Source organism: Comamonas resistens, assembly GCF_030064165.1.
Classification (GTDB): Bacteria; Pseudomonadota; Gammaproteobacteria; order Burkholderiales; family Burkholderiaceae_C; genus Comamonas; species Comamonas resistens.
Map to the genome: position 1 here is coordinate 1309399 of NZ_CP125947.1, position 113350 is coordinate 1422748.

Genomic DNA, 113350 nt, shown 5'->3' on the forward strand with positions numbered 1-113350 from the left:
GCAGTGCAATGCGCTGATGCAGCCAGGCGCGGTCGCTGGGTTCCAAGGAAAAAAGCGCTGCAAGGCCCATCTGTTCTGCGGGACCTGCTTTGTTTTTGCTAGTGTGAAAACTGGACAGCGGCTTGCCCGAGACATGCCAGACCTCAAGAGCGCGCTGGATGCGCTGGCTGTCGCCGGGCGCCAGACGTGCTGCAGTGACAGGGTCCACCTCGGCCAGCTTGGCATGCATGGCGGGCCAGCCCAGCTCGGCGGCCTGGGCATCCAGTTGCGCGCGCACTTCGGGGCTGGCTGCGGGCATATCGTCCAGCCCGTCCACCAGTGCCTTGAAGTAGAGCATGGTACCGCCCACCAGCAGCGGTATGGCACCGCGTGCGCGGATTTCATCGACCCGCTTTTGCGTGTCGCGCACAAACTCGGCCGCGCTATAGGACTGCAACGGGTCGATGATGTCGATCAGGTGATGGGGTACGGCAGCCAGCTCTGCCGCTGTGGGCTTGGCCGTGCCTATATCCATGCCGCGATAGACCAGGGCCGAATCCACGCTGATGATCTCGGCCTTTTGCCCACGCGCAGCCAGGCGTTCGGCCAGTGCCAGCGCCGCCGCGGTCTTGCCCGAGGCAGTGGGGCCGGCAATGGCGATGCAGGGCAGAGGGTGGGCAGCAGTCATGGGATGGAAATCAGTACAGGACAAAACACAAGAACCAATGGCACGGGACCATTGGTTCTTGTTGGCTGCGAAGGATAACGCACCCTGCAGGTCTGCTGCAGCGTTGGGGTTAGAACGTGTCCACGATCTCTACGCGGCCGCGTTGGAGCGAAATCGGAGTGAGTTCGAAGCGATGGCTCGCCGCTTGCACCGGGGTGCAAGCAAGGGCCAGCGCGCAGAAATCGCCCGATTTCGCTCCAACCCTTCGGGACAGTGGCTTTGCGGGCGGTTTGCGGCGTTGCAAATCCTCGCAATAGCATGGCTATTGCTGCGGTATTGCGCCTAGCATCCCATCCCGCAAAGCCGCTGTCGCGGCGCGAGGAGTTCGTGAATACGTTCTCAGCCCTGGGTCAAGCGGCTGGGCACATAGCGGTCGGCCTGGATATCGGGCGACAGGCCATGGCTGTAGTTTTCAGCGGCAATGGGCAGCAGGCTCTCGTTCCATTCTTCCCACTGCCTGCGCAGGCGGGCAAAGATTTCGGGCTGATGCTCCTTCAGGTTGGCGCGCTCCCGCGCGTCATCCACGACGTTGAACAGAAACTCGTTGTCATTGATCTTGAGATATTTCCACGGGCCCTGGCGTGCCGCGCGCTGACTCTGGGATTTGTAGCGCCAGAACAGGGTCCGTCCGGTGCCGCCAGACCTGCCTTCCAGTATGGGCAGGATATTCTGGCCGTCGCTGGGAAAGTCGGGGTGTTGCGCTGCACCGGCAGCGGCCAGCAGCGTGGGCAGCCAGTCGAAGCTGGCCGTGACTTGCTCCTGTATCTGGGGCTGAAGGCGAGCGCTCCAGCGCAGCAGCGTGGGCACGCGTATGCCGCCTTCGAGCAGCTCGGTTTTCTGGCCCGTGAAGGGCCAGGTCTTGGAAAAGCGCTCGCCGCCGTTGTCGCTGGTGAAGATGACGATGGTGTTGTCTGCCTGGCCGCTGTCATCGAGTGCCTGCAGCACCTGGCCCACGGCCTGGTCCAGCGCCTCGACGATCTCGCCGTATTTCTTCAGACTGCCGCCGTCGTAGTGGAACAGGCTTTTGATATTGCGCGAGACCTCTTCGTCGTCCGGCCCCTCCCAGGGCCAGTGCGGTGCGGTGAAGTGCAGGGAAAGAAAAAACGGCTTGTCCTGGTGCTGGCGCTCGTGCACATAGCGTGTGGCCTCATCGCCGAGGATATAGGTGTAGTAGCCCGTGCGTTCCACGGGTTCGCTGCCTTGCCAGAGGTCGCGGTCGAACTGCTCGCCCACGCCGGGTTTGTGTGTGAAGTAGTCGATGGCACCGTGGTGATTGCCAAAGAAATAGTCGTAGCCGCTGCGCTGTGGCCCAAAGGCCGGCGGCTGCCCCAGATGCCATTTGCCGATCAGGGCGGTGTCATAGCCGGCTTGCTTGAGCAGCGAAGGCAGAGTGGGGTGTTCGGGCGGCAGGCCCAGTTGGCCGCCGTAGCGCGCCAGAGGCTCCTCCAGCCCCGCTTGCAGGCGGTATTGATAACGGCCCGTGATAAGCGCAATGCGTGTGGCCGAGCACACGGCAGAGTTGGCATATGCCTGGTTGAAGCGCACGCCCTGGGCGGCGAGGCGGTCCAGGTGCGGCGTCTTGAAATCGGTGGCGCCATAGACGCCGAGATCGGCCCAGCCCAGATCGTCGGCCAGTATGAAAACAATGTTCGGAGCGGTCATGGAATCAGTGCTCAATGTCATTCGATGGAAAAACCGGAAGCCGTGATGACGGGGCGCCATTTGGCGATCTCCGCCACGCGCAGCTGCTCCAGTGCCTGAGGTGTGCGCGGGTCAGGCTGCAGGGACAGCTCGGCCCATTTGGGCTGCAGCTTGGGGTCGAGCAGCGCATGGTTGACGGCACGGTTGATGGTGGCAATGGCTTCGGCCGAAGTGCCTTTGCGCGCCCACAGGCTGTACCAGCCACTGCCTGTGGCCTTGGGGTAGCCTGCTTGGGCAAAGGTGGGAACCTCTGGCAGTTCGCGGCTGCGCTCGTTGCCGAAGGTGCCCAGAATGCGCACCTTGCCCTCTTTGTGCAGCGGCGCCAGTTCGCTGGTGGTCTGGATGGCAGAGGCCAGCTGGCCGCTGATCAGATCCGTCATCATGGCCGGGCCGCCCTTGTAGGGCACATGCACGATGTTCACTCCGGCGGCCTCGCCCAGCAGCAGTCCGAAGAAATGCGGCAGGCTGCCCACGGCAGGGCTGCCGAAATTGGCCTTTTCGGGGTGGGCCTTGAGCCAGGCCACATATTCCTGAATATTGCGCGCCGGGTGTTTGGCGGGAACGGCCAGAGCGAACTGAAAATGCGCGAGCAGGCCAACGGGTGCAAAGTCCCGTGCGGGGTCGTAACCGGGCTTTTTGTAGACGATCTGCGAGAGCACCGGTGTGATCAGCGGCGCGATCAGATAGGTGCTGCCGTCGCTGGGGGCGCTCAGCAGGGTTTGCGCCGCAATCTGGCCGTTGGCGCCGGGCTTGTTGTCCACCACCACATAGTGGTTCCGGCCCAGTTGCGTGGAGATGTTTTCCGCCAGCACGCGGGCCAGCAGGTCAATGCCGCCACCGGCGCTAAAGCCCACCAGAATGCGGCTGGCCTGGGGTACGGCCTCGGCTCCCGTGGCTTTGGCAAGTGTGTTGAACGAGAAGCCGGCAGCGCTGGCGGCAAGCAGCGAATGCTGCAGAAAGGAACGACGGGAATGCATGGCTGGAAATCACAATCAGTGCGGCGCGTGGGCCAGTCCATGCATTCTGGAAAAAACTCTATAAAAATAAAAATAATAAAAACTGGTTTTTAAATTTCCAAAACATCTTTTGTCGTTTCAGTGCTTGATGGCTCCAAACCGCTGAACCAGGGTCCAGGCCGTGAGCGCCGTGCAGGCCGACCAGAACCAGATGCCCAGCGCCATCGGCGCGGTGGAGCTTGCATTCAGACTCTGGCCCAGCCAGTGGCCGGTGGCAAAGGCAATGAGCATCATCACAAAGCCGTTGACGGCCGAGGCCGTCCCTGCGGCTTGCGGGAATGGCGTCACGGCATTGCTCTGACCGCAGGGCATATGGATGCCATGGGCGATCTGGTAGAGGCCGAACGGCAGTGCATAAGCCCAGATGCTGCGCAGACCTGACAGCGAAGCCAGGCCCAGCAGAGTCCCGGCAGTCAGTGACAGCAGGCCTGCGATGGCCACGGTGTGCTGCACGCTCATGCGGCGCAGCAGGCGGCGGCAGGCAAAGGTCCCGGCGATGTAGCACAGCGCGTTGCAGCCCATCATCAGGCCGTAGTGGGTGCGGCTCATTCCCAGCACATTGAGGTAGGTGAAGGAGGATGCTGCCAACTGGGTGAACAGGCCCACATAGCTGAAACAGGTCAGCAGGCTATAGGCCTGAAACATGGGGTTGCGCACGATGCGGGCCCAGGTGCGCAGCAGACTGCCGGGCTGCAGGGCTTGGGGATTGCGCTGGGGAATCGATTCGGCAAAACGCAGAGCCACGAGCAGCAAGGCCAGGCCACCCATCAGCGCCTGGGCCAGCATGGTGGAGCGCCAACCCAGCCAGCTCACCAGCAGGCCGCCGCTGACGGGGGCCAGAAACGCCAGCACACCCAGTCCTGTCAACGCCTTGGACATGACCTGTGCACCCAGATGCGGCGCATAAAGGTCGCGCACCACGGCGCGTGCGCACATCACGATGGCACCGAGTGATGCACCTTGCAGCAGGCGCCAGGCAATCAGCGCTTCCATGCTCTGGATGCCGGCGCAGCCGAGAGCGCCGATCACATAGCCGCCGAGACCCATGAGCAGCACGGGCTTGCGGCCCAGGCGGTCGGACAGCGGCCCCCAACCCAGCTGAGAGCAGCCGAAGGCCAGCAGGAAGGCCGTCAGCGTCAGCTGGGCCTGGGAAACCCGGGCGGCAAAGCTGCTTTGAATCAGCGGCAGGGCCGGCAGATACATATCGGTGGCCAGCGGCTGCAAACCCAGCAACAGGCCCAGCGTGATGATCATCCAGGCTGCAGATCTGGAAGCGTCAGACGCTTTTCCTGCCAAGGGTGAATCGGTACTGGGCTGAGTTGGGACGGGGTTGGTCGGTGGCGCTGACATGGAGGCTCAGCGTAGCAGAGCACGGTGTTTTGGCAGAGTGCGGGCGGGACAGTATCTGGCGATGCTTGGCCTGGCCGCCGGCGATCCAGCTCTTCACGAAAACAGGCTTAGCGCGGGTTGAGCCCGAACAGCTCGCGCAGCGCCTTGCGGTACTCACCCATGGCCCGGGCCTGGGTGTTGTGGTGGGTGGCGCCGTCGACCAGAATGATGCGCTTGGGTTCCCTGGCCGCGTCGAACAGTTGCTGGCCCAGGCGTGCCGGAATCAGCGGGTCGGCCGTGCCATGCACGACCAGCAGCGGCGAGCCGATTTCGGCCACCTTGTCGATGGAGTCGAAACGCTGGGTGATCAGCCAGTCCACGGGCAGCCAGCCCCAGCGCATGGAATCGAACACATCGGGGATGCTGGTGAAGGTGGATTCGACCAGCACGCCTTTTTCATCCTTGACGCGGCGGGCCAGATCAATCGCGATCGCACCGCCCAGCGAGTGGCCGAAGATATAGCGGGGCTGCCCCGGCGCCTTGCGTTCCAGCCAGTCCCAGGCGGCGCGGGCGTCTTCGGTGGCCGAAGCTTCGGAGGGCAGGGCATGGCTGCTTTTGCCAAAGCCCCGGTAGTCCACGGCCAGCACGGAAAAACCGAGCTCGTTGAGCCTGCGGATGCGCGGGGAGGAGCCCGTCACGTTCCAGCGCGCGCCGTGCAGAAACAATAGCTGCGGCGCCTTGGCACGTGCCCCAGGCATCCATAGTCCGTGCAGCTGCACTTTCTGGCCGCTGGCGGTGGTGTAGGGAATTTCGACCTCCTGCATGCCGGCCGAGTTGGCGCCGGGCCAGGCCCGGTCGCTGGGCTGGAATATCCAGATGCGCTGTCTGGCATCGAGTTCTTTCAGTCCCCAGAGGGTGCTGCCGGTCAGCAGCAGGGCCAGCGCGCCAAACAGCAGGCGCTTGCGAGTCCAGAACGAGGCGGAGGCGGACATGAGAGGGAAATGAGGACTGTTGAGCGACAGATGTCAAGTGCTGCGCAAGTATGGCTGCCGCAACCATCATCCCGCCTTTGGCGTCATGAAATGGCGCTACGCTTGTGGGTGTTTGATCTGCCAACACATTCATTTTTATAGCTGCTTGCGCTGGATGGTATTGCGCTAGAGCACTATTTAAGGACTTATTTCCTATGCCGATCTGCCTGGGCCTGGCTGCCAACAAACTGCATCATCAGACCGAAGATGCTGCCCTGTTTTCCCTGCTGCGTGCCTGCGAGGCCGGAATTCGTGAACTCAAGCTCGGCTTTCATGCCGTAGGCCGCACCTATGACGCCATTGCGGCCGCCGGCATGATGCAGGGCTATCGCGGGCTGGTGCGCTACCCCTATGGCCGCGAAGGCGGGCTGATGCGTCTGGTGGCCGAAGTCGTGGGCATGGAAGGTGACGAGCGCACGCTGGACGGTGCCATCTACCTGATGGACCCGGTGGACCCTTCGTCCATCTTTCCCGAGGCGCTGGCCATGAAGCGTCAGTGCGTGATTCACGGCAAACCATTCCTCTCCACCGTGGCATCGACGCGTGACTGGATCGAGATGGAGCGCATTCACGCCGGCCTGGCGCGCGACCGCAATGCCGACCGCTTTCACGACTATGAAAATCAGACGCTGGCGCTGATTGCCCACGATGCGATGAAGCCCACCATGCTGGAGTTCGCCGATCGCAACTTCGAGCTGCTCAGCCGCTACCGTCGCCGCGTGGGTACGGGCACCACGGGCCAGAAGCTCAACGAGATGGCCTGGAGCAAGGGCTGGCCCGCCGACAAGCCCTGGGTGGACCGCTACAACAGCGGCCCGCTGGGCGGCGATGCGCAGATTGCCGACCTGGTGCTGGACAAGCGCTGCCAGCGCGCCATCTTCTTTGAAGACCCGCATGTGGCACGTCAGCACGAGGCCGACATCCAGTTGCTGGAGCGCGCCGTGACCACGGTCACGCATGATGCGGTCTGCAGCACCTCGCCCCAGGTGGCCCAGCGCTGGTGCGATGCTGCCGTCAGGCGCAGCGCGGCCTGATCGGATTGCGTCTTATTTGCTGCGGTAGCGCTTGAGCTCGGCCTGCAGCCAGGCGGCGCTGGGCTCGGCCTCCTTGCCTGCGCAGCGCACCTGATAGGGCTTGTGGCTCATGCTGCTTTCCGTGCCGGCGCGGGTAATGAAGTCTTCGGGCGTTGCCACCCAGCCTTTCTTGAGCAGGTAGTCGTACTTGCTGCGCAGATGGTCGGCGGCCTTGGCGCTGTCGTACCAGCTGCCGTTGCGTTGAAATTCGCAGCCCGAAGCCTTGAGGTTGGTTATCAGATGCTCGATCTCCTGGCTGGCCGCGGGCGTGGGTTTTTCGGCAAGTGCGGCCAGGGGCAGGGCGGCGATCAGCAGGGCAGTGGTGAAATGCTTCATGGTGCGCCATGGTACAAAACAAAGGCCGCAGCAGCGCTGCGGCCTGACTATTGGGCAAGCAGAGGCGAACAGGCCGAGGTTCAGGGGGCGGGCGAAGCCAGAGGCTTGCCTTTTTCCACCACATAGATGCCGACGAGCTTGACGGCGGAGCTGCTGGCGTTGTGGGCATCATGAATCACGCCCGCTGGCACGACAAAGGATTCACCGGCCTTGATGGTGCGTGGGGCCTGGCCGTCCACCAGCAGATCCACCTCGCCTTCGCTGACATAGCTGATCTCGTCCCCGGGGTGGGTGTGGCGGCCTGCACGCGAGCCTGGTGCGACTTCGACCTTGGCCACCACGGCTTCGCGGCCGGGCACCGAAACATCGGCCCTGCCGACCAGGGTGCGTGACAGGCCGCTGGTCTGGGACGCACTAGCCTGGGGCGCGGCCGCCTGGGCCAGCGCATTGCCGCTGAAGCAAAGCATGAAAGTGCTGGAGCACAGCAGGCTGGCAAAGCTGGCGCGGTAGTAGATGGACATGGCTTCCTCCCAATGAAAAAGAGACAGGTTTGAAACCTGTCTCTTTTACTGGTGCGGCCCCGCTTCACGCCATGGGGGCAGCCCTAGCCGGGGGCTTTATGTCGCGACGCGCCCTTGCCTTAGAAATAGTGGCGCATGCCCAGCGCGACAGCGCTGAAGCCCACGCCTTGCTCGCCCGTCAGATAGCTGGCGCGCTCGTGATTGTTGAGGCGGGTATAGAGCGCATACAGCTTGGTGCGCTTGCTGAAGTTGTAGTTATAGGCCAGCGTCCACTGCATGGCCTGGGTACCGGTCTCACCGCCCACCTTGCCGGCATAGCCCAGGTTCAGGTGGTATTCACCGGGGCCGTCTGCATACTGAATGGCCATGCGGCCCATATTGCGTGTGCGCTGGCGGCTATCGACCTGATCGCGGGCCTGATCCCAGCCACGGCTGTTCTGCACATAGCCGGCCAGCGTCCAGGGGCCGGTGGTGTAGGTCGCACGCAGCGTGGTCTGCTCGGCCATGCCCCAGCGGTTGTGGCCCAGGCCCAGCGTCAGGCTGCCCATTTCGTAGTTGGCGGCCAGGTCCCAGGCGTTCTTGTTGGGCTCGGTCTGCTTCTCGTGCAGGCTGGTGCCCAGCTCCACGGTCAGGCCTTGGTATTCGGGCAGACGCCAGGACACATGGTTGGCCCCGTTGGACACCCAGGCGTACAGCGCGTCGGCCGAGCTGCCGGTGTCGAAGTTGTGCATATTCACCACATCGGCCGTGGCGTAGTAGGCCTCGCTGATCAGGCGGCCCATGCGCAGCATGCCGAAGCTGCCGGACAGGTTCACCTCGCTCTTGCGGTTGAAATAGCTGGCCTCGGTGGGTGCACCCGTGTCGATTTCAAAGCCGTGCTCCAGAATGAAGCCCGCCTGCATGCCGCCGCCCAGATCTTCCTGGCCGCGCAAACCCCAGAAGGATTCGTTGTTCTGCAAGCCCATGACCGCGGGCTGACCTTCGATTCTGGTGCGCTCCACCGAAGTGTTCAGGCGGCCGTAGATTTGCAGCGCCCCATTGGGGGCTTGCTGTGCATGGGCCATGGGGGAGGCAACCAGTGTGGTCAGGGCTGCGCAGCTGGACAGAAACAGGGCGCGGGGCAGGCGCCGGCGGTTCAAAACGGTCACGATCGGAAAAGGAATGCAAAGCGCCCGGTGGAGCCGGGCGCTGTAGAGGTGAGGCATCGAGCCTGGAGGCGGATGCAGCAAGGTTGCGAATACTAGGGAAATCCCGGTGCTCCTGCAGAGAGGGTCTGCATACCGGCATGAGTTGCACAGCTTTTACGCGTGTCCGGGTGCGAATTCTGAATTGGGGTATGAAGGCGTTGATCGGAAGGCCGTATCAACGGCTGAAATTGCCCTGGAGAGATCTGGTGTCAGAGGGCGAAAAGCCATCCAGCCAGTGCTGCAAGCATCACGACCAGCGCGGGTGACAGTCTTGCGTATACCAGCAGTCCGAACGCGGCAAGCGCCAGTCCGAAATCTGCCTTGGAGTGGATGGAGCTGGTCCACACCGGGTCATAGAGGGCTGCACCCAGCAGGCCAACTACCGCAGCATTCACCCCGGCCATGGCTTTTTGCACTCCAACGCGTTGGCGCAAGGACTCCCAGTATGGCAAGGCCCCCATGACCAGCAGGAAGGCGGGAAGAAAAACTGCCACCAGCAAGATCATCCCGCCGACCCAGCCCCCCAAAGGGCTGGGCATGGCAGCGCCCAGGTAGGCTGCGAAGGTGAACAAAGGCCCGGGCACCGCCTGAGCTGCGCCATAGCCAGCCAGGAACGCCTCATTCGACATCTCGCCGGGGACTACGCTTGTCTGCAACAGGGGCAGCACCACGTGACCACCGCCGAAAACCAAGGCTCCTGCCTGATAGAAATCGCTGAAAATCTTCAGTGCAGGAAGGTGTACCGCTGCCACCAGGACTGGTAACAGGGCAAGCAGGACAGCAAAGATGCCCAGCAGAACAGCCCCTGTTTTCTTGCTCACGCCGTATTCGCGATGCTGCGCCGCAGGCAGCGGCTTGAAGGCCAGCGCCCACCGCCCAACTGCACCGCCAAAGGCGATGGCGGCTATCTGGCCGACTGCTGAAGGCATGGCCAGCACCAGCAGGGTCGAGACAATGGCCACTGCGGCACGTGGCCTGTCGGGGCAAAGAGATCTGGCCATTCCCCAAACCGCCTGCGCAACGACCGCCACGGCCACGACTTTCAGCCCATGTATGGCGCCAGACTGGGCAACGCCTGCCCAATGCGACATGCCGATGGCAAAAAGAATCAGCGCAATTGCCGAAGGCAGTGTGAACCCGATCCACGCAGCCAAGGCGCCGCTCCAGCCGGAACGCCCAAGCCCCAGAACCATGCCGACCTGGCTGCTGGCAGGGCCTGGCAAAAATTGGCAAAGTGCGACCAGATCCGAATAACTCTTGTCATCCAGCCACTTTCGGCGCTCTACAAACTCGGTGCGAAAGTACCCCAGATGAGCCACCGGCCCGCCGAAGGAAGTCAAGCCCAGCTTCAGAAAGGCCAGAAGCACTTCAAGAAACCCGCCATGGCCCGTTGGCTCATCAGGGCTCGATGCTGTGGGCGGATTTGAACCGGCTGGTTGTGGATGAGTCATGGAGTGGGATTCTCCAGCATGTGCTGCTACATGGCAGGATTGGGGCAAACGGCAGTTTCAGGTGGAACTCCACTTTCACCCACTCGCCGCAGACATGAAAAAAGGCCCCGAAGGGCCTTTTCTGAGAGTGATGAAGCGTTTGACGCTTAGATCACGCCTTGTGCCAGCATGGCGTCGGCCACCTTCACAAAGCCGGCGATGTTGGCGCCGTCGATGTAGCTCACGGTGCCGTCTTCGCGCTTGCCGTACTTCACGCAGGCTGCGTGGATGCCTTGCATGATCTGCAGCAGACGGGCGTCCACTTCTTCGGCAGGCCAGGACAGGCGGGCCGCATTTTGCGACATTTCCAGACCGGACGTAGCCACGCCACCGGCGTTGGATGCCTTGCCGGGAGCGTACAGCACGCCAGCGGCTTCGAAGGCACGGGCGGCTTCGTTGGTGGAGGGCATGTTGGCGCCTTCAGCCACGCACAGCACGCCGTTGGCGATCAGGGCCTTGGCATCGGCTTCGGTCAGTTCGTTCTGTGTGGCGCAAGGCAGGGCCACGTCCACCTTGATGGACCATGGGCACTTGCCGGCCAGGAATTCCACGCCGGGAACCAGCTTGGCGTAGTCGCTGACGCGGCCGTACTTGTGGTTCTTCACGTCCATCAGGATGGCCAGCTTTTCAGGGGTGAAGCCGGCTGCGTCGTAGACAGTGCCCGAGGAGTCGGACACGGTCACCACCTTGGCGCCCAGTTCCATGGCCTTTTCCACGGCGTACTGCGCCACGTTGCCCGAACCGGACACGGACACGGTCTTGCCTTCGAACGACTGGCCGCGTGTGGCCAGCATTTCGCGGGCGAAGTACACGGTGCCGTAGCCTGTGGCTTCGGGGCGGATCAGCGAGCCGCCGAAGGACAGGCCCTTGCCGGTGAACACCGAGGAAGCGGTGTTCGACAGCTTCTTGTACATGCCAGCCATATAGCCCACTTCACGGCCGCCCACGCCGATGTCGCCAGCCGGCACATCGGTGTCGGGACCGACGTGGCGGAACAGCTCGCTCACGAAAGCCTGGCAGAAGCGCATGACTTCGGCAGGGCTCTTGCCCTTGGGGTCGAAGTCGGAGCCGCCCTTGCCGCCGCCCATGGGCAGAGTCGTCAGTGCGTTCTTGAAGGTCTGCTCGAAAGCCAGGAACTTCAGCACGGACTGGTTGACCGAGGGGTGAAAGCGGATACCGCCCTTGAAGGGGCCGATGGCCATGCTGTGCTGGATACGGAAGCCGCGGTTCACTTGCACCTGGCCCTTGTCGTCGGTCCAGCTCACGCGGAACTGGATGATGCGCTCGGGCTCGACCAGGCGCTCCAGCAGAGCGTGCTCGGCGTACTTGGGGTTGCTCTCAATGAAGGGCCACAGGCTTTCCATCACTTCGGTGACGGCTTGCAGGAATTCGGGCTGACCGGGGTTGCGTTGTGCCACTTCTTCCAGGAATTGGCCTACGGACTCGTACTTCATAGAGAGCTTTCTGACTAGACAAGGAGGGACGCTGAAAAATCGCGCAAGCAAGATTATGCCAAAAAGTTATGCCTTCATGCATGGATTCGGTGCATGCAGACGTGTTTCTGATGTTCAACTGTTTTGTGTTGGTGCATGTAATCGATGTTTTTTCTGATGGATCAAGCACTTAAATGGTGCATTGGCTGTGCGGTTCGCACATGCGCAATGCCGCAAAAAGCCGCTGCACAGGCCTGAAATGGGCTCTGGCAGGCCGCGATGACCATGGCCAATAACCCGAGTGAGCGCTATTTGTGATAGCACCAGACTGGTGCCTGGCATGGGGTGGGTCCATTGCCCCCGTCGGAAATTGCGTTTTCAGCACCTGAAGGGCAAAGCTGTTTCCGGTTTCATCAGGGCTAACCTCGATATGAAATTTGTTTTTCATTTAATTTAATGTGAAAAGTAAATTGCATTTTCTGGAAAGAGCAGCCGCTGCTCAAGCTGAGGAGACCGTCATGGCCGCAGAAATCCCCATCCGCCCCAGTGCATCCGGCAAGGCCAGTGCCGCCCAGATGCAGCAACTGGAAAACGCGCTCAACAACATGGGCGTGACGCGTTCGCACAAAAGCATCATCTTTCTGGTGGTGTGCGGCGTGCTCTTCGATGTGTTCGAGCAAAACGCGGTCGGCCTGGCCGGCCCCTTGCTGCGCCAGCAGTGGGGGCTGGATGCCACCGACATCGCCTTCCTCAACACCATCACTTTTTTTGCCGCCGCCATGGGGCGCTTGTTGTCCGGCTACCTGGCCGACCGCATGGGACGGCGCTTCATGCTCAACGTGAACCTGGGTCTGTTCACATTGGGGGCAATCGCCTGTGCGCTGGCGCCCAATTACGCATTTCTGGCCGTGGCGCGCGCCATTGTGGGCTTTGGCCTGGGCGGAGAGATCACCACGGCGGTGACCATGCTGGCGGAGTTCTGCTCGGCCCGCTTTCGCGGCACGGCCGTGGGCCTGATCAATGTGGGCGGTGGCGGCCTGGGTAATATGCTGGCGCCGGCTTTCGCATTGGGCGTGTTCACGCTGTTCCCCGGCGATGATTCCTGGCGCTGGCTGTTCGGCTGCCTGGTCATGCCGGCCGTTTTCATCGTCTTCTACCGCCGTTATGTGCCGGAGACACCGCGCTTTCTGCTGTCCCAGGGGCGGGTACAGGAGGCCAATCGCGTGCTGAGCATGCTGGCCGCCGGCAAGCTGGCCAATGCCCGGTTCGAGGTGCGGGAGTTCATCGCGCAGGATGCTGCAGCGCAGTCCGCCGCTCAGGCCGACCAGGTGGCCTCAGGCCCGCGCACCTCATTCACCGATATTTTTCGCGGCGGCTATGCGCGGCGCACGCTGGCCGTGGGGGTGGCCTCATGGATGACGTTTGGCGCGCAGCTGTCGGTGCTGACGCTGATGCCCACCATTCTGGTGGCCCAGGGGTACTCGATCTCCAAGAGCTTCGGCTTCACCATCGTCATGCAGCTGGGCAGCTTGCTGGGGGCGATTGCGGCATCGACCATGGGCTACTACTTCCCGCGCAAAAAGGTGTTGACCGCAGGGGCGCTGGCCGCCTGTGTGGCGGGGCTGGCATTTGGCAATCTCACTCACAGCGTGGCCATGATCCTGGTTTGCGGTGCACTGTTCCAGTTCTGTGTGCTGACGCTCAACACCTCGATCTGGATTTTTGCCCCCGAGCTGTACCCGACCCGCATCCGGGCGCTGGGTACCTCGTTCCTGCTGGCGCTGGGAACGATAGGCGGAGCCATGTCCCAGGTGCTGGCAGGCAAGATGTTCGATCTGCACGGCGTGGCCGGAATGTTCGGCATGATCGCGGCCATGTATTTCATTTTTGCAGTGGCCGTGCAGTTTGCGCCAGAGACATTTGGCCGTTCCATCGAAGAAGGCGCGGGCGGCGTGGAGCCCTGCAGCGAAGCAGAGTCTGCCGCCGCATCACCTCTGGGCCAGGAGCGCACCGCATGAAGGCAAGCAAGGCCGAGATGGCGCAGATTCTGCTGATCAATCCCAATACGTCGCGGCAAACCACGGAGCTGATGGCCAGGCAGGCCAGGGCCTGCCTGCCTGCCGGAATGCTGCTGCTGACGGCCACGGCGCAGCGGGGCGACGCCATGATTACCGACGAGGCCGGCCTGAGGCTGGCCGAGCAGGAGGTGCTGAGGCTGGGCCTGGAATTTGCCCACTCTGCGGGCGCTGCGCCTGCGCGGGCCATCATCGTGGCGGCTTTTGGCAACCCGGGGCTGGACGCGCTGCGCGCCGCTCTGCCGCCGGGCGTGGCCGCCTGCGGTATTGGCGAGGCAGCCATGCGCGCCGCCGCCACGGCCGCAGACCAGGGGCCGCGCCGCTTTGGCATTGCCACGACCACGCCGGGTCTGGAGGCATCGATTGCTGCATCGGTCAATGCATTGGGCCTGATGCCGCAGTTCACCGGCACGCGCATTGCCCCCGGTGAGCCATTGGCGCTGGCCGCCGACCCGGCCTTGCAATGTGAACGGCTGGCCCTCGCGGTGGCGCAGTGCATAGAGCAAGATGGCGCCCAGGCCGTGGTGATTGGCGGCGGGCCTTTGTCCGAAGCGGCGCTGTGGCTGGCGCCGCGCTTTGCGCAGCCGGTGCTCTCGCCCGTGGTGGCTGCCATGCAGGCGGCGCTGGCGAGCCTGTCCGAGGCGGTGCCGCAGTAGTTGCGCGATCTGCAATCAATGCTATGAAATTCAGAGCGTGTAGCGCTTGATATTCATGGATTTGATGATGAAATCAGTCAAAACTCCATGAGTATCAGGCGTAGCCAGCTTCTTCATTCATAACAGTTCATCGAGTTCATCGTGGCTGGTCTCAATGGCCGCCATATGCCTGCGTCCGGGCTGGCCGCATTGCTGCAGCGTGGATGTGGCAATCAGATGGCAGAGCATGAACAGCGCGGCATGGTTGTCCAGCGGGCCGGGGGCCGAAGTCTGCACGCGCAGCAGCCAGTCGGCCTCGGGCGCGGGACTGGCATGGTCGGTGATGCACAGCAGCCTGGCGCCTTGCTGGCGGGCCAGGCGGGCAAACTCGGCCACCAGGCGCACGCTGCGGCGCAGGGCAAACACCACGACCACATCGCCCTGGCCCAGCTGGGCGGCGTATTCGCCCAGTGTTTCGCCGGGGCCGGGAATGACCTGGCTGGGCATGTGCAAGGCCTGCAGCAACTGCCAGCGCAGATAGGCGGCAAAGTTGCGGTTCTGGCGGTAGCCGACAAACATCAGCTGGCGTGCGCCGATCAAGGCCTTGGCAATGGTGTCGAGCTGGGCGGCCGAGATCTGGCCCATGGTCACGGCCAGATTGTCCGTGGCCTGGCGCAGATGGGTGCTCATCACCTCGGCGGTGGGCGTACCCTGCGCCGTCGCGGCGGCCAGGAAAAGCGGAGATCCGTTGTCGCCCTGGGTTCTGGCGTGGCGGCGCGCCTCGTCATAGCTGTCATAGCCCAGACGCCGGATGAAGCGGGTGACCGTGGCGTTGGAAACGCCCGTCAGCTGTGCGATTTCAGCGGCAGCGTAACTGGAGAGATTGCCAGGAAAGTCCAGCAGAAATTCGCCAAGACGGCGCTCTGTGGGCGGCAACTGCGGCAGAGCGGCACGCACGCGGGCGATAAAGGACGACTGGATCTCTGTAGGTGTCATGGCAGCGGAACGACGGACGACAGATTCTGGGGTCTGCGCTGTCCGCCGCGGTGGTCGATGCCCTCAATGTAGCGGCTAAATCAGCGCCCGCGCAGAAACAGCGCATCCAGCTCCTTCATGCTGAGCTGGCGCCAGGTGGGGCGGCCGTGATTGCACTGGTCGGAGCGCTCGGTCACCTCCATCTGGCGCAGCAGCGCATTCATCTCGTCGATGGTGAGCTTGCGGTTGGCGCGCACCGCGCCATGGCAGGCCATGGTCGCCAGAATCTCGTTGCGCGCACGCTGCACCACGGTGCTGGCGTCGTGCTGGGCCAGCTCGGCCAGCACGCTGCGCGCGAGCTCCACGGCATCACCCTGGGCCAGTGTGGCAGGCACGGCACGCACGGCCAGGGTCTTGGGCGAGAAGGGCGAAACCTCCATGCCCAGCGTCTGCAGCGTGTCTGCATGGGCTTCGGCCGTGGCCACCTCTTCGGGCGTGGCGGCAAACGTGGCCGGAATCAGCAGCGGCTGGCTGGGAATCTGTTCGTCACCGTTGACGGCGTTCTTGAGCTGCTCGTAGACGATGCGCTCGTGTGCGGCATGCATGTCCACGATGACCATGCCCTGGCTGTTCTCGGCCAGGATATAGACGCCGTGGATCTGTGCCACGGCCCGGCCCAGGGGCCAGACGGGGGGATTGTCGGCAGCGGCGGGCGTGCTCGTCGCTGCGGCAGCAGCAGTGGATGCGACAGGAGCTGGTGCAGAGATGGGTGCTGCAAGGTTGATAGCTGCTGACGCTTCCTGTACCACCGCTGTAGCCGGTTTTGCCTGAAAGTAGCTGGACTGGCCCGAAGGACGCAGCTTGATGCCCGAGGCTTCGCCGTCCGCTGGGGCTGCGTCTGGCGCAGGCGCTGCCGTGGGTTCTGTTGCAGCTGCCGCCATGGGCGCTTGAGCCGGTGATGCCGGCGGTGCGGATTGGGGTGTGGCACCCAGGGGGGCAGGCGCGGCTTCACGCATGGGCGCCCAGAGCTTGGCCAGATCGCTGACAGGTGTGCCCGCGCGCTCTTCGCCAAAACTCATGCGGGTTTGCGGCCAGGCGGGCGCTGCAGCAGGCTTGAAGGCGGTCGCGGCCGTGTCGTCGATCAGGCCGGGCTGGCGGGCTGCATCCAGGGCGGCTTGCTGCGCGGCGGCCTCGACCACGGCGGCGGCGCGTGGCGCGGCCAGGGCGTTGTCGATGGCGTGGCGCACGGCCTGGTGAACTTCGCGGCTGTCGCGAAAGCGCACCTCGATCTTGGTCGGGTGTACGTTCACGTCCACGCGTGCGGGATCGATCTCGATATACAGCGCATAGATAGGCTGTTTGTTGCCGTGCAGCACATCTTCATAGGCCGCGCGGGCGGCGTGCGTCAGCACCTTGTCACGCACAAAGCGACCGTTGACATAGCAGAACTGATGGTCGGGGCGCGAGCGCGCGGCATCGGGAATGCCGGCGCGGCCCGTGACATGCACGGGCCCTGCCCAGTGATCCACGGTCAGCGAATTCTTGACGAAGTTGTCACCCAGCACATCGGCCAGTCGGCCGGAGATGGCTTGCTCCGGCGTGCCCGTGGCGGCGCGCCACTGCTCGACCAGCTTGCCTTCGTGCCAGATGGCAAAGCCCACATCGGGCCGGGCCAGTGCATGGCGGCGCACGGACTCTATGCAGTGGGCCAGCTCGGTGGCATCGGTTTTGAGGAATTTGCGGCGCGCGGGTGTGGAGAAGAACAGCTCCTTGACCTCCACGGTCGTGCCCTGGTTGCGGGCAGCCGGGCGCAGCTCGCCGCTGCGGGCATCGAGCAGGAATGCCGATTCCTGACCTGCGGGGCGCGAAAAAATGGAGGTTTCGGACACCGAGGCAATGGCGGCCAGCGCCTCGCCGCGAAAGCCCATGGTGGCCACGGTTTCCAGATCGTGCAGATCGGAGATCTTGCTGGTCGCATGGCGGCGCAGCGCCACGGGCAACTCGGCCTGAGGGATGCCGCAGCCGTCGTCTTCCACCGCGATCAGGCGCACGCCACCTGCCAGCAGGCGCACATTGATCTGGCGGGCACCGGAGTCCAGCGCGTTGTCCACCAGCTCGCGCACGACGGAAGCGGGACGCTCGACCACCTCGCCGGCGGCGATCTGGCTGATCAGCTCGTCGGGCAGATCGCGAATCGGCCGACGTTCAGGGACGGCCTGGGCGATGGTTTCGGTGGGGGCGGAGGAGAGGTCTGGGCTGGATGCGTTCACGCCAAATATTCTAGGCGGGTGCGCAAACCGCCCGGCAAGTGAGCTTTTGCGCAAGAGAGAAGAGCAGCAAAAAGAGCTGCCAGGCATAGCTCTGGCAGCTCTTTGGGGACAGTCTGTTTGTCAGGCTTTAGTGACGGTGGCCGCCTCGGGTCATTTCGTTGCCGATCAGTGCACCGGCAGCAGCGCCGCCGATGGTGCCCACGGGGCCGCCGAACAGCACATTGCCCACGGCACCGCCGGCTACGGCGCCGGCGCCGATGCCCAGTTGTCGATTGCTGGGTCCGTGAGCGCATCCACCCAAAGCCAGGGCACCGGTCAGTGCAGCAGCCAGAGTCAAGGCCTTGCCATAGCGCATAGTGATATTTTTCATGCTCGTATTCCTCTCGTCGTGCTAGTTATGGGAGTGGTCAGGTCTCTCTTGAGACAGGGTGGTGAGAAACGCTGGACTTGCGGGACATAGCCCTGATGTCTTCAGCTGCAAGGCACGGCTTGCAGTGACACGTCTCTACTGTGCCAGCTTAAATGCCAAGCTGACGTATTGTTGACGTTTAGTTTTATCAAAACTTGTAACAAACAGCGCATGGACGGCTGCGCATGTTGCAGCTCGCAAGCAACTGTGAATGTGCTCTCAAAAACATGGCAGGGTATTGAGGTCTGGTGTGTCTGCGGGCTTTGCTGGGCGCAGTACATTACGCAGCGGCATACGCTGGTATGCCATCCATTTTTAAGGACGACTTACGCAAATCAGACTCAGGCAGGAGCTTTGCTTCAAGGCCGCAGTCCTTGGTGCATCCGCCGCGGCGGCCCGACTTGTTTGCGTAAGTCCTATTGAGGACCGTGTTTTGGAAATCATCCAGTTTCTGATCGACTTCATCCTGCACATCGACAAGCACCTGGAAGCGTTTGTCGTGGCCTACGGGCCCTGGGTGTATGCCTTGTTGTTCATCATCGTGTTTGTGGAAACCGGCGTCGTGGTCATGCCTTTCCTGCCCGGTGACTCGCTGATGTTCATCGTCGGCGCCTTGTGCGGTGCAGGCTATATGAGCTATCCGCTGGCGGTTGTGGTGCTGCTGGCCGCCGCGATTCTGGGCGACCAGAGCAATTACACGATAGGCCGTTATCTGGGTCCCAAGGTGTTTCAGTGGGAAGACTCGCGCTGGTTCAACCGCAAGGCCTTCGACCAGGCGCACAACTTCTATGAGCGCTATGGCGGCGTGACCATCATCCTCGCGCGCTTCATGCCGTTCATCCGCACCTTTGCCCCGTTTGTGGCGGGCGTTGCGCACATGAGCCGGGCCAAGTTCAGCATGTTCAATGTGGTGGGGGCCATTCTGTGGGTGCTTGGCATCAGCGCTGCGGGTTACTTCTTCGGCAATCTGGAATGGGTCAAGAGCAATCTGGAAAAAATCATCTGGGGCCTGATTCTGGTGCCGGGCCTGATTGCCATTTTCGGTGCCTGGCGTGCCGGCCGTGCCGACAAGGCAAAGGCCGCATGATCGGTTCTTGATAGCGCCTGGCGCTTTCCAGTCAAGGGTTGGGAGCGGATTTGGCTCCTCGGCAATGAAAAAGCCCCGATGAATCGGGGCTTTTTTGTGGCCGGTGATGGCGGTGGTGCTCTGCTTAGTGGCGCTTGCCCACTTCATTGCCGATCAGTGCACCGGCGGCCGCGCCACCTACGGTGCCCAGCGTGCCACCGAACACGGCATTGCCGACCACGCCGCCAGCCACGGCGCCTACGCCGGTACCTACCTGGGCGCTGGTGGGGTTGGTCGAGCAGCCGGTCATGATGAGGGTCAGGGCAGTGGCTGCGCTCAGTGCGAGAGTGCGAAGTTTCATGGGGACCTCCGAATAGCGGCCGCCGGAAAACGGCCTTCAGGAACATGGCTCCATGTTGAACCTTTTGCCGTTTCCTGTCAGTAGGACATGCAGCCAAGCCCCTGTCAAAACAGGCAGGAGGGCCGGCAGGCCCATGCGGTGAGCATCGTGAACAAAAAAAGCCCGCGGCAGCGGGCTTTTTTACGTCCGGGCGGCCTTCAGACGGAGCGGCTGCGTGCCAGGGGCGGGTTGTGGGCAAAGTATTTGCGAATGCCGGTCATCAGGGCATCGGCCAGCTGTGCCTGATAGGCGGCGCTGCGCAGCTTGGCCTCTTCCTCGGGGTTGCTGATGAAGGCCGTTTCCACCAGTACGCTGGGAATGTCGGGGGCCTTGAGCACGGCAAAGCCCGCCTGCTCGACCCGGGCCTTGTGCAGCTTGGCCATGCCGCCGATCTCGCCCAGCAGCGAAGTGCCGAGCTTGAGGCTGTCCTTGATCTGGGCCGTGGTGCTCATATCCAGCAGCATGCGCTGCACATGCTGGTCCTGCAGCCCGCCCACGTTGAGGCCGCCCACCAGGTCAGCCTGGTTTTCCTTGTTGGCCAGCCAGCGTGCGGCCGTGCTCGATGCGCCGCGCTCGCTCAGCGCAAACACGCTGGCGCCGCGTGCCGCCGGTGTGGTGAAGGCATCGGCATGGATGCTGATGAACAGATCGGCCTGCACGCGGCGGGCTTTGTCCACCCGCGTGGCCAGCGGCACGAAGAAGTCGGCGTCGCGCGTCATGAAGGCACGCATGGGGCTGCCGCCGATGCGCGAATCATTGATGCGCTCGCGCAGCAGATGGCCGATTTTCAGCACCACATCTTTTTCGCGCAGGCCGCTGGGGCCGGTGGCGCCGGGGTCTTCACCGCCGTGGCCGGGGTCCAGGGCCACGATGATGATGCGGTCGGTGCTGCGTGAGGTGGCGATATTGGGGGCGGTGCGTGGTGCTGGAGCCGGAGCCGGTACGGGCGCTGGCGCAGGACGAGGCGCAGGCGGCGGCACCGGGGCCGGTGTGGGGGCTGGGGCCTGAGCAATCGCCACCGGCGGCGCCACGGGCGCGGGAGAGGGCGGCGTGGAGCGCTGGGCGATCAGATCGCCCAGTGGGTCAGCAGGTGCGGCTGCGACGGCGGGCGGCGGTGTGGTGATGACATTGCCACCTGCGGAGGGCGTCTGGGCCTTGGTGGTGCCCGTGCCGGCATCACGCAGGCGCTCGCTGATCAGCGCCTCCAGCGGGTCCACGGCCTTGGCCGGATACAGGTCCAGCACCAGGCGGTGCTTGTAGGGCGCAATGGGGGCCAGCGTGAAGACCTGGGGGCGGGCTTCCTGCTTGAGGTCGATGACCAGGCGCACCACGCCGGGCGCGAACTGGCCGACGCGGATGCTGGAGATATTGGGGTCGTCGGGTCTAACCTTGGCCACCAGTTCCTTGAGGGCGGGGTTCAGATCCAGCCCTTCCACGTCCACGGCCAGACGGGGGGGCGTGGGCACGAAGATGGGCTTGGCGGTCAGCGGGATATCGGATTCCAGCGTGACGCGTGAATAGTCGGGGGCGGGCCAGACGCGCACGGCCACGATGCTCGCACCCTGTGCAATATGCTGGCGACCCAGCAGCAGGACCACGCCGCCTGCCTGCAGCAGGCCGCGGCGGGACAGGCCTGGTCGAGACAGACCCGGTCGGGACAGACCCGAAGAAACCTGGTTGGAATTTGTTTTGCTCATGCCGTCAATGCTTCAAGCACCGTGCATCCTGCGGGGGTACCAGCCTTGAGGGTCACCTGCCGCTGCACATCGTCAATTGCTTCAATATGGATAGCTATATCCGCAACAGGTGTCACCGCTGCAGCCTTTTCGGGCCATTCTGCCAGCTTGAGACCGGCGCTGGCAAAAATGTCACGAAAACCCGCATCTTCCCATTCGCGCGGATCGTCGAAGCGGTAGAAGTCAAAGTGCCAGATGGACAGGTCGCCAGCCTCGTGCGGCTCCACCACGGCATAGGTCGGGCTCTTGATGCGGCCTTGCACGCCCAGGGCGCGCAGCCAGTGGCGCACCAGCGTGGTCTTGCCTGCACCCAGGTCGCCGTGCAGCGTGACATAAGCGTTGCGCAGCTGGGGCAGGGCCGCCAGTTGCTGGGCAAAGCGTTCGGTATCTTGTTCGCCCAGCCAGACTATCTGTCGCTGCGCCAGCGCTTGAGGGGGCTCGCTTCCTACAATTCGGGGGGTATGTTGAGCAGCAGTCAATTGATTCCTTTGATGCAAGCCTGGGCTCGCGAGCTGGGATTTTCCCAAATCGGCGTGGCAGGTGTGGATTTGTCCTCGGCAGAACCTGGTCTGCTGCAGTGGTTGGCGCAGGGGTTTCATGGCGAGATGCATTACATGCAGGCCCATGGTTTGAAACGAGCCCGTCCCGCGGAATTAGTTCCCGGCACGGTGAGCGTGATTACCGCGCGCATGGATTATTTACCGCGCGATACGCCGCCGGGCTGGCAGGCCGTGGAATGGGAGAGACTGCAGCGGCCCGAAGAGGGCATTGTCTCCATCTATGCGCGGGGCCGGGACTATCACAAGGTGCTGCGCAACCGCCTGCAGAAGCTGGCCGAGCGCATTGCCCAGGAAATCGGCCCTTTTGGCCACCGCGCATTCACCGACTCGGCTCCCGTGCTGGAGGCCGAGCTGGCCAGCCGCAGCGGCCAGGGCTGGCGCGGCAAGCACACGCTGGTGCTGAGCCGCGATGCCGGGTCGATGTTCTTTCTGGGCGAAATCTATGTGGACTTTGCGCTGGAGACGACAGAACCTGTCACCGCCCATTGCGGCAACTGCTCGTCCTGCATAGACGTCTGCCCCACGGGCGCGATTGTTGCGCCACACAAGGTCGATGCACGCCGCTGCATTTCCTATCTGACCATAGAGCATGCGGGCAGCATTCCCGAAGAGATGCGGCCGCTGCTGGCCAATCGCATCTATGGCTGCGATGACTGTCAGCTGGCCTGCCCCTGGAACAAGTTTGCCCAGCCCAGCCAGTTGCCGGACTTCGATGCCCGTGCCGGACTGGCGGGTACGCAGCTGGTGCATTTCTTCGCCTGGGACGAGGCCACGTTCTTGCGCGTGACCGAAGGCAGCCCGATCCGGCGCATAGGTCATGTGCGCTGGCTGCGTAATGTGGCCGTGGCCCTGGGCAATGCCTGGCGCGAGACCGGCCAGCCTGAACTCAAGGCCGCGCTGCAAAGCCGGGCAGACCACCCGGATCCCCTGGTGGCCGAACATGTGGCCTGGGCGCTGACGCAGCGTGCTTGAATAGGTGTTGAACTGGCCTGTAACGCTTTATAGGTAAGCGCTGGCAGCTATCAAATCATTGATCAGATACCGATCAGCCACAGCCCGAAAGGCAGGCTGACGGCCCCCAGCATGGTGGACAGCGAGATCAGGCTGGCCACAAACGAGCCTTCGTAGCCCATGCGCACGGCCAGCACATAGCAGGACGAGGCCGTGGGCAGGCTGGAAAAAGCCATCAGCGCAATTGCCTGCGGCTGGTTGAGCTGGAACAGTCGAATCATGGCAAACGCAATCAGCGGCTGGATGGCATGTCTTATCAGCAGCAACTCGCCAGCCAGCAGCTTGTTGCTGGCCAGGGCACCGAGCTTGAGGCCGGCGCCTGCCGCCATCAGCCCCAGCGCAATCGAGGCCGCACCCAGGCGCGCCACAGGGGCTTCCAGCAGCGCGGGAATCTTCAGGCCAGCGGCATTGAAAAGCAGGGCGCAGACCGTGCTGATGATCAGCGGGTTGCGCAGCAGGTGGCTGAGGAAATGCTGCTCGCTGCCGCGCGCCATGGGCCAGACCGCCGCCACATTGACCATGGGGACCGACACACCGATCAGCACCGAGACATAGAGCAATCCGTCCGGCCCAGCCAGGCGCGAGACCAGGGCCAGGGCGATGAAGGAGTTGAAGCGAAAAGCCACCTGTGCGGCTCCGGCATAGCTGCGGGCATCGATGCGGCGGCCCAGCAGCGGCAAATGGGGCAGGCTGTAGGTCAGCAAAACACCTAGCAGACCGCCCAGGACGCCGGCGCCCAGTAACTGGCTGGCTTCGCCCCATTGGATGGGGTTGCGCGTGATGGAGTGAAACAGCAGCACCGGAAACAGCAGGTAGTACACGAGCTGCTCCACCGCTTGCCAGATGCTGCGGTTGATGGGCGTGAAGCGGCACAGCACATAGCCCAGCACGATGAGCGCGAAATCGGGGAAAAGCAGTTCGAGATAGTTCACGGGCAGCAAGCATAGGGCCTGGACCGGTGCTGCTTCGCTCTGGGCGCTGCATCTATGTAGTAGTACTTATCTGCAGAAAGCCGCTGGTTCGCCGGCCCTGTTGCGATGGTTCAAGGTATTGGTTTGAACCTAGGGTAAACACTGGTGGATTCGGGTGAAAAACCGAAGACTCGGGTTTTTTGTGCCACTTAGTATCAAAAGTTCTTTTATAGAACTCATAAGGAGACCCCTTCATGAATCGTCGTATGTGCGTGGGCCTGACCATGGCTCTGGCAACCGTAGGTTTTTCGACGGGTGTGATGGCCCAGGCCAATTACCCCACCAAACCCATCAAATTGCTGGTGCCCTTTGCCGCAGGCGGCACGACCGACATCATTGCCCGCGTGATCGCTGATCCCCTGGGCAAGGAACTGGGCCAGCCCGTGATCGTGGACAACAAGGGCGGCGGCGGCGGCGTGATCGGTGCGCTGGAAACCTCGCGCCAGAAGCCCGATGGCTACAACCTGGGCATTTCCACGCTCTCGACCATGGCCACCAACCCGGCTATCAACCCCAAGACCCCCTACAACCCGCTGACGGACTTCACGCCCATCATCAATATTGCGGCCACGCCCAATGTGATCGCCGTGAACCCGAAGTTCGCGGGTAGCGCCAATTACAAGGCATTCGAGGCCGAGCTCAAGGGCCATCCCGGCAAGTATTCCTATGGCTCCTCGGGTACCGGCGGCATCCAGCACATGCTGATGGAGCTGTACAAGTCGCTGACCGGCATCCAGATGACCCATGTGCCCTATCGCGGTGCAGGTCCCGCCCTGAACGACGCTGTTGCCGGCCAGATCCCCATGATTCTGGACAACCTGCCCTCGGCTCTGCCTTTCATCAAGGACGGCCGCCTCAAGGCTGTGGCCGTGGCTGCCCCTCAGCGCCTAGCGGTGCTGCCCGATGTGCCTACCTTCAAGGAAGTGGGTCTGGAGCAGGTCAACCGCATGGCTTCCTATGGCATTCTGGGCCCCAAGGGCATGGACAAGGCCACGGTCGACAAGATCAATGCCGCCGTGCGCAAGGTGCTGCAGGACCCGGCAGTGAAGAAGCGCATCGAGGACACCGGTTCGCTGGTGGTCGGCAACACGCCTGCAGAGTTCTCCAAGGAACTCAAGGACGAGTACGAAACCTACAAGCAGGTCGTGGCCAAGCAGAAGCTGACGCTGGACTAAGCCTCTGATCCGCTGACTGTTTTGCTATTGAAATAAAAGCGGATACCGCTGATGCAACAAGCCCGAAGAGCCCAAAAGGCCTTCGGGCTTTGTTATTGCCGCTGAGCCGCCCCACAGCAACAAGTGGCCCCTTGGGGGCACCCGACACAGGGCCGCAGGGCACCTTTTTCAGGCGGTCAGCCACTCCCAGCGCGGAACCTCGCGTGCATTCAGATTGGCGATTCGTGTTTCACCCAGCTCTTTATTGAGGTGAATGGGTTGCCAGTCGGGAAGGCGGCTCTCGTCTTCTGGCCCGGCCCAAGACCGGTGCTGTGCGTCTTCGAGCGCATTGAGCAGCCGGTTGGCATGCGTGACCACGATCAGCTGGGTCTGGCGCGCAGCCTGCGCAATCAGGCGGCCCAGCGCGGGCAGCAGATCGGGGTGCAGGCTGGTTTCAGGCTCGTTGAGTACCAGCAATTGCGGCGGGCGTGGGCTGAGCAGGGCTGCAATCAGCAGCAGATAGCGCAGCGTGCCGTCGGACAGCTCGGCTGCGCTCAAGGGGCGCAGCAGACCCGGCTGGTGCATCTGCAGCATCAGCCGCCCGCCTTCGCTGGCGATGGCCAGACTGGCGCCGGAGAAGGCGTCGGCCACGGCTTGCTGCAAGGCCTCGTCGTCGCCGATTTGCTGGATGGTGAGCAAGGCCGCCGCCATGTCATGGCCATCGCCGCTGAGCACGGGCGTGTAGCAACCCAGTTGAGGCTGGCGCGCCGGGGCGTCGGCATCGGTGCGGAAATGGTCGTAGAAGCGCCAGGCCCGGATTTCCTCGCGCAAGCTGATGATCTCGGGTGCACCTCGAGGGTCTACCAGCTCGGTCATCATGCTGGCCCAGCACGCAACGGGGCGCTCCAGCGTCTGCCAGCCGCTGTCCGTGCGCAGCCGGATGGCCGGGCCCTTGCGCTCCACCAGCAGGCTGGAGGGGCGGCGTATGGGGCCGGCCCAGACGGCCTCGGCCTTGATTTCCGGGTCTTGCATAAAGGGCTTGGGCACGCTCGATGGCGCGGGGCGGCCCAGTGCGCTGGCATAGCTCAGGCCGTCTGCGCCATGGCTGGCAAAGCCCAGCTCCAGCCGCTCGGTCTTCTGGCGTACCGTGCCTTGCACGGGCTGTTCGCCACGGCGCATGGCCGGGCTGATTTCCTCGGGGCCGGCCCAGAGCGTGGAAGGCAGACCGCCTTCGCGCACTAGCGATTGCACGGCGCCGCCATAGGCAATATCGCCGAGCAGCCGCAATGATTTGTAGACGCTGCTTTTGCCGCTGCCGTTGGGGCCGGTCACCACCGTCAGGCGGCCCAGCGGCAGGATCAGGCGGCGCAGGCTGCGGTAGTTGGCAATGGCAAGAGTCGAAAGCATGGCGGGCGAAGGAGTGGGCGCGGTCCATGGTAGCAGCGCCAGCGTGTACGCTTGAGGCCATGTCTGAAGTCCGGAAAAAAACACGCAAGCCCCAGATTCCCGAGGATTGGCCGCAGCCTTTGCCTGCGAGTCAGGATGCCATGGACCTGTTCATCGATGCCCTGCTGCTGGAAGACGGGCTGTCGCGCAATACGCTGGCTGCCTACCGGCGCGATCTGGTGGCCGTCTCGCGCTGGCTGGCAAAGCTGGAGCCTGCCAAGGCCCTGGATGCAGCCCAGGAGGCTGATCTGCAGGACTATTTCGCCGTGCGTGTCGAGGATACCAAGGCCACTTCATCGAACCGTCGCCTGACGGTGCTGCGGCGCTATTTTCATTGGGCGCTGCGTGAAAAGCGGGTGGCAGCAGACCCCACGGTGCGCATGCTGGCCGCCAAGCAGGCGCCGCGCATGCCCAAGGTGTTGACGCAGCAGCAGGTCGAGGATTTGTTGCAGGCGCCCGATGTGGATGTGCCGCTGGGTCTGCGCGACCGCGCCATGCTGGAGCTGATGTATGCCAGCGGCCTGCGCGTGAGCGAGCTGGTCGGCGTGCGCATGCATGAAGTGGACCTGCGTGCCGGTGTTTTGCGGGTGACGGGCAAGGGGCGCAAGGAGCGGCTGGTGCCGTTTGGCCAGGAGGCGCAGCATTGGCTGGAACGCTATCTGCTGCAGGCACGCTCTGCCATCCTGGGTGGGCAGCACAGCGACGAGGTGTTCGTGACCCAGCGCGGCGCGGGCATGAGCCGGGTGATGTTCTGGATCATCGTCAAGAAATATGCGCAGCTGGCGGGCATTCACGCACCCTTGTCACCGCACACCCTGCGCCACGCCTTTGCCACGCATTTGCTCAACCATGGGGCGGATCTGCGGGTGGTGCAGATGCTGCTGGGCCATGCCGATATCTCCACCACCACCATCTACACCCATGTGGCGCGCGAGCGCCTCAAGGCCTTGCACGCCGAGCATCATCCGCGTGGTTAGAGCCTGTAGGACTTACGCAAACAAGGATGCTCAAGGAGTGTTCCCACAGGGAAAATTTCTGGCTTGAACCTGATTTGCATAAGTCGTGGCCTGTTCTCAGGCCTGGGGCTGCTGCGTGCTGATGCGTAGGTAGTACAGGCCCCAGACCGCGGCCGTAAAGCGCTGGTTGAGGGGCTGGTGGCTCAGCTCTTCGATATGCTGAGGCGCGAAGCTGGCCCAGAGCGGCCCTACGCCACCCATGGCCAGCGCCTGTCCATCCATCTGGGTGGCCAGCAGCATGCGCCAGCGCACGGCCTGGGCCAGCGGCAGGTGGCTGCGGTAGCCGTCAATGCCTTGCAGCGTGAGCCAGTGGCCCTGGGCCATGGCCTGGGCGATGTCCACGCCGCTGGCCTGCAGCACGTTCTCGAGCAGCGGGCCTTGGAGGCTGTGCTCGGCCTCGTCATATTCCAGCGTGGTTTTCAGCCGGTGCTGCTCCAGACTGTTCAGGGCGTCGAGCCCGCAGGACCAGGCGCTGTCAAACTGATAGCCATGCAGCTGCAGCATGCGGTCGGCCACGGCCTGCGGTTTGCCTCGGTTGAACTGCACGCCGGGGCCGGAGATGGTCAGTACCACGGGCTGCAGGCCATCGAGCACGCAGGTGCGGCTGGCAGATCTGGCGGCCTGGGCCGGAGTGGCCAGGGGCAGGGCCATGGCACCTAGTGCGGCACAGGCAGCGCTGCTGTGCGAAAGCAGACCTCGGCGAGACAGCAGTTTGGAGTCGGTCATGGATTCCTTTCAAACGGGCGATGCAGGCCAGTCTAGCGCAGCCGTGCGAGCCGGTGACCGGTTTCAAAATGCTGCGAAGACCTCGTCAGGTCGGCAGAAAATTCGGATGAATTCGCCGAATCAATGCAGCTGGGCTCAAGGGCTTCAGCTTTGGTGAAAAATTGCTGCATTCATTTCTGGATTGCATTGGTGATGACTAACTTTCTGCGCCGAAGCCTGCTGGCTTGTGCCCTCGCTGCGGTCTTGCCGGCTGCTCTGTCCGTGAACGCATATGCGGCCGACTGGCCCTCGCGCCCCATCCGTCTCGTGGTGTCCTACCCCGCAGGCGGCGTCAGCGACGTGGTGGCACGCGCTCTGGGAGAAAAGCTCACGGCGGCCTTGGGCCAGTCCGTGGTGGTGGATAACAAGGCTGGCGCTGGCGGTGCCATCGGCCTGGATCTGGTGGCCAAGTCCAACCCCGACGGCTATACGCTGGGCTTTTCCTCCATCAGCCCGCTGACGCTGAGCCCTCACCTGGGCAAGCCGCTGTTCGATGCCCACAAGGACATTGTTCCTGTGGTCAGCGTCATGTATTCGCCCGTGCTGCTGCTGGGCACCACGCGCTCTACAGCCGCCAGCTTCCCCGAGCTGATTGCCCAGGCCAAGGCTCATCCCGGCGATGTGCGCTGGGCCACGGCGGGTCTGGCCTCGCTGGGCCACATCATGCTCGAGCAGATTGCCGACCAGTCCAGGACGCAGATCACCCATGTGCCTTACAAAGGCGGCGGCCAGCAGCTCAATGACGGCCTGAGCGCGCAATTCGAGGTGCTCTCGACCAATGCCGGCCCTGCGGTGATGCAGCACATCAAGGCTGGAAAATTCAAGGCTTTGGCGGTGGGTGCTCCCTCGCGCCTCGATACCCTGCCCAATGTGCCAACCCTGGCGGAGCTGGGCTACAAGAGTGCCAATATGACCTCGGTGTTCGGTATCTTTGCACCGGCCGGTGTGCCCGCACCCATCCTGGCCCGCCTGAATGCCGAGGTGAACAAGGCGCTGGCCTTGCCCGATGTACGTCAACGCCTGGAAGCCACGGACAATGTGCCCACCGGTGGCAAGGCCGCCGATTTTGCCAAGCAGATCGAGGCCGAATCCAGGGCCAATGCGCAGATCATCAAGGCTGCCAAGATTCAGCTGAACTGATTGGCGTTCGTGAAAAAACCAAGGGCTTGCAGTCAGATTGGCTGCAAGCCCTTTGTCCATGAGCGTCAGTAGCTATCTATCTGATAGTCAGGCTACTTCTTCGTTGATGAGGCTGTCTGCCCAGCTCAATGCCTGCAGATGAGCCCAGTTGACCTGGTGATTGGACAGTTGCAGCGCATTGGCGGCGCGGGCAAAGGCATCGTCGTCGCCGGATTCGCAGGCCCGGGTCAGCTCCAGGAAGGGGGCGAAGACGCCCTTGTTGTGCACCAGGGCATCGACCACGGACTGCGGCAGGGCCACGGATTCCAGAGCCTTGGTCATGGGCTGACCCAGCATCACGTCAAGCAGGGAGAACACGCCGACCACAAATGCGTGATCGCTTTCCTCGGGGGGCAGCAGCTCGGCCGAGAGCAGCTCCATCAAGCGGCCGCGCACCACGGCGGTCTGGCCCACTGCAGGTGGTGTACCGCCTGCGCGCGAGGTGGTCAGCAGCAGGGCGGCCCAGCGGAACAGCTTCTTGAGGCCCAGGATCATCACCGCGTGGCGGAACGATGTGATCTCGCAGGACAGGCCAAAGCCCGAGCTGTTGATGAAGCGCAGCAGGTTGAAGGACAGCGTGGGGTCCTTCTTGAGCAGCTCTTCGATCTCTTCGGTGCTGGCCTGTTGGCGCACCAGATTGATGAGCTGGATCACCGTGGCATGCGTGGGGCGTATGGTGCGCGCCTGCACCACCTGGGGCTGGGCAAACCAGAAGCCCTGGAACAGCTTCACTTCCAGGCTCTGCATATGCTCGAACTGCTCGGCCGTTTCCACCTTCTCGGCCACGATCTGGGCGCGCGTGTAGTTTCTGGCGAACTTGACCAGCTTTTCCGCATGCTCCAGACCGAAGGTCTGCATGTCCAGCTTCACGAACGAGGCCATGGGCAGCCAAGCCGCGTAGTTGCGGCGCAGCAGGTTCTGATCGAAGGCCAGGCGAAAGCCGCGCTGGCGCAACGCATTGAAGGTGGGCACACAGGCGTCGATTTCCTGCTGCGTGGCATCGGCAGGCAGGGCCGGGACTTCCAGCACTACGCGGTCGGGGTGGATCAGCTCCAGATGTGCGCCCGAGAGACTTTCGTGCGTGCAGTTGATGAACACCGTTTTCTTGCCCACCAGCGCCTCGGTGCCCGCATAGGACAGTGCGTTGAAGAGCAAGGCGGCGTCCGAGGCCGCCGTATGGGCCTTGTGGGCGACGGAGCGGTCAAACAGTTCGTAGCCGAAGACATCGCGTTTGTCGTCCACGATGGCTTGACGCGCGATTCTGGCGATGTTGGCATCGTCGAGGTCGGCGGGCGCTGGTGTGGCGGTGTTGGAGATGTCTGGGGTATCCATGGCAATCAAAGACAGTAGAAGATCAAAGGCAGTCAGGGCTGGATGTCGGACAGGTAGTCCGTCCAGCTCATCGCCTGAAGATGGGCATGGTTGATCTGCTGGTGCGCCAGCTGCAGGCTTTGCGCACTGCGATCGAACTGATCAATGTCGTGATTTTCGCAGGCCTGGGCCAGCATCAGCAGCTCGCCCAGAATACCCTCGCGGTGCAGCAAGGCGGCGGCCACGGTGTCCGAGACGGGGATCAGCGCCAGCGCAGCCGGCAGCGGCATGCCCAGCATGCGATCGAGCATGGAGAACAGGCCGCAGATAAAGGCCAGATCGCCATCGGTCTCAGTCAGCGAATGCTTGGCCAGCAGCTCCATCAGGCGGGCGCGAATCACGGCCGTCTGGCCCACGGCCGGAGGAGGGCCACCTTCGCGCGAGGCCGTCAGCAGCATGGCCGCCCAGCGGAACAGCTTGTTGAGCCCCAGCAGCATCACGGCCTGCTTGAAGGAGGTAATTTCACGATGGGCGCCAAAGCTGGCCGAGTTGATCAGGCGCAGCAGATTGAAGGCCAGGGCCGCATCTTTCTTGAGCACCTCCTCGATGGCGTCGGTGCTGGCCTGCTGGCGCACCAGCGTCAGCAACTGGATGATGCTCTGCTGCGTGGGCGTGAGCAGGCGGGACTGCATGACCGTGGGACGGGCAAACCAGAAACCCTGGAACAGCTCTATGCCCAGGCGCTGCGCCAGCTCGTGCTGTTGTGCGCTCTCGACCTTTTCGGCAATCAGCTCGGCCCGGGTGTGGCGGCTGGCGTACTTGATGAGCACTGTCAGCTGGCCGGGCGCCAGCACGGACAGGTCGATCTTGATGTAGTCCGCCAGCGGCAGCCAGGCGGCGTAGACGGACTCCAGCACCGTGTGGTTGAAGGCCAGGTGAAAGCCTTGCTCCTTCAGGGCCTGCAGCGTGGGCAGGCGCGCTGCGACTTCATGTACGGCGGCATGACCCAGCGGAGGGATTTCCAGCACCACCTTGTCGGCGGGCAGCAGCTCCAGATGCTCGCCGGTCAAGCCCTCGTGCGTGCAGTTGACGAACATGAGCTTGGTGCCGACCAGATCCTCCTCGCCCGCATGGGTGAGGGCTGCGAACACCAGGGTTGCATCGGATGCCATGGTGTGGCCATAAGGCGCACGTGAGCGATTGAACAACTCGTAGCCAATGATCTGCTGTAGCCCATTGACGATGGGCTGGCGTGCAATCATGCCTTTGGACAGCTGGCCGGGCGAGGCGAAGGGCGTGTCCTGTAGGGTGTGTCCACTCATTGTGTGCGTGAGCCGGTTTGGCGACAGTTCAGTTTGATTGTCATCGTAGGAATGGACGAATCATAGTGTCTGATTGGGTCTTTCATCGTGATGGCAGGTGCGCATGTGCCAATAGCCCACGTTGGAAGGGTTGAATTCTTGATGCGCGTCAAGGGGTTCGGCTGGCGGGATGGGCCTGGCCCAGGACTCAGATTTGCTGCAGCCAGGCGATCTCCGTATCAGTGAATCCTGCCGAACGACGGGCTGTTTCGTTGAACGGAGGGCGCAGGCGTGGTGCTTCGTAGCGGGCGGTCAGCTCCAGATACAGAGGTTCAGGGTCAAGCCCTTGCTGCTCGCAAAGCCAGCGATACCAGTGGTTGCCTATGGCGACATGACCGACTTCCTCGCGCAGGATGATGTCGAGAATGCCCACGGCTGCCAGTGCATCGGGGGCATGGGTGTTGCGCAGCTTGTTCTGGATCTGCGGCGTGGCATCCAGCCCGCGTGCTTCCAGCGTACGAGGCACCAGGGCCATGCGGGCCGTGATGTCGCCCGCCGTCTTCTCGCACATGGTCCACAGGCCCTGGTGGGCCGGATGGTCGCCATAGTCCTGCTCATGGTGCTGGCGCAGATGGTCGCGCAGCAGGCGGAAATGCTTGGCTTCCTCGGCGGCGACCAGCAGCCAGTCGTGGTAGTACTGCTCGGGCATGCCGTCGAAGCGCCAGACGGCATCCAGTGCCAGGTTGATGGCATTGAACTCGATATGGGCGATGGCGTGAATCAGCACGGCGCGGCCTTCAGGCGTGGCCGGGGAGCGGCGTGCGACGGCCGTGTGGTGGCGCAGTTCCGGCCGGGCCGGGCGGCCTGGCAACTCGGACTCCAAAACAGCAAGAGCGGGCGCCTTGTCTGCTATTGAATAAAGAGCTTTATGCGCATGCAGATCAATAGCTGCAGCGGCTTTTTGCTCAGGGTCGGAAAAGCACAAGACCTCAAGTGCGCGGTGACGTAACTCCATCCCTACAATTCTAGGTTCTTTGAAGAAACAACCCACCGGGAGACAAGCACATGGCAATTTACGAACTCGACGGAGTGGCTCCTGAAGTCGCCGAGACAGCCTGGGTGGCCGACAGCGCCCAGGTCATGGGCCGCGTGAAGCTGGAAAAGGACGCCAGCGTCTGGTTTGGTACGGTCATCCGCGGCGATACGGAAAGCATCACCGTGGGCGAGGGCTCCAATATTCAGGATGCCAGCGTGCTGCATGCCGATTTCGGCAAGCCTCTGGTCGTGGGTTGCAATGTGACGGTTGGCCACCAAGTAATGCTCCATGGCTGCACGATTGGCGATGGCTCGCTCATCGGCATTGGCGCCGTGGTGCTCAATGGCGCAAAGATCGGCAAGAACTGTCTGGTGGGCGCTGGCTCGCTGGTGACCGAGGGCAAGGAGTTCCCTGACGGCTCCATGATCCTGGGCAGTCCTGCCAAGGTCGTGCGCGAGCTTTCGCCAGAGCAGATCCAGGGTCTGCAGCAAAGCGCCAAGAACTATGTTGAAAATGCACGCCGCTTCAAGAGCGGCTTGCGCAAGCTGGGCTGATGATGGCCCGGCTCCTATACCGGAACCTATAGCGTGTCTGAACTGCATAAATTCATTTTTGACGGCCTGCCTGTGCGCGGCGCCATTGTCCGCCTGACCGATGCCTGGCAGGAAATCCTGCAGCGCCGTGCCGGCAACCACGAAACCGGCGCTTATCCCGAGGCCGTAAGAGCCTTGCTGGGCGAGATGACGGCCGCTGGCGTGCTCATGCAGTCCAACATCAAGTTCAATGGCGCGCTGGTGTTCCAGGTCATGGGCGACGGCCCGGTCAAGCTGGCCGTGGCCGAAGTGCAGTCCGATCTGAGCCTGCGCGCCACGGCATCGCTGGTGGGAGATGCCAATCTGCCTTTGCAGGGGCAGCTGGCTCCCCTGGCATCACTGGTGAATGTGCGCGGCGCTGGCCGTTGCGCGGTCACGCTGGACCCCAAGGACCGCAAGCCCGGTCAACAGCCTTATCAGGGCGTGGTCTCGCTCAATGATGTCAATGGCGGCCGTTTTGAGCGCCTCTCGGATGCCTTGCAGTTCTACATGTTGCAGTCCGAGCAACTGGACACCGTGATGGTGCTGGCTGCCAACGACCAGGTGGCTGCAGGCCTGATGGTGCAGCGTATGCCCGTCAAGGGCGAGGCCAACCTGGCAGCGGCCACGGAAAGCGGCGATTCCGAAAACGACGCCCTGGGCCTGAACGAGGAATACAACCGCATCGCCACGCTGGCCTCCAGCCTGACCCAGGACGAGCTGTTGACGCTGGATGTGGACACCATCCTGCGCCGCCTGTTCTGGGAAGAGAAGCTGTTGCGCTTTGCCCCTCAGGCCGATGAGCAGTCCCCGCGCTTTGCCTGCACCTGCAGCCGCGAGCGCGTGGCTGCCATGCTGACCTCGCTGGGCAAGGAAGAGGTGGACTCCATCGTGGCCGAGCGCGGCAAGATCGATGTGGGCTGCGATTTCTGCGGCCAGCAGTACGGGTTTGATGCCGTGGACGCGGCACAGCTCTTTACCGAAGCCGGCAAGCAGCCGCCCAGCTCTGACGTGGTCCAATAAAGCCCCGGGCCCAAACGCATGTCACCGATAAGGCCCCGTTCCTCCTCGAACGGGGCTTTTTCATTGGGTAGCGCCATGGTTTACCGGGCACGCTTGAGCGCCTCGAACAGAATCTGCTCGCACTCCGGATCGCCGCACTGCTCGCAGGCCTTGCGACGCATTCTGGCGCTGGGTTTCCAAGGGTTTTGGGCTGAAATCCAGGACCAATCTGCGGAAGGTGCTATGGATTTTAGAGATTCGGCCAGTTGCTGCCACTGTGCGGCCGGCTTGCCGTAGAGCATGACATAGGGCTGCATGCTTGCTGCCAGCTGCAAACGCCAGGTATTGATCTGCGCAGCAATGGCCGGGTCGGCATCCGCATCGCGCCAGTCCAGGCCCAGAACATAGATCAGGCAGCCGGAAGGCCAGTCATCGCCAGGAGAAGGAGCCAGGCATTGCCAGGCAGTATCTGGCCGGGCTTGGCGGTGGGCCTGCAGCAGCGTATGGGCCATGCTGCGCGCAAGGGCCTGAGGTGCGCCCAGCAGCACCACGGTGGGTGCAGGAACAGCAAAGCCAGCACTGGGCTGGCTTTGGTCTGGCTGGCTTGCAGGGTCAGTGCTTGGAAACCTGAATGTAGATTTCATTGGGTTTGACCATGCCCAGTTCGTAACGGGCCTTTTCTTCCACGGTGGACAGGCCGTCCTTGAGGTCATCGACCTCGGACTGCAATCTGTCGTTTTCCGATTTCTCCAGGGCATTGGCGGCGTACTGGTCCTTGATCTGGCCTTGCAACTCGCGGACATAGGCCATGCTGCCATGGCCCAGCCAGAGCTGGGCGTGAATGGCAGCCAGCAAGGCTAGCAGGACAACACAGACGACACGATTGACCATAGGAAATCAGATGGAAACAAAGCAGGCACCCAAGTCATCCATACGACTTGTGAGCGCCTGCTTCAGGCCTGTACTTTAGCGCAGGTTGTAGAAGGCCGCGCGGCCAGGGTACTCGGCCACGTCGCCCAGGTCTTCCTCGATGCGCAGCAGCTGGTTGTACTTGGCGATACGATCGGAGCGGCTCATGGAGCCGGTCTTGATCTGACCCGCATTCAGACCCACGGCGATATCGGCAATGGTGCTATCTTCGGTTTCGCCCGAACGGTGCGAGATCACGGCGGTGTAGCCGGCGCGCTTGGCCATCTCGATGGCGGCGAAGGTCTCGGTCAGGGTACCGATCTGGTTGATCTTGATCAGGATGGAGTTGGCGATGCGCTTCTCGATGCCTTCCTTGAGGATCTTGGTGTTGGTCACGAACAGATCGTCGCCCACCAGCTGCACCTTGGCGCCCAGGCGCTCGGTCAGGATCTTCCAGCCATCCCAGTCGCCTTCGTGCATGCCGTCTTCGATGGAGATGATGGGGTACTTGTCGCACCAGCCGGCCAGCATGTCGGTCCACTGGGCGGCTGTCAGCGTCATATTGCCTTCGCCTTCCAGCACGTACATGCCGTCCTTGTAGAACTCGGAAGCGGCGCAGTCCAGGCCCAGGGCGATCTGCTCGCCAGGCTTGTAGCCGGCTTTTTCGATGGCTTCGATGATCAGCTGGATCGCGGCTTCGTGGTTTTCCACGGAAGGCGCGAAACCGCCTTCATCGCCCACGGCGGTGGACATGCCCTTGTGGTGGATGATGGCCTTCAGCGCGTGGAATACCTCGGCGCCCCAGCGCACGGCTTCACGGAAGGTGGGGGCGCCCACGGGGATGATCATGAACTCTTGCAGGTCCAGCGTGTTGTTCGCGTGGGCGCCGCCGTTGATCACGTTCATCATGGGCACGGGCAGTTGCACGCCGCCCATGCCGCCGAAGTAGCGGTACAGGGGCAGGCCGGCTTCTTCAGCAGCGGCGCGGGCCACGGCCATGGACACGGCCAGCATGGCGTTGGCGCCCAGGCGGCTCTTGTTGTCGGTGCCGTCCAGATCGATCAGGGTCTTGTCCAGGAAGGCTTGCTCGGAAGCGTCCAGGCCCAGCACGGCTTCGGAGATTTCGGTGTTGATGTGCTCGACGGCCTTGAGCACGCCCTTGCCCAGGTAACGGCTCTTGTCGCCGTCGCGCAGCTCGATGGCTTCGCGCGAGCCGGTGGAGGCGCCGCTAGGCACGGCAGCGCGGCCCATCACGCCGGATTCCAGCAGCACGTCGCATTCAACGGTGGGGTTGCCGCGGCTGTCCAGCACTTCGCGGCCTACGATGTCAACAATGGCACTCATTGCATTTCCTTTGAGGTTTCTGAAATCGGTACGTGCGGGCTGATTTCTTTATGAAATCGCGCCCAAGCGCTTGTACATCAAGCGCAAGTTGCTATGAAAACTGGTGAAACTGGTTTTCTTCCACCTGCTGCGCGCGCCATGCACGCGATCAGTATGAAAGAGGCTGTGGCGGCTATTGTGCACAAATTTGACAGGCCGCTTTAGCCTTGACGTGATGCTGTAATTGAGTTTCTTCTGGCACGAGACCTCGGTTACAGGCTCGGCATACAAAAAAGGCATGACGCCACGGTTCATCGTGTCTGTCATGCCTGCTTGCATCGTGTATCTCAGATGCCTTCAACGCAGATCATGCGCATGATGGCGGCACCTTCGCGAGCCTTGCGTGCCTTGCGGTATTCGGGCGAGTCGTGGAAGGAGCGGGCCGCCTCGAAACTGGGGAACTTGAGCACGACCACGCGCTCCGGTGCCCAGTCGCCTTCGAGCACGGCGACCTGGCCGCCGCGCACGCAGACTTCGGCGCCATGCACCTGCATGGCCTCGGTGCTCCACTTGCGGTACTCGGCGTACTGCTCAGGGTTGCTCACATCCACATAGGCAATGATGTAACCGCTGGACATGTTCAGGCCTCGAAGCTGTTTTCGAGGAAACCGTTGCGCTTGGTCACATCGTCCAGCGCCACCAGGGTTTCGAGCAGGGCCTTCATGTGCTTGAGCGGCACGGCATTGGGACCGTCCGACAGGGCATTGCAGGGATCGGGATGGGTTTCCATGAACAGGCCTGCCACGCCCACGGCCACGGCTGCACGCGAGAGCACGGGCACCATCTCGCGCATACCGCCGCTGGAGGTGCCGTTGCCGCCGGGCAGCTGCACGCTGTGGGTGGCGTCGAACACGACAGGGGCGCCGGTTTCGCGCATGATGGCCAGCGAGCGCATGTCGCTGACCAGGTTGTTGTAGCCAAAGCTGGCGCCGCGCTCGCAGGCCGTGAAGCTGTCTGCGGGCAGGCCCGCTTCCACCGCCGCAGCGCGGGCCTTGTCGATGACATTCTTCATGTCATGCGGGGCCAGGAACTGGCCCTTCTTGATGTTCACGGGCTTGCCCGACTGGGCCACGGCGCGGATGAAGTCCGTCTGGCGGCACAGGAAGGCAGGGGTCTGCAGCATGTCGACGACAGACGCCACATAAGGCACTTCGGCCTCGGTGTGCACATCGGTGAGGATGGGCACGTTCAATTCCTTTTTCACCTTGGCGAGGATCTCCAGGCCTTTTTCCATGCCGGGGCCGCGAAAGCTGGTGCCCGAGGAACGGTTGGCCTTGTCGAAGCTGCTCTTGAAGATGAAGTGGATGCCCAGCGAGGACGTGATTTCCTTGAGTTGCCCGGCCACGTCCATCTGCAGCTGTTCGGATTCGACCACACAAGGGCCGGCGATCAGAAAGAAGCGCTTGTCCAGACCAATATCAAAGCCGCAGAGTTTCATGGTGGGTTCCTTTTTGCACGCCGCGCATGCTTCAAAAACTGAAGCTGCCAGCGCTCTATATTGAATGAATTCAACATCATTTGATGCTGAAGTCATTGATTTTCAAGCGCTGGCAGCTCCTACTTCAGGATTGATTCCGAAGGAAGGGAATCAGGCCTTCTTGCCCGGCTGGGCCTTGTTGTCCATGGCCGCCTTGATGAAGGCGTTGAACAGCGGGTGACCATCCCAGGGGGTGGACTTGAACTCGGGGTGGAACTGCACGCCGATGTACCAGGGGTGGACCTTGGCGGGCAGCTCGACGATTTCGGTCAGCTGTTCGCGCTGGGTCAGGGCCGAGATCACCAGACCGGCTTCGCGCAGCTGATCCAGATACTGGGTGTTGGCTTCATAGCGGTGGCGGTGACGCTCGGTCACCACGTCGCCGTAGATGCTGTGCGCCAGCGTGCCCTTTTGCACGTCGGAAGACTGTGCGCCCAGACGCATGGTGCCGCCCAGGTCGGAGTTCTCGTCACGGGTCTTGATCGTGCCGTCCGCGTCCTTCCACTCGGTGATCAGGGCGATCACGGGGTTGGGGGTGGCGGGGTCGAACTCGGTGGAGTTGGCGCCTGCGAGGCCGGCCACATGGCGGGCGTACTCGATGGTGGCGACCTGCATGCCCAGGCAGATGCCCAGGTAGGGCACCTTGTTCTCGCGGGCAAACTTGGCTGTAGAGATCTTGCCTTCCACGCCGCGCGAGCCGAAGCCGCCGGGCACCAGAATGCCGTCGTAATCCTTGAGCAGCTTGGTGGCATCTGCGTCGTGGATGGTTTCCGAGTCCACATGCGTGATCTTCACGCGCACATGGTTGCGCATGCCGGCGTGCTTGAGCGCTTCGTTGACCGACTTGTAGGCGTCGGACAGTTCCACGTACTTGCCCACCATGGCAATCTTGACTTCGCCCTGGGGGTGCTCGGTCTCATAGACCAGATCGTCCCAGCGCTTGAGATTGGTGGGGGGCGTGTTCAGGCGCAGCTTGTCGCAGATCAGGCCGTCCAGGCCCTGCTCGTGCAGCATGCGCGGCACCTTGTAGATGGTGTCCACGTCCCACATGGAGATCACGCCCCATTCGGGCACATTGGTGAAGAGGGAGATCTTGCTCTTTTCCTCTTCGGGCACCTGGTGCTTGGCGCGGCACAGCAGCGCATCGGGCTGGATGCCGATTTCGCGCAGCTTCTGCACGGTGTGCTGGGTGGGCTTGGTCTTGAGCTCACCGGCCGTCTCGATGAACGGCAGGTAGGTCAGGTGCACAAAGGCGGAGTTGTTGGGGCCGAGCTTGAGCGCCAACTGGCGCGCGGCTTCGAGGAAGGGCAGGGACTCGATGTCGCCCACGGTGCCGCCGACTTCGCAGATGGCCACATCCACTTCGTGGTCGGTGCCCAGGCCCGCGCCACGCTTGATGTATTCCTGAATCTCGTTGGTGACATGGGGGATGACCTGCACGGTCTTGCCCAGATAGTCGCCACGGCGTTCCTTTTCCAGCACGGACTGATAGATACGGCCCGTGGTGAAGTTATTGCTCTGACGCATGCGCGTTTCGATGAAACGCTCATAGTGGCCCAGGTCCAGATCGGTCTCGGCTCCGTCATCGGTCACGAACACTTCACCGTGCTGGAAGGGCGACATGGTGCCCGGGTCCACGTTGATATAGGGATCGAGCTTGATGAGGGTGACTTTGAGACCGCGCGATTCCAGAATCGCAGCAAGGGAGGCTGAGGCGATTCCCTTGCCCAGGGAAGACACCACACCGCCGGTGACGAAGACGAACTTGGTCATGTCTTTTTTTGGTGGTGGTAAAACAGAATTATAGGTGCGCCGCGAATTTCGGCGTGGCGCACAGGGATGCTTGCGGCGTGGAGGGCTGACCCAGGTCTGATAAATTGCGCGTCATGAATGACGTGTTCGCAGGCAAACATCTGGTGCTGGGCCTTTCCGGGGGCGTGGCTTGTTACAAATCGGCCATGCTGTGCCGCTTGCTGGTGCAAGCCGGTGCCACGGTGCAGGTGGTCATGACGGAGGCGGCCGAGCAGTTCATGACGGCCGTCACCATGCAGGCGCTTTCTGGGCGCGCAGTCTACACCTCCCAGTGGGATGCGCGCGAGCCGAACAACATGCCCCACATCAATCTGAGCCGCGAAGCCGATGCCATTTTGATTGCTCCCTGCAGTGCCGACTTCATCGCACGCCTGGCGCAAGGGCGCTCGGACGAGCTGCTGAGCCTGATGTGCCTGGCCAGACCCATCGACAAAGTGCCACTGGTGCTGGCCCCGGCCATGAACCGCGAGATGTGGAATCACCCCGCCACGCAGCGCAATCTGGGCCGCGTGCAATCCGACGGCGCCACGGTGCTGGGCGTGGGCAATGGCAGTCAGGCCTGTGGCGAGACTGGCGATGGCCGCATGCTGGAGCCCGAGGAAATCATGGAAGAGCTGGCGGGTGTGTTCACCGCCAAGAAGCTGCAGGGCCAGCATCTCTTGATTACTGCCGGGCCGACCTTTGAAGCCATCGACCCGGTGCGAGGTATCACCAATCTCTCCAGCGGCAAGATGGGCTTTGCCATCGCCCGAGCCGCGCGCGCTGCGGGCGCGGATGTCACGCTGGTGGCCGGCCCCGTGCATCTGCCCACGCCGCATGGCGTGATGCGCATCAATGTGCAATCGGCCCGTCAGATGCTGGAAGCGGTGCAGTCGCAAGTCGGCAATGCTTCTATCTTCATAGCTACTGCCGCAGTTGCAGATTGGCGTCCGGCGGAATTTTCTGATCAGAAGATCAAGAAAGACGGCTCGGGCGATGTGCCTGCGCTGGCCTTTGTCGAAAACCCCGACATTCTGGCGACCATTGCCCAGACCGATGCGGCCAAGTATGGGAATCTGTACTGCGTGGGCTTTGCGGCGGAAAGCCACGATCTGCTCAAGCACGCCAGCGCCAAGCGCCTGCGCAAGGGGGTGCCGCTGCTGGTGGGCAATATCGGCCCGGCGACCTTTGGCAAGGATGACAATGCCTTGCTGCTGATCGACGATCAGGGGACCAAGGAGCTGCCCCATGCCAGCAAGGATGTGCTGGCGCGCCAGCTGGTCGATGAAATCGCGCAGCGACTGACTGCAGCTCGAGGAGCCTGAAGATGATTCCTTCCACCTATGACGGCCCGAGCAACGGCGACTATGTGGCCTATGTGGACAAGCTGCTGCGCGCCAGCCCCGACTTTCGCCGCACGCAGAGCAGCATCGCCGGAGCCGTACAGTCCGCCACTTCGACGCCTGGGGCGCAGGCGGACTCGCCCATGGGGCAGTTGCGCGAAAAGCTGCAAAAAGCCCGTGAGCTGGCGGAGCAGGCCGAACGCAAGAATATGAAAGCGGCAACGCCAAGCCGGGCTGCTCAGCGCCAGCCGGCGTCCATCGGCAGCACGGGCCAGGCGCCCTCCAGGGAAGAGGCCAAGCAACGCTTCAGAGCCATGGAGCGCGAGATCGAGGAGCAGAAGGCGCGTGCGAACACCCGCAAATCCACGCCCTGGATCTCACCGTTTTCGGTGGTGATGATCGTCGCTGGCGTGATGATTTCGCAGTTCGTGTCTGGATTCGGCACGATGCTCGCGATCATGGGCCTGCTATCCCTGGTGGGGGGCGTGGCCAACAAGCTCAAGGGCAAGTAAGCAGGAGCCGTGAGGCGCCAACCCCGGGCCCTGTGCAACAAGCATGCACAATGGCGCCCTTTGTTTCCGGCTGCCGCGCTGCGGTGGCCATAAGGCTTGCTGGCCGATTTCTTGCGCCAGCAGCCAGGATTTACCAAGGTATTTATGAACGTCGACGTCAAGATTCTGGACGCGCGCCTGCGCGACAACATGCCCGCCTATGCCACCCCTGGCAGCGCCGGCCTGGACCTGCGTGCCTGCATTGATGCGCCGGTGACGCTGGAGCCCGGCCAGTGGCAGCTGATTCCTACCGGCATGGCCATGCACCTCAAGGACCCGGGTTATGCCGCCATGATCCTGCCGCGCTCGGGGCTAGGCCACAAGCATGGCATCGTGCTGGGCAATCTGGTCGGCCTGATCGACTCCGATTACCAGGGCCAGCTCATGGTCAGTGCCTGGAATCGTTCGCAGACCGCTTTCACGCTGCAGCCCATGGATCGTCTGGCCCAACTGGTCATCGTGCCCGTGGTGCAGGCCCGGTTCAATCTGGTCGACGAGTTCGCCGCCGAGAGCGAGCGCGGTGAAGGCGGCTACGGCTCGACCGGCAAGCAGTAAGAGGCTGAAAGCGCTTTTTCGCAATCGGCGCAGCCTGTCGCAAGGAGACCGAATGGCCAGAAAGACCTCGGGTCGCTCCACTTCGTGGACGCGTGTGTTGTTGACCGAGGAAGACCGGCTGCGCCGTCGCCTGCAGCAGCGCCACTGGCTGCGCCTGCATGCGGCGCTGACTGGCGGCCTGAGTCTGGTCGGCATGTCCGTGATCAGCCTGTGTCTGCTGCATGCGGGCGTGCACAGCATGGCGCTGCGCTACGGCATTGCGCTGGCTTGTGGCTATCTGCTGTATCTGCTGCTGGTACGGCTGTGGGCCGGCTGCATGCTGCGCCGCGACTGGGGCCCTGGCGATCTGCCATTCGATGTACCGGCGACCTCGGGCAAAGCGGGCGGAGCCCACGCAGAAGGCTTTGAGAGCGGGCAGGGCGGCTCCTACGGCGGCAGCGGTGCAAGCGGAAACTGGGACGATGGGGCCGCTCTGCCTGATGTGATGCCATCGTCATCGGGTGTGGAACTGCCCGATGTGGACCTTCCCGGCGTTGATGGCCTGGATGAAGGCGCGCTGGTGCTGGTGCCGGTGCTGCTGATTTTTGCGGGCCTGCTGCTGGCTGTCACCGGCGCCGGCTCGCTGCTGTGGCTGGTATTCGGTGCGGACCTGTTCTTGACCGTGGCCGTGGAGGTTGCGTTTGCGCTGCTGATGGCCAGAACCCTTTATGTGGTGGAACGCGAAGGCTGGTTGCTGGCCGCGCTGCGCATGAGCTGGAAGCCCATGCTGGGCGCACTGGTGGCGGCAGTGGCTCTGGGCGGCGTGGCCGACTGGCTGTTCCCGCAGGCCGATACCTTGGTGCAGGTGTTGCGCGGTTTCTGATTGTGCTGGCCTGTGCGCTATTGTCTTGAGAGCTGCTGGCGCTGATGGAATAGGTGAATTTTCCAGAAACCCCATTGAAATCATTGCATGCATGACGCTGCATGCTATGAATTGAAGAGTCTTCTGCTGGCGATCTTTTACGAGCCATTGTTAGCAAATGTGAAAGCTGTCGTCCCGGATGCTGTCTGACGCGTTCTAGTGGAAAGTCGAGCCAGAGTTCGCTCTTCAGAAGATTCACAACAGTTCAGTGGCGCAGGCAGGAAGGCCGGCGCCCACAGGAGATTTCTCATGCAAGCCATTCAAAGCCTGAGCCGCATCGCGACGGTGGCGGCTGTCGCCATTGCTCTTACCGCCTGCGTGGCCTATCCCCAGGGGACGTATCAAAACAGCTACCCCATGCCTCAGGGCGGATACCAGGGCTCGGTCTATCAAGGTGGGCACTCGGGTACGGGCTTTCCTGGTGCAGCCAATGCGACCTATCCCACGACCTCCTACCCGGTGGGTAGCTACCCCGCACAGACCTATCCCAATAACAACTGCGGTCTGAACCGCAACGGCAGTGGCTACGGTGACAACTACGGCCAGCAAAACGGCTACGACAACAACTGCTATCAATACAACAATGTGCAGCAGGCCCGCGTGCTCAATATCGAGACCGTGCGTGTGCAGGACAGCAGCGGCATCGGCGCTGGCGGTGCGATTGCCGGCGGCGTGATCGGCGGCGTGCTGGGCAACCAGGTGGGCAAGGGCTCGGGCCGTACGCTGGCCACGATTGCCGGCGTGGTGGGCGGTGCACTGGCCGGTAACGCCGTGCAAAACAGCGTGGGCGGCGGCAGCGTGCGCGATATCTATCGCGTGACGGTGCAAATGCGTGACGGCAGCGTGCGCGCCTTTGACTACCAGCAGCCCCCGCAGCTCAATATCGGCGAGTATGTGCGTGTGGACGGCAATCAGGTCTACCGCCAGTAAACAGGCTTGCTCCATGCAAAAGGGACTCCGTGCAGGAGTCCCTTTTTTGTTGGCCTAAAACTGGCGCACACCAAGTTAGAGGCAGAGAGCAAAGGCCGCCCTGCGGCAAGGCTGCCGTCCCCCTTGGGGGAAGGCGCACAGCGCCTCAGGGGGATTAATGAACCGTTTCATTGCCCGGAGCCAGGGGCTCGATGCGGAAAAAGCCCGTACCGGCGGTACCGCGGCCCACTTCCTCTTCCGTGGCTTCGCGCACGGCCGCGATCTTCAGATGCAGACGAATGGCAATGCCGGCCAGCGGGTGATTGCCGTCCAGCACCACATGCTCGGGATAGATCTCGGTGACGGTGTAGAGCAGATCGGCCGGCACGGGGTTGGTGCCCTTGGGCATGGCGCTGGACTCGAAGGTCATGCCTTCCTCGATCTCTTCGGGGAACAGCTCGCGCTTTTCCAGAAAGATCAGGTTTTCGTTGTAGTCGCCGAAAGCCTCTTCCGGCTCCAGGTGCAGGTCCAGTTCATCGCCGACCACATGGCCTTGCAGGGCTTCCTCGATGCGCTTGAACAGGTCGTCGCCGCCGATGAGGAACTCAACCGGCTCGTCCAGCACGTCCAGCTCTTCGCCCAGGGTGTCTTTCAGTGTCCAGGTCAGAGCGACCACGCATTGTTGGGTAACTTCCATGGTGTGTGTATGCAGTTGGTGGGCTGCGGACCAGTTCCGCAGCAGACTTTGAAACGCCGCCACGGCCGTGGCGCAATGGCAGGCATTGTCCCACGCACGGCTTGGCATTGCAGAGCGGGCCTTTTGTTACATACGGCAAAGAGAGATTGCCTGAACTTCACATTCGCGCTCTTGCAGGCGCCCATACTGACCACATATTCGGTGCAAGTAATCAGTGGGCTGAAAGGAAAGCATCATGACCCCTCAAGAACAACAACTGCTGCAAGACCTGTGCGCCAGGCTGACGCTGACCCAGGGCCAGCCCAAGGACGCCCAGGCCGACGCCGAGCTGCGCCATGGACTGAGCGCTGCGCCCGATGCCACCTACTGGCTTGCCCAGCGTACCTTGATGCTGGAACAAGCCATGCAGCAGGCGCAGCAGCAGATCTCCGAGCTGCAGCAGCGGGTGCAACAGCTCCAGCAGGGCCAGGGACTTGGCCAGCAGGGCGCGGGCAGCTTTCTTTCGGGCGGCCTCGATACGCACTTTGGCCGCGCGCCTGATTCTTATGCGCAAGGCGCTGCCCAGCCTTCCTATGCTGCTCAGGCTGCGGCTCAGCCATCCCAGCCATCCAGCTGGCGTGAGCGTTTCTTTGGCGGCGGAGCTTCGACGCGTACTGCCACACCGCAAGCCTATGCCGCGCCAGCAGCGCCTGCAACGGCAGCAGGCGGCAGCTTTCTGGGCAGTGCCGCCGCTGCGGCAGCCGGTGTGGCGGGCGGCATGTTTTTATTCAATGGTCTGGAAAACCTGATGGGCAATCACCATGCCGGTGCCAACGGCCTGTTCGGCGGTGGCGACAGCCAGGTAGCACAAAGCGCTTCGCAGAACCTGCATAACAGCGCTGGCGACACCTCAAGCCTGGCCAACGACGCGGGACTGGGCAGCATAGATAGTGCGGCCAGCGGCAGCTGGGATGATGGTGGCGGTTTCTTCGATGACGACTTCGCCTGACGCCCCTTTTGGCCAGCTGGCGCTTGTCCAGCAAGTGCTGATAGCTATCAAAAATACAGAAGCCGCCCTGCAGCAATGCGCGGGCGGCTTCTTGTTGAGGCAGCTTAGAACGGGTAGTGGCGTTCCGAGGTCTGCATGGTCACCCAGCGGGTTTCGGTAAAGGCATTGATGCCCTGCTGGCCGCCGAAATGGCCATAACCCGATGCCTTGACGCCGCCAAACGGCATCTGGGCTTCGTCATGCACCGTGGGGCCGTTGATATGGCAGATGCCGGCCTCGATGCGCGCAGCCACACGCCAGCCGCGGGCCGTGTCCCGGGTGAAGACTGCCGAGGACAGACCGAACTCGTTGTCATTGGCCGTGGCAATCGCTTCTTCCTCGCCGTTCACGCGCACGATGCCCTTGACCGGGCCAAAGCTCTCCTCGTGGAAGATGCGCATCGCCGGCGTCACATGGTCGATCAGTGTGGCGGGCATCAGGGTGCTCTCGGCCTTGCCGCCGCAGACCAGTTTTGCGCCCTTGGCCAGCGCGTCGTCGATCATGGCATTGCAGCGCTCCACCGTGGCCAGATCGACCACCGAGCCCAGCACCACGGGCCCCTTGCGCGGGTCGCCCAGAGGCAGGCTGCGGGCCTTGGCGGCAAACTTGGCGATGAACTCGTCGGCCACCTTGTTATCCACCACGAAGCGCTCGGTGGACATGCAGATCTGGCCCGAGTTGGCAAACGCGCCAAAGGTGGCGGCGTTCACGGCCGCATCGATATCGGCATCGTCCAGCACCAGGAAGGGGGCCTTGCCGCCGAGCTCCAGCAGTGCGGGCTTGAGATGCCTGGCACAGGTCTGGCCGATGATGCGGCCCACGCGCGTGGAGCCGGTAAAGCTCACGCGGCGCACGGCCGGGTGGGCCACGATGGCTTCAACCACAGCGCCTGCATCGGCAGGGGCATTGGTCACAAAGTTCACCACGCCGGCGGGCAGGCCGGCGTCCTGCAACGCCTCGATGATCAGGCCGTGGGTGGCAGGGCAGAGTTCCGATCCCTTGAGAATCACGGTATTGCCGCAGGCCAGGGCCGTGGAGATGCTGCGCACGGCCAGAATCACGGGGGCATTCCAGGGCGCGATACCGAGCACCACGCCGGCGGGCTGGCGCACGGCCATGGCCACGCTGCCGGGCACGTCGGAGGGAATGATCTCGCCATTGATCTGCGTGGTCAGCGAAGCCGCTTCCAGCAGCATGCTGGCGGCCAGATGCACGTTGAAGCCGGCCCAGATGCCCGAGGCGCCGGTCTCGGCAGCCATGGCCGCGGCAATCGCTTCGCCCTTGGCTTCCAGCGCCTGCGAGGCCTTCATCAGCATGGCGCGGCGGGCGTTCGGCCCCAGTTGCGACCAGGCGGGGAAGGCTGCTGCCGCTGCATCGCAGGCGCGGATCGCATCCTCGGTCGTGGCTGCCGGAGCGCGTGTGGCCACGCTGCCATCCAGCGGGTTCCTGCGTTCAAAAGTCGCGCCATTGCCGGCTGCGCATTCCTGGCCGGCTATCAGCATTTTTTGTTCGATCATTTTTGGGTCTCCTTTTCAGTGTTCAGTGTTCACCGCCCAAATAAGCGCGGCGCACGGCGGGGCTGTTGCTGAGTTCTGTGGCAGAGCCTTCGCCCACGATGCGCCCGGTTTCCAGCAAGTAGCCACGGTCGGCAATAGCCAGGCTCTGGCGCGCGTTCTGTTCCACCAGCAGCACGCCCATGCCCAGTGTCTTGATGCGCGCCAGGGCTGCGAACAGCTCTTTGCACATCAGCGGCGACAGGCCCAGCGAAGGCTCGTCCAGCAACAGGATATCGGGCTGGCTCATGAGAGCGCGGCCCACGGCCACCATCTGCTGCTCGCCGCCGCTCATGGTGCGCACGGCCTGGGTCAGGCGGTCGCGCAGCTTGGGAAAGAGGGCGAAGACCTGCTCCAGATTGCGGGCCTCGTTGGCGCGGGCGCGCCGGGGCTGGGCACCCAGCAGCAGGTTTTCCTTGACGCTGAGATCGCCGAACACGCCGCGCCCCTCGGGCACCAGGGCCAGGCCGGCTTGCACGATGGCATGCTGGGGCAGCTGCATCAGCTCCTGGCCGGCCAGCTGGGCGCTGGCCCCGGCCTGCGGCATGACCATGCCGCCCAGCGCCTTGAGCAGGCTGGACTTGCCCGCTCCGTTGGCGCCCAGCATGACGACCAGCTCGCCGGGCTGCACCTGGAGGCTGACCTGGTGCAGCGCCTCATGCTTGCCGTAGCTCACCGAGATATTGCGCACTTCAAGCATGGCGGGCCTCCGCTGGCTGGTCTTCATCTGCACTCACATCTTCCCCCAGGTAGGCACGTACCACCTCGGGCTCTTTGAGCACCTGGGCCGTGGGGCCGTCGGCGATTTTCGTGCCCGCGTTCATCACCACGCAGCGGCTGCACAGCGCGTGCACGGCGTCCATCACATGTTCGACCATGAGAATCGTCAGCCCTGTGGCCTGCAGCTGCCGGATCAGCGCAATGCCCTGCTGCAGCTCGGTGGGGTTCAGTCCGGCCAGCCATTCGTCGAGCAGCAGGATCTGCGGCTCCAGCGCCAGCGCGCGGGCCAGCTCCAGGCGCTTCTGGTTGATATAGGTGAGGTCGCCTGCAGGAGTATTCGCAAATTCGGCCAGACCCACCTGATTGAGCAGTTGCAGGGCACGCGCAGCAGCAGGTTTGCCAAATAGTGGTCGGGGCTTGAAGGCCATGCCGGCGATGACGTTGTCGGTGCAGCTCATGGAGCCCAGCACCTTGACCAGCTGGAAGGTGCGCGCCACGCCCAGGCGGGCGATCTGGTGGCTTTTGAGCTGGTGGATGGGCTTGCCGTTGAATACGATCTCGCCGCTGTTGACGGGCAGGGCGCCCGAGATCAGATTCATGGCCGTGGTCTTGCCCGATCCATTGGGGCCGAGCAGGCCCACGACCTCGCCCGGGTAGACGTCAAAGCTCAGTTCGTTGACGGCCACCAGGCCGCCAAAGCGCCTGGTGGCGCCGCGCACGGAAAGCAGGGTGGCGGTCTTCATGGCTGGTCTCCCTTGCTGGCCGCATCCCTGCCCAGCAGCCTGGCCAGCACGCCAGACAGACCCTGGGGAATGAAGTAGACGATCACGATGAACACCAGGCCCAGCAGAATCGAGAAATGGTTGGGGAAGTTGGCACCCAGGTACTCGAATAGCAGCACCAGCGGCACGGCCCCCAGAATCGGGCCGAACAGCGCGCCGGCACCGCCGAGCAAGGCCATGATCAGCGTCTGGAACGAGACGGCGGGAGCAAAGGCAATGCTGGGGTCGATATAGGTCCAGCGCGGAGCCATGATGGCGCCCGTGACGGTGATGAACACGGCGCTGACGGCAAACAGCAGCAGCTTGGCCGTGGTGGTGTTGATGCCCACATGGGTGGCCACGGTCTCGTCCTCGCCGATCACGCGCAGCGCCAGACCCAGGCGCGAGCGGTTGATGAGGGCGCGCAGCGCCAGCACCAGGGCCAGCATGGCCAACAGCTGCCAGTAGATATCGAGCTGGGTGATCTCCACGAATACATAGCGGCCCAGATCCTTGGTGATGTTGACTTCCCACCAGGTGACGAGCTGCTTGACCAGCTCGGCCAGGCCAAAGCTGAAGATCACAAAGTACACGCCCGACAGCCGCAGCGTGGACAGCCCCACGATCAATGCCATGACCAGGCCCACGCCGGCTGCAATGCCGAGCACGGCGGCCCAGGGCAGGGACTCGCCGAACACGGCGGTGACATAGGCGCCCATGCCGAAGAAGGCGACCGTGGCCAGCGAGATATAGCGCGTCGGTCCCGAGAACAGCGCCCAGGCCGTGGCCAGCACGCAGTACATCAGGATGCTGATCATGAGCGAGAGGTAGTACTCGTCCGTCAGCCAGCGCGGCAGCAGTGCCAGGCCCAACAGGGCGGCGGCGCTGACGGCCCAGATCAGGATTTCCTTGCGATGGTTCGGATTCATCGTGCGGCCCTCCCGAACAGCCCTGTGGGCTTGAACAGCAGCACCAGCAGGAACACCGCGTAATTGACGGCCAGCGTCAGGCCGGGGTCGACAAAGGAGGCCACCAGCGTCTCGGCAAAGCCCAGCAGCATGCCGGCGACCAGGCAACCCATGAGATTGCCCACGCCGCCCATGATGACGACGATCAGCGCCTTCATGGCAAACATGGTGCCCATGCCGGCCGAGAAGGGCAGAAACATGCTGACCAGCACGCCGCAGACCGCCACTAGCGCACCGCCCAGACCGTAGGCCAGTGCCGCCGTGCTGCGCACATTGATGCCGACCAGATGTGCGAACTGCGGTGCCACGGACACGGCGCGCACCACGGCGCCGGCGCGGGTGCGCGTCAGCAGCAGGTACAGGCCGCCGCCCAGCACGATCGCAAAGCCCAGCACCAGCAGACGGTTGGCCGCGACCTTGCTGCCCAGGATCTCCACAGGCTTGGCCAGATAGCTGTAGCTGTGATAGTCGCCGCCGAACATCACCAGCATGACGCCCTGTACGACGAACAGCATGCCGAAGGTGGCCAGAATCGAATCCACCTCCAGCGCCGGTCCGCCCTTGGCGCGGCGCACCAGCGGGGTCAGCAGCAGCTGATAGATCAGCCACTGGATGGCAAAGCCCAGCGGCACCACCAGCAGCACCAGAAGCAGCGGTGAAATACCCCAGCTGCTCACCGCAAAAAAGGCCAGAAAGGCCGGCGCAATCAGAAACTCCCCATACGAGAGATTCATGATGCGCGCCACGCCGTACTGCAGTGTCAGCCCCATGGCCACCAGGCCGTAGAGCCCGCCCAGCATGGCGCCAGCGAGAAGGATGTCTATTAAATTCATAGCGTATACCGCTGGTGATTCATTGTTCTTGTTATGAAATCAATGCATAGTGAAAGCGAGACATGCGCAACCAGATCTTGTTTTGATAGTTCTTGCGGAGCTGGGCACACTGGTGGCCATGGGGTATCAGAGATGCCGAGCAAGAGCCGCCTCGCGGCGATGGCATCGTCCCCCTCCCAAGCGCGAAGCGCGTAGAGAGAGGGGGAAGCGGCATAGCCGCTCAGGGGGTGACCCGCGGAATCACCGCGGGCCTAACCCCCGCCCGGTTGGTCGGCGCAATCGCATTGAACTCGCCGTTCTGCCACTGGCCCACATGCCAGAGCTTGGTCAGTTGCTGGTTTTCCAGCTTCACGGGGCCGAGCACAGTCTCGAAGCTGCCGCTCTTGAGCTCCTGGGTCACGGCGGCGCGATCGATCTTGCCCACGCGCTCGATGGCCTGCTGCAGCATCTGCAGCGAGGTGTAGACGATGGGGCTGGCAAAGCGGTCCGATTCCTGGCCGGTCACTTCCTTGAAGCGCTTGAGGTAGGCCTGCATCTGCGGGTTGCCGGCATCGATGCCGCCCGGTGCCATCACGCCTTCGGCCGCAGCGCCGAACTTGCCCTTGAACATGGGGAATTGCGTGCCCACGCCGGTGAACAGCACCTTGGGAGCCAGGCCCAGCGTCCTGGCCTGCTCGTTGATCAGCATGGTGTCGGGCGGGTAGGAGTAGGCTACGAAGGTGTCGGCCCCTTTGCCCTTGGCCTCGTTGATGATGGGCGTCATGTCCTGCGTGCCGATCGGATAGCTCTTGTCGTAGACCAGCTCGAAGCCATGCTGCTTGGCGGCCTTGCGCGTGGCATTGGCCAGCTCGACGCCAAAGCCGTCGGCGATGTTGATCATGGCGATCTTGTTGTTGATCTTGCCGTCCTTCTTGGCCTGCTGCAGCAGCGCGACCAGACCCTCGGCATATTCGCCGCCCGTGCCCAGGAAGAAGAAGGCGTGTTTCCAGCGCTTGGCCAGATCGGGGGCCTTGTCGGTCACCGAGGTGGCGGCCAGCAGCGGGTATTTGTGCTTCTCGTAGGTCGGCCCTACGGCCAGGTTGGAGCCCGTGCCCCAGGGCGGCAGCACGAAGTCGACCTTGTCCTGGGTGATCAGGCGCTCGGTGGCGCGCACGGCCTCCTCGGTGCTGGAGCGGTCGTCGTATTCGATGACCTCGATGGGCACGCGCTTGCCATAGGCCTTGAGCAGGATGCCGCCGGCGTCGTTGATCTCCTTGACCCAAAGCTTGTAGTTGGGTGCCGTGGTCACGGAGGTACCGCCCGCGTTGACGCCCGTCTTGGCAATTGCCCAGCCGATGCGGATGGACTTGGGCGCTTCCTGGGCCAGGGCCGCGCCCCACAGACCCGCCAGGGCAGTGGCCGCGACCAGGCTCTTGAGAACACAACGCTTGTCGGCGAATGTCATGCTTGTCTCCTTTTTGATGGACGGGTGTCCGGGTTCTTCGGCCATCGTAGGAAATCGCGTAGACAGGGGTTTGTCTGGGCGTGCATTGCGTCTTGTCTGAGCATGCAAGTGTCTGTGGGTAAACACTGATTTCCCTGCGAGGCGCCGGTTTTGCCCGGACCCGGGTCCGCGCAGCTGGGGATAATGAAGCATCCTGTTACTTCTTCAGGAGCCCAGATGCGGCCAGACATTCCTGCCAACCAAGTGATCGAGAAGATGACCGAGATGCAAGGTGCTCAAGCCGTGGGTGCCTGGCAGCACTGGATGTCCACGCTTTACGGACTCGAGAGCGATGTTTATGGCGACCACCATTTCTCGGCGCGGCTGGGCACCTTCGAGCTGGGGGCGGTGGGCATGACCCGGATCGAGGCCGGTCGTCATCGCGTGCGGCGCACTTCGGCCAGCATGGCTCGTCACAGCACCGACTTCCTCAAGATCGTGGCCCCCTGGCACGGCGAAGCCCGCGTCTGCCAGAACGGACGCGAGGCCGTGGCGCGCAGCGGCCAGTGGCTGATCTATGACACCACCCAGGAGTACGAGGTGCTCAACCCGGAGTGGTGCGAGCACCTGATCATCACCCTGCCCAAAAGCCGCTTCGAAGACCATTGCCGCGCCATTGACGGCCTCATGGGGCGCTATGTGGGAGGCAGCGAAGGCGTGTCCCGCATTGCGCTGGACATGATGCGCGGCACGTTCGCCGAATGCCGGGCCATGGGCCAGGGACTGGCCCAGCATGTGACGGATTCGCTGCTGCAGCTGATCCAGCTGTCCCTGCTCGATGCCTGTGGCCGTGCGGCCTCGCTGAGCGCCAGCGAGCTGCTGCTGGGCCGCATCAAGGCCTATGTGCGCCAGCATCTGCGCGATCCGGCCCTGAGCGTGGATGCCGTGGCCGCCGCGCTCAACTGCAGCAAGCGCCATCTCTACAACGCCTTTGCCGATGAGAGCCTGTCCATCAGCCAGCATATCTGGGCCGAGCGCGTGGCCCTGTTCCAGCGTGAGCTGCTCAGTCCTGCCAACCGTCACTGCACCCTGACGGAGCTGGCGCTGGCCAGCGGCTTTGCCAGCGGCGCGCATCTGAGCCGTTTGTTCAAGCAGCACACGGGGCAGACTCCGGCCCAGTTCAGGGCTGGTGTGCAGGCATCAAGCTTGCTGAATTAAGCATCAAATTGGCCTTGAGCTCAATGTAGTAAAGCGCTGGAAGCTATTGATTCGGTAGTGATCAGGAAAAAAAGAAAGCCACCTGGCGTTTTCAAATCAGGTGGCTTTAAAAATTGAAGCCAGGGCGCAGCACTGAAGCAGGCATGCCCCAATCAAGGGGCAGCGAGCAAGGGCCGCCCCGCAGCGAGGCTGTCGTCCCCCTCCGCGAAGCAGAGAGGGGGAAGGCGCGTAGCGCCTCAGGGGGCGCTTAAATATCTATCCCGCACTTACCCGGAGCCAGAATCCCATTGGGGTCCAGGGCACGCTTGATTTTGCGCTCGATATCGCGCTTGACCGGACCGTAGCTCTGCGCCACGCGCTCCTGGAAGGCCGTGTTCACGCGGTACACGGCATAGCCTTCCTTTTCGAACTCGTCCAGCAGCTCGGCAAAGCAGGCGTTGGCACGCTTGGTTTCCTCTTCGTTGCTGCGGTCGTACAGTACGTCGATGACATGGTGCATGTCGCGCCAGCCGACGATGAACTCGCCCACATAGTCCAGGCCATGCTTGTTGAGGATCTTCTTGGCCAGCGACTTCTGCTTGTCGCACTCGCTGCCGCGCGCCTGCGACACAGGGGCAAACCACATCGAGCCGCCACCCCCGCGCCAGTTGTAGAGGCCGAATTCCTGCAGGTTGGGCACGCCCGACATGAGTTGGGCACGGTACTTGAAGGGCTGGGTGTCGCCGGCCATCTCCTCGGTGATCAAGCGGCCCTTGCCCAGCTTTCTGAGCGCGTCCTGCACGATCTTGAAGTTGACGTCGACCTGCTCCCTGGTGCCGTACAGCGCGGCGTAGACATTCCAGGCGCCCAGGTGCTTGTCTTTCTGGATCTGCTTGAGGATGGCGTCCGGTGTATGGCCGGGCGCGGTGGTGTAGTCCGAGCGGCGGGTGTTGCAGGTGGATGCTTCCCACAGCACGCCGGCAATCACCACCGAGTTGGGGATGACCTGGGCGATGCGCAGGGGGCGGATGAATTCCACGATCTCGGAGATATCGCTGTCTTCGTCGAACTGGATTTCCAGCGGCTTGAAGACCGGGGGCTTGGGCATCAGCCAGAAACCCATCTTGGTGCAGATGCCGTAGTTGGACTGGGTGAACATGCCATCCAGCGTCGGGCCGTAGCCCCACTTGAACACCTGCCAGGCCTTGTCGCCCTTGACGCCGCCCATGCCGGTGCGCAGCACATCGCCGTTGGCCATCACCACTTCCATGCCGCACTGCATCATGAAGTGTTCGCCATAGGGGGTGTAGCCCACGCCGCGGTCCATGGTGTTGCCCAGCGGGCCGGCAATGGCCGAAGGTGCCGAGAACGACAGCATCAAGGGAATCTTGTTCTCTTCGAGGTAGTCGTAGAGCATCTGGTAGGTCACGCCAGGCTCGACCAGGGCCGTGCACAGTTCGGGGTCCACGTGGATGATCTTGTTCATCTTGCGCAGATCCAGCACCACCTGGCCGCGCTGGCCCGGTGCGGCCGAGCCGTAGCCGAAGTTGCGGCCGGTGGAGATGGTCCATACGGGCACCTTGTGCTCGTTGCAGATCTTGACGACTTGCTGCACCTGCTCCACGGTGGTGGCGGTCACCACGGCCGATGGTGTGTGCTCTTCGGTGGGCACAGCCATCATCACCTTGGTGTAGGGACGAACCAGCTCGTCCTTGATCATCACATTGTCTTCGCCCAGGGCTTTCTTGAACTTGGCGATGGCGGCGTCAAAGCTGCTCTCGCTCATGCCCTTGGGCAGGGCCATGTATTTGCTTGTCATGCTCTGCTTTCCTTGTTTTAGATCACGCAGCGAAAAGACACGCGGGCTTCGTTGCCGGCGACTGCTGCGGGGGTGTTCATGGCTTGGCCCGAGACCAGCGATTGGCCTAGTGCCCGGGCCCAGTCGGCGGCGGCGCTGTCCACGCGGTGGTTCTCGACAGCCAGCACGCGGCCACCGCTGGAGCGAACAAGGTCCAGCACCAGCGTGGCCGAGGCGTCATCGAGCAGGCCTACCAGCAGGGTTTGTTTGCCGTCGGCCAGCAGCTCGCCCAATTGGTTGAAGGCGGCACTGTCCAGGCCTTGCAGGCCGGTGTGGGCTGCGCCAAGGGCGGTGTCTTGAACACCGGCCGCAAAGGCAGCATCCAGGGCGGATCCGTGCAGGGCGGAGGTCACGGCCAGCACGTCGCTGGACGCAGCAGTCTTGCCGGTCAGCGCGGAGGCCACTTGTGTCAGGCCCATGCCGGAGACAGCTAGGCCTGCAGCGGCCAGGCCTTTGAGTAGAGAGCGGCGATCGGTTTGCATCACATCGTCCTCTTTACTTTTTGACGGGCTCGGCAGCCTTGGGGGCCTCTGTCTTGGACAGATAGTTGGCCAGATCTTCCAGCGTGGCGTCGTCGATATCGGTCACGCGAAAGGCCGGCATGGCGTTCATGCCGTTGCGCGCGATGATCATGTAGGTCTGGGGAGGAAAACCGCGGCCCTTGATGACAGGGCCTATGCCGGCCTCATGGCATTTGGCGCAGGTCTTTTCGTAGTAACGCTGGCCTGGGCTGGTGCTTTGAGAGTCCGCCGCCGAGGCGGAGAGACTGAGACCTGACAGCAGGGCTGCCAGGGCCAGTGGGTATAGATTTTTCAACGTGAGTCTCCGGTGGTTCTGTGATGGTCGGCAGACACAAGGCGCAAGCTTGGGTTTGCACCTTGCCCATGCTGGCGCTGCACCTGAGGTATTTGCCTCATGGCCCAATGCCCGCGATGGAGGTTTCAAGCGAAGACAGGAGTCATGCCTGCCGGCTACGACTGCTGTCCTGGACGCTTTAGAAGGGGTAGTGACGTGCGGTGGTCTGCATGGTGATCCAGCGGGTGTCGGTAAAGGCATCGATACCGGCCTGGCCGCCAAAGTGGCCGTAGCCCGAGTTCTTCACGCCGCCGAAAGGCATCTGTGCCTCGTCGTGCACGGTGGGACCGTTGACATGACAGATACCGGCTTCGATGCGGCCGGCCACGCGCCAGCCGCGCGCTGTGTCCCTGGTGTAGACGGCGGAAGACAGGCCGAACTCGTTGTCGTTGGCCATGGCAATGGCCTGCTCTTCGCCACGCACGCGCACGATGGCTTTCACCGGGGCAAAGGTCTCTTCTCGGAAGATTCGCATCTCGGGCGTCACGCCGTCTAACAGTGTGGCGGCCATGAGGGTGTCGCTGGCCTTGCCGCCGCAAAGAATCCTGGCACCCTTGGCGACGGCGTCGTCGATGAGTTCGTTGACGCGGTTCACGGTGTTCATGTCCACGACGGAACCCAGCACCACGGGACCTTGGCGTGGGTCGCCCAGAGGCAGCGATGTGGCGCGTGCCACGAGCTTGGCGATGAACTCCTCGGCCACGGCCTCGTCCACGATGATGCGTTCGGTGGACATGCAGATCTGGCCCGAGTTGGCGAAGGCGCCAAAGGTGCAGCCGGCCACGGCGGCATCCACATCGGCATCGTCCAGGACCAGGAACGGAGCCTTGCCGCCCAGCTCCAGAATGACGGGCTTGAGGTACTTGGCGCAGGTCTGGCCGATGATGCGGCCCACGCGCGTCGAGCCCGTGAAGTTCACGCGGCGCACGGCGGGGTGAGCCACCATGGCCTCGACTACGGCGCCGGCGTCTTCGGGCGCATTGGTCACAAAGTTCACCACACCAGGCGGCAAGCCGCCTTCCTGCAGCGCTTCGATGATCAGACCGTGCGTGGCAGGGCACAGCTCCGAGCCCTTGAGGATCACGGTATTTCCGCAGGCCAGGGGCGTGGCAATGGCGCGCACGGCCAGGATGATGGGGGCATTCCAGGGGGCGATGCCCAGCACCACGCCGGCGGGCTGGCGCACGGCCATGGCCATGCTGCCGGGGATATCCGAAGGAATCAGCTGGCCGTTGATCTGGGTGGTCAGCGATGCGGCTTCGAGAAACATATTGGCGGCCAGATGCACATTGAAGCCGGCCCAGATGCCGGAGGCGCCAGTTTCGGCAGCCATGGCTGCGGCAAAGGCTTCGGCCTTGGCCTCCAGGGCCTGCGAGGCCTTCATCAGTATCAGCCTGCGTTCTGTGGGGCCCAGGGCCGCCCAGGCAGGGAAGGCCGCCTGGGCGGCTTCTACGGCCCGCACGGCATCGGCGGTTGTGGCTGCCGGTGCGCGTGTGGCGACCGAGCCGTCCAGCGGATTCTTGCGTTCGAATGTGGTGCCGTTGCTGGCCTGGGCGGCTTGTCCGCCGATAAGCATGGTTTGTTCAATCATGTTTGCTTCCTTCGCGGTGCATCAAAGCATTGATGTGGGTCTAACGGAGCGAAGACAGGTGCGATGCCGCGCAGAATGTTTGTGCTGCGGGGCTTGTCTCCAACTCATTTCTTGTGCTTGCCTGATTCAGGGTGAGTGCAATCGTAGAAAAGCAGGATGGGTGGTGCTGTGCTGTGCGCGCACAAACGGTTTGTCGAATCGTGCACCCGGTAGCGGGTTTTCCCTAGGGTTGAGGCCTGTGCTGGGAGACTGGCTGATACCCTGTGCGAGAAAGTGCGTGCTTGCCGATAATGGCGCTATGGACTGTCGATACAGGCAGATTGCGCACGATAAGGAGTCAAGGCACATGAGCGCGTCAGTAGTGCTGAGCACTGAAGGATTGCCGGAGAAGGAAACCGCTCCTGCCTGGCATGACTGGATGGCACAGCTGTTTTCCGGCTTGGACACGGATTTGTACGGAGACACCCGTTTTGACGGGCGTATCAATGTCGCCTATGCCGGAGATGTGATGCTGACCAAGCTCGAAGCGGACCGCCACCGTGTGATTCGCGATTCCCACAAGCTGCGAGACAGCGAGATGGCCTATCTCAAGATCGTGGCTCCATGGGATGGGCATGCCCAGGTGCTGCAAAACGGCCAGCAAGTCAGTGTCAGCAGCGGTGACTGGGTGATCTACGACACCTCTCAGCCATACGAGGTCGCCAATCCCAGTCATACCGAGCACCTGATCATGATGGTGCCCAAGCAAAGCATTGTCGACCGGGGCCTGCGGCTCGACGGCCTCATGGGGCGCAGCGTCAGCGGCAGCAGCGGTATTGCGCGCATTGCCTTGCAGACCATGCGCAGCACCTATCAGGAGCTGGACAGCATGGCCGCGCCGCTGGCGCGGCGCGCGGGGGAGTTGCTGATCGATATGGTGCATCTTTCGCTGCAGGCCATGGCGGGCCAAGCCACGGCCGTCACTCAGAAACAGGCGCTGTATGACCGCATCTGCGAGCATGTGGCCAGCCATATGCGTGATCCGGGCCTTTCGGTCGAGCAGGTGGCGCAGGCACTCAACTGCAGCAAGCGTCATCTGCACAACGCTTTCGCGGGACGCGAGCTGTCGCTGGGCGCCTTCATTCAGCAAAGCCGTCTGGAGCTGTGCATGAGAGAGTTGCATTCGCCAGCCTTGGCGCACCGCACCATTACCGAGATCGCCATGGACTGCGGCTTTGGCAACAGCGCCCATTTCAGCCGTGCCTTCAAGGCTTATGTCGGCATGTCTCCCAGCGAGTACCGCGCGCTCAGGGCCTGATTCCGCGAAAGCTTTGATCGACGCCAGCATGCGTTATTGACGCTATAGGACAATGCAGTCCGTTGCTTATACGGCAGGACTGTTTCCATGGACATCAATACGCCGCTCGCCTTGCTTGGTGGGCTCACCGCTTCTCAATTCATGCGCAAGCACTGGCATAAAAAGCCTTTGCTTGTGCGCCAGGCCATCCCGGGGTTCAAAGCCCCCATTCCACGCGCACGTCTGCTGGCCATGGCTGGCGAAGATGGTGTGGAGTCGCGCCTGATCCAGCAGCTCGATGGTGGCAACTGGAAGCTCGGCCACGGCCCGTTGTCGCGCCGCAGCCTGCCTGCCCTGAACAAACCGGGCTGGACCGTGCTGGTGCAGGGCGTAGACATGCACGACGCCAAGGTGCACGAGCTGCTGCAGCAATTCCGCTTTGTACCCGAGGCACGCCTCGATGATCTGATGATCAGCTTTGCCACCGATCAGGGCGGCGTGGGTCCGCATTTCGATAGCTATGACGTGTTTCTGCTGCAGGCCCATGGCAAGCGCCGCTGGCGCATTGGCCGTCAGAAAGACCTGTCGCTGCAGCCCGATAAGCCTTTGAAGATTCTGGCCAACTTCGAGCCCGAGGAAGAGTTCGTGCTCGAGCCCGGTGACATGCTGTATCTACCACCCAAGTGGGCGCACGACGGTGTGGCCGAGGGTGAGTGCATGACTTATTCCATCGGCTTTCGTTCGCCCGACCGTAGCGAGCTGGGGCGCGAGTTGCTGCTGCGCATGTCGGACGAGCCGGACGAACCCGAGAATCCGGTCATCTACAAGGACCCCAAGCAGGAAGCGGTCAGCAACCCAGCGCTGATTCCCGAGGGCATGTATGACTTTGCGCGCGAGGCCTTGAAGAAAGCCATGGCCGAACCTCTGGCACTGGAGCGTGCGCTGGGTGAGTACCTGACCGAGCCCAAGCCCAATGTCTGGTTTGAGCATGGTGACGAAAACGGCATGTTCGAAAGCGTGGTGCTGGATCGCCGCAGTCGCATGATGTATGACGCAAAGCACATTTTCATCAACGGGGAAAGCTATCTGGCAGGTGGCCGCGATGCGACGCTGATGCGCAAGCTGGCTGACACCAAGGCTCTGTCCCGCAAGGATCTGGCGACCGCCAGCGACGATGCGCTGGAGCTGCTTTCATCCTGGTTTGACGCCGGCTGGGTGCGCTCGGGCGACTGAACAGGGTGGACTTGTAACCGGGTCCATGCTAACTTACGTGCTTTCTTGCTGGGTCATTCCTGCCACTTTTGAGTGCCTGGTGATGATTTTGTAAAGATTTATTAAAGATGAGTCAGAAAATTGACAGGAATGGATTTCTGGTCCAAAGTGTGAAGCACAGCAAGCGAGAGCTTGTTCGGTAAATAGACCTTGCATTGATTTGTGCGGAATTGTTTAGATGCTGTCAGTGTTAGTCAGCAATGGGCAAAACTACCTATAATGCGAACCGAGTCAATTTACTGTTTGACCTGATCTGCCAAAGCGATCAATAGCTGCAACAAGCTGACCGTAATGGCAATCCACCTACTGTCTGCTGAACCTACAAACTAGGAAACTGTTATGAAGAACTCTCTGATTCTGGCTACCGTGATCGCTGCTGCAGCTCTGGCCGCTTGCGGTGACAAGAAGGCTGAAGCTCCTGCTGCTCCCGCTCCTGCTGTGGAAGCTCCTGCTCCCGCACCTGCTGCTGAAGCTCCTGCTGCTCCCGCCGCTGAAACTCCCGCACCTGCTGCTGATGCTCCTGCAGCTCCCGCTGCTGAAGCTCCTGCTGCCCCCGCTGCTGACGCTGACGCCGCCAAGGCCAACGCTGATGCCGCTACCGGCGCTGCTACTGCAAAGTAAGCAACTGCTCAAGCAGGCAAAGGGCTCAGGCCCTGAGCAAAAAAAAACCGCACCATGGTGCGGTTTTTTTTATTGCCGCCGGGCCGCCCCAAGGCAATAAAGCCCCCTTGGGGGCAGCGGGCACACGTCAGTGGGCAAGCGTGGGGGGCTTTTTTATGCCCGCTTTTTCCGCTTCAAGGGGTGGCGCTGCTTTTGGAAAGCTTTGATGGAGTAGCTGCAATAAAAAAGCCACCTGGTGTTCCAGGTGGCTTGGCACGGCTTTGCTTGTCTGAAGCTTATTTCAGATCGTCCGTGATCACGCGAATGATGCGCTGACCGTTGGCAGTGCTGTCAGGTTGACCTTGCTCGTTGAGCACGGAGACCTGGGATTGGTTGCCATTGCCCTTGACCAGGATCTGGTACTTGGCCGGAGGCGCAGCTTCCTTGCCCTGGCTGAAGATCTTGCTGAAGAAGCCCTTGGTTTCCGTCTTGGCGTTCGGATCCACATAGCGCACATAGTAGACGCCGCGGCTGCGGTCACGGTCTTCCACCGTGAAGCCGGTGCGGTCCAGTGCCACGCCCACACGGCGCCAGGCGCGTTCAAAGTCCTCACCCAGTTGCAGCACTGGAACGCCGTTGACGGTTTCCATGCGTGCGGTGCTGGTGCTGGCCACGGCAGCGCTGCGGTCGGCCTTGGCAACGGCAGAGGCCTGTTCCTCGCTCACGCCCAGCTTGACCATGAGACGGCGCAGGAACTCGGTCTCCAGCTCGGGGTCGCGAGGACGCGGCTGCCAGATGGTGTTGTCCTTGCGCTCGCTGGTATAGACCTCCTGCATGCCACGGTGGGTGACATAAATGCGGGTCTTGCCATCGGGTTCGCGCTCCAGGCGGGTGCGGAACTTGTCGCGTTCGCTGGTGGAGTAGAGCGAGTCGAAGACCTTGCCCAGCGTCTTGCGGATGACGTCCTGAGGCAACTTGGCGCGGTTTTCAGCCCAGTCGGTTTCCAGAATGCCCAACTGGCGGTCTTCCATCGCGTAGATGAACCCGTTTTCCAGCCAGAAGTCGCGTGTGGGCTCCCAGAGCTTGTCGGCCGAGCGGTCCACGACCAGCCAGTGCTCGGCGCCATCACGTTCAATGCGCACGTCGCCGATCTTGTTGGCCGCGGTATTGCTGTCGGTGGGCTTGCCGGCCTTGGCGTTGGCTTGCATGGCCGCTGCGGAAACAACGCCACCAGGGACGATGTAGCGCGAGTCTTGCGACAGCTGCGTCAGATCCGGAGGCACTTCGAGCGAAGGGGCTTGGTTTTTGCCTGCGCTCTTGTAGTCGATCTTGGTCTCTTGGAACGTGGTCGTGCAGGCTGTGAGGCCCAGCGCGAGGCTGAGCAGGCCCAAACGTGCTGTGTTTTGTTTCACGCGGATTGTCCTTGGGTAGCGTTCAAGCTATGTGCGAAAAACCGCTAGCTTAGCGCAACTCGATCAGAGTACGCCAACTTTACGCAGAGCGCCTTCGACAACGGATTCGAATTGTTCGCTCAGCGGCGTCATTGGCAGGCGCATGGCAGGGCTGCACAAGCCCATGCGGGCCGCAGCCCATTTCACGGGAATGGGATTGGCTTCCACGAACAGGCTCTTGTGCAGGGGCATGAGCTGGAACTGGATTTCCATGGCGCGCTTGATGTCGCCGGCCAGCGCAGCAGTGCACAGCTCGCTCATCAGGCGCGGAGCCACGTTGGCTGTCACGCTGATATTGCCGTGGCCGCCGCACAGCATCAGGGCCACGGCGGTGGGGTCGTCACCGGAGTAGACGCCAAAACCGGCAGGCACATCGCGGATCAGCCATTGGGCGCGTTCGATATTGCCGGTGGCTTCCTTGATGCCGACGATGCCGGGAATCTGGGCCAGACGCAGCACGGTTTCATGCTGCATATCGGCGACCGAGCGACCGGGCACGTTGTAGAGAATCACGGGCAGGTCGCCAGTGGCTTCGGCAATCGCCTTGAAGTGCTGGTACTGGCCTTCCTGCGTGGGCTTGTTGTAGTAGGGCACGACCTGCAACTGGCTGTCGGCGCCGACCTTCTTGGCGTACTTGGCCAGCTCGATCGCTTCATGCGTGCTGTTGGCGCCGCAGCCGGCCATGATGGAGACGCGGCCCGCAGCCTGTTCCACTGCCACGCGAATGATTTCGCAGTGTTCGTCCACATTGACGGTGGGAGATTCGCCCGTTGTGCCGACCACGCCTATGCAATGAGTGCCTTCGGCCACATGCCAGTCGATCAGTTTGCGCAGCGCCGGGTAGTCGATGCTACCGTCTTCGAGCATGGGCGTAATGAGGGCAACAATGCTGCCAGTCAGAGCAACGGAGGAAGATGTCATATCCGCAATCAGAAAACGGGAAAGTTTCATTCTACAAACAGGCTTGCCCGCCATTGCGCAGATTTGAGGTCATGCTGCGGAGCAAAACCCTGTTTTTGTCGATATGTTGTCAATAAATGACGATTTGACGAAAACATTGTTGTTGTTGCGTCAGTTTGTTGCATGGCGTGGCGCTGTCCTTCGCCATCTTGTGGATGGATGTTCAGGCGGGAGAGGCTTGCTTGATGACCGGCCCGCTTGCCGCGAGCCCTCAGCTGGCGCTGTAGTTGGAGGCGCTGATGCTGGCCTGGGCCAGGCTATCGAGAAAGTCCTCGGCATCCTCGGTACGCACCACGGTGATGCGGATGCTGTCGTCATCGGTGGCCAGTCTGATCAGGCTCAGATTGCGGCTGCCCAGATGTTCGGCCAGATGTTCGAGTCCCGACTCCACGCCATCGGCCGGCGTGTCCCAGTTCCAGTCGTCGCTGCCGGGCAGCCAGTGGGTGTTGGCAATGCCGTCTGCATCCTTCCAGTCAAAGCGCGCGAACTGGCTGGCAATGGGCAGCAGGTGTATCCAGTACAGCGTCAGTGCATTGTCGCTTTCGGGCAAATGCATCACATCGGGGTCGATCTCGCCAGCTCCATCTTCGCCATTGTCCCAGCCCATTTCATCAGGGTCGGGTTCGGCCACGCAGTCGCGCCATTGCTGCAGCAGTTCGCCGGCCTCGTCCTCATCGCCCAGGCAGAGGATGCGGGTGATGTCCTGCATCCAGGTTTCGTCCTCGGCTTCGATCAGCTCCGCGCGCGTGATGGTGGTGGCTGGGGCTTCATCGTCGAGACCCTTGAACATGCCGCGCATGGCATTGCGATAGTCATCCCAGGTTTCGCCGGTACGGGTGAGACTGAAGTCCTTGATGGAAAACATCAGCAATTCGGCCTCCGGCCCTTCTCCCATGAAGGTGAGCAGCTCATTTTTTTTGGGGCTGCAGTTCAGCGGCGGGCACCAGACCTCGGGCGCTGCCAACAGCTTGCCCTTGGTGTTGTAGATATGGGGTTGGCCTTTTTCGGTGATCGCCAGCAGCTTGCCACCCGGTAGCACCTTGGGTGGGGAACTGTTGAAGCCGCGTTCGATGGTCTGGTATGCGCAGGGGATGATTTCCTGGCCGCTGATATGGATCACGCCTTCACGAATCTCGAAGTCTGTCTCGTCCTGTTCGTTGCGGGTGGGCACGCGTGCGAGCACTACGGCCAGGCCGGTCCTGGCATCGAAGTCGTGGACTTGCTCATAGAGGCTGGCGTCAAACAGCGGCGCTCCATCGGGCTTGAGCAGCAGTTTTTGCGAGCCGCCAGACGTGCCATAGGGCCCCTTGTCGGCGCGAATGAACTCGTCTTCTTCGGCGTTGTAGTAGATGCTGGAGAGGCCCTCGTGCAGCAGCTCCAGCCCGGGCAGGCTGCGCAGGTCTTCCGTACCGGGCACGTTCGCCGATTTGCAGGCCATGACCTGAGGCGTGACGGCATAGGCATTGAGGTAGCCCGCGGATGGCGGCACCAGCCAGTTGCCGTTCAAGTCCTTGATGCCGGACTTTTCACCTTCGCCTTCCCTGGCTTCAGGGTAGCGGACATTGATATGGCCGCCTGATGTGTAGGCGCCGCAAGCGCCCTCAATAGGCTTGACCAGCCAGCGGCCATAGGGCGTGACCAGGCCGACGGGCCAGTTGCCGCGATGGTTTTCGCCAGGCAGCTTTTCACCTGTGCGCGGATGCTTCAGGGGCATCACGTAATAGGCATCCGTGCCTTCGTCCCAGGCGCTGTGGTAGCGCTCCACATAGTTGTCCTTGAGCCAGGCAGGCCAGTCGTCATCGCTGTAGCGCTCTATCACTTCGGTGCGAGCAAGTACCGAATGGCTCCACCAGCCAAGCTGGAAATGCGGATGCTGCTTCAAAACCTGTAGCGCTTCGGGCAGGCTATCCGCGCTGCAGTCCCATTGCAGGCAGCGTTCGCGCAGCGAGCCCAAGGCTGCGGCGTATTCGGGTGTGTCAAAGTCATGGGGGATCAGCGTGGCGCAGTCCAGCAGCAGCCAGTGGCGCTGGCTTTGGCTGATGATGGCGTCGATCTGCTGCCAGCTTTTTCTGACCGAGTCCGGCCAGTGGGCGGGCAGCGGCTCCATCTGCGCCTTGAGCCATTGCCAGCGTGCCTTGACCTGATCCATGGGGGCGGCCAGGGAGATCAGGCTTTCCTTGTCCTGGTAGGCGCTGCAGGGCACCAGTTCGGGCAGATGCCGGGCATCGCCCAGCAGCAGGCTGAACAGGAGCGGCGTGCTTTCAAACCACTCGGCCCAGGCTTCGCAGGGGCCGCCTGGCTGGGCTGGCCAGTCGGTGGTCGGGCCCGGATGTTCATTGTGTGCGAGGAGCAGAGCGTAGTCAGGCATGAAGCAGTCTGGGCTGTCGATATGGGAAGTGAAATCAGGCCTGAAGCAATGCAGGGTCTGCGCTATCAGCTCCTGGCTTGATCGCGGCAATGCGCTGCACCACACGCTCGGGCTGGTGCAACTGGCCGTGCTCATAGGCCACGATGGTCCAGCCCTCGCAAATCTTCAGCAACTCGCCTGGGGCCAGCAAAAAGTCGGGGCGCGAGGGTTTGCCAAAAGCTTCGTTGCCCTGGCCAAAGGTTTCGTAGAGCAGCACGCCACCGGGCTTGACGCTATCCAGAATCTGCGCCCACAGCGGACGCCACAGATAGTTGGTCACCACCACGGCGTCGAACTGCTGGCCGGGCAGGGGCCAGGGACTGTTTTCAATATCGGCCTGAATGGCCTGACCCAGGTTTGCTACTGCATCGATAGCTTCCTGCGCTCTGTCTATACCGGTTACGGGGTGATTGGATGCATGAAACATCCGCATATGCCGTCCCAGGCCGCAGGCGATATCAAGCACCTGCCCCTGAGGGCGCACCAGATGGGCGAAGCGGACAATCCAGTCGGAGGGCGCTTGCGCGCCATGGGAAGAGGGCAGTGTCGCTGCCGCGGCAGGAATAGGGCAAGTCATTGTGCTGAAAACTATAGCAGCGAGCCTGCTCACTCAGGCCGCTATGTGCCAGAGCGCTTGTAAGCCTTGTTAAGACCCAGGCTTGCGGCGCAGTTGCAGCACACCCGCCAACATTACGACCAGACCAATGAGCGTGAGCCAGATGACAGGGCCATACCAGTGCCAGAAGCCTGCCTGAATCACATCTTCCGGCAGACCGGTGCCCGCGTGTGGGCTATCTGCGGGAGGGACTCTGGCCAGAATCTGTGCTCCCACTTTATGGACGCGCGTCTTGCTGGAGTTCAGCGGAATGTGGATATTTCGCCCGTCGCCACTCGCAATAGTGACGGAGCTGCGTTGGCGATAGTGATCCAGAGGCCCCAGCTCGGTCACGGTATAGAGCACAGGCTGGCTGGTGGTGCGCAACTGCTCGACCTGGTGAATGGCGTCGCGCGCAACCCCTAGCGCGATGACCGCCATGATGAGCAGGGCGGCGCAAATGGCTGCTGCGCACCAGAAGGTGGCTTGCTTGTTGGGTACTGCCATGTCAGGGTTTCAATGCGGTTTGACGTCATCCTTGAGTGCGGCCAGGGCGATTTTTTCCACCAGGCCCGGAACAATCAGCTTCATGAAGCGGCCCAGCTTGCCCTTGCCCGTCATCACCACCTCGCGCTGGCGGCGGTTCATGCCGTCGATGATGAGGCGCGCGCATTCCGCTGCGCTCATGGCACCGTCCTCCTTGAGGCCGCTGACGCCTGCTGCTTCGCCCCTGGCGTTGTAGCCGTGGTAGCGGATGCGCGTATCCACCACGCCGGGGTAGGCCGTGGTCACGCTGACGCCCGCAGGCTTGAGTTCGGTGCGCAGCGCTTCGAAAAAGCCGCTCATGGCAAATTTGCTGGCGCTGTAGGCCGTGCGCCCCGGCACCCCCACCAATCCGGCCAACGACGAAACCGCCACGATGCGACCCCGGCTGGCCTTGAGCTGCGGCAGCGCTGCATGGGTGCACCAGACGCTGCCCCAGAGGTTGATGCGCATCAGCCGCTCATACCAGCCCAGGTCCTCTGCACGGACTTCCTCGAACAGCGCATGGGCCGAGACTCCGGCGTTGTTGATCAGTGCATCGAGTCCGCCGAACTGCCGCACGGCGGCATCAATCAGCGCGCGGCACTGGGCTTGATCGCTGACATCGGTGGGAGCGATCAGCACCTGTGCGCCCAGTGCACGGCATTGCTGGGCCACGGTTTCCAGATTGGCGGCATTGCGTGCAGCCAGAGTCAGCTGCAGCCGGCTCTGATGGGTTTGCGCCAGCTGGCGGGCCATTTCGGCGCCTATGCCGTCCGAAGCTCCGGTGATGATGATGCGGGGCATGTACTCTCCCGGCCTGGCCGCGGGGCCGGGTGGCGCCCTGAATCAGAAACAGGCCCAGACCTGGTCCGCCAGTGTGAGCATGAAATCGGGCCGCAGATACAGGGCAAACACGGTCAGCAGCACCGCAAGCACGGCGGCCCAGATAGCGATGTGTTGCCAGCGTTTGAGAGACATGGTCTTCAGGCCGTCATGGTTGGCTGGCGCGGGATGGCTGTCTCGCGCACGGGCAGATTGACCAGGGCGGCAAAAATTCCCAGGGCAATCGACAGATACCAGACCATATCGTAATTGCCGTTGATGTCATACAGATAGCCGCCCAGCCAGACGCCCAGGAAGCTGCCGATCTGGTGGCTGAAGAAGACAAAGCCGCCCAGCATGGACAGGTGCTGCACGCCGAAGATCTGGGCAATGGTGGCATTGGTCAGAGGCACGGTGGACAGCCACAGAAAGCCCATGGCCGCGCAGAAGATATAGACCGACCAGGGCGACAGCGGGGCCAGCAAGAAGCAGATGGTGGCTATTGAGCGCAGGCTGTAGATGCCAGACAGCAGATAGCGCTTGGGCATCTTCTGCCCCAGATTGCCGGCCAGATAGGTGCCGAAGATATTGAACAGTCCCACCAGTGCCAGCGAGGTACTGGCCACCTGGGGCGCCATGCCGAAGTCCTTGAGGTAGCTGGGCATGTGCACGCCGATGAACATGACCTGAAAGCCGCAGACGAAATAGCCGGCCATCAGCAGCAGGAAGCTGGGGTAGCTCCAGGCTTCCTTGAGCGCCTGACCCACGGTCTGCTCGCGCTTGACGGGCGCGCCGCTGGCAAAGCCCGGCTCGCGCAGCCCGAACGCCAGGGCGGCGATCAGCAATGCAAACACGGCCAGGATCATCAAGGCGTTGGACCAGTTCACGCTGGCGATCAGGCTGCCTTCGACCGGCACCATGAAAAACTGGCCGAACGAACCCGCGGCGGCCGTCACGCCCATGGCCCAGCTGCGCCGTGCCACGGGAATCTGCCGGCCCAGCACGCCGTAGATCACGGCATAGGTGGTGCCGGCCTGAGCCGCACCGATCAGCACACCGGCTGTGGCCAGAAACCACAGCGGCGTGGGGGACAGCGCCATGCCGACCAGACCCAGTGCATAGAGGATGGAGCCGCCAATCAGCACCTTGAACGCGCCTATGCGGTCGGCCAGCATGCCCACGAAAATGCCCAACACGCCCCAGGAGAGGTTTTGCACGGCAATGGCCAGCGAGAAGCTCTCGCGCGTCCAGCCCATGCTCTGGGTGATGGGCAGCAGCCACAGGCCAAAACCATGGCGTATGCCCATGGACAGGGTGACGATGGCGCCTCCGCACAGAAGAATCTGCACCATGGACAGGGGCGCTGTAGAGGTCTTGGTAGTCATGCTGTGCGATCGGAATTTCGGGTCGGGGGCATCACTTTAACGAAACAAGTTGTTGTGCGCCTGTACCGGCCGTCACATGCGCGGCAGGCTCGCTTGCCAGAATGCGAGATCGGTGCGCAGGGCCAAAAATGACGGATTTCCAAAGACTTGAAAAAAGAGAGCGCCCGGCGTGGGATCTACCTTGGGTTTGAGTGAAAACCACATGAATATCCTTAAACAGCAAGCGCCAGACGCTCTCTTTTTGAAAGCCATACAGAGGTGAGTCACTGAGGAAAACACATGCGCAAGACAAATGTTCGGGCTTTGTGCAAGAGTATTGGGAGTAAACAACTGTGAATTTATCCAGCTCTCTTTCGGAGAGGCCACTACAATCCGCCCCCATGGCAGTCAAACCGTCCAACGAATATTCCGAAGGCTCGATCCGCGTTCTCAAGGGTCTGGAGCCTGTCAAACAGCGTCCCGGTATGTACACGCGTACCGACAACCCCCTGCACATACTGCAGGAGGTGATTGACAACGCGGCCGACGAGGCGCTTGCCGGCTACGGCAAGAAAATCAAGTTCACCATCCACTCCGACGGTTCCTTCAGCGTCGAGGACGACGGCCGCGGCATTCCGTTCGGCCTGCACCCCGAGGAAAAAGCACCTGTGGTGGAACTGGTCTTCACGCGTTTGCACGCGGGCGGCAAGTTCGACAAGGGCAATGGCGGTGCCTACAGCTTCTCGGGCGGCCTGCACGGCGTGGGCGTCTCGGTGACCAATGCGCTGGCCACACGGCTGGAGGTCCAGGTGCACCGCGACGGCCAGGTGGCCACGCTGGTGTTCTCGGGCGGCGATGTGATCGAGCCGCTCAAGGTTCGTCCTCTGCAGGCCGGCGAGCGCAAGCAGGGCACGACGGTACGTGCCTGGCCCGATGCCAAATACTTCGAATCCTCGGCCCTGCCCATGGGCGAGCTGGTGCATCTGCTGCGCAGCAAGGCCGTGCTCATGCCTGGCGTGGCCGTTTCGCTGATCAACGAAAAGTCGCGTGACACTCAGACCTGGCAGTTCAAGGGTGGTCTGCGCGACTATCTGGCGCAAAGCCTGCACGGTGAGCCCATCATCCCCCTGTTCGAAGGCGAGGGCTTTGCCGACAAGCACAACGACAGCTTTGCCGAAGGCGAGGGCGCGGCCTGGTGCGTGGCCTTCACCGAAGACGGCGCGCCGCTGCGTGAAAGCTATGTCAACCTGATTCCCACCACGGCGGGCGGCACGCATGACAGCGGCCTGCGAGACGGTCTGTTCCAGGCCGTCAAGGCCTTCATCGACATGCACTCGCTGCTGCCCAAGGGTGTCAAGCTCATGCCCGACGATGTGTTCGCGCGCGCCAGCTATGTGCTCAATGCCAAGGTGCTGGACCCGCAATTCCAGGGCCAGATCAAGGAGCGCCTGAACTCGCGCGACGCCGTGCGGCTGGTCTCGGGCTATGTGCGCCCGGCGCTGGAGCTGTGGCTCAACGAGCATGTGGACTGGGGCAAGAAGCTGGCCGAGATCGCCATCAAGGCCGCCCAGACCCGGCAGAAGGCCGGCCAGAAAGTCGAAAAACGCAAGGGCAGCGGCGTGGCCGTGCTGCCCGGCAAGCTGACCGACTGCGAGAGCAAGGACATAGCCGTCAACGAGGTGTTCCTGGTCGAGGGCGATTCGGCTGGCGGCTCTGCCAAGATGGGCCGCGACAAGGAAACCCAGGCCGTGCTGCCATTGCGCGGCAAGGTGCTCAACACCTGGGAAGTGGACCGCGACCGCCTGTTTGCCAACAACGAAATCCACGATATCTCGGTGGCCATCGGCGTGGACCCGCATGGCCCCAATGACGAGCCGGATTTGTCCGGCCTGCGCTACGGCAAGATTTGTATCCTCTCGGATGCGGATGTGGACGGCTCGCACATCCAGGTCTTGCTGCTGACCCTGTTCTTCAAGCATTTCCCCAAGCTCATCGAGGCCGGCCATATTCATGTGGCCTTGCCACCGCTGTTCCGCGTCGATGTGCCCGCACGGGGCAAGAAGCCGGCGATCAAGGTCTATGCGCTGGACGAAGGGGAGCTCGACGCCATCCTCGAAAAATGCGCCAAGGATGGCGTGCCGCGCGAGAAATGCCAGGTCAGCCGTTTCAAGGGCCTGGGCGAGATGAATGCCGAACAGCTGTGGGAGACCACGCTGAACCCCGATACGCGCCGCCTGCTGCCCGTGCAGTTCATGAATATGGACTTTGCGCAGGCCTCGGCTGTGGTTACCAAGCTCATGGGCAAGGGCGAAGCCGCTGCCCGCCGTGAGCTGATGGAGCTGCATGGCGACGCCGTGGAGGTCGATATCTGAGCGGGTGCATGGGCGCTAACAGTCGCCCGCCGCAGTGATGGAATCAAGTCATGCCAAGTCTTCAGCGCTTTTCAGCTCCAACTCGTTTGCTGGCCGATGGCCGGCAGGCTGCTGTGTCTGCCGGCGTTTCTGCCGGTTTGCCTGCCCGTATGCGGCAGCTGGGCCTGCAACTGCTGCTGGCAGGGGCTGGCTGGCTGGCGCTGACGCCGGCGGCACATGCCGATCTGTGGGCCTATGTGGATGAGTTTGGCGTCACGCACTTTGCGGCAGAGGCGCTGGATAGCCGCTACAAGCTGTTCTTCAAGGGCGCTCTCTACGACAGCAGCAAACCGGGTTTGCAGCCGCGTGGCGATTCGGCCACGCAGGGTTTGAATGCACGCACGCGCACGCAGAGCTTTTTCGAGGTCTCGCCGCGCTACAAGAGCGTGCGTCCGCATCTGCAAAAGGCCGCTGAAAAGACGGGTGTGGACTATGACCTGCTCAAGGCCGTGATTGCCGTGGAATCGGGGTTTGACTCCGAAGCCGTTTCTCCCAAGGGGGCGGTAGGCCTGATGCAGCTGATGCCTGCCACGGCCGAGCGCTTTGGCGTCTCGGCCAATAAAAAGCGCAGCCTGCAGCAGCAACTGGCCGACCCTGCGGTCAATGTGCCCGCTGGCGCACGCTACCTCAGCTATCTGATGGATCTGTTCCCCGGCCGCCTGGACCTGGTTCTGGCTGCCTATAACGCGGGTGAGGGTGCGGTCAACAAATATGGCAAGTCCGTGCCGCCTTACAAGGAAACGCTGAACTATGTCAAAGCGGTGACCGGCATTTATGAGCAGTTGCAGGCTTCCAATCCGCTGACCACCCGCGTGGCCTCGGCCAGCGTGCGGGGCGGCAAAGGCGGTGGTGCGGCTCCACGCATTCGCATGACCTTGCCCGGTATGACAGGTGCTGATTCGATATCCCAATAAATTGAGTCGCCTGACAGGCGCAATCTGAAAAACGACTTACGCAAATGAGGATCAAGCTGGTGCTTTGCCTCAAGGAAACTGCCTTCGTGCATCCCTGTTTGCGTAAGTCCTATGAAAAACTACAAAGAATTCATGAGCGATCAAACCATACTGGATTTGTCTCAACAAGCCTCTGGCGAGGCGCTGGATCTGGGTCAATACGCACAGCGCGCCTACCTCGAATACGCTTTATCGGTGGTCAAGGGCCGTGCCCTGCCCGATGTCAGCGATGGCTTGAAGCCCGTGCAGCGCCGCATTCTCTACGCCATGGACCGCATGGGCCTGGGCTACAGCGGCCCGAACGGCAACACGGCGGCCAAGCCGGTCAAGAGCGCGCGCGTGGTCGGCGACGTGCTGGGCCGCTTTCATCCGCACGGCGACCAGTCGGCCTATGACGCGCTGGTGCGCATGGCGCAGGACTTCAACCAGCGCTATCCGCTGGTCGACGGCCAGGGTAACTTCGGCAGCCGCGACGGCGACGGCGCAGCGGCCATGCGTTATACCGAGGCACGCCTGTCCAAGATCACCGGCCTGCTGCTCGATGAAATCGATATGGGAACGGTGGACTTCGTCCCCAACTACGACGGCAGCACCCAGGAGCCCAAGCAGCTTCCGGCTCGTCTGCCGTTCTCGCTGCTCAATGGTGCCAGCGGCATTGCCGTGGGTCTGGCCACCGAAATCCCCAGCCACAATCTGCCCGAAGTGGCTGCAGCCTGCGTGGCCCTGATCAAGAAGCCGCAGCTGCCCGAGGAAGAGCTGCTGGCGTTGATTCCCGGCCCAGACTATCCGGGCGGCGGCCAGATCATCTCCTCCAGCAGCGATATTGCCGATGCCTACCGCACGGGCCGCGGCAGTCTCAAGGTGCGCGCGCGCTGGAAGATCGAAGAGCTGGCACGCGGCCAGTGGCAATTGGTGGTGACCGAGCTGCCGCCCGGCGTGTCGGCCCAGAAGGTGCTCGAGGAGATCGAGGACATCACCAATCCCAAGGTCAAGACCGGCAAGAAGGCGCTGAGCCAGGAGCAGACCCAGCTCAAGGCCAGCATGCTGGCCGTGCTGGACTGCGTGCGCGACGAGTCGAGCAAGGATGCGCCCGTGCGCATCGTGTTCGAACCCAAGACCGGCAAGATTCCTCAGTCGGAGCTGATCACGGCGCTGCTGGCCCACACCAGCCTGGAGTCGTCGAGCTCCATCAATCTGACCAGCATCGGCCTCGATGGCCGCCCGGTGCAGAAGTCGCTGCGCCAGATGCTGGAGGAATGGATTGCCTTCCGCTTCCAGACCGTGACGCGGCGCAGCCAGCATCGGCTGGAGAAGGTGCTCGATCGCATCCACATCCTCGAAGGCCGTCAGGCCGTGCTGCTCAATATCGACAAGGTCATTGCCATCATCCGCGCCAGCGATGAACCCAAGCAGGCCCTGATTGATGCCTTCAATCTCTCCGAGCGTCAGGCCGAGGACATTCTGGAAATCCGTCTGCGCCAACTGGCGCGGCTGGAGGCCATCAAGATCGAGCAGGAGCTCAAGGAGCTGCGCAGCGAGCAGGGCAAGCTGGAAGACATCCTGGGCAGCGAAGCCACCATGCGCCGCCTGATCTGCAAGGAAATCGAGCAGGACACCAAGACCTTTGGTGATGCACGCCGTACGCTGATCCACGAGGAGAAAAAGGTGGTGGCCGAGGTCAAGGTGGTGGATGAACCCACCACGGTCATCATTTCCGAAAAGGGCTGGGTGCGCACGCGCCAGGGCCATGGCGTGGATGCCAATACGCTGAGCTTCAAGGCCGGCGACAGCCTCTATGGCACGTTCGAGTGCCGCACCGTCGATCAACTGCTGGCCTTTGGCAGCAACGGCCGGGTCTATTCGGTGCCGGTATCGGCCCTGCCAGGCGGACGCGGTGATGGCCAGCCCGTGACCACGATGATCGAACTCGAAGCCGGTACCCAGCTGCTGTACTACTTTGCCGGCAGCGAAAGCACGCAGCTTCTGCTATCTGGCTCGGGTGCCTACGGCTTCACGGCGAACGTGGGCGATATGGTCTCGCGCCAGAAGGCCGGCAAGGCCTTTGTCACGCTGGGCGAGAGCGAGACCCTGTGTGCGCCTTCGGTTGTGCATGGCGTGCCCATGAATGCGCGCGCCGAGTATGTGGAAGGCGGCGAGCAGGGGGCCGGTTTGCTGAACCCCGCCAGCCATGTGATCTGCGCCTCGGTGGGCGGTCGCATTCTGACCTTCGAGATCGCCGAGCTCAAGGCCATGCCCAAGGGCGGGCGCGGCCTGATGCTGATTAGTCTGGAAGACAAGGATCAGCTGGCCGGCGCGGCCGCCTATACGCGCAGCATTCGCCTGGATGGCGTGGGGCGTGGCGGCAAGGCGCGTACCGAGACGCTGGAGATCCGCAGCCTCAACAATGCCCGCGGCAACCGCGGCCGCAAGGGTAAGGCCGCAGACCTGGGTTTCAAGCCTCAGTCCGTGACTCGCGTGGAATAAGCGCTCCCGGTACCAAGTAAAAAAGCCGCGCCAGATGCCTGGGGCGGCTTTTTTTATAGAGGGGTGTGACTTTGAATGACCCCGAACGGAAGCTCAACAGCGACGCATGGGCCGCTAACTGACAGCGCAGTTCTAGGCCATGTTTCCGGCCCAGCTCCGAACTTGCTTGCGTGACTTTATTTTCCAGCCCTCCTTTGTTCGCTGGAAGGTGTCTTCATACCAAAGGCCACTCACAAAGGTTGATTCCTTGCCCTCTGGCGACTTGGCAGTCATGGGAACAATGGCGGTTGATCGAACTGTCGCGCCGTCTGCTGCCAAATCTATCTTGACCGTGGATACGGTGTGCTGTGTGGATGCCAGGCCGTTGAGAATCGGCGTAAAAAAATCCTGCAACTCCCTGGGAGAGCCCTTGGGCCCACCAAAGGCGGTGAAGTCCAGGGTCGCATCGGGCAAGAACACTGCTTGAAAGGCACCCCAGTCCTTTTGGCCCAGGGCATGGCAGTACCGTGCCAGCAGTTCATTGATTTCGAGCTTGTCCGAGATTTCTTGCAATGTCATTCTTGCCTCCGGTTTTGATATTACGTACCGAGCCACTGACTGGACTCATGTGAGAGGGTACGTTTGTCCATGGGATTGGCATCGTCCTTATTGATGACAGCTCGGTATGCAAGCTTTGAAAAGTGCCTGATTGAAGGCCAGGCGGGCTTGCGCTGGTCTCTGACAAACAGCTCAAGCGTGCGTGCCTAACGTGGGGATAGTCTTGCCCGCACTAAAGACACGATGTGATTGCACCGCTCCCCGTCGAAGGTGAATGCATCGCTGAGAGCCATGTCCAGATCCTGGGATAGTCCTTCCCGAAGCATGCTTCGGGCACGGAAGAAGCGCGTGCGCACCGTGGCTTCTGGGATTTCCAGTATTTGCGAGACTTCCTCCACGTTCATCTCTTCCACGCCCCGCAACATGAAAACCCGGCGGAAGTCGTCAGGTAGCAAGTCAATGCGAGCCTCCATGATCCGGCGCAGCTCCGAACGCATGGCAGCGCGATCGGGACTGCGATCCATATCGTCTTGTTGCCAGCTGGCATCCATCTGTGCCGTCGATACCATCACGGCCTCCAACGGCACGACCTTCAGCTGACGACGCCTCAGCTGTCCAAGTGCTTCGTTGACAACAATGCGCACCAGCCATGTTGACAGCTTGGCATCGGCTCTGAAGTCTCCCAATGCTTGCCAGGCCTGCAAATAGGCCTGCTGCACGACATCTTCGGCATCCGTGTCGCTTTTCAAAATGGCTCTGGCGGTACGGAACAGCAAGCGGTTGTGACGACGCATGATGGCCTCGAAGGCCATCTCATCGCCGCTGGCTGCTCTCAATGCGAGTTCCAGATCCGATGCATCGGCAGCCATAGGGTTGCGACTCAAGGATGGGGTGTGCGGCATGGGTGACTCCTATGACCATTGGATGGTGTACCCGCATCAGGCGTTCCCGCGCTGATTGGAGCGCCGTCCCTGCTGCCAACAGGGGTGGAACGTGGCGAAGCGCCGAGCCATCCAATGGATGAGTGTTTGCCTTGGACGCCGGATTTCCGGACTTTCCAGGCAGGCCTCGTTACCCACGAAGGAGTGCGCCATGTCGTTCTTGCATATCACTCATCCACAGGAGGCTCGCCGCCTCTTTCTTGGTCATTCGGGTCTGGTGCTTTCTGGAGCCGCCATTGCTCTGCTGGCTGGCCGTGATGCGCTGGCGGCCAAGACGGGCGATGGCGGGAAACAGGACACGCAAATCCTGAACACGGCCCTGGGCGCAGAGCTGGAGGCCATCGCCGCATATCAGCTGGGAGCGGAAAGCAAGCTGCTACAACAACCGGTGCTGGATCTGGCTGTGACTTTTCAAGGTCACCACAAAGCGCACGCAGATCTGTTGGCAAAGACGATTGAAAAACTAGGCGGCAAACCGGTTGTGCCAAAGACTGCCTATAACTTCCCGGTGAATCAGCTGAAATCGCAGGAGGATGTGTTGCGCTTCGCCGCGCAACTCGAGCAAGGAGCTGTCAGTGCCTATCTGGGCGCCGTCCCCTTATTTGGCAACAGAGAACTGTCCAAGGCTGCGGCCAGTATTCTGGGCGATGAGGCAATGCATTGGGCGGTACTGCGACAGGCGATAGGTGAGGTGCCCGTCCCTACGGCATTCGTATCATGAACACCAAACGGTGGCAGCTGCTTGGCGTGTTGTCGCTCGCTGCGGCAGCCTATGCAGCGCCAGACAAGCTGCCGGGCGAGCAGGTCTATGCCCGTTGCGCTGCCTGCCATGCACTGGCTTACGACCGGGTGGGCCCACATCATTGCAATCTGGTGGGCAGGCGTGCGGGCTCCGTGCCCGGCTTTGCTTACTCACAGGCCATGAAAAACTCTGGCTTCACCTGGGATGAAAAAACGCTGGACCGTTTTCTGGCGCAGCCCATGAAAGTGGTCCCGGGCACCAGCATGACTTATGACGGAATCCCTGATGCCAAGGAGCGAAGCGACTTGATTGCCTACCTCAAGCACGCTAACGACCTACCTGAATGTCGTGCACTTCGCGCGCTCCCGCGTTGAGTGCATGCAGCGCGATAGGCCTGTCGCAATCGGCTTGAAGCCGTCCGCCGGGTATCCAGCGGCTGACAGCTTCTGGCCGATAGCGGTTGACCAAAAACTTCTCACGGTTGCTGGCGGGTGCGGGTGCTTTCCACTGGAAATCTGATTTCAGCAAGATCAGGGTAGAGCGCAATCAATTCGGGCAGCAGCGTGTCGTCGCTGAGCGGGGTGATGAAAATCTGCGCCTCATCCAGGCTTGCCAGTGCCAGATAGGTTCGCTCAAAGGTGCTGCTGTCTTTTTCGAATGTTCGGCTGTAGGGCAGCAGGGCGTAGCTGCGGCCGGCAGAGGTCGTGCCGTATTGCGCGGCATCGAGATCGTAATGGCCGGAGAGAACCTTGACGCCATGGCGTTGGTCGGCTTCCTGGCCAATCCGGATCAGCTCGGTCATGGCTTCTTCGCGGGACTTGCCCATGGATTGCGCAATCTTCTGAATTTTTCTTGGCGCCACATATTTCAAGGTACCTGCCAAATCACGCGCGATGGTGGCATTCAGAAGGGCTTGCATGGCCTTGCCCAGTGTTTCCCGATTCAGCGAGAGCGGGTTTTCAATGTCTTGCGTTGGCGGCATCAACGCGTTTGGCTCGGCTGTTTGCTCGAGCGCCTGTGCGTGGGCCGGTGTCAGCTGCATGCATAGAGTCAGGGCCGCAGCTGCGCCTGTGAAAGCTCTGAGTCGGGACGCGAAAGACCTCATGGCTCGTTCCTTGGAGAGGGCTGGCGGACGCAGACGCCTTGGGCATCCAGCCTGCAGCACCATTTGACGTGCAGCCAGGTACCCGTGCGATTGGGTTCAACAATTCCCTGCGCAACAAGCAGTTCGTGGCAGCCGTCGCTGTAGAGATTTTCTTCCTGAAGCTCCACGACCAGGCCTTCGCTCAGCAGCACGGAGACACCGTGAATATCCTGTCTTTCATCCGTCTGCGAGAGCATGACGAGATCATGTTCTAGGAGCTCGTTGAAATCGATGGGAAAGCGCGGTGTCATCTCAAGAACCGGGCCTGGACCAACCCGGCTGATTTACGACGCAGCCACGGGCAAGGCCGCAAAGGTCTGTGCCGGCGCATTGATCTGCTCACGGCAGGCGACCAGGGGCAGGTCGCGCTGGCCGGGCCGAGTGCGGGACACCAGGGCATAGAGGCTGCTGACCGCGCGCGAGACGGCGTCTGGAATGGGCTTGTCCTGAATCAGGTGGCCCAGCAGCACGGCGGCAAATACATCACCCATGCCATTGGGTAACGGGTGCAAGTCTATATAGGGCGTTTGCACCAGCCAGGCCTTGTCGCCGGTCACGGCCAGGGTGGCCAACTGGTCACTGGGCAGGTCGCTGGTGCGCAGGCTGGTGATGACGATCAGCGCGGTGCTGGGCTCATGCATCTGACCCAGCATGGCGCGGGCTGCCTGGACGGCTGCAGCCATCGAGTCCAGGGGCTGGCCGCCGCACAGTAGCTCGAATTCGTAATGGTTGGGGGTGATGACGCTGGCCTGTGACAGCGCACGCTTGCGCAGAAAGTCGGGGATGCCGGGGCGCACGAAGACGCCGCGCCCCACATCGCCCATGACCGGGTCGCAGAGGTAATAGGCCTTGGGATGGGAGGCGCGCACCTCCTGCACGGCGGCCAGAATGGCTTCGCCCACGCCTGCGTCGCCCAGATAACCGGAGAGCACGGCGGTGCAGCGCTCCAGCACGTTGCGGGCGCGCAGGCCGTCGAGGACATCCTGAACATGGGCAGGAGTGAATACCTGGCCCTTGAACTCGCCATAGCCCGTGTGGTTGGAGAACTGCACGGTGTGCACGGCCACGGGTTCCATGCCCAGCAGTTGCAGTGGCAGCATGGCGGCGTCATTACCCACATGGCCGTAGGCTACATGGGATTGAATGCTCAGAACCAGTGGCGGCTCATGGTGCTCCTGGTACGCCTGGGTGTAGGGCATGGGAATTCTCTTTTCAAGGCGCTGCGGCAGATGCCGCAGAAAATAAAAAAGTGAGCTGCTGGCGCTGCTCAGATCATGGATTCAGACTGTTTCGATTCTGAACTCTATGAATACCCAGCACAGCATGCTCACTTTATGCAGTGGCGTATTGAGATTGATCAGTTCAGCTCGGCGACCAGATCGATTTCCACGCAGCAGCCCATGGGAACCTGGGCCACGCCGAAGGCGCTGCGGGCGTGCTGGCCGGCTTCGCCAAAGACTTCGCCCAGCAGTTCGCTGCAGCCGTTGGTGACCAGATGCTGCTCGGTGTAGCTGGTGGAGGAGTTGACCAGGCTCATCACCTTGACGATGCGCTTGATGCGGTTCAGGTCGCCGCCGCAGGCGTGCTGCAAGGTGCCCATCAGGTCGATGGCCACGGCGCGGGCGGCCTGCTTGCCTTCCTCGGTCGTCATGTTCTCGCCCAGCTTGCCCACCCAGGGCTTGCCACCCTGCTTGGCCACGTGACCGCTGAGGAAGACCAGATTGCCGGTCTGCATATAGGGCAGATAGGCCGCAGCGGGCAGGGCAACTTCGGGCAGGGTGATGTTCAGGGCTTTGAGTTTGTCGTAAACGCTCATGACGGGCTCCAAAAGTGCGGGAATGAAAGATGGCACGACTTACGTAAATCAGGTTCAAGCAAGAAATTTTTCCGATGGGAGCGCTTCTTGTGCATCCGCAGCGGCGGCCCGGCTTGTTTGCGTAAGTCCTAGATGGTCGAGTTTGACACAGGCCCGAGCCGGCACGCTCCAATTCGCACACTGCATGGGCCTTGTCTGGCCTTGCGCCAACATGCCAGCACGCAGGCAGGGATAGCCGCAGTGCGGGGCACGGGATCGCCCCTCTAGCATGGCGGGATGAGCCACCACCCGAGCCCGGTGCCCGCGTCCATGCCTGCCCGGCTTTCCTGGCTGGCTCCTCTATGGGGCTGCGTGCTGGGCGCGGCCTGGCAGGTGACGCAGCCCGGGTTGTGGCCCTTGCCGGCCTACCAGTGCCTGATGCTGCTGGGTCTGGCATTGTTCTTGGGCATCCCGAGGTTCATAGAGCGGCAACCGGTGTGCTGGCTGCTCCTGATGCTGGGTGCGGCCTGTTGCACGGTGGGGCTGACCGGCTGGCGCGCCCAGGCTTATCTGGCGCAGACCTTGCCCAAGGCTCTGGAGGCGGTGGACCTGGAGGTCGAGGGCACGATTGCTTCCATGCTGCAAAACACCGCCAACGGGCAGCGCTGGCGTTTTGAGGTCGATCAGGCCACAACGGGCGTGCAGGGTCTGCCTGAACTGATAGAGCTGTCATGGTATGGGCCTTATGGCCAGGAGCTGGATGCCAGCCAGCCTTTGCTGCCGCCTTGGTCGCAGGGGCTGGCCTTGAGTCCCGGGCAGCGCTGGCGTTTCACGGTGCGCATCAAGCGACCCCATGGTGCGCGCAATCCGCATGGTTTTGACTATGAGCTGCTGGCCTGGGAGCAGGGCGTGCAGGCCACGGGCTATGTGCGTGAAAAACCTCTGCCGCAGTTGCTGGAGGTGGGCAGCGCATACCGTTTGCAGCGCTGGCGCCAGTGGCTGCGCGAGCGCATTCGCGGCCAGACTCGACAACTGCATGCCTGGTTACCTGCACTGGACCCGGAGCGGCAGCAGGCAGCGATGGGCGTGGTCGCGGCACTGGCCGTGGGTGATCAGCAGGCCATAGACCGGGCAGATTGGGCGCTGTTTCGCCAGACGGGTGTGGCCCACCTGATGAGTATTTCAGGCTTGCATATCACCATGTTTGCGTGGGTGGCGGCGCTGCTGGTGGGGCGGCTGTGGCGGCTCAGTGCCAGGGCTTGTCGCTGGCAGCCCGTGCCGCGCGTGGCCTTGCTGGCCGGGGTGCTGCTGGCGGCGGCCTATGCCGTGTTCAGCGGCTGGGGGTTGCCTGCGCAACGCACGGTGTGCATGCTGGCCGTGGCGGCCTTGCTGCAAGGATGGGGCGTGCGCTGGCCTTGGCCCTGTGTCTGGCTGCTGGCATTGGCCGTGGTGGTGACAGCCGATCCGTGGGCCTTGTGGCAGGCGGGCTTCTGGCTCAGCTTTGTGGCTGTCGGGGTTCTGCTTGCTACCGATTCGGGAGCTTCTCGCGCAGATGGTGAAAGGGTTGCAAGGCGATTTATTTCGAGATTGCAGGCCTTGTGGCGGGAGCAGTGGCTGATCTCTCTGGCGCTGGCGCCGCTGGGCTTGCTGCTGTTCGGGCAGGTTTCCATCGTCGGGCTGTTGGCCAACCTGGTTGCCATTCCATGGGTGACCCTGGTGGTCACGCCGCTGGCTCTGCTGGCCGCTTTTGTACCCATGGCTGCCGCCTGCGCAGCCTTGGCCATGTTGCCGCTGATGCACTTGTTGCAATGGCTGGGGCAACTGCCCTGGGCGGTGTGGGCTCTGCCGCAACCGGACTGGTGGGCCAGCGTGCTGGCGATTGCGGCAGGCCTGTTGTTGATCGCGCCTTTGCCCTGGCGGCTGCGCCTGGTGTCTGCGGCTCTGGCCTTTCCGGCCTTGTGGTGGCCGGCGCATTGGGCGAAGTGGGGCGAGTTCGAACTGCTGGCAGTCGATATAGGGCAGGGCAATGCGGTCATCGTCAGCACGGCCGCGCATCGATTGCTGTATGACGCCGGGCCGCAATACAGCCGCAACAGCGATGCGGGGGAGCGGGTGCTTCTGCCTTTGTTGGCCGCCTGGGGCATGCGGCTGGACGTCATGATGCTCAGCCACCGAGACCTGGACCATACCGGCGGTGCACTGGCCGTCAAGGCGGCGCTGCCGGGCTTGGCCGTAATGGGCTCCAGCTCGGTAGTGGATGATCCGAAGCTGGCGCAACTGGCTCCGGTGCAGGCCTGCACTCAGGGCCTGCGCTGGCAGTGGGAGGGCGTGGAGTTTGAAGTCCTGCATCCACCGTCCGGTGAGGATTGGCTCAAGGGGCGCAGGTTCAAGCCCAATTTTGCAAGCTGTGTGTTGCGCATAGTTTCGGCTTCCGGGCGCGTGGCCTGGCTGACCGGAGATATCGAAGCCCCGCAGGAGCAGCAATTGCTGCAGTCCGGCGCGGTCGAGCCGGTGGACTGGCTGCTGGTGCCTCACCATGGCAGCAAGACCTCATCGACCCAGGCCTGGGTGCAAGGCCTCAGGCCGCGCTGGGCTGTGGTGCAGGCCGGTTATCTCAATCGCTTCGGCCATCCGGTGGCGGAGATCAGCCAGCGCTATCTGGCCGCAGGCAGCGAGCTGGTGCTGCAGGATGGTTGCGGGGCCATATCCTGGTCGTCCGCAAAACCGCTGGATTTGCGTTGCGAGAGGCAAGCCCGGTCGCGTTATTGGGATGTGCACAAGGGGGCGGTGCCTGTTTCCCGGCTCGATCCATGAGAGTTGGCGCGAATCTTGCGTGACGTTCCAGGCCATATCTTTGGCGGTGCTGTTGAGCGCTGAAGACAGGGCTAAACTGAAACGGGCGTGGCGGCATGTGCCAGCCGCGCAGATTGAGAGGACAGGAATGCGCACATTCGACGAGATGTATCAGGACCTGGTTGCACCCGGGGGGGCGGTGAGAGAGCACTATGGCGACTATGCGCAGTGGCTGACCAGACAGTCGCCCGAGTTTCTGCGCGCGCGCAGCGAAGAGGCCGAGATCGTGTTTCGCCGAGTGGGCATCACGTTCGCTGTCTATGGCGACAAGGATGAAAGCGGCGCGGGAACGGAGCGTCTGATTCCCTTCGACCTGATTCCCCGCATCATTCCCGCGCATGAGTGGGCCAGCATGCAGGCCGGGCTGGTGCAGCGCGTGACGGCGCTCAACCGCTTTATCCGCGACTGCTATCACGATCAGGACATGGTGCGTGCCGGTCTGATTCCGCAGGAGCTGGTGCGCGGCAACAGCCAGTACCGCCCCGAGATGGAGGGCATCAAGGTGCCCAACGATGTCTACGCCAATATCGCAGGCATAGACATTGTTCGTGCTCCGGACGCGGCGGGCAACGGCGTGTACTACGTGCTGGAGGACAATCTGCGCGTGCCTTCTGGCGTGTCCTACATGCTGGAAAACCGCCGCATGATGATGCGTCTGTTCCCCGAGCTGTTTTCCCGTAATGCGGTCGCGCCCGTGGCCCATTACCCCGATATGTTGCTGGACACCTTGCGTGCCAGCGCGCCGCCTGGCGTGGCCGAACCGACGGTGGTGGTGCTGACCCCGGGCATGTACAACAGTGCCTATTTCGAGCATGCCTTTCTGGCCCAGCAAATGGGCGTGGAGCTGGTCGAAGGACAGGATCTGGTGGTCGAGAAAGACGTGGTCTATATGCGCACCACGCAGGGCTTGCAGCGTGTGGATGTGATCTACCGCCGCGTGGACGATGATTTTCTGGACCCCGAGGTGTTCCGCCCCGGCTCCACGCTGGGCTGCCCAGGCCTGATGCGGGCCTACCGTGCAGGCAATGTCAATATCTGCAATGCCGTGGGCACGGGCCTGGCCGACGATAAATCGGTCTACCCCTATGTGCCCGAGATGATCCGCTTCTATCTGGGCGAGGAGCCCATACTGCAGAACGTGCCTACCTGGCTGTGCCGCAAGGAGGATGACCTCCGATATGTGCTCGACCACCTGGATGAGCTGGTGGTCAAGGAGGTGCATGGCGCTGGCGGCTACGGCATGCTGATTGGCCCGGCCGCCAGCAAGGCCGAAATCGAGAACTTCCGCCGCATGCTGCTGGCAAATCCTTCGGGCTATATCGCCCAACCCACGCTGAGCTTGTCCACTTGCCCGACCATGGTGGACAAAGGCATTGCCCCGCGCCATATCGACCTGAGGCCTTTTGTTCTGACGGGTACCGAGGTCAATATGGTCGCCGGCGGCCTGACGCGCGTGGCGCTCAAGCAAGGCTCGCTGGTGGTGAATTCGTCTCAGGGCGGGGGCACCAAGGACACCTGGGTACTGGAAGAGCAAGAGGGAGGCCACTGATGCTGTCACGCACTGCAGATCATCTTTACTGGATGTCGAGATATACCGAGCGGGCCGAGAATACCGCGCGCATGCTCAGTGTTTCCTACGAAACAGCCATGTTGCCGCGCAGCATTCGCGATGTGGAACGCGACTGGCACAGCGTGCTGTCCATCAGCGAGCTGGTGCCATCGTTCATGGAGCGCTATCGCACGGTGAACCGGGAAACGGTGCTGGAGTTCATGGTCTCGGACGAGGTCAATCCTTCATCCATCTTTGCCTGCCTGAAAGCTGCGCGGGAGAATGCCCGTGCCGTGCGAGGAGCCCTGACCACAGAGTCCTGGGAGACCCAGAATCAGACCTGGCTGGCGCTGCAGCATGACTTCGGCAGGGATGTCTGGAAAAAAGATCCGGCCCAGTTTTTCGAGTGGGTCAAATACCGCTCGCATCTGTGGCGCGGCGTGTCGCTGGGGACCATGCTCAAGGACGAGGCGCTGCACTTTGTGAGGCTGGGCACTTTCGTTGAACGTGCTGACAACACGGCGCGGCTGCTGGATGTGAAGTTCCATGCCATCGAACGTGACTACCATGGCGTGCAGCGCGGCCGGGGCGCGGCCAGTTTTGACTTCTACCATTGGAGCGCGCTGCTGCGCAGCGTCTCGGCCTTCGAGGTCTATCGCAAGGTCTATCGCGATGTGATCACGCCCGAGCGTGTGGCCGAGCTGCTGATGCTGCGCGCCGACATGCCGCGCTCGCTGCTGGCCAGCATGCGAGAGGTGGTCAAGAATCTGGACCGTGTGGGCAATGACCATTCGCAGGAAACGCAGCGCAAGGCCGGACGCCTGCTGGCCGATCTGCAATATGGCCGTATCGACGAGATACTGACCACGGGCCTGCATGCCTATCTGACGCAGTTTCTCGACCGGGTCAACGATCTGGGTTCAGGCATCAGCCGCGACTTTCTGATGCCCAGTTGAGCGCCGGGAACTACTGAAAAAAAGCGGCCCTTGCAGGGCCGCTTTGCGTTTCGGCTCGACGGAGTGTATTACTCGATCTCGCCCATGAGTGACTGCAGATAGTTCTGCTCGCCAACCTTGCCGATCAGGTCGAGCTGGGTTTCGAGGAAGTCGATGTGCTCTTCGGTGTCGTCCAGAATCTTCTGCAGCAGATCGCGCGAGACATAGTCGCGCACGGATTCGCAGTGGGCGATGCCGTCCTTGATGGTTTGCTGTGCGGCTTGCTCCAGGCGCAGGTCGCAGGCCAGGGCTTCGGGCACATCCTCGCCGATTTGCAGCTTGCCCAGGTCCTGCAGATTGGGCAGGCCGTCGAGCATGAAGATGCGGTCCATCAGCCAGTCGGCGTGCTTCATCTCGCCGATGGATTCCTCGTATTCCTTCTTGGCCAGCTTGTCGAAGCCCCAGTGCTTATACATGCGGTAGTGCAGAAAGTACTGGTTGATGGCGGTCAGTTCGTTCTTGAGCTGGGCTTGCAGCCAGGAAATAACTTGTGCATCACCTTTCATGGAGGCTCCTTCTTTTGCTAGTGGGTGTCATAGGGATTGTCGTCGCTTTATGCGACAGATCAAGAAAGTCCACGCTCTGGCGCATTAGCTGCATATGAGGCTTGTTCTCGTTTCGCTTACGTTTTGCCTGACGGCAGCTCTCATCTGCGAATTGACAGGCTGATGACAACAAAAGCTATGAGAGCGATTGAAGGACTATTGGCTTGAAGTGGCCAGATTCGGCCCACAATACAAAGCTGAGCTGCAAAGCAATGCGGCTTGGCTCCAGATTCACTGGGAACCATGATTGATAGGTTTGCGCAATCGATTTGATTCAATCAATTGATTGGATTAATTGATTGAGAAACTCTAAACTTCATCCTGTCATCAACACCAACCACAAGGAAACAGCAAATGTCTTCTCTGATCAATACACAAGTTCAACCGTTCAAGACTGAAGCTTACGTGAACCGCAACGGCAAGGGTGAGTTCATCACCGTGACCGAAGAGAGCCTGAAGGGCAAGTGGTCTGTGGTGATCTTCATGCCTGCCGCTTTCACTTTCAACTGCCCTACCGAAATCGAAGACGCAGCGAACAACTACGCTGAATTCCAGAAGGCCGGTGCCGAGGTCTACATCGTGACCACCGACACTCACTTCTCGCACAAGGTGTGGCACGAGACCTCCGACGCCGTGGGCAAGGCTCAGTTCCCCCTGGTTGGCGATCCCACACACCAGCTGACCAACGCTTTCGGCGTGCACATCCCTGAAGAAGGCCTGGCTCTGCGCGGTACCTTCGTGATCAACCCCGACGGCGTGATCAAGACCATGGAAGTGCACTCCAACGAAATCGCCCGTGACGTGTCGGAAACCCTGCGCAAGCTCAAGGCTGCCCAGTTCACCGCCGCTCACCCCGGCCAGGTGTGCCCCGCCAAGTGGAAGGAAGGCTCGGCAACGATCACTCCTTCGCTGGATCTGGTTGGCAAGATCTAAGCCTGATGACCATCGGCTGAGCGTGCAAGCGCTCTGAGAGCCGGACGACGCTCAGGCAGTTGCTGCCTGTCCGTCCGGCTTTTTTACGCCCAGTTTTTGCTTTCATGGGCGGGCAGGTGCCTCAAACCCACCTTGCTGCATTGCATCAACAACTCTAAATTCAAAGGAATCCACCATGCTTGACGATCAACTCAAAGCCCAACTTGCCGCCTACCTGGAACGTGTGCAGCAGCCGTTTGAGCTGGTGGCTTCACTGGATGACAGCGAGACCAGCGCCCAGATGCGCGATCTGCTGCAAACCATCCAGTCCCTGCGCAGCGACAAGATCACGCTGCGTACCGATGGCAACGATGTACGCAAGCCATCGTTCCTAGTGCAGCGCACAGGCACTGACACCCAGCTGCGTTTTGCCGGTCTGCCTCTGGGTCATGAATTCACCTCGCTGGTGCTGGCCCTGTTGTGGACGGGCGGCCATCCACCCAAGGTGGAGCAGGACGTGATCGACCAGATCAAGGCGCTCGACGGGGACTTCAACTTCGAGGTCTACATGAGCCTGACCTGCCACAACTGCCCCGATGTGGTGCAGGCACTGTCGCTGATGGCTATCCTGAACCCCAAGATCAAGACCACGGTGATCGAAGGTGGTGCCTTCCAGAAGGAAGTGACCGAGCGCGAAATCATGGCCGTGCCCATGGTGCTGATGAATGGCTCGGTCTTTACGACGGGTCGTACGAGCATCGAAGAAATCGTGGCCAAGCTCGACACCGGCGCCGCAGCACGTGAAGCCGAGAAGATTTCCGCCAAGGACGCCTTCGATGTGCTGATCATCGGCGGTGGCCCCGCCGGCGCGGCAGCGGCTGTGTATGCCGCGCGCAAGGGCATTCGTACCGGCGTGGCGGCCGAGCGTTTTGGCGGCCAGGTCAACGACACGCTGGCCATCGAGAACTACATCTCCGTGCTGGAAACCGACGGACCCAAGTTCGCCGCAGCCCTGGAAGCCCACACCCGCGCCTACGATGTGGACATCATGAATCTGCAGCGCGCCGAGAAGCTGATTCCCGCGGCACAGCCTGGCGGTCTGGTGGAGGTGCAGCTGGCCAATGGCGGCTCGCTCAAGGCCAAGACCGTGATCCTGTCCACCGGCGCACGCTGGCGCAATGTGAACGTGCCCGGCGAAGCCGAGTACAAGAACAAGGGCGTGGCCTACTGCCCGCACTGCGACGGTCCGCTGTTCAAGGGCAAGCGCGTGTCGGTGATCGGCGGCGGCAACTCCGGCATCGAGGCTGCGATCGACCTGGCAGGTCTGGTGGCCCATGTGACGGTGGTGGAGTTTGCCGATCAGCTCAAGGCCGATGCCGTGCTGGTCAAGAAGCTGCACAGCCTGCCCAATGTGACGGTGATCACCAACGCCCAGACCACCGAGATCACCGGTGCCAATGGCAAGGTCAACGGCCTGAGCTACAAGGATCGCGCCACCGGTGCCGAGCACCATGTGGAGCTGGAAGGCGTGTTTGTCCAGATCGGCCTGGTGCCCAACACCGAATGGCTCAAGGGCACGGTGGAGCTGAGCAAGTTTGGCGAAATCCTGGTGGATGCCAAGGGCCAGACCAACCTGCCCGGTGTGTTTGCCGCAGGTGACTGCACGACAGTGCCTTACAAGCAGATCGTGATTGCCGCTGGCGCAGGTGCCACGGCGGCGCTGTCGGCCTTCGATCATCTGATTCGCAACTAAACTGGCCTCTGGCGCTTGTTGGTCAAGCGCTGGAAGCTATCAAAAAAGGACTGCTTCGGCAGTCCTTTTTCTATGCAGCGCCCCAGAGGGACTACAGCGTGAGCAGCATCACCACCACGGCCAGTGCCATCAGTGCCGTGGCAGTCCAGCCCAGCAGGCGGTGGCGGGTGGAAATAGTCAGCTCGCCCATGATGCGCTGGGACTGGCCCAGCCACAGCATCACGGCCATGATGGGTACGGAGATCACGCCATTGACCACGGCGCTCCAGATCAGGGCCTTGATGGGGTCGACCTCCAGCATGCCCAGCAGAGTGCCCAGGCCCGTGGCGGCAATGATCAGGCCGTAAAAGCCGCGTGCTTCATGAAAGCCGTGGGACAGACTGGCCTTCCAGCCCAGCACTTCGCTGACCGCATAGGCTGCCGACCCGGCCAGCACGGGAACAGCCAGCAGGCCCGTGCCGATGATGCCCAGCGCAAACACCGTGAAGGCCAGGTCACCAGCCACCGGGCGCAGAGCCTCGGCGGCCTGGGCCGAGGTCTGGATTTCGGTGATGCCGTTGAGGTTCAGCGTCACGGCCGTGGCCACCACAATGCTCAACGCCACGCCGTTGGACAGCAGCATGCCCACGGTGGTGTCCAGGCGGATGCGGGCCAGATGCTCCTGCACATAGGCGGGGACGCGGCGCAGCGCTGCGGCATCGGGCCGCAGGCGCAGGTCTTCCACTTCCTGCGAAGCCTGCCAGAAAAACAGATAGGGGCTGATGGTGGTGCCCAGCACGGCCACCATCATGGCGGCATAGTCGCGCAGCGAGGCATGGACAGGAAGGAACTGCCAGGGCCGCAGCGACTCCAGTGCCATTTGCTTGAGCGGTACATGCACGACCATCACCACGGCGAAATAGGCCAGCAGCGACAGCGTCAGCCATTTGAGCAGACGCACCGAGCGTTCATAGGAGAAAAAAACCTGGGCCAGCAGGCAAAGCGCGCCAAACAGCAGGCTGTAGAGCATGGTCGGGCCGCCCGCAATCAGGCGTGTGGCCTCGGCCATGGCACCGATGTCGGCGGCGATATTGATAGTGTTGGCCACGACCAGCAGCCCAATCAGGCTCAGCGTCAGCCAGCGCGGGCATAGCTGGCGCATATTGGCGGCCAGACCCCGGCCCGTGGCCCAGCCAATGCGTGCTGAAAGCATCTGGATTCCGATCATCAGCGGCGTGGTCAGCAGCAGCATCCACACCAGGCCAAAGCGCCATTGCGAGCCGGCCTGGGAGTAGGTAGCGATGCCGCTGGGGTCGTCATCGGCAGCGCCGGTGATGAGGCCAGGCCCCAGGCGGCGTGCGGCGGCCATGCTGCGCGGCAGCAGCAGAAAGCCGTGCGGAAACTTGCGGGCGAGAAGACGTTTCATGGCCAGCTCCCGGCAGCTCTGCGGCAGTGCAGGCTGCATGCATTCAAAGGAGGGGAGCAGGGCACGCCAGTGGCGGCACAGACTCTCCGGGCTTGAGGATGGGCCCTCTTGCTCCGGTGTCTGCGGCCAAGGCGGTTGTTGGCGGTGGACCTCAGTGCTGGAGCGAGATGGACCCGTGACTTCGGTCAGGGTTCATGGTGATCAAATTTGTGCTGAAAACAGGGGGATGATGAACCTGCGCCAGATGGCTGGCAAGCCCGTCGTGTGGTCGGCATTCCTAGTTTTTGTAACGGTTTATTTGCGGTTGAGAATTATTCGCATATACTCCGGGGCATTCAGCCAGCAAATGCAGTGCCAGCTACAGGCCGCGAAGCCTCTGACGTTTCGACCTGTAGTTCCCGGTGCACCGCCCAGAAGCCAGCTCTATTCCATTTCAATGAATAAAGAGGGTTTCTGGTATGGCTTATGCCACCGTCTTGCACGCCCGCGCCATGCTGGCGCCACGCTCCAATCTACGTCCGCTGACTCTTGCCTGCACGCTGGCCTGTCTTGCCATCTCGGCCCAGGCGCAGCAAAGTGCGGCAGAAACCGTTCAGGTGGCCGCAGCCCGCGCCGATCGCAGCGCGCCCGTGATGCGTGATGTGGTGGTCAGTGCCTCGCGCGACGAGCAGGACGCCGACAGCCTGCCCATGAGCGTGGACGTCATCGACGCCCGGCAGATGGAGGAGGAGCAAATCGGCGACATCCGCGAGCTGGCGGCCAGGCTGCCCAATGTGGAAGTGCCACGCAGCCCGGCGCGCTTTTCGCTGGCAGGTTCGTCCACCGGGCGCGATCAGAACAGCGGCTTCAATATCCGCGGCCTGGAAGGCAACCGTGTGCTGATGCTGGTCGATGGCGTGCGTCTGCCGCGCAGCTATGCCTTCAGTGCCAACTCCTTTGGCCGCGATTATCTGGATCTGGGTCTGGTTCAGCGCGTGGAGATTCTGCGTGGTGCTGTGCCCGCGCTCTATGGTTCGGACGGCATGGGCGGCCTGGTCAACTTCATCACCGTACAGCCCGATGATCTGCTCAAGGATGGCAAGAACATTGGCGGCCGCGTCTCGGCCAGCTATGACGGCTCGGACAATGGCAAGCGCGTGGGTGCGACGCTGGCAGGCCGTGCCAGCCCGGAATGGAGCTGGCTGCTGTCGGCCGGCATAGGCCGCTCCAGCGCGCTCGAAAACATGGGCAGCAACAATGTGGTGGGTGCGTTGCGCACCACGCCCAACCCCGAGAAGGACAAGAGCCATTCGCTGTTGGGCCGTCTGGTCTACACGCCGTCTGCCGTGCAAAAACATGTGTTCACGCTGGAAAACGTGGACAAGCGCGCGGACTACGATTTGCTGAGCGCACGCACGGCCACGGTGACGGATTCGCGGGCGCAAACCACCATGAAGCGCTGGCGCGCCAGCTGGCAGGGAGAGTGGCGCGAGCTGAATACGGCGATGGCCGATGAAATCAAGCTGATGGCCAGTTACCAGAGCTCGGACTCGCGCGAATTCGTGACCGAAACGCGCACCCCGCCCCTGGCCTATCGCGAGCGCGATGTGACCTATGACGAGGATGCGCTGCAACTGCATGCCCAGGCCGGCAAGACGCTGCGCTGGGGCCGCAATGCCAGCGGCAAGTTCACCTACGGAATGGATTATTTGCGCGGCAAGGTGGTCAATACGCAGGACGGCATCACACCGCCTGCCGGTGAGAGCTTTCCGCTCAAGCGCTTCCCCGACACCACGGAAACATCGACGGCGCTGTTTGCCCAGGCCGAGCTGCACTATGGCGCGTTCAGCCTGACGCCCGGCGTGCGTGCCGAGCACTACAGCATCAAGCCCAAGCAGCAAGGCTTTGGCGGTACGGTGGTCAGCAATTCGGACTCGGCCATCTCGCCCAAGCTGGGCGCGATGTTCCAGATGAACGATGCCTGGTCGGTTTACGGCAACTATGCCGCAGGCTTCAGGGCGCCGAATGCGGGGCAGATCAATGCCTTCTTCGAGAACCCGTTCATGTTCTACAAGAGCATTCCCAACCCCAACCTCAAGCCTGAAAAGAGCAATACCTTCGAAGTGGGTCTGCGCGGCCGCATGAATGCGCTGCGCCTCGATGCAGCAGCCTTTACGGGGCGTTACAAGGACTTCATCCAGGACCAGGTGCAGGTGGCGGGTGAATATGGCGACCGCAACAACCCGGCCACTTTCCAGTCCGTCAATCTGAACCGCGTGCACATCAGCGGCTTCGAGCTCAAGGCCGACTACGACTGGGGCCGGTTTGCGGGAGGTAACTGGCGCACCAATGCTGCCTATGGCTACACCAAGGGCACGGACAAGAGCACCAACAAGCCGGTGGACACCATCTCGCCGCAGCAACTGGTGCTGGGCGTGCGCTATGACAGATCCACCGTTGGCGTGCAGCTCAGCGCCTCGCACTGGGCAGGCAAAAAAGACAAGGATGCGCCTGATCTCTCCACCGGCCGCCCCTTCCTCAGCCCATCAGCGACGGTGCTGGATTTGAGTGCGCAATGGCGTATCCGCCCCGGCACGCGTCTGAACGTGGGCATCTACAACCTGACCGACAAAAAGTATTCGCGCTGGGCGGATGTGCGTGGCTTGAGCCGCACGACGCAGATTGCCGATGCCTATACCCAGCCGGGCCGCAATGTGCGCGTGTCCCTGGTTCAGGACTTCTGATTTTGTAGCTGACGGCGCTTGATGAATAAGCGCTGGAGGCTGTTTTGACTCAAAAACTGCTGGAGTGTGCCATGTCTGTCTACGAGAACACCGCCAATGCCCAGAGTGCCTCTGGCAGCCGCGATGAGGAATATCTGCTGACCGAGGGTGAGGCCCAGCTCGCCACGGTGCTGGCGTTGATGACCGGCTTCAGCCAGGGCTGCTGTGCCATGCACCGGGCACCCATGGCGCAACGTGTGGCCGAGCAATTGGTGCGCATGGCCGAGGGCCAGGACGGCGGCGACCGGTCTGGCGACATGCGCCACTTTCTGCAGAAGCTGGGTCAGCGCTGGGCCACCGTGGCCCAGGTGCTGGCACAGCCTGAACCCGCAGTTGAAGACCCGGCTTCGGCCCACGGCTTTGACGACGAATTTTCCCAATCACAACCCCACTGGCATCACAGCCCGGAGACCCTGCAATGAACGCCATCACATCCCCCGAAATCCACACTCTGACCGCAGTGCAGATCCGCGAGCAGTTTGCGCAGAAGCGCCAGCAAGGTCTGCGTGCCAAGGATGCGGCTGAAGCCCTGCATCTGAGCGAGGGCGCAATGATCGCCGCCCATGGCGGTGACCATGAACGTCCGCTCAAGGCCGTGCCGCTGCGCACCGAATGGCTGGAGATTCTCAAGGGCCTCGAAGCCTGCGGCCAGGTGATGGCGCTGACGCGCAACGAATCGACCGTGCACGAAAAAGACGGCATCTACCAGAACCTCTCGGCCCAGGGCCCGGTCGGTCTGGCGCTGAGCCGCGAGATCGATCTGCGCCTGTTCCTCATGCACTGGCATGCCGGTTTTGCCGTGACGGAAGCTGCTGCCAACGGCAATCGCCCGGCCATGCACAGCCTGCAGTTCTACGACGCCGCCGGCCGCGCCGTGCACAAGGTATTTGCACGCGAGGCCACCGATATGAAGGCCTGGAATGCACTGGTGGAGCGCTTTGCCGAGCCGTCCGCCGGCTATGTGTTCCGCGAGCCTGCCGCCAAGCCTGCGATCAAGGCCGATAGCGAGATCGACGTGCCCGCGCTGACCCAGGCCTGGACCGATATGAAGGACACGCATGAGTTCTTCGAGATGCTGCGCAAGCACGGCGCAGAGCGCCAGCAGGCCTTCCGTCTGGTGCCCCGGTACTGCGAGCGCCTGAGCACCGATGCGATTGCACAGCTGCTGGGCGATGCGGCAGTGGACGGCGTTTCCATCATGGTATTTGTGGGCAGCAGCGGCTGCATCCAGATCCATACCGGCCCCGTGAGCAATATCCAGCCCATGGACGGCAAGGATGGCGTGCGCTGGATCAATGTGCTGGACAAGGGCTTCAACCTGCATCTGCGCACCGACATGATTGCCGACGTCTGGGTGGTGCAAAAGCCCACCAGCGATGGTGTGGTGACCTCGGTCGAAGTGTTCGATGCCGAAGGCAACAACATGGCCATGTTCTTTGGCGAGCGCAAGCCCGGCCAGCCCGAGCTGCAAGGCTGGCGCGATCTGGTGGCCGGCCTGCCGCGCAAGGCGGCCGTGGCGGAGGCTGCATGAGCACAACCAGCATTTCCCGGCGCCAGGGCCTGCAGTGGCTGGGCGCGGCCGTGGCGGGCGCGGCCCTGCCGGCCCTGGCCCAGACCGCCGGTGTCACGCCTGGAGCGAAACGGCTGGTGTCGCTCAGTAGCGCGCTGACCGAGGTGGTCTATCTGCTCAATGCCCAGGGCCTGCTGGTGGGCACGGACACCACCAGCCTGTTTCCCGAAGCGGCGCAAAAAACCGCCAAGGTCGGCTATGTGCGTCAGCTCTCGGCCGAAGGCCTGCTCTCGCTCAAGCCCGATGCGGTAATCGGCACCAGCGAGGCTGGGCCGCCCGTGGTGCTCGACCAGATCCGTCAGGCCGGTGTTCGCGTATCGCTGGTTGCGGCCAGGCACAACTGGGCCGAGGTCCAGGAAAAAGTCAGGGTCGTGGGCCGCGAAACCGGCCGCCTGGCTGAGGCCAACAAGCTGCTGGCCCAGCTCGATGCGCAGTGGAGCAGCGTGCAGGCCCAGGTGGGCAAGGCCCAGCGCAAGCCGCGCGTGCTGTTTGTGCTCTCGCACAGTGGCAGCCCGCAAGTGGCGGGCAAGGGCACGGCCGCCAATGCGCTGATGCAGTACGCGGGCTGCGTCAATGCCATCGACCAGTTCGAGGGCTACAAGCCCTTGACGGCCGAAGCCATGGCCAGCGCCGCGCCCGAGGTCATCATCAACACCACCCAGGGCATTGAAGCGCTGGGTGGCGAAGCGGCTTTCTGGAAGCGCCCCGAGCTGGCGCTGACACCGGCCTTTGCCAAGAAAGCGCTGGTGACGCTGGAGGCCAGCCATCTGCTGGGCTTTGGCCCGCGCCTGCCCACGGCGGTGCAGGCCCTGCATATGCGCAGCTTGCAGTGGGTGGCTTGATGAGCACGGTGGCGGTCAAGCCTGCATCGCGGCCCAGGCGCGTGAATCGGCCCGCAGATCGACCTGTAGAGGCATCGCGCTGGCGCACGTCGGCGGGCCGGCTCAGCCGCAGCGCCACGCTGGCGCTGGGCGCTGCGCTGGTGTTGCTGGCCATGGTCTGGGGCGCAGCCAGCGGTGCCTATGCGATTGCGCCCAATCAGTTGCCCGGCATTGCCTGGGACGGGATTCGCAGTCTCTTTGGCGGCGAGGTGCATAGCGGGCCCGAGCATCTGGTGTTTCTCAATATCCGCCTGCCGCGCCTGCTGATGGGTGTGGCTGCGGGGGCCGGGCTGGGTCTGGCGGGGGCCTTGATGCAAGGCCTGTTTCGCAATCCGCTGGCCGACCCCGGGCTGATTGGCGTCAGCAGCGGCGCGGCCCTGGCCGCAGGCGTGACCATTGTGCTGGGCGGCATGTATCTGCCCTGGCTGCCCCGTCATCTGGGCAGTTGGGCCCTGGTGGCCATGGCGTTTGGCGGAGGTCTGGCCGTGACTGCCGTGGTCTATGTGCTGGGTCAGGTCCAGGGGGCTACCCGCATCGGCCTGATGCTGCTGGCCGGCATTGCCATCAATGCGCTGGCGGGGGCCGGTCTGGGCTTTCTGAGTTTTGTGTCCACGGACGAGCAACTGCGCAATCTGCAGATGTGGCTGCTGGGCAGCCTGGGTGCATCGCGCTGGAGTGCGGTGGGGCTGGTGTCGGCCGGCGTGGCTGTCAGCATCATGGCGGCACTGGCGCTGGCTAGGCCGCTGAATGCGATTGCACTGGGCGAAGCCCAGGCCAATCTACTGGGCGTGGCCGTCGAGAAAACCAAGCGCCGCGCCGTAATGGTGGCTGCGCTGGCCGTGGGGGCCGTGACCGCGACCACGGGCATCATCGGTTTTATCGGTCTGGTCGCGCCGCACTGGGTGCGGCTGATGGCAGGGCCTGACCATCGCGTGGTGCTGCCGGGCTCGGCCCTGCTGGGTGCGGCACTGGTGGTCAGCGCCGATGCCGTGGCGCGCACCATTGCCAAGCCTGCCGAGCTGCCGCTGGGCGTGCTCACCGCGTTTATCGGCGTGCCGCTTTTTCTGGCCATGCTGCGCCAGTTCAGGAGCAAGGTATGAGCGCAGCCTCACACATCGAATGCCGCAATCTGGGGGTGGGCGTGGCCAAGGGGCCGCGTCTGGCCACGGTGGATGTGCAGATACGGGCCGGACGCTTTACCGCCATCCTCGGCCCCAACGGCGCGGGCAAATCCACGCTGATGTCCATGCTGGTGGGTGAGCGCCTGCCGCAGTGCGGCCAGGTCTTGCTTGATGGCTTGGAACTGGCTCGCCATGCGTCGCAGGCACTGGCCATGCGGCGTGCCGTCATGCCCCAGGATTGCAGCGTGGCCTTTGACTTCACGGCGCAGGAAGTGGTGGAGCTTGGGCGCTATCCGCATCGCCATCAGCCCGGTGCTGGGCATGAGCAGATTCCGGCGCAAGCCATGGCGCTGACCGGGGTCGATCATCTGGCGCAGCGCAGCATCAACACGCTGTCAGGTGGCGAGCGGGCGCGCACGCATCTGGCCAGGGCACTGGCACAGATCTGGTCAGATGGTGGCATGCCCGCCGACGGAGCGGCGCGCTGGCTGCTGCTGGACGAGCCCACCGCTGCTCTCGACCTGGCCCATCAGCACCATGCGATGCGCTTGCTGCGGCAATGGGCGGGTGAGCAGGGCGTGGGCGTGGTGGCCGTGATTCACGACCTGAACCTGGCCCTGCGCTATGCCGATGATGTGCTGGTACTGGGCGGTAATGCCGGAGTGCATCACGGTGCGGTGCTCGACGTGCTGCAGCCCGCACTGGTTCGACAGGTCTGGGGCATGCAGTGTGATCCGGTGCGCAGCAGCGATGGCGCGTTGCAATATATTTTTGTAGCGGATAGCGCCATGGCTGCTTGAGTTTTAGGGAGTTCTCCTGTTGAAACGACTATCCATCAAGCGCGATGTACTACTGAATGGATAGCGGCCAGTTGCCGCTACCTATTCAGCTATGAACCGTGACTGCAACGAGCTTGAGCACCAGAGGGCGAACCATCACCACGCAGCAAAAAGCCACGGGCATGGCCAGAGCGTAGGCGCTGAGCACACGTTGCAGATAGTTGCCGCCGAAGCCGCTGTTCGCGGCCACGATGGTGCAACTCATCAGAAAAGCCATGATGCCGGCCATATAGAAGGCAAAGACAAAGGGCGTGAACCGCTTGTGCAGCTTGGGTCGATTGAAAGAAGGGGTCATGAAGTCCTGACAAAGATATGGGACTTACGCAAACAAGGGTGAGCAGGAATGCTGCCTTGAGCTGCAGCGCTTGCCTGAACCTGATTTGCGTAAGTCGTGAGATTCGCATTCATATTCATAGCGGATGGCACAGCCTCATAAACGGCTGTAGCTGAAAACATGAATGACTGAAGAGCCCGAACTGTAAGCGCTGCTTCGGGCTGTCGGTAGAGGCCTGGAGCTTGCTGCACTCATAAGCAGAACTTGCGAATGCGATTGGGGATACATTCGCAGTCATGCCGAATCTGCGTGCCATAGAAACCTTTGTCAAAGCCCTGGAGGGCGGCTCCATCGCCTCGGCCGCGCGCCAGCTGGGCATATCGCCGGCAGCGGCCAGCCAGAACATTGCGCGGCTGGAGCGTGAGCTGGGCACGCGCCTGATCACCCGCACCACCCGCTCCATGGCACTGACCGAAGCGGGCGAGCGTTATCTGGCCCGCGTGGCGCCGGTGCTGGAGGAGCTGGAAAAGGCACAGTCCGATCTGTCGCTGATCCATGGCGAGCTGCAAGGCCGCTTGCGCATTGCCTGCATGGCTGCGTTTGGCCGCCATATGTTGGCGCCGCTGTTGCCAGCCTTTGCCGCGCAGCATCCGCGTCTGGAGCTTGAGCTGCTGATCACCGATCGCCATGTGGATGTGCTCAAGGAAGATATAGACATCAGTGTGCGTTACCGCGATGTGCTGGAGCCCGGCATGTCGGTGCGGCAACTGGCCTCGGTGCCGCGTATTCTCTGCGCCTCACCCCAATATCTGCAGCAGCATGGCAGCCCGCAGACGGCGCAGGAGTTGCTCGAACATGCCTGCCTGCTGTACCGGCGTGAGCGCGACGGCCGCATCATGCGCTGGCCTTTTCTGCGCGATGGCCAGCGCACCGATCCGCAGCAGAAGATTGCAGCCATCGGCAGCGATATCGATGCACTGGTGGAGTTCGCCGTGGCCGGCGGCGGCATTGTCTGGGCGGGCAGCTTCATCGTGCATGAGCAGCTGCGCCAGAGGCGGCTGCTGCCGCTGACGCTCAAGCCTGCCCGCAAGGGGCAGTTGCAGTTCGAAGACGCCCCGCTGGATTTTTTCGCCTGCTTCAAGGACCGTAAATATGTGCCGGCCAAGGTCAGGGCCTTGGTGGACTATCTGTTGCAGGAGCTGCCGAAGCAGCAGAGGCTGAGCTGAGCTCTTGGCATTCGGCGGGCCTCAAGTCAGAGCAGCCGAGCAAGAGCCGCCTCGCGGCGAAGGCTGCGTCCCCCTCCCGCGCAGCGAGAGAGGGGGAAGGCGCGGGGCCGCCTAGGCAAAGCGCCTCAGGGGGAGTCTTGATCAATGCCCCAGATGCTGGGGCAGCACTTCCTGCAGGATGGTGGTGGCGATTTCCTCGATCGACTTGGTGGTGCTGGACAACCACTCGATGCCGCTGCGGCGCATCATGGCCTCGGCCTCGGCTACTTCATAGCGGCAGTTCTGCAGACTTGCGTACTTGGAGTCGGGGCGGCGTTCGTTGCGGATGGAGGACAGGCGCATCGGGTCAATCGTCAGGCCAAACAGTTTCTGGCGATAAGGCACCAGTGCCGGCGGCAGCTGCTTGCGTTCGAAGTCTTCGGGAATCAGCGGATAGTTGGCCACCTTGAGGCCGAACTGCATGGCCAGGTACAGGCTGGTGGGCGTCTTGCCCGAGCGGCTCACGCCCACCAGGATGACGTCGGCGCCCGTCAGATCGGTATTGGTCTGGCCGTCGTCATGGGCCAGCGTGTAGTTGATGGCCTCCATGCGTTCCAGATATTCCTTGCTCTCGCTGATATCGGCAAAGCGGCCCACACGGTGCAACGACTTCTGGCCCAGTTCCACCTCCAGCGGGCGTACAAAGGTGCCGAACATGTCAAAGACCTTTCCCTTGCAGGTCGACTCGATCAGTTCCAGATATTCCTGATTGACCAGGGTGGTGAAGACAATGGGCTTCTTGCTCTCGACCGAAGCCACGTGGTTGATCTGGCGGATGGCCTGATGGACCTTGTCCATGGAGTCCACAAAAGGAATGCGCACCAGACGGGGCTTGGTGTCGAACTGGGCCATGATGGCCGTCCCAAAGGTCTCCGCAGTGATGCCGGTGCCGTCAGAAATGACAAATATCGTATGGGTATGCATGGTGCGCGCTTTGATTGGATAAGGGCTAGGTCTGGAATGCCATGCCCCGGACTCTGAAACAGGTTTGAGCCACGCGAAGCGCTTCGGCTCGGCCTACAATGGCGCCCATTATTCCCAAATTCCAACCCATGCTCGTTGACGGTCGACATCCAGAACAGCAAAGCACTGCATTGATGCAGCGTGGGTTCGCGTGCCCCTGGCCATTCAGCCCAGAGGACGCCTGCGTACCGGTTTTTAACTTTGGAGCTTCCCCATGTCTCAACTGTTCGAGGCGACCGCATTGGTCGTTCCGTTTGAAAAACTGAGAATGTCCGATGTCGAGTCCGTAGGCGGCAAGAACGCCTCGCTCGGCGAAATGATCTCGCAACTGCCCCAGGGCGTGCGCGTGCCTACCGGCTTTGCCACCACGGCCCATGCGTTCCGCGAATTCCTAGCCTTTGAAGGCTTGGCCGACAAGATCTCTGCCAAGCTGGCCGCTCTGGACGTGGACGATGTCCGCGCCCTGGCCGCTGTGGGCGCGGAAATCCGTGCCATGGTGGAAAACCAGCCTTTCCCTGCCGATCTGGAAAAGGCCATCCGCGACGAATTCGCTCGCCTGCAGGGCGGCAATAGCGAAGCCTCTTTTGCCGTGCGCTCCTCCGCAACTGCGGAAGATCTGCCCGACGCATCGTTTGCCGGCCAGCAGGAAACCTTCCTGAACGTGGTGGGCATCGAGGACGTGCTGCACAAGATGAAGGAGGTGTTCGCCTCGCTGTACAACGACCGCGCCATCTCCTACCGTGTGCACAAGGGCTTCGAGCACGATGTGGTGGCATTGTCCGCCGGCGTGCAGCGCATGGTGCGCTCCGACCTGGGCGCCGCCGGCGTGATGTTCACCATCGACACCGAATCCGGTTTCGAAGAAGTGGTCTTCATCACCTCCAGCTACGGCCTGGGCGAGACCGTGGTGCAGGGCGCCGTGAACCCTGACGAGTTCTATGTGCACAAGCCCATGCTCAAGGCTGGCAACAAGGCACTGATCCGCCGCAATCTGGGCTCCAAGCTGATCCAGATGATCTTCGCTACTCCCGAAGAGAAGGCTGCCGATGGCAAGCTGGTCAAGACCGTGGACGTGGCCCATGAGCTGCGCAACCGTTACTCGCTGACCGACGAGGAAGTGCAGCAGCTGGCGCATTACGCACTGGTGATCGAGCAGCACTATGGCCGTCCCATGGACATCGAGTGGGGCAAGGACGGTACCGACGGCCAGCTCTACATCCTGCAGGCTCGCCCCGAAACCGTGAAGAGCCAGTCCAAGGGTCAGGCCGAGCTGCGTTACAAGCTCAAGGGCACAGGCAATGTGCTGGCCGAAGGCCGTGCCATTGGCCAGAAGATCGGTACCGGCCCCGTGCGTCTGGTGTCCGACATTTCGCAGATGGATCAGGTGCAAGCCGGTGATGTGCTTGTGACCGACATGACCGACCCCAACTGGGAGCCCGTCATGAAGAAGGCTTCTGCCATCGTGACCAACCGTGGTGGCCGTACCTGCCACGCGGCCATCATTGCGCGTGAACTGGGCATTCCTGCGGTCGTGGGCTGTGGCAACGCCACCGATCTGCTCAAGGCCGACACCCTGGTGACCGTGTCCTGCGCCGAAGGCGATACCGGCAAGATCTATGACGGTCTGATCGAGACCGAGGTGACCGAGGTCAAGCGCGGCGAGATGCCCTCGATCCCGACCAAGATCATGATGAATGTGGGCAACCCCCAGCTGGCTTTTGACTTTGCCCAGTTGCCCAACGAAGGCGTGGGTCTGGCGCGTCTCGAGTTCATCATCAACAACAATATCGGCGTACACCCTAAGGCCATCTTGGACTACCCCGCTGTGGCTCCCGACCTGAAGAAGGCTGTGGAATCCGTGGCCCGTGGCCATGCATCGCCCCGTGCCTTCTACGTGGACAAGGTGGCGGAAGGCGTGGCAACGATTGCTGCTGCCTTCTGGCCCAAGCCCGTCATCGTGCGCATGTCGGACTTCAAGTCCAACGAATACCGCAAGCTGATCGGCGGCAGCCGCTACGAGCCCGAGGAAGAGAACCCCATGCTGGGCTTCCGTGGTGCGGCGCGCTACATCTCGTCCGAGTTCGGCGAAGCCTTCAAGATGGAATGCGAAGCCCTGCGCCGCGTGCGTGAGGAAATGGGCCTGACCAACATCAAGATCATGATTCCGTTCGTGCGTACGCTGGGCCAGGCCAAGCGCGTGACCGAGCTGCTGGCTGAAAACGGCTTGAAGCGCGGCGAGAACGGCCTGCAGCTGATCATGATGTGCGAAGTGCCCTCCAACGCCATCCTGGCCGATGAGTTCCTCGAGTACTTCGACGGCTTCTCCGTGGGCTCCAACGACCTGACCCAGCTGACCCTGGGCCTGGACCGCGATTCCGGTCTGGAGCTGCTGGCTGCCGACTTCGACGAGCGCGACCCCGCCGTCAAGAAGATGCTGTCCCGTGCCATCAAGGCCTGCCGTGACCAGGACAAGTACGTCGGCATCTGCGGTCAGGGCCCTTCGGACCACCCCGACTTTGCCAAGTGGTTGGCCGACGAAGGCATCTCGTCCATCTCGCTGAACCCTGACAGCGTGGTTGCCACTTGGCAGAAGCTGGCTGAATAAGCTGTTGCATCGCCATGCAGACGCCTCAAGCGCCCATGCATGACGATGCTGCGTCGGACGCACTGTTCGACGCTTACGGCAGACCGCGGGAGGTTACCTTCCCGCCGGATCTGCACGACGCGCACCACCTGAAACTCAAAGCCTTGCTGCTGACGGTCTGGGTGGTGTTTTCATTTGGCAGCAGCTACTTTGCACGGGATCTCCAGGCTCTGTTTCCCGATTGGCCCGTTGCCTACTGGATGGCGGCGCAGGGTTCCGTGCTTGTGTTTTTGCTGATCATCGTGGTCTACTGCGTGGCCATGGATTATTTCGAGCGCAAGCAAGCCAAGGAGGATGCCCGCCAAGCGGCATCTGAACACTTAGCCAGCACTACCCCGCATGTCTGAGCGGCCCTTGCTCAGCCGCGCCTATCACTGGCGCCTGCACCGTATTCTTTTTCTCTATGTTCTGGGGGTGCTGGGCTTTCTGGGCGCTATGTTCTGGGCCGAAGCACGCGGCCTTTCACGCCACTGGATAGGCCCTATCTTTCTGTTTTGCACGGTGATGGTCTATGCGGGCATTGGTGTGTATTCACGTACCAGTGATGCCGAGGAGTACTTCGTCGCCGGGCGCCGCATTCCCCCGTTCTATAACGGCATGGCCGCTGCGGCCGACTGGATGAGTGCTGCCTCGTTCATCAGCCTCTCGGGTGCTCTTTATCTGCAAGGTTTCTCGGGAGCAGGCTCGCAACCGGGCGGGCTGGCTTATGTGCTGGGCTGGACCGGAGGCTTTTGCCTGGTCGGCATGCTGATTGCCCCCTATCTGCGGGCCATGAACCTCTATACCGTGCCGGATTTTTTCCAGGCCCGGTTTGGCGGGCGCTGGCCGCGCATCATTGCGGCGCTGGCCGCCATCACCTGCTCCTTCACCTATGTGGTGGCCCAGATCTATGGCGTGGGCCTGAGTGCCGCGCGGCTCACGGGCGTGCAGTTCGAGATCGGCATCATGCTGGGTCTGGGCGGTGTGCTGCTGTGCTCGTTTCTGGGGGGCATGCGTGCCATCACCTGGACACAGGTGGCGCAGTATGTGGTGATCTTGCTGGCCTTCATGCTGCCGGTCTCCTGGCTGGCCTACAAGCAACTGGGCAATCCCTTGGCACCGGTGGTCTACACCCAGCAGCTGAGCAAGATTGCAGCCATGGAGCAGCAGTTGCTGGCTTCCGAAGCCGAGCAATCTGTGCTGGAAGCCTATCGCACCCGCGCTCAGGTGCTGCAGGCCAAACTGCGCGATGTGCCCAATGTGCTGGCTGCGGAGCGGCAGGCGCTGGCAGAGCATATCCGCGAGCTGCGCACCAGCAGCGGCAATATCGGCGCCATCATGGCCGCCAGCCGCGAACTGGCTTCCATGCCCAGGGACGAAGCGACGGCGCGCGAGCGCTGGACGCGCGAGCTGCGTGAGGCCTATGAAAGAGCCAAGCCTCTGGGGGGGATACCGCTGCAGAGCCAGCCCTTCGCCGGCGATCCGCATGGCACGCCCGAGGAGCAGCAGGCTTATGACGTCAGCCGCCGCAATTTCCTGGCGCTGATGTTCTGCCTGATGGTGGGGGCAGCAGGGCTGCCGCATTTGCTCACGCGCTATTACACGGTGCCCTCGGTCTCGGCCGCGCGCAGTTCGGTGGCCTGGTCGTTGTTCTTCATCGGCCTGCTCTACCTCAGTGCACCGGCCCTGGCGGTGATGGTCAAGTACGAGGTCATGAGCAATCTGGTCGGAACGCACTTTGATGCTCTGCCCAACTGGATGGCGCAATGGACGCGTGTGGATGGATCGTTGCTGGCCGTGGAGGATATCAACGGCGACGGCATCCTGCAGTTTGGCGAGATCCGCATGGGTGCCGACCTGATCATTCTGGCCACGCCGGAGCTGGGAGGAATGCCCTATGTCGTATCCGGTCTGGTGGCTGCGGGCGGCCTGGCTGCGGCCCTGTCCACGGCAGATGGCCTGCTGCTGACCATCAGCAATGCGCTGGTACGCGACCTCTACTACCAGGAGCGCCAGCGTGTGGAGACGTTCAAGCGCCGTATCCTGCCCGAGCAGCGCGTGATTCTGTCCAAGTTTGCGCTGCTGCTGGTGGCGCTCTCGGCGGCTTTTGTGGCCGCGCGCCGCTCGGCGGACATCCTGCCCATGGTCTCGGCCTCGTTTTCGCTGGCGGCATCGGCTTTTGTGCCTGCCATGGTGATGGGCATCTTCTGGCGCGGCACCACGCGGCGTGGAGCCGTTGCCGGCATGCTGATCGGCCTGAGTGTGGCGGTGTACTACATGGTGGCCCATGTGCCCGGGCTGCAGGGCGTGCTGCCGCAGGCTCTGCGAACCGACAGGCTGTGGTGGGACATTCAGCCAATCTCGGCCGGTGTGTTCGGCGTGCCCGCCGGATTCGTCGCAACCTTGCTTATCAGCTGGTGGGATGGGCGTCGTGCATTGCGCTTGAAGAAATCCGGACTGGATGGCTGCTGACGCGTGGTGCACCGAGTTGCATGGATTTGTGCTGGCGCAAGCTGCCTGATTGGCTGCACGTAAACCCGCTTTGCTCTCTTTTGCAATCCTGTCACCCTGCGCAGGTTCAAGAGGAAAGTACAGCCATGTATCTGATCAAAACACCAGAGGGGCAGCAGGCCTTCAAGGAGCGCCATGCGGATTTGAGCCAGCGTCTGCGCTCGGCATTTTTGCTGTTTGACGGCAACCGGAGTCTGGCGCAGGTGCTTGATGCCACTGCGGCGCTTGGCATTGGCAAGGACGATATTCTGGGCCTGGTGGAAAAAGGCTGGCTGGAGGAAAAGGCTCAGGCCACCGAGTCTTCCGCCGCCAAGGCTGAGTCCTTGACTGCAGTGTCTGCCATGGTGCCAGCCGAGCTTGATGCGCAAAGCGTGGTCCGTCGCTATCAAAAAGCCTACCCTATGGCTGCGACCATTACTGGCGGGCTGGGGCTCAAGGGATTTCGGCTGAATCTGGCCGTAGAGGCTGCCATGGGTTATGCGCAATTGGTGGAGCTGGCTCCGCGCATCCGAGAGGCAGTGGGTGACAAGGCCTATGCACCGCTGCACAAGGCCCTGTTCGAGGCAGAAGCGACCTAGCTTGCTCTCTGTCCATGAAAAAAGCGGCTTGAAAGCCGCTTTTTTCAGAGTGAGGGTTTGAGTGTCAGTCAGACTGCCAGCAATTCCACATCAAACTTCAGTGTGGCATTGGGAGGGATTACGCCGCCGGCGCCGCGTGCGCCATAGCCCAGGGCTGCGGGAATCAGCAGGGTGCGCTGGCCGCCGACCTTCATGCCTTGCACGCCTTCGTCCCAGCCCTTGATGACCATGCCGGCGCCCAGGGGGAAGACGAAAGGATCATTGCGGTCCTTGCTGGAGTCGAATTTGGCGCCTTGCACGCCATTGTTGTAGAGCCAGCCGGTGTAGTGCACGGTCACGTTCTGACCGGCACGGGCTTCGGCGCCTTCGCCTACAACGGTGTCTTCGTATTGCAGGCCAGAGGCAGTAGTGTTGAAAGCCATGATGGATTTCCTTTCAGCGCAAAGCAGAAAAAGGCGATGGAAAAAAGGGCCGGCCAAGCATGCTTGGGGCCCTTGGATGATATAGGTGGGGTTGCCTGCTCAGGAGGCCTTCAGGCCTCTTCAGCAGCAAGGTCTACTTCTTGGCACGCGCCGCCACCCAGCGGTTGGCGAAGGCCTGAACGTCCGACAGGCGCTTGAGCAGGTCCTGGCCCGCCAGGGTCACGGTGTAGCCGTCGCTGCCATGCTCAAGCAGGCCACACTCGCGCAGCTCTTTGATGCGTGTGTTGAGTGTGTTGGGGGTGATGCCGCCCACGCTGTCTTGCAGCAGGCGGAAAGTCTGTGGATGACCATCCCGCAGGGCCCACAGCACGCGCAGCGCATATCGGCATTCGAGCTTTTCGAACAGCTGGTTGATGGCGGCGTTTTCTTTGGAGCTCATGGACGCTTCTCCTTGCGCAGTGGTGTTATAGAGCCTGGTGCACTTGCCTGTGCGCTCAGTGCCTAGTCTGGTGAACTATAGCGATTAAATTATTTTGCTACAAGTTTAGTAGCTCCAAATCTGCAACTGCAACGCCTTGAGGTGATAAACACGACAAACTGCGGCCAAGTGTTGCGGGGGGGCCACGAAACCAGATAGGACAAGTCTGTGCTTCAGGGTTTATAGCAATACGCCAAGCCTCCAGGCGTGATCGACGGCTTTGGACAGGGCATGCCGGAAGTGCGAGTGCTGGCTTTGTGAGGGAAATTGCAGTGATCTTGGCTGCTAGGCCAATCAGCATATGCGCAGGCAGCTATTGAAATCATAGTCCGGTGTTGTGGGCTCCCGCTTGCTTCATCTGCACCAGCAGCTGCAGCAAGCGGTTGGCGGGCGTGGCAACCCCCAGTGTCTGCCCGCGCCGCACCACATAGCCGTTGAGATGATCAATTTCCGTGGGCTTGCCGCGTGACAGGTCTTGCGCGGTGGAGGACAACTGGCCCGGCATGGTGCGGGCGATGGCTGCAATGGCCTCGTCAATCTGCGCGGGCAGTTTCACTCCATCGGCCCGGGCGACGGCCTTGCACTCGTTGGCGATGTCCTGCATGACGGCAGCGGTGCCTGTTTGCGCCACCAGCCAGCCATAGGGCTGCTGGGTCAGGGCAGAGAGCGCGTTGTAGACGCAGTTGATGATGAGCTTTTGCCAAAGTGACGAACGCACGTCATCCGATATCTGGGTGGGAATGCCGGCGGCACTGAACTGCCGTGCAATTTCAGGCCCTTGCGGGCAGGAGGCGATGACCAGCTCGCCCCGGCCAAAGTGGCGCACATGGCCGGGACCGGCCATGGCTGTGGCCACATAGACCACGGTGGCGGCCACGGGTTGGCAGCCCAGGATGGAGCGCATGCGTTCGTCGTTGTCCACGCCGTTTTGCAGGCTCAGTATCTGGGTATGCGGTGCCAGATAAGGCTTGATCTGGGCTGCAGCGGTTTCCGTGTCGGTGGACTTGACACAGAACAGCACGACATCAGCCCCCGCCACTGACTGAGCGCTGGTGCTGGCGGTCACGGGGATGTGGGTGTCCTGCTCAGCCGTCTGCAGCCGCAGGCCATGCTCGCGAATGGCTTGCACATGCGACTCGCGGCCAATCAGAGTGACGGCATGGCCGGCACGCGCCAGCAAGGCGCCGAAATAGCAGCCCACCGAGCCCGCCCCCAGGACGGCAACAGACAGCGAAGGCTTGGAGGAGGAGTGAGCTGATGAGGTCATGGACTATGAAAGTTCAAGTCTTGAGCTTGAGCAGGTAGCTCATGAGCTGCGCCGTAGAGGTTTCGATTTCCAGAAAGTCCTGCAGCGATTTTCCTGTCTGCCACGAGGCATTCCAGCTGTTGCTGCTCAGGCTTTGCTTCCAGCTGGCCTGGTTTGTTGCAAATTCAATAGCTGCAGTCATTTGCTGGGAGCGCGCTGCAGGCAGGTTTTTACCTGTAAAAACAGCACGCCAGTTGGACATCTCCGCGTCAACGCCCTGGTCACGCATGGAGGCAATGCCGAACAGGGTTCGCCGGGAGGAGACGCCAAGCGCGCGCAGCTTGCCACTTTGCAGGGCATCCCGGAACTCGCTGTAGCCCGAGATACCTACCTGTACCTGCTTTTGCAGCAAGGCCTGTACCACGTCGTTGCCGCCCGGAAAAGCCTTGTACTGCAATTGCTCGGCATTGGCCTTGGACAGGCGGGCCAGCATTCCTGCGTACATATGGTCCACACCGCCCGCAGATCCGCCGGCAACAGTCACCGAGGCCAGGTTTTCGCGCATGGCCTTGGCCAGAGACTTGGGGTCGCTGATGGGGGAGTCTGCAGGTACGGCCACGACCAGGTAGTCGCTGGTCAGGCGTGCCAGGGCTTGCACTTTCTGCAGATCCGCAGACGCCTTGTTCAAGGCCAGCGCACCGACCATGACCATGCCTCCGATCATCAGGCTGTTGGGGTCGCTGCCATAGCGCTGGGTGTATTCGGCCAGTCCGATGGTGCCACCCTTGCCGCCTATGTTTTCGTAGATGACCTTGTCGACCATGCCGCTGCTGGTCAGTGCTGTACCGAGCGCCCGCCCCGTCTGGTCCCAGCCGCCGCCGGGGTTGGCCGGAATCACGATGCGTATCTGTGCCCCCAGGCGCAGTGCCGGGTTGGTTTGCGCGCTTGCCATGCCCAGGCTGGAGCTCGCAAGCAGGGCCGAGGAGTAGCCCAGCCACTGGCGGCGTGAAAGGGCGTGGCCGGTGATTTTGCGGATAGGGTCAGTCATGGCTTGTTTCCTTTTGTTAAGCCGGCATGGTGCCTGGCGTGCAAGCAAAGGCTTGCTGACCTGAGCTACATGCAAAAAAGCCCCGGCTTTTACGGGCCAGGGCTTGATAGCAGGAATCGGCATGGTACCGATTGTGCAGCTTGACTTTACAGCGAGTCGATGAAGCTGCGCAGCTTGTCGGAGCGCGAGGGGTGCTTGAGCTTGCGCAGCGCCTTGGCTTCGATCTGGCGGATACGCTCGCGCGTCACGTCGAACTGCTTGCCCACTTCTTCCAGCGTGTGGTCGGTGGACATCTCGATACCGAAGCGCATGCGCAACACCTTGGCTTCGCGTGGTGTCAGGCCGTCAAGGATGTCCTTGACCACGTCGCGCAGGCCGGCCTGCATGGCGGCGTCGATAGGCGCGGTGTTGTTGCCGTCCTCGATGAAATCGCCCAGGTGGGAATCGTCGTCGTCGCCGATGGGGGTTTCCATCGAGATCGGCTCCTTGGCGATCTTCATGATCTTGCGGATCTTGTCCTCGGGGATCTCCATCTTGGCTGCCAGGATGGACGCATCGGGCTCGAAGCCAAACTCTTGCAAGTGCTGGCGCGAGATGCGGTTCATCTTGTTGATGGTTTCGATCATGTGCACGGGGATGCGGATCGTGCGGGCCTGGTCGGCGATGGAGCGCGTGATGGCCTGACGAATCCACCAGGTTGCATAGGTCGAGAACTTGTAGCCGCGGCGGTATTCGAACTTGTCCACGGCCTTCATCAGGCCGATATTGCCTTCCTGGATCAGGTCCAGGAATTGCAGGCCGCGGTTGGTGTACTTCTTGGCGATGGAGATCACGAGACGCAGGTTGGCCTCGATCATTTCCTTCTTGGCATCGCGGCTGGCGCGCTCGCCGTTGTTCATGCGCTTGTTGATGCTCTTGAGCTCATCCAGCGGAACGACCACGCGGGCCTGCAGGTCGATCAGGTTCTGCTGCAGCTCCTGCACGGGGGGGATGTTGCGCTCCAGCACGGCGCTGTAGGGCTTGCCGGCATTGGCGTGCTTGATCACCCATTCCAGATTCAGCAGGTTGGGCGGGAAGTCCTTGATGAACTGCTCCTGCGACATGCCGCACTTGTCTACGATGATCTTGCGCAACTCGCGTTCCTTCTTGCGCACGTCGTCCACCTGGGCGCGCACCAGATCGCAGAGCTTCTCGATGGTCTTGGCCGTGAAGCGGATGGTCATCAGCTGTTCGGTGATGGCCTTTTGCACCTTCATGTATGCCTCGGTGCCGTAGCCTTCCTTGTCATACACCTTGTGCATCTTGTCGAAGAGTTCGCGCATGGCGTCGAAGCGGCTCAGCGCTTCGTTCTTCAGCTCTTCGAGCTTCTTGGTCAGTGCCTTGGAGCCGCCCTTGCCGTCGTCGTCGTCTTCTTCGTCGTATTCGTCGAAGTCTTCCTCGGCCACATAGTCGTCGTTTTCGTCGGCGTTGACGAAGCCGTCCACCACGGTGGAGATGACGACCTTGCCTTCGCGGATTTCCTCGGCCATGGTCAGGATTTCGGCGATGGTCGCAGGCGAAGCCGAGATGGCTTCCATCATGTCCATCAGGCCGCCTTCAATGCGCTTGGCGATTTCGATTTCGCCTTCGCGCGTCAGCAGCTCGACCGTGCCCATTTCACGCATATACATGCGCACAGGGTCGGTGGTGCGACCGAATTCGGAGTCCACGGTGGACAGAGCCGCTTCGGCTTCTTCTTCCGCTTCTTCCTCGGTGGTGGCCGACTGGCCGGTGTTGTTCAGCAGCAGGGTTTCCGCATCGGGAGTCTGCTCGTACACAGCCACGCCCATGTCGTTCAACATGGAGATCACGACTTCCAGCGTCTCGGCGTCGACCAGCTTGTCGGGCAGGTGGTCGTTGATTTCGGCGTGCGTCAGGTAGCCGCGAGTCTTGCCCAGCTTGATCAGCATCTTCAGACGCTGACGGCGGGTGTTCATTTCCTCTTCGGTCAGAACGGTCTCGTCCAGGCCGAATTCCTTCATCAAGGCACGTTCCTTGGCCTTGCTGATCTTCATGCGCAGAGGCTTGACCTTCTCGGCGGGAGCGGAAGAGGCTTCTGCAGTCACTTCTTCTTCGACCTCACCTTCCAGATCGCTGTCGATGTCCGACAGGTCTGCGTCGTCCATGTCCTCGTCCTTGGCCTTGGGCTTGCGACCACGCTTGGCAGGTGCCTTGGCGGCGTCGGCGCTTGCAGCGGGAGCCTTGGCTGCAGCGGTCTTCTTGGCGGCAGGCTTCTTCACCGCAGGCGTTGCGGCTGCATCTTCATCTTCGGCAGCCTTCTTGCGGCCGCGCTTGGGGGTTGCCTGTGCCAGCAGCGCATCGGCCATGGCTTTGAGTTCGGCTTGTGACTTGGTAACCACTGTGGTGTCTTTCTTGGCTTCGGCCGCAGTTGCGGCACTCTTCTTCACTGCAGGCTTGCTGGTACTGGCCTTGGAGGGCGCTGCAGCGGAAGTGGAAGTTTTAGAGGTCTTGGGCTTCGCGGAAGCTTCGGGGGCCTGCTTGGACTTCACGGACTTTGAAACGGGCATGAACACCTCTCACGGTACGAACACACACAAACACACAAAGGAAAACGGAATATGCAAACAAACGCCACGCATGCTGGCGCGCAATCAGGCCGGGCCTGATCAGAATGAGCAAGAAGCTCCTGGGCAAGATATTGGGGCGATCATTTGGTGTGCAGTCCTTGCGGAAATTGGGCCATGCAGTTGCTGCCATCACGTGATTCCTTCACGGGGCCCTGGCCGGAGGTGCTGCTGTCGCTCTTGCCTCTAACCTTTAAATTATACCTTTTAATCAGATGTCAAGAGCTGGCACTCATAATTACAGATAATTTTTTTCGTCTTTCCTGAAATTCAATGTAGCGCCTTGCTGCAGTTGGATCTGTTGCTATTTCTTTAAGGGCTTTTCCTTCTTCGCGCTTCAGATGCTCCACCAAAATCAGGTTCAGGGTGCCACGCAGCTCACGGCGCAACTCCTCGACTTCGCCTTCGGGCGTGGCATGAGCACCATTCATCAGCTTGCTGGCCAGGGCCTCGCAAGCAGCGCCTTGCATCTGTTCGCGCAGAACCGCCCAGGAACGGGGGCCTGATTCAGTAAATTGGGCTTCCAGCCAGCGAAACAAGGGCGCATGGCTGCTGTTGCAGCTCGCCAGCGCATCGAAGTCCTCATGGGTCATTTCTTCCATGAACTCCATATGGCACATCAGCATGCGGGCTGCCTGATCTTCCCGGCTCACGGGCGTGGGGCGGGGGCCCAGAGGTGGAGGAGTCCAGTCTTCGCCTTTTTTGCCCCAGGGCTTGCGCTGGCGGTTGCTGAACTCGAGCCGTCTGCGCCAGCTGCCGCCGTCCTGTGGCGGGTGAGCAGCCGGGGTGCCGGGCATCTCCCATTCCGGCGCGCTGTCCCAGCTCTGGGGATGTGCATCCCACTCGGGCGCCTGATTGTCGGGGGCCGCGGGGGCGCGTCGTGCAATGGGAGCGGTACGTGCCGCTTCCTGGGCCCAGATGTCGGAGAGGTCGCGGGTGTCGAGCTGTGCCAGAGAGGCAATCTCGGACAGCAACTGGCGCTTGAGCGCGCCATCAGGCAGCAGCGACCACAGCGGCCTGGCGTTGCTGGCCATATGGGCACGGCCCTCGGTCTGGCCCAGGTCGCAGCCCTCGCTGGCCGCTTCTATGAGAAAGCGGCTCAGCGGTGTGGCATCGCCTACATAGCGGGAGAAGGCTTCGGGGCCGAACTCGCGGATAAAGCTGTCCGGGTCATGCTCGGATGGCAGAAACAGAAACTTGATGGAGCGAGTGTCCGTGGCCAGGGGCAGGGCGGCATCGAGCGCCTTGCGCGCCGCGCGCCGGCCCGCGCCGTCGCCGTCAAAGCTGAAGACCACGGCGTCGGTGAAGCGAAACAGCTTTTGCACATGTTCTGGCGTGCAGGCCGTACCCAGTGTGGCCACGGCATTGGCAAAGCCCAGCTGCGCCAGTGCCACCACGTCCATATAGCCCTCGGTGACCAGGGCATAGCCCATGTCGCGCAGCGCCTGGCGGGCTTCATAAAGGCCGTAGAGCTCGCGGCCCTTGTGAAAGACCGGGGTTTCTGGGGAATTCAGGTATTTGGGCTTTTCATCGCCAAACACGCGCCCGCCAAAACCTATGCATTCGCCTTTGACATTGCGAATGGGAAACATCAGCCGGTCGCGGAAGCGGTCATAGCGGCGGCTGTCTTCTTCGCCGACGATGATCAGCCCGCATTCCTCAAGTTGCGGGTTGTCGTACTCGGCAAACACGCTGGCCAGGCCATGCCAGCCCGCGGGGGCGTAACCCAGGCCGAAGCGCTTGGAGACTTCGCCCGAGACGCCGCGCTTTTTCAGATATTCGATGGCCTTGGGCGCCGCCCTTAAATGCTTGCGATAGGACTCGCCGGCTTTTTCCAGC

General features: G+C 62.2%; 106 protein-coding genes (2 of these 106 running past the window's edge). 41 read left to right on the forward strand and 65 right to left on the reverse strand.

Annotated features, from left to right (window positions below; all coding sequences use genetic code 11):
* The 5 genes from miaA to QMY55_RS05965 all read right to left on the reverse strand — a co-directional run.
* Positions 1–667: the 5' portion of a tRNA (adenosine(37)-N6)-dimethylallyltransferase MiaA gene (miaA, locus tag QMY55_RS05945; protein ID WP_283487748.1), read on the reverse strand. The gene continues 341 nt to the left of window position 1, outside the view; the window shows 667 of its 1008 coding nt (coding positions 1–667); it begins with the start codon at positions 665–667; the stop codon falls past the left edge of the window.
* A gap of 378 nt (positions 668–1045) precedes the next feature.
* Positions 1046–2368, reverse strand: a complete 1323-nt coding sequence (locus tag QMY55_RS05950; protein ID WP_283487749.1) for a sulfatase family protein — start codon at positions 2366–2368, stop codon at positions 1046–1048.
* Between the two features lie 17 nt (positions 2369–2385).
* A complete protein-coding gene (locus tag QMY55_RS05955) occupies positions 2386–3384 on the reverse strand; it encodes a tripartite tricarboxylate transporter substrate-binding protein (protein ID WP_283487750.1) in 999 nt (332 codons plus the stop codon).
* A 117-nt stretch (positions 3385–3501) separates the two neighbouring features.
* Positions 3502–4677, reverse strand: a complete 1176-nt coding sequence (locus tag QMY55_RS05960; RefSeq protein ID WP_283487751.1) for a multidrug effflux MFS transporter — start codon at positions 4675–4677, stop codon at positions 3502–3504.
* A 203-nt stretch (positions 4678–4880) separates the two neighbouring features.
* Positions 4881–5744 (reverse strand): alpha/beta hydrolase, encoded by an 864-nt coding sequence (locus QMY55_RS05965; RefSeq protein ID WP_283487753.1) that lies wholly within the window; start codon positions 5742–5744, stop codon positions 4881–4883.
* Between the two features lie 194 nt (positions 5745–5938).
* Between QMY55_RS05965 and QMY55_RS05970 the strand changes: the two genes are divergently transcribed.
* A complete protein-coding gene (locus QMY55_RS05970) occupies positions 5939–6817 on the forward strand; it encodes a methylglyoxal synthase (RefSeq protein ID WP_283487754.1) in 879 nt (292 codons plus the stop codon).
* A 12-nt stretch (positions 6818–6829) separates the two neighbouring features.
* Here QMY55_RS05970 and QMY55_RS05975 read toward each other — a convergent pair whose 3' ends face one another.
* The 5 genes from QMY55_RS05975 to gdhA form a co-directional block, all read right to left on the reverse strand.
* On the reverse strand, positions 6830–7192 hold the full coding sequence (locus tag QMY55_RS05975) for a YfeK family protein (RefSeq protein WP_283487755.1): 363 nt from the start codon (positions 7190–7192) through the stop codon (positions 6830–6832).
* A gap of 80 nt (positions 7193–7272) precedes the next feature.
* A complete protein-coding gene (locus QMY55_RS05980) occupies positions 7273–7713 on the reverse strand; it encodes a cupin domain-containing protein (RefSeq protein WP_283487756.1) in 441 nt (146 codons plus the stop codon).
* A gap of 119 nt (positions 7714–7832) precedes the next feature.
* Complete coding sequence (locus QMY55_RS05985) at positions 7833–8861, reverse strand: porin (RefSeq protein ID WP_283487757.1); 1029 nt, start codon at positions 8859–8861, stop codon at positions 7833–7835.
* 248 nt (positions 8862–9109) lie between these two features.
* Entirely contained in the window at positions 9110–10351 is a 1242-nt protein-coding gene (chrA, locus tag QMY55_RS05990; protein WP_283487758.1) for a chromate efflux transporter, read from the reverse strand.
* 146 nt (positions 10352–10497) lie between these two features.
* Positions 10498–11844, reverse strand: coding sequence for an NADP-specific glutamate dehydrogenase (gene gdhA / locus QMY55_RS05995; protein WP_283487759.1), 1347 nt, complete (start codon positions 11842–11844; stop codon positions 10498–10500).
* 497 nt (positions 11845–12341) lie between these two features.
* Between gdhA and QMY55_RS06000 the strand changes: the two genes are divergently transcribed.
* Both QMY55_RS06000 and QMY55_RS06005 read left to right on the forward strand, forming a co-directional pair.
* Positions 12342–13841: an MFS transporter gene (locus tag QMY55_RS06000; RefSeq protein WP_283487760.1), complete on the forward strand. Its 1500-nt coding sequence runs from the start codon at positions 12342–12344 to the stop codon at positions 13839–13841.
* Positions 13838–14554, forward strand: a complete 717-nt coding sequence (locus QMY55_RS06005; protein WP_283487761.1) for an aspartate/glutamate racemase family protein — start codon at positions 13838–13840, stop codon at positions 14552–14554. The genes QMY55_RS06000 and QMY55_RS06005 overlap by 4 nt, the downstream gene beginning before the upstream one ends.
* A gap of 117 nt (positions 14555–14671) precedes the next feature.
* On the opposite strand, the gene QMY55_RS06010 is transcribed toward QMY55_RS06005, so the two are convergent.
* The 3 genes from QMY55_RS06010 to QMY55_RS06020 all read right to left on the reverse strand — a co-directional run bounded on the left by QMY55_RS06010 (position 14672) and on the right by QMY55_RS06020 (position 18148).
* Positions 14672–15529 carry a MurR/RpiR family transcriptional regulator gene (locus QMY55_RS06010; RefSeq protein WP_283487762.1) on the reverse strand — a complete coding sequence of 286 codons (858 nt, stop codon included), beginning with the start codon at positions 15527–15529 and terminating at the stop codon, positions 14672–14674.
* Positions 15530–15609: 80 nt separating this feature from the next.
* Positions 15610–17787, reverse strand: coding sequence for a DNA mismatch repair endonuclease MutL (gene mutL, locus QMY55_RS06015; protein WP_283488896.1), 2178 nt, complete (start codon positions 17785–17787; stop codon positions 15610–15612).
* Between the two features lie 118 nt (positions 17788–17905).
* Positions 17906–18148 (reverse strand): hypothetical protein, encoded by a 243-nt coding sequence (locus QMY55_RS06020; RefSeq protein ID WP_283487763.1) that lies wholly within the window; start codon positions 18146–18148, stop codon positions 17906–17908.
* Between the two features lie 472 nt (positions 18149–18620).
* Here QMY55_RS06020 and QMY55_RS06025 point away from each other — a divergent pair, with 472 nt between their 5' ends.
* Positions 18621–19274, forward strand: coding sequence for a DedA family protein (locus QMY55_RS06025; RefSeq protein WP_283487764.1), 654 nt, complete (start codon positions 18621–18623; stop codon positions 19272–19274).
* A gap of 124 nt (positions 19275–19398) precedes the next feature.
* On the opposite strand, the gene QMY55_RS06030 is transcribed toward QMY55_RS06025, so the two are convergent.
* From QMY55_RS06030 to tsaE, 3 genes are all read right to left on the reverse strand, one after another.
* Positions 19399–19614: a glycine zipper 2TM domain-containing protein gene (locus QMY55_RS06030; protein ID WP_283487765.1), complete on the reverse strand. Its 216-nt coding sequence runs from the start codon at positions 19612–19614 to the stop codon at positions 19399–19401.
* Positions 19615–19811: 197 nt separating this feature from the next.
* A complete protein-coding gene (locus QMY55_RS06035) occupies positions 19812–21350 on the reverse strand; it encodes an N-acetylmuramoyl-L-alanine amidase (protein WP_283487766.1) in 1539 nt (512 codons plus the stop codon).
* Positions 21347–21868, reverse strand: coding sequence for a tRNA (adenosine(37)-N6)-threonylcarbamoyltransferase complex ATPase subunit type 1 TsaE (tsaE, locus tag QMY55_RS06040; RefSeq protein ID WP_283487767.1), 522 nt, complete (start codon positions 21866–21868; stop codon positions 21347–21349). The genes QMY55_RS06035 and tsaE overlap by 4 nt, the downstream gene beginning before the upstream one ends.
* A 12-nt stretch (positions 21869–21880) precedes the next feature.
* Between tsaE and queG the strand changes: the two genes are divergently transcribed.
* On the forward strand, positions 21881–22921 hold the full coding sequence (queG, locus tag QMY55_RS06045) for a tRNA epoxyqueuosine(34) reductase QueG (protein ID WP_283487768.1): 1041 nt from the start codon (positions 21881–21883) through the stop codon (positions 22919–22921).
* Between the two features lie 62 nt (positions 22922–22983).
* On the opposite strand, the gene QMY55_RS06050 is transcribed toward queG, so the two are convergent.
* Entirely contained in the window at positions 22984–23892 is a 909-nt protein-coding gene (locus QMY55_RS06050) for an AEC family transporter (RefSeq protein WP_328517799.1), read from the reverse strand.
* Positions 23893–24125: 233 nt separating this feature from the next.
* Between QMY55_RS06050 and QMY55_RS06055 the strand changes: the two genes are divergently transcribed.
* Entirely contained in the window at positions 24126–25106 is a 981-nt protein-coding gene (locus tag QMY55_RS06055; RefSeq protein WP_283487770.1) for a tripartite tricarboxylate transporter substrate binding protein BugE, read from the forward strand.
* A gap of 168 nt (positions 25107–25274) precedes the next feature.
* On the opposite strand, the gene QMY55_RS06060 is transcribed toward QMY55_RS06055, so the two are convergent.
* Entirely contained in the window at positions 25275–26492 is a 1218-nt protein-coding gene (locus tag QMY55_RS06060) for an AAA family ATPase (protein WP_283487771.1), read from the reverse strand.
* A gap of 59 nt (positions 26493–26551) precedes the next feature.
* Between QMY55_RS06060 and xerD the strand changes: the two genes are divergently transcribed.
* Complete coding sequence (gene xerD / locus QMY55_RS06065) at positions 26552–27508, forward strand: site-specific tyrosine recombinase XerD (protein WP_283487772.1); 957 nt, start codon at positions 26552–26554, stop codon at positions 27506–27508.
* Positions 27509–27604: 96 nt separating this feature from the next.
* On the opposite strand, the gene QMY55_RS06070 is transcribed toward xerD, so the two are convergent.
* On the reverse strand, positions 27605–28273 hold the full coding sequence (locus QMY55_RS06070; RefSeq protein ID WP_283487773.1) for a molybdopterin-dependent oxidoreductase: 669 nt from the start codon (positions 28271–28273) through the stop codon (positions 27605–27607).
* Between the two features lie 192 nt (positions 28274–28465).
* Here QMY55_RS06070 and QMY55_RS06075 point away from each other — a divergent pair, with 192 nt between their 5' ends.
* Positions 28466–29452 carry a Bug family tripartite tricarboxylate transporter substrate binding protein gene (locus tag QMY55_RS06075; RefSeq protein WP_283487774.1) on the forward strand — a complete coding sequence of 329 codons (987 nt, stop codon included), beginning with the start codon at positions 28466–28468 and terminating at the stop codon, positions 29450–29452.
* Between the two features lie 87 nt (positions 29453–29539).
* Here QMY55_RS06075 and QMY55_RS06080 read toward each other — a convergent pair whose 3' ends face one another.
* From QMY55_RS06080 to QMY55_RS06090, 3 genes are all read right to left on the reverse strand, one after another.
* Positions 29540–30823 (reverse strand): EAL and HDOD domain-containing protein, encoded by a 1284-nt coding sequence (locus QMY55_RS06080; protein ID WP_283487775.1) that lies wholly within the window; start codon positions 30821–30823, stop codon positions 29540–29542.
* A 32-nt stretch (positions 30824–30855) separates the two neighbouring features.
* A complete protein-coding gene (locus QMY55_RS06085) occupies positions 30856–32124 on the reverse strand; it encodes an EAL and HDOD domain-containing protein (RefSeq protein ID WP_283487776.1) in 1269 nt (422 codons plus the stop codon).
* Positions 32125–32311: 187 nt separating this feature from the next.
* A complete protein-coding gene (locus tag QMY55_RS06090; RefSeq protein WP_283487777.1) occupies positions 32312–33118 on the reverse strand; it encodes a ferritin-like domain-containing protein in 807 nt (268 codons plus the stop codon).
* Between the two features lie 50 nt (positions 33119–33168).
* On the opposite strand from QMY55_RS06090, the gene QMY55_RS06095 reads away from it, so the two are divergent.
* A complete protein-coding gene (locus QMY55_RS06095; protein ID WP_283487778.1) occupies positions 33169–33693 on the forward strand; it encodes a gamma carbonic anhydrase family protein in 525 nt (174 codons plus the stop codon).
* A 33-nt stretch (positions 33694–33726) separates the two neighbouring features.
* The gene (gene hslO, locus QMY55_RS06100; protein ID WP_283487779.1) at positions 33727–34734 is read left to right on the forward strand and encodes an Hsp33 family molecular chaperone HslO; all 1008 of its coding nucleotides are present in this window, start codon (positions 33727–33729) and stop codon (positions 34732–34734) included.
* Between the two features lie 80 nt (positions 34735–34814).
* Here hslO and QMY55_RS06105 read toward each other — a convergent pair whose 3' ends face one another.
* From QMY55_RS06105 to QMY55_RS06130, 6 genes are all read right to left on the reverse strand, one after another.
* Positions 34815–35357: a hypothetical protein gene (locus QMY55_RS06105; RefSeq protein ID WP_283487780.1), complete on the reverse strand. Its 543-nt coding sequence runs from the start codon at positions 35355–35357 to the stop codon at positions 34815–34817.
* Positions 35326–35604, reverse strand: a complete 279-nt coding sequence (locus QMY55_RS06110; protein WP_283487781.1) for a septum formation initiator family protein — start codon at positions 35602–35604, stop codon at positions 35326–35328. The genes QMY55_RS06105 and QMY55_RS06110 overlap by 32 nt, the downstream gene beginning before the upstream one ends.
* A gap of 75 nt (positions 35605–35679) precedes the next feature.
* Positions 35680–36966: a phosphopyruvate hydratase gene (eno, locus tag QMY55_RS06115; protein WP_283487782.1), complete on the reverse strand. Its 1287-nt coding sequence runs from the start codon at positions 36964–36966 to the stop codon at positions 35680–35682.
* Positions 36967–37292: 326 nt separating this feature from the next.
* A complete protein-coding gene (locus QMY55_RS06120; RefSeq protein WP_283487783.1) occupies positions 37293–37583 on the reverse strand; it encodes a DUF1330 domain-containing protein in 291 nt (96 codons plus the stop codon).
* Between the two features lie 2 nt (positions 37584–37585).
* Positions 37586–38443 (reverse strand): 3-deoxy-8-phosphooctulonate synthase, encoded by an 858-nt coding sequence (gene kdsA, locus QMY55_RS06125; RefSeq protein WP_283487784.1) that lies wholly within the window; start codon positions 38441–38443, stop codon positions 37586–37588.
* Positions 38444–38593: 150 nt separating this feature from the next.
* The gene (locus QMY55_RS06130) at positions 38594–40255 is read right to left on the reverse strand and encodes a CTP synthase (protein ID WP_034359936.1); all 1662 of its coding nucleotides are present in this window, start codon (positions 40253–40255) and stop codon (positions 38594–38596) included.
* A gap of 113 nt (positions 40256–40368) precedes the next feature.
* On the opposite strand from QMY55_RS06130, the gene coaBC reads away from it, so the two are divergent.
* From coaBC to QMY55_RS06155, 5 genes are all read left to right on the forward strand, one after another.
* Entirely contained in the window at positions 40369–41598 is a 1230-nt protein-coding gene (coaBC, locus tag QMY55_RS06135; protein WP_283487785.1) for a bifunctional phosphopantothenoylcysteine decarboxylase/phosphopantothenate--cysteine ligase CoaBC, read from the forward strand.
* 2 nt (positions 41599–41600) lie between these two features.
* Positions 41601–42128 carry a hypothetical protein gene (locus tag QMY55_RS06140; protein WP_283487786.1) on the forward strand — a complete coding sequence of 176 codons (528 nt, stop codon included), beginning with the start codon at positions 41601–41603 and terminating at the stop codon, positions 42126–42128.
* A gap of 144 nt (positions 42129–42272) precedes the next feature.
* Positions 42273–42722, forward strand: a complete 450-nt coding sequence (dut, locus tag QMY55_RS06145; protein ID WP_283487787.1) for a dUTP diphosphatase — start codon at positions 42273–42275, stop codon at positions 42720–42722.
* Between the two features lie 52 nt (positions 42723–42774).
* A complete protein-coding gene (locus tag QMY55_RS06150; protein ID WP_283487788.1) occupies positions 42775–43584 on the forward strand; it encodes a hypothetical protein in 810 nt (269 codons plus the stop codon).
* A 288-nt stretch (positions 43585–43872) separates the two neighbouring features.
* Positions 43873–44553 carry an outer membrane lipoprotein gene (locus QMY55_RS06155; protein ID WP_283487789.1) on the forward strand — a complete coding sequence of 227 codons (681 nt, stop codon included), beginning with the start codon at positions 43873–43875 and terminating at the stop codon, positions 44551–44553.
* Positions 44554–44707: 154 nt separating this feature from the next.
* Here the strand turns inward: QMY55_RS06155 and QMY55_RS06160 are convergent, their stop codons facing one another.
* A complete protein-coding gene (locus tag QMY55_RS06160; RefSeq protein ID WP_283487790.1) occupies positions 44708–45229 on the reverse strand; it encodes an FKBP-type peptidyl-prolyl cis-trans isomerase in 522 nt (173 codons plus the stop codon).
* A gap of 235 nt (positions 45230–45464) precedes the next feature.
* On the opposite strand from QMY55_RS06160, the gene QMY55_RS06165 reads away from it, so the two are divergent.
* Positions 45465–46217 carry a DUF2076 family protein gene (locus QMY55_RS06165; RefSeq protein ID WP_283487791.1) on the forward strand — a complete coding sequence of 251 codons (753 nt, stop codon included), beginning with the start codon at positions 45465–45467 and terminating at the stop codon, positions 46215–46217.
* 104 nt (positions 46218–46321) lie between these two features.
* Here the strand turns inward: QMY55_RS06165 and QMY55_RS06170 are convergent, their stop codons facing one another.
* The 6 genes from QMY55_RS06170 to QMY55_RS06195 form a co-directional block, all read right to left on the reverse strand.
* Positions 46322–47773, reverse strand: coding sequence for an aldehyde dehydrogenase (locus QMY55_RS06170; RefSeq protein ID WP_283487792.1), 1452 nt, complete (start codon positions 47771–47773; stop codon positions 46322–46324).
* 22 nt (positions 47774–47795) lie between these two features.
* Positions 47796–48509 (reverse strand): ABC transporter ATP-binding protein, encoded by a 714-nt coding sequence (locus QMY55_RS06175; protein WP_283487793.1) that lies wholly within the window; start codon positions 48507–48509, stop codon positions 47796–47798.
* Positions 48502–49272 carry an ABC transporter ATP-binding protein gene (locus tag QMY55_RS06180; RefSeq protein WP_283487794.1) on the reverse strand — a complete coding sequence of 257 codons (771 nt, stop codon included), beginning with the start codon at positions 49270–49272 and terminating at the stop codon, positions 48502–48504. Before QMY55_RS06180 ends, QMY55_RS06175 begins: the two co-directional genes overlap by 8 nt.
* Positions 49269–50219, reverse strand: a complete 951-nt coding sequence (locus QMY55_RS06185) for a branched-chain amino acid ABC transporter permease (protein WP_283487795.1) — start codon at positions 50217–50219, stop codon at positions 49269–49271. The genes QMY55_RS06180 and QMY55_RS06185 overlap by 4 nt, the downstream gene beginning before the upstream one ends.
* Positions 50216–51091 carry a branched-chain amino acid ABC transporter permease gene (locus tag QMY55_RS06190; protein WP_283487796.1) on the reverse strand — a complete coding sequence of 292 codons (876 nt, stop codon included), beginning with the start codon at positions 51089–51091 and terminating at the stop codon, positions 50216–50218. The genes QMY55_RS06185 and QMY55_RS06190 overlap by 4 nt, the downstream gene beginning before the upstream one ends.
* 220 nt (positions 51092–51311) lie before the next feature.
* Positions 51312–52535, reverse strand: coding sequence for an amino acid ABC transporter substrate-binding protein (locus tag QMY55_RS06195; protein ID WP_283487797.1), 1224 nt, complete (start codon positions 52533–52535; stop codon positions 51312–51314).
* Positions 52536–52751: 216 nt separating this feature from the next.
* Here QMY55_RS06195 and QMY55_RS06200 point away from each other — a divergent pair, with 216 nt between their 5' ends.
* Positions 52752–53732 (forward strand): AraC family transcriptional regulator, encoded by a 981-nt coding sequence (locus QMY55_RS06200; protein WP_283487798.1) that lies wholly within the window; start codon positions 52752–52754, stop codon positions 53730–53732.
* Between the two features lie 247 nt (positions 53733–53979).
* Here QMY55_RS06200 and QMY55_RS06205 read toward each other — a convergent pair whose 3' ends face one another.
* From QMY55_RS06205 to QMY55_RS06220, 4 genes are all read right to left on the reverse strand, one after another.
* Positions 53980–55530, reverse strand: coding sequence for an FAD-binding oxidoreductase (locus tag QMY55_RS06205; RefSeq protein WP_283487799.1), 1551 nt, complete (start codon positions 55528–55530; stop codon positions 53980–53982).
* Between the two features lie 17 nt (positions 55531–55547).
* A complete protein-coding gene (locus tag QMY55_RS06210) occupies positions 55548–56051 on the reverse strand; it encodes a hypothetical protein (RefSeq protein ID WP_283487800.1) in 504 nt (167 codons plus the stop codon).
* 13 nt (positions 56052–56064) lie between these two features.
* The gene (locus tag QMY55_RS06215) at positions 56065–56385 is read right to left on the reverse strand and encodes a c-type cytochrome (protein ID WP_283487801.1); all 321 of its coding nucleotides are present in this window, start codon (positions 56383–56385) and stop codon (positions 56065–56067) included.
* Positions 56386–56563: 178 nt separating this feature from the next.
* Positions 56564–58015: an aldehyde dehydrogenase gene (locus QMY55_RS06220; RefSeq protein WP_283487802.1), complete on the reverse strand. Its 1452-nt coding sequence runs from the start codon at positions 58013–58015 to the stop codon at positions 56564–56566.
* Between the two features lie 346 nt (positions 58016–58361).
* Between QMY55_RS06220 and QMY55_RS06225 the strand changes: the two genes are divergently transcribed.
* The 3 genes from QMY55_RS06225 (at position 58362) to QMY55_RS06235 (ending at position 61184) form a co-directional block, all read left to right on the forward strand.
* The gene (locus QMY55_RS06225; protein WP_283487803.1) at positions 58362–59312 is read left to right on the forward strand and encodes an AraC-like ligand-binding domain-containing protein; all 951 of its coding nucleotides are present in this window, start codon (positions 58362–58364) and stop codon (positions 59310–59312) included.
* An 87-nt stretch (positions 59313–59399) separates the two neighbouring features.
* Positions 59400–60524 (forward strand): cupin domain-containing protein, encoded by a 1125-nt coding sequence (locus QMY55_RS06230; protein ID WP_283487804.1) that lies wholly within the window; start codon positions 59400–59402, stop codon positions 60522–60524.
* A 378-nt stretch (positions 60525–60902) separates the two neighbouring features.
* Positions 60903–61184 carry a hypothetical protein gene (locus QMY55_RS06235; protein WP_283487805.1) on the forward strand — a complete coding sequence of 94 codons (282 nt, stop codon included), beginning with the start codon at positions 60903–60905 and terminating at the stop codon, positions 61182–61184.
* 275 nt (positions 61185–61459) lie between these two features.
* On the opposite strand, the gene bamC is transcribed toward QMY55_RS06235, so the two are convergent.
* The 10 genes from bamC to QMY55_RS06285 all read right to left on the reverse strand — a co-directional run bounded on the left by bamC (position 61460) and on the right by QMY55_RS06285 (position 69512).
* Positions 61460–62575: an outer membrane protein assembly factor BamC gene (bamC, locus tag QMY55_RS06240; RefSeq protein WP_283487806.1), complete on the reverse strand. Its 1116-nt coding sequence runs from the start codon at positions 62573–62575 to the stop codon at positions 61460–61462.
* 63 nt (positions 62576–62638) lie between these two features.
* The gene (gene dapA, locus QMY55_RS06245) at positions 62639–63535 is read right to left on the reverse strand and encodes a 4-hydroxy-tetrahydrodipicolinate synthase (RefSeq protein WP_283487807.1); all 897 of its coding nucleotides are present in this window, start codon (positions 63533–63535) and stop codon (positions 62639–62641) included.
* A gap of 26 nt (positions 63536–63561) precedes the next feature.
* The gene (locus QMY55_RS06250; RefSeq protein WP_283487808.1) at positions 63562–63699 is read right to left on the reverse strand and encodes a hypothetical protein; all 138 of its coding nucleotides are present in this window, start codon (positions 63697–63699) and stop codon (positions 63562–63564) included.
* 86 nt (positions 63700–63785) lie between these two features.
* Positions 63786–65942 (reverse strand): DUF6630 family protein, encoded by a 2157-nt coding sequence (locus tag QMY55_RS06255; RefSeq protein ID WP_283487809.1) that lies wholly within the window; start codon positions 65940–65942, stop codon positions 63786–63788.
* 34 nt (positions 65943–65976) lie between these two features.
* The gene (locus QMY55_RS06260; RefSeq protein WP_283487810.1) at positions 65977–66558 is read right to left on the reverse strand and encodes a class I SAM-dependent methyltransferase; all 582 of its coding nucleotides are present in this window, start codon (positions 66556–66558) and stop codon (positions 65977–65979) included.
* A 69-nt stretch (positions 66559–66627) separates the two neighbouring features.
* Positions 66628–67083, reverse strand: a complete 456-nt coding sequence (locus tag QMY55_RS06265; RefSeq protein WP_283487811.1) for a hypothetical protein — start codon at positions 67081–67083, stop codon at positions 66628–66630.
* 9 nt (positions 67084–67092) lie between these two features.
* Positions 67093–67905, reverse strand: a complete 813-nt coding sequence (locus QMY55_RS06270; protein WP_283487812.1) for an SDR family oxidoreductase — start codon at positions 67903–67905, stop codon at positions 67093–67095.
* Between the two features lie 42 nt (positions 67906–67947).
* The gene (locus tag QMY55_RS06275; RefSeq protein WP_283487813.1) at positions 67948–68079 is read right to left on the reverse strand and encodes a hypothetical protein; all 132 of its coding nucleotides are present in this window, start codon (positions 68077–68079) and stop codon (positions 67948–67950) included.
* Positions 68080–68084: 5 nt separating this feature from the next.
* Entirely contained in the window at positions 68085–69275 is a 1191-nt protein-coding gene (locus tag QMY55_RS06280; protein WP_283488897.1) for an MFS transporter, read from the reverse strand.
* 105 nt (positions 69276–69380) lie between these two features.
* Positions 69381–69512, reverse strand: coding sequence for a hypothetical protein (locus QMY55_RS06285; protein WP_283487814.1), 132 nt, complete (start codon positions 69510–69512; stop codon positions 69381–69383).
* 176 nt (positions 69513–69688) lie between these two features.
* On the opposite strand from QMY55_RS06285, the gene QMY55_RS06290 reads away from it, so the two are divergent.
* From QMY55_RS06290 to parC, 3 genes are all read left to right on the forward strand, one after another.
* Positions 69689–71659: a DNA topoisomerase IV subunit B gene (locus QMY55_RS06290; protein WP_283487815.1), complete on the forward strand. Its 1971-nt coding sequence runs from the start codon at positions 69689–69691 to the stop codon at positions 71657–71659.
* 149 nt (positions 71660–71808) lie between these two features.
* Positions 71809–72612, forward strand: coding sequence for a lytic transglycosylase domain-containing protein (locus tag QMY55_RS06295; protein ID WP_407650685.1), 804 nt, complete (start codon positions 71809–71811; stop codon positions 72610–72612).
* A gap of 132 nt (positions 72613–72744) precedes the next feature.
* Complete coding sequence (gene parC, locus QMY55_RS06300; RefSeq protein WP_283487819.1) at positions 72745–75135, forward strand: DNA topoisomerase IV subunit A; 2391 nt, start codon at positions 72745–72747, stop codon at positions 75133–75135.
* A gap of 132 nt (positions 75136–75267) precedes the next feature.
* Here the strand turns inward: parC and QMY55_RS06305 are convergent, their stop codons facing one another.
* Positions 75268–75693 (reverse strand): nuclear transport factor 2 family protein, encoded by a 426-nt coding sequence (locus QMY55_RS06305; RefSeq protein ID WP_283487820.1) that lies wholly within the window; start codon positions 75691–75693, stop codon positions 75268–75270.
* A 185-nt stretch (positions 75694–75878) separates the two neighbouring features.
* Positions 75879–76574 (reverse strand): RNA polymerase sigma factor, encoded by a 696-nt coding sequence (locus QMY55_RS06310; protein ID WP_283487821.1) that lies wholly within the window; start codon positions 76572–76574, stop codon positions 75879–75881.
* Positions 76575–76764: 190 nt separating this feature from the next.
* Between QMY55_RS06310 and QMY55_RS06315 the strand changes: the two genes are divergently transcribed.
* Both QMY55_RS06315 and QMY55_RS06320 read left to right on the forward strand, forming a co-directional pair.
* The gene (locus QMY55_RS06315; RefSeq protein WP_283487822.1) at positions 76765–77334 is read left to right on the forward strand and encodes a ferritin-like domain-containing protein; all 570 of its coding nucleotides are present in this window, start codon (positions 76765–76767) and stop codon (positions 77332–77334) included.
* The gene (locus QMY55_RS06320) at positions 77331–77729 is read left to right on the forward strand and encodes a c-type cytochrome (RefSeq protein WP_283487823.1); all 399 of its coding nucleotides are present in this window, start codon (positions 77331–77333) and stop codon (positions 77727–77729) included. The genes QMY55_RS06315 and QMY55_RS06320 overlap by 4 nt, the downstream gene beginning before the upstream one ends.
* A 101-nt stretch (positions 77730–77830) precedes the next feature.
* On the opposite strand, the gene QMY55_RS06325 is transcribed toward QMY55_RS06320, so the two are convergent.
* The 4 genes from QMY55_RS06325 to QMY55_RS06340 form a co-directional block, all read right to left on the reverse strand.
* Entirely contained in the window at positions 77831–78397 is a 567-nt protein-coding gene (locus tag QMY55_RS06325) for a hypothetical protein (RefSeq protein ID WP_283487824.1), read from the reverse strand.
* Between the two features lie 59 nt (positions 78398–78456).
* Positions 78457–78750: a hypothetical protein gene (locus QMY55_RS06330; RefSeq protein ID WP_283487825.1), complete on the reverse strand. Its 294-nt coding sequence runs from the start codon at positions 78748–78750 to the stop codon at positions 78457–78459.
* Between the two features lie 33 nt (positions 78751–78783).
* Positions 78784–79698, reverse strand: a complete 915-nt coding sequence (gene pdxY / locus QMY55_RS06335; protein WP_283487826.1) for a pyridoxal kinase PdxY — start codon at positions 79696–79698, stop codon at positions 78784–78786.
* Between the two features lie 158 nt (positions 79699–79856).
* Positions 79857–80315: a RidA family protein gene (locus QMY55_RS06340; RefSeq protein WP_283487827.1), complete on the reverse strand. Its 459-nt coding sequence runs from the start codon at positions 80313–80315 to the stop codon at positions 79857–79859.
* Positions 80316–80591: 276 nt separating this feature from the next.
* On the opposite strand from QMY55_RS06340, the gene QMY55_RS06345 reads away from it, so the two are divergent.
* The 3 genes from QMY55_RS06345 to QMY55_RS06355 all read left to right on the forward strand — a co-directional run bounded on the left by QMY55_RS06345 (position 80592) and on the right by QMY55_RS06355 (position 85652).
* Complete coding sequence (locus QMY55_RS06345; protein WP_283487828.1) at positions 80592–83108, forward strand: DNA internalization-related competence protein ComEC/Rec2; 2517 nt, start codon at positions 80592–80594, stop codon at positions 83106–83108.
* A gap of 127 nt (positions 83109–83235) precedes the next feature.
* Positions 83236–84696 carry a circularly permuted type 2 ATP-grasp protein gene (locus tag QMY55_RS06350; RefSeq protein ID WP_283487829.1) on the forward strand — a complete coding sequence of 487 codons (1461 nt, stop codon included), beginning with the start codon at positions 83236–83238 and terminating at the stop codon, positions 84694–84696.
* Complete coding sequence (locus QMY55_RS06355) at positions 84696–85652, forward strand: alpha-E domain-containing protein (protein WP_283487830.1); 957 nt, start codon at positions 84696–84698, stop codon at positions 85650–85652. Before QMY55_RS06350 ends, QMY55_RS06355 begins: the two co-directional genes overlap by 1 nt.
* Before the next feature lie 68 nt (positions 85653–85720).
* Here the strand turns inward: QMY55_RS06355 and bfr are convergent, their stop codons facing one another.
* The gene (gene bfr, locus QMY55_RS06360) at positions 85721–86197 is read right to left on the reverse strand and encodes a bacterioferritin (RefSeq protein ID WP_283487831.1); all 477 of its coding nucleotides are present in this window, start codon (positions 86195–86197) and stop codon (positions 85721–85723) included.
* A gap of 393 nt (positions 86198–86590) precedes the next feature.
* On the opposite strand from bfr, the gene ahpC reads away from it, so the two are divergent.
* Both ahpC and ahpF read left to right on the forward strand, forming a co-directional pair.
* Complete coding sequence (gene ahpC / locus QMY55_RS06365) at positions 86591–87169, forward strand: alkyl hydroperoxide reductase subunit C (protein WP_283487832.1); 579 nt, start codon at positions 86591–86593, stop codon at positions 87167–87169.
* A 175-nt stretch (positions 87170–87344) separates the two neighbouring features.
* Positions 87345–88901: an alkyl hydroperoxide reductase subunit F gene (ahpF, locus tag QMY55_RS06370; protein ID WP_283487833.1), complete on the forward strand. Its 1557-nt coding sequence runs from the start codon at positions 87345–87347 to the stop codon at positions 88899–88901.
* Between the two features lie 91 nt (positions 88902–88992).
* On the opposite strand, the gene QMY55_RS06375 is transcribed toward ahpF, so the two are convergent.
* Positions 88993–90306: an NRAMP family divalent metal transporter gene (locus QMY55_RS06375; RefSeq protein ID WP_283487834.1), complete on the reverse strand. Its 1314-nt coding sequence runs from the start codon at positions 90304–90306 to the stop codon at positions 88993–88995.
* A 458-nt stretch (positions 90307–90764) separates the two neighbouring features.
* On the opposite strand from QMY55_RS06375, the gene QMY55_RS06380 reads away from it, so the two are divergent.
* The 6 genes from QMY55_RS06380 (at position 90765) to QMY55_RS06405 (ending at position 97440) form a co-directional block, all read left to right on the forward strand.
* Positions 90765–93029, forward strand: coding sequence for a TonB-dependent hemoglobin/transferrin/lactoferrin family receptor (locus QMY55_RS06380; RefSeq protein WP_283487835.1), 2265 nt, complete (start codon positions 90765–90767; stop codon positions 93027–93029).
* A 71-nt stretch (positions 93030–93100) separates the two neighbouring features.
* The gene (locus tag QMY55_RS06385) at positions 93101–93490 is read left to right on the forward strand and encodes a hypothetical protein (protein ID WP_283487836.1); all 390 of its coding nucleotides are present in this window, start codon (positions 93101–93103) and stop codon (positions 93488–93490) included.
* Positions 93487–94599, forward strand: coding sequence for a hemin-degrading factor (locus QMY55_RS06390; RefSeq protein WP_283487837.1), 1113 nt, complete (start codon positions 93487–93489; stop codon positions 94597–94599). Before QMY55_RS06385 ends, QMY55_RS06390 begins: the two co-directional genes overlap by 4 nt.
* Positions 94596–95480 (forward strand): heme/hemin ABC transporter substrate-binding protein, encoded by an 885-nt coding sequence (locus QMY55_RS06395; RefSeq protein ID WP_283487838.1) that lies wholly within the window; start codon positions 94596–94598, stop codon positions 95478–95480. The genes QMY55_RS06390 and QMY55_RS06395 overlap by 4 nt, the downstream gene beginning before the upstream one ends.
* A complete protein-coding gene (locus tag QMY55_RS06400; protein ID WP_283487839.1) occupies positions 95480–96619 on the forward strand; it encodes a FecCD family ABC transporter permease in 1140 nt (379 codons plus the stop codon). The genes QMY55_RS06395 and QMY55_RS06400 overlap by 1 nt, the downstream gene beginning before the upstream one ends.
* Positions 96616–97440 carry a heme ABC transporter ATP-binding protein gene (locus QMY55_RS06405; RefSeq protein WP_283487840.1) on the forward strand — a complete coding sequence of 275 codons (825 nt, stop codon included), beginning with the start codon at positions 96616–96618 and terminating at the stop codon, positions 97438–97440. Before QMY55_RS06400 ends, QMY55_RS06405 begins: the two co-directional genes overlap by 4 nt.
* Before the next feature lie 85 nt (positions 97441–97525).
* Here the strand turns inward: QMY55_RS06405 and QMY55_RS06410 are convergent, their stop codons facing one another.
* Complete coding sequence (locus QMY55_RS06410; RefSeq protein WP_283487841.1) at positions 97526–97774, reverse strand: DUF2798 domain-containing protein; 249 nt, start codon at positions 97772–97774, stop codon at positions 97526–97528.
* Between the two features lie 275 nt (positions 97775–98049).
* Here QMY55_RS06410 and QMY55_RS06415 point away from each other — a divergent pair, with 275 nt between their 5' ends.
* Entirely contained in the window at positions 98050–98979 is a 930-nt protein-coding gene (locus QMY55_RS06415) for a LysR family transcriptional regulator (protein WP_283487842.1), read from the forward strand.
* 141 nt (positions 98980–99120) lie between these two features.
* Here the strand turns inward: QMY55_RS06415 and ppsR are convergent, their stop codons facing one another.
* On the reverse strand, positions 99121–99942 hold the full coding sequence (ppsR, locus tag QMY55_RS06420; protein WP_283487843.1) for a posphoenolpyruvate synthetase regulatory kinase/phosphorylase PpsR: 822 nt from the start codon (positions 99940–99942) through the stop codon (positions 99121–99123).
* Positions 99943–100195: 253 nt separating this feature from the next.
* Between ppsR and ppsA the strand changes: the two genes are divergently transcribed.
* From ppsA to QMY55_RS06440, 4 genes are all read left to right on the forward strand, one after another.
* Positions 100196–102586, forward strand: a complete 2391-nt coding sequence (ppsA, locus tag QMY55_RS06425; RefSeq protein WP_283487844.1) for a phosphoenolpyruvate synthase — start codon at positions 100196–100198, stop codon at positions 102584–102586.
* A gap of 14 nt (positions 102587–102600) precedes the next feature.
* Positions 102601–102972, forward strand: a complete 372-nt coding sequence (locus tag QMY55_RS06430) for a DUF4212 domain-containing protein (RefSeq protein WP_283487845.1) — start codon at positions 102601–102603, stop codon at positions 102970–102972.
* Positions 102965–105076, forward strand: coding sequence for a VC_2705 family sodium/solute symporter (locus QMY55_RS06435; protein ID WP_283487846.1), 2112 nt, complete (start codon positions 102965–102967; stop codon positions 105074–105076). The genes QMY55_RS06430 and QMY55_RS06435 overlap by 8 nt, the downstream gene beginning before the upstream one ends.
* Before the next feature lie 125 nt (positions 105077–105201).
* On the forward strand, positions 105202–105693 hold the full coding sequence (locus QMY55_RS06440; protein ID WP_283487847.1) for a hypothetical protein: 492 nt from the start codon (positions 105202–105204) through the stop codon (positions 105691–105693).
* Positions 105694–105761: 68 nt separating this feature from the next.
* On the opposite strand, the gene QMY55_RS06445 is transcribed toward QMY55_RS06440, so the two are convergent.
* From QMY55_RS06445 to dnaG, 6 genes are all read right to left on the reverse strand, one after another.
* On the reverse strand, positions 105762–106115 hold the full coding sequence (locus QMY55_RS06445) for an FKBP-type peptidyl-prolyl cis-trans isomerase (protein ID WP_283487848.1): 354 nt from the start codon (positions 106113–106115) through the stop codon (positions 105762–105764).
* A 133-nt stretch (positions 106116–106248) separates the two neighbouring features.
* On the reverse strand, positions 106249–106554 hold the full coding sequence (locus QMY55_RS06450; RefSeq protein WP_012206858.1) for a winged helix-turn-helix transcriptional regulator: 306 nt from the start codon (positions 106552–106554) through the stop codon (positions 106249–106251).
* Between the two features lie 361 nt (positions 106555–106915).
* Positions 106916–107860, reverse strand: coding sequence for a 2-dehydropantoate 2-reductase (locus QMY55_RS06455; protein WP_283487851.1), 945 nt, complete (start codon positions 107858–107860; stop codon positions 106916–106918).
* Positions 107861–107873: 13 nt separating this feature from the next.
* Entirely contained in the window at positions 107874–108887 is a 1014-nt protein-coding gene (locus QMY55_RS06460; protein WP_283487852.1) for a Bug family tripartite tricarboxylate transporter substrate binding protein, read from the reverse strand.
* A 146-nt stretch (positions 108888–109033) separates the two neighbouring features.
* Positions 109034–111454: an RNA polymerase sigma factor RpoD gene (gene rpoD, locus QMY55_RS06465; RefSeq protein ID WP_283487853.1), complete on the reverse strand. Its 2421-nt coding sequence runs from the start codon at positions 111452–111454 to the stop codon at positions 109034–109036.
* Between the two features lie 275 nt (positions 111455–111729).
* Positions 111730–113350: the 3' portion of a DNA primase gene (gene dnaG, locus QMY55_RS06470; protein WP_283487855.1), read on the reverse strand. It continues 362 nt past the right edge of the window; 1621 of the gene's 1983 nt are visible here — the last part of the coding sequence; the start codon falls outside the window, past its right edge; its stop codon occupies positions 111730–111732.

Coding starts and splice junctions, on each gene's coding strand:
- QMY55_RS05950 (WP_283487749.1), bottom strand. CDS start 2,368: ATGACCGCTCCGAACATTGTTTTCATACTGGCCGACGATCTGGGCTGG.
- QMY55_RS05955 (WP_283487750.1), bottom strand. CDS start 3,384: ATGCATTCCCGTCGTTCCTTTCTGCAGCATTCGCTGCTTGCCGCCAGC.
- QMY55_RS05960 (WP_283487751.1), bottom strand. CDS start 4,677: ATGATCATCACGCTGGGCCTGTTGCTGGGTTTGCAGCCGCTGGCCACC.
- QMY55_RS05965 (WP_283487753.1), bottom strand. CDS start 5,744: ATGTCCGCCTCCGCCTCGTTCTGGACTCGCAAGCGCCTGCTGTTTGGC.
- QMY55_RS05970 (WP_283487754.1), top strand. CDS start 5,939: ATGCCGATCTGCCTGGGCCTGGCTGCCAACAAACTGCATCATCAGACC.
- QMY55_RS05975 (WP_283487755.1), bottom strand. CDS start 7,192: ATGAAGCATTTCACCACTGCCCTGCTGATCGCCGCCCTGCCCCTGGCC.
- QMY55_RS05980 (WP_283487756.1), bottom strand. CDS start 7,713: ATGTCCATCTACTACCGCGCCAGCTTTGCCAGCCTGCTGTGCTCCAGC.
- chrA (WP_283487758.1), bottom strand. CDS start 10,351: ATGACTCATCCACAACCAGCCGGTTCAAATCCGCCCACAGCATCGAGC.
- gdhA (WP_283487759.1), bottom strand. CDS start 11,844: ATGAAGTACGAGTCCGTAGGCCAATTCCTGGAAGAAGTGGCACAACGC.
- QMY55_RS06000 (WP_283487760.1), top strand. CDS start 12,342: ATGGCCGCAGAAATCCCCATCCGCCCCAGTGCATCCGGCAAGGCCAGT.
- QMY55_RS06005 (WP_283487761.1), top strand. CDS start 13,838: ATGAAGGCAAGCAAGGCCGAGATGGCGCAGATTCTGCTGATCAATCCC.
- QMY55_RS06010 (WP_283487762.1), bottom strand. CDS start 15,529: ATGACACCTACAGAGATCCAGTCGTCCTTTATCGCCCGCGTGCGTGCC.
- QMY55_RS06020 (WP_283487763.1), bottom strand. CDS start 18,148: ATGAAAAATATCACTATGCGCTATGGCAAGGCCTTGACTCTGGCTGCT.
- QMY55_RS06030 (WP_283487765.1), bottom strand. CDS start 19,614: ATGAAACTTCGCACTCTCGCACTGAGCGCAGCCACTGCCCTGACCCTC.
- QMY55_RS06035 (WP_283487766.1), bottom strand. CDS start 21,350: ATGAGCAAAACAAATTCCAACCAGGTTTCTTCGGGTCTGTCCCGACCG.
- queG (WP_283487768.1), top strand. CDS start 21,881: ATGCAAGCCTGGGCTCGCGAGCTGGGATTTTCCCAAATCGGCGTGGCA.
- QMY55_RS06055 (WP_283487770.1), top strand. CDS start 24,126: ATGAATCGTCGTATGTGCGTGGGCCTGACCATGGCTCTGGCAACCGTA.
- QMY55_RS06060 (WP_283487771.1), bottom strand. CDS start 26,492: ATGCTTTCGACTCTTGCCATTGCCAACTACCGCAGCCTGCGCCGCCTG.
- xerD (WP_283487772.1), top strand. CDS start 26,552: ATGTCTGAAGTCCGGAAAAAAACACGCAAGCCCCAGATTCCCGAGGAT.
- QMY55_RS06070 (WP_283487773.1), bottom strand. CDS start 28,273: ATGACCGACTCCAAACTGCTGTCTCGCCGAGGTCTGCTTTCGCACAGC.
- QMY55_RS06075 (WP_283487774.1), top strand. CDS start 28,466: ATGACTAACTTTCTGCGCCGAAGCCTGCTGGCTTGTGCCCTCGCTGCG.
- QMY55_RS06080 (WP_283487775.1), bottom strand. CDS start 30,823: ATGGATACCCCAGACATCTCCAACACCGCCACACCAGCGCCCGCCGAC.
- QMY55_RS06085 (WP_283487776.1), bottom strand. CDS start 32,124: ATGAGTGGACACACCCTACAGGACACGCCCTTCGCCTCGCCCGGCCAG.
- QMY55_RS06090 (WP_283487777.1), bottom strand. CDS start 33,118: ATGGAGTTACGTCACCGCGCACTTGAGGTCTTGTGCTTTTCCGACCCT.
- QMY55_RS06095 (WP_283487778.1), top strand. CDS start 33,169: ATGGCAATTTACGAACTCGACGGAGTGGCTCCTGAAGTCGCCGAGACA.
- QMY55_RS06105 (WP_283487780.1), bottom strand. CDS start 35,357: ATGAAATCTACATTCAGGTTTCCAAGCACTGACCCTGCAAGCCAGCCA.
- QMY55_RS06110 (WP_283487781.1), bottom strand. CDS start 35,604: ATGGTCAATCGTGTCGTCTGTGTTGTCCTGCTAGCCTTGCTGGCTGCC.
- eno (WP_283487782.1), bottom strand. CDS start 36,966: ATGAGTGCCATTGTTGACATCGTAGGCCGCGAAGTGCTGGACAGCCGC.
- QMY55_RS06120 (WP_283487783.1), bottom strand. CDS start 37,583: ATGTCCAGCGGTTACATCATTGCCTATGTGGATGTGAGCAACCCTGAG.
- kdsA (WP_283487784.1), bottom strand. CDS start 38,443: ATGAAACTCTGCGGCTTTGATATTGGTCTGGACAAGCGCTTCTTTCTG.
- QMY55_RS06130 (WP_034359936.1), bottom strand. CDS start 40,255: ATGACCAAGTTCGTCTTCGTCACCGGCGGTGTGGTGTCTTCCCTGGGC.
- coaBC (WP_283487785.1), top strand. CDS start 40,369: ATGAATGACGTGTTCGCAGGCAAACATCTGGTGCTGGGCCTTTCCGGG.
- QMY55_RS06140 (WP_283487786.1), top strand. CDS start 41,601: ATGATTCCTTCCACCTATGACGGCCCGAGCAACGGCGACTATGTGGCC.
- dut (WP_283487787.1), top strand. CDS start 42,273: ATGAACGTCGACGTCAAGATTCTGGACGCGCGCCTGCGCGACAACATG.
- QMY55_RS06150 (WP_283487788.1), top strand. CDS start 42,775: ATGGCCAGAAAGACCTCGGGTCGCTCCACTTCGTGGACGCGTGTGTTG.
- QMY55_RS06155 (WP_283487789.1), top strand. CDS start 43,873: ATGCAAGCCATTCAAAGCCTGAGCCGCATCGCGACGGTGGCGGCTGTC.
- QMY55_RS06160 (WP_283487790.1), bottom strand. CDS start 45,229: ATGGAAGTTACCCAACAATGCGTGGTCGCTCTGACCTGGACACTGAAA.
- QMY55_RS06165 (WP_283487791.1), top strand. CDS start 45,465: ATGACCCCTCAAGAACAACAACTGCTGCAAGACCTGTGCGCCAGGCTG.
- QMY55_RS06170 (WP_283487792.1), bottom strand. CDS start 47,773: ATGATCGAACAAAAAATGCTGATAGCCGGCCAGGAATGCGCAGCCGGC.
- QMY55_RS06175 (WP_283487793.1), bottom strand. CDS start 48,509: ATGCTTGAAGTGCGCAATATCTCGGTGAGCTACGGCAAGCATGAGGCG.
- QMY55_RS06180 (WP_283487794.1), bottom strand. CDS start 49,272: ATGAAGACCGCCACCCTGCTTTCCGTGCGCGGCGCCACCAGGCGCTTT.
- QMY55_RS06185 (WP_283487795.1), bottom strand. CDS start 50,219: ATGAATCCGAACCATCGCAAGGAAATCCTGATCTGGGCCGTCAGCGCC.
- QMY55_RS06190 (WP_283487796.1), bottom strand. CDS start 51,091: ATGAATTTAATAGACATCCTTCTCGCTGGCGCCATGCTGGGCGGGCTC.
- QMY55_RS06195 (WP_283487797.1), bottom strand. CDS start 52,535: ATGACATTCGCCGACAAGCGTTGTGTTCTCAAGAGCCTGGTCGCGGCC.
- QMY55_RS06200 (WP_283487798.1), top strand. CDS start 52,752: ATGCGGCCAGACATTCCTGCCAACCAAGTGATCGAGAAGATGACCGAG.
- QMY55_RS06205 (WP_283487799.1), bottom strand. CDS start 55,530: ATGACAAGCAAATACATGGCCCTGCCCAAGGGCATGAGCGAGAGCAGC.
- QMY55_RS06210 (WP_283487800.1), bottom strand. CDS start 56,051: ATGCAAACCGATCGCCGCTCTCTACTCAAAGGCCTGGCCGCTGCAGGC.
- QMY55_RS06220 (WP_283487802.1), bottom strand. CDS start 58,015: ATGATTGAACAAACCATGCTTATCGGCGGACAAGCCGCCCAGGCCAGC.
- QMY55_RS06225 (WP_283487803.1), top strand. CDS start 58,362: ATGAGCGCGTCAGTAGTGCTGAGCACTGAAGGATTGCCGGAGAAGGAA.
- QMY55_RS06230 (WP_283487804.1), top strand. CDS start 59,400: ATGGACATCAATACGCCGCTCGCCTTGCTTGGTGGGCTCACCGCTTCT.
- QMY55_RS06235 (WP_283487805.1), top strand. CDS start 60,903: ATGAAGAACTCTCTGATTCTGGCTACCGTGATCGCTGCTGCAGCTCTG.
- dapA (WP_283487807.1), bottom strand. CDS start 63,535: ATGACATCTTCCTCCGTTGCTCTGACTGGCAGCATTGTTGCCCTCATT.
- QMY55_RS06250 (WP_283487808.1), bottom strand. CDS start 63,699: ATGCAACAAACTGACGCAACAACAACAATGTTTTCGTCAAATCGTCAT.
- QMY55_RS06255 (WP_283487809.1), bottom strand. CDS start 65,942: ATGCCTGACTACGCTCTGCTCCTCGCACACAATGAACATCCGGGCCCG.
- QMY55_RS06260 (WP_283487810.1), bottom strand. CDS start 66,558: ATGACTTGCCCTATTCCTGCCGCGGCAGCGACACTGCCCTCTTCCCAT.
- QMY55_RS06265 (WP_283487811.1), bottom strand. CDS start 67,083: ATGGCAGTACCCAACAAGCAAGCCACCTTCTGGTGCGCAGCAGCCATT.
- QMY55_RS06270 (WP_283487812.1), bottom strand. CDS start 67,905: ATGCCCCGCATCATCATCACCGGAGCTTCGGACGGCATAGGCGCCGAA.
- QMY55_RS06275 (WP_283487813.1), bottom strand. CDS start 68,079: ATGTCTCTCAAACGCTGGCAACACATCGCTATCTGGGCCGCCGTGCTT.
- QMY55_RS06280 (WP_283488897.1), bottom strand. CDS start 69,275: ATGGTGCAGATTCTTCTGTGCGGAGGCGCCATCGTCACCCTGTCCATG.
- QMY55_RS06285 (WP_283487814.1), bottom strand. CDS start 69,512: ATGTGGTTTTCACTCAAACCCAAGGTAGATCCCACGCCGGGCGCTCTC.
- QMY55_RS06290 (WP_283487815.1), top strand. CDS start 69,689: ATGGCAGTCAAACCGTCCAACGAATATTCCGAAGGCTCGATCCGCGTT.
- QMY55_RS06295 (WP_407650685.1), top strand. CDS start 71,809: ATGCGGCAGCTGGGCCTGCAACTGCTGCTGGCAGGGGCTGGCTGGCTG.
- parC (WP_283487819.1), top strand. CDS start 72,745: ATGAGCGATCAAACCATACTGGATTTGTCTCAACAAGCCTCTGGCGAG.
- QMY55_RS06305 (WP_283487820.1), bottom strand. CDS start 75,693: ATGACATTGCAAGAAATCTCGGACAAGCTCGAAATCAATGAACTGCTG.
- QMY55_RS06310 (WP_283487821.1), bottom strand. CDS start 76,574: ATGCCGCACACCCCATCCTTGAGTCGCAACCCTATGGCTGCCGATGCA.
- QMY55_RS06315 (WP_283487822.1), top strand. CDS start 76,765: ATGTCGTTCTTGCATATCACTCATCCACAGGAGGCTCGCCGCCTCTTT.
- QMY55_RS06320 (WP_283487823.1), top strand. CDS start 77,331: ATGAACACCAAACGGTGGCAGCTGCTTGGCGTGTTGTCGCTCGCTGCG.
- QMY55_RS06325 (WP_283487824.1), bottom strand. CDS start 78,397: ATGCAGCTGACACCGGCCCACGCACAGGCGCTCGAGCAAACAGCCGAG.
- QMY55_RS06330 (WP_283487825.1), bottom strand. CDS start 78,750: ATGACACCGCGCTTTCCCATCGATTTCAACGAGCTCCTAGAACATGAT.
- pdxY (WP_283487826.1), bottom strand. CDS start 79,698: ATGCCCTACACCCAGGCGTACCAGGAGCACCATGAGCCGCCACTGGTT.
- QMY55_RS06340 (WP_283487827.1), bottom strand. CDS start 80,315: ATGAGCGTTTACGACAAACTCAAAGCCCTGAACATCACCCTGCCCGAA.
- QMY55_RS06345 (WP_283487828.1), top strand. CDS start 80,592: ATGAGCCACCACCCGAGCCCGGTGCCCGCGTCCATGCCTGCCCGGCTT.
- QMY55_RS06350 (WP_283487829.1), top strand. CDS start 83,236: ATGCGCACATTCGACGAGATGTATCAGGACCTGGTTGCACCCGGGGGG.
- QMY55_RS06355 (WP_283487830.1), top strand. CDS start 84,696: ATGCTGTCACGCACTGCAGATCATCTTTACTGGATGTCGAGATATACC.
- bfr (WP_283487831.1), bottom strand. CDS start 86,197: ATGAAAGGTGATGCACAAGTTATTTCCTGGCTGCAAGCCCAGCTCAAG.
- ahpC (WP_283487832.1), top strand. CDS start 86,591: ATGTCTTCTCTGATCAATACACAAGTTCAACCGTTCAAGACTGAAGCT.
- ahpF (WP_283487833.1), top strand. CDS start 87,345: ATGCTTGACGATCAACTCAAAGCCCAACTTGCCGCCTACCTGGAACGT.
- QMY55_RS06375 (WP_283487834.1), bottom strand. CDS start 90,306: ATGAAACGTCTTCTCGCCCGCAAGTTTCCGCACGGCTTTCTGCTGCTG.
- QMY55_RS06380 (WP_283487835.1), top strand. CDS start 90,765: ATGGCTTATGCCACCGTCTTGCACGCCCGCGCCATGCTGGCGCCACGC.
- QMY55_RS06385 (WP_283487836.1), top strand. CDS start 93,101: ATGTCTGTCTACGAGAACACCGCCAATGCCCAGAGTGCCTCTGGCAGC.
- QMY55_RS06390 (WP_283487837.1), top strand. CDS start 93,487: ATGAACGCCATCACATCCCCCGAAATCCACACTCTGACCGCAGTGCAG.
- QMY55_RS06395 (WP_283487838.1), top strand. CDS start 94,596: ATGAGCACAACCAGCATTTCCCGGCGCCAGGGCCTGCAGTGGCTGGGC.
- QMY55_RS06400 (WP_283487839.1), top strand. CDS start 95,480: ATGAGCACGGTGGCGGTCAAGCCTGCATCGCGGCCCAGGCGCGTGAAT.
- QMY55_RS06405 (WP_283487840.1), top strand. CDS start 96,616: ATGAGCGCAGCCTCACACATCGAATGCCGCAATCTGGGGGTGGGCGTG.
- QMY55_RS06410 (WP_283487841.1), bottom strand. CDS start 97,774: ATGACCCCTTCTTTCAATCGACCCAAGCTGCACAAGCGGTTCACGCCC.
- QMY55_RS06415 (WP_283487842.1), top strand. CDS start 98,050: ATGCCGAATCTGCGTGCCATAGAAACCTTTGTCAAAGCCCTGGAGGGC.
- ppsR (WP_283487843.1), bottom strand. CDS start 99,942: ATGCATACCCATACGATATTTGTCATTTCTGACGGCACCGGCATCACT.
- ppsA (WP_283487844.1), top strand. CDS start 100,196: ATGTCTCAACTGTTCGAGGCGACCGCATTGGTCGTTCCGTTTGAAAAA.
- QMY55_RS06430 (WP_283487845.1), top strand. CDS start 102,601: ATGCAGACGCCTCAAGCGCCCATGCATGACGATGCTGCGTCGGACGCA.
- QMY55_RS06435 (WP_283487846.1), top strand. CDS start 102,965: ATGTCTGAGCGGCCCTTGCTCAGCCGCGCCTATCACTGGCGCCTGCAC.
- QMY55_RS06440 (WP_283487847.1), top strand. CDS start 105,202: ATGTATCTGATCAAAACACCAGAGGGGCAGCAGGCCTTCAAGGAGCGC.
- QMY55_RS06445 (WP_283487848.1), bottom strand. CDS start 106,115: ATGGCTTTCAACACTACTGCCTCTGGCCTGCAATACGAAGACACCGTT.
- QMY55_RS06450 (WP_012206858.1), bottom strand. CDS start 106,554: ATGAGCTCCAAAGAAAACGCCGCCATCAACCAGCTGTTCGAAAAGCTC.
- QMY55_RS06455 (WP_283487851.1), bottom strand. CDS start 107,860: ATGACCTCATCAGCTCACTCCTCCTCCAAGCCTTCGCTGTCTGTTGCC.
- QMY55_RS06460 (WP_283487852.1), bottom strand. CDS start 108,887: ATGACTGACCCTATCCGCAAAATCACCGGCCACGCCCTTTCACGCCGC.
- rpoD (WP_283487853.1), bottom strand. CDS start 111,454: ATGCCCGTTTCAAAGTCCGTGAAGTCCAAGCAGGCCCCCGAAGCTTCC.